This window comes from Candidatus Protochlamydia phocaeensis (assembly GCF_001545115.1).
GTDB classification, from domain to species: domain Bacteria; phylum Chlamydiota; class Chlamydiia; order Chlamydiales; family Parachlamydiaceae; genus Protochlamydia_A; species Protochlamydia_A phocaeensis.
On the sequence record NZ_FCNU01000017.1, the window covers coordinates 1 to 86,427 of the forward strand.

The following is an 86,427-nucleotide window of genomic DNA, read 5'->3' on the forward strand; positions in this document are numbered from 1 at the left end:
GGGCTCAACACCGACCAGTTGGAAAAGAATCTGGCAAAACAAGTTATATTGAAAGATTTAATTGTACTCTTAGACAAAGAGTCGCAAGGCTTGTAAGAAAAACTTTATCTTTCTCTAAAAAACTAGCTAATCATATTGGAATGATCAAATATTTTATCTGTTATTACAATTTAGCATTACATGTTTAGAACTACCCCCCAAGGAGAAAATAATCTTGAATATAGACAATAGGCAATTCGACGGCAGTTTCTAAAACAAAATAAAACATAATAGTTTTGTCGCTTATATAAGGAATATTTATGACAATTAATTCTTTTTCTTTTGCCACTTTGGATAGTGGATTGATTGCTTTTGAGAGCGTGTTGAATATAATAGGCTATCTTCCCGTTGGCCAACGCTACTTGAAAGACCGGCATTCCAATAGCGTGTACCTCAATCCTTATTATGATGCCAAGCAATCGATTACGAATCTGCGTTCTCATTATGGAAAAGTTCTCATTATTGCCGGATTAGCCGGAAGCATCCTGTCCTTTGGCCTGAGCCTCTATCATTCCGGTCAAAAAGAGTTTTATCAGCGCTTGGCTGTTCGCATTCTGCAATATGCAGGACATGGGGTTCTCAATATTGTGCGCTCTTCTATCGAAAGCCGAGGGTGGGGTATTGCGGCATTGGCCTATGATTTATATAACAAAAAACTTTTAAGTTACCAGGACGCCTCGCCTCAATTTGATCTTCAGGGTCGATTATTCGTTTATATTCGATTGCAATTGGACAAGCTTCCAAACTTGCTTGCATCAGGGTATAAATATTTTAAATAAAAATGCTGGAGAGGTAATGACAGCCTGTATTCCCTATATTAATGGCGTTCTCACTTTAGTGGAAACGTCCTTTAATTTGATGGGGTATTTGCCTAAGCAGCAATTCCCTCGCCTGCATGCCTGGTCGACGGCTTGGCGCTTGCGTTTTGGAAGCGCGCAAATCATTGCAGGCCTGGCTGTCTATACCTTTGGTTTTTTAGGCGATTATTTAAGCCGTGGGCCGTCTTCCTCTAAATATTTAAGCCTCTATCAGCAGGCTATGTCTTTAGGAATTTTTTATGCCAATCACGGGGTTTTTAATATCGCTCGCAGCTTTATTGAAAGGCAATCCTATGGAGCTGCCTTGACTGCAGCCTATGACTTCTATGGCAGAAAGTTCCTTCCTTCTTTATCCCCATCTTTTGACTTGCAAGCGAGGCTCTTTGAGCGCATCAGGCTGCTGCTTGACCGCATTCATTTTATTACGCTCTTTCCTCCTAGCTTTTCTTTTAGGGAGGCGATTTAAACAGCCGGGAATAAAGCCTCTTTATTTTCCTATCAGTGAGCATGCCATCAATGAGGCAATGGCTTGGAGCGAAGTGATTTTCTCTTAGAGGTTCATCCGCTAATTGGCGGCCCGCTCTATAGGACGAGGAAAATAATCTCAAATGTAAGCTATTATAAGTTATTTAATCCCTCTAAAGCTTGAACAATAAAAGCTTATCCTTGAGAATTCGCTTAATAAATCAATAAAAGAAGTAGGATGATTATGCCATTCTTCTCTGATGTACCTCTCTTGCCGGACGATCCTATTTTAGGCCTTCCAATTATATTTGCAGCTGATCCGCGCCCCAATAAAATTAATTTAGGCATCGGTGCCTATAAAACAGCTGAGGGGCATTCTTTAGTTTTAACGAGCGTAAAGAAAGCAGAAAGCCAAATTCTACAGAGACATCTGCCGAAAGATTACTTGCCTATCGAAGGAGAGGGAGAATTTATCAAATGCGGGCTTCAGCTGTTATTTGGAGCAGAATCCGCTCTTCTGCAGTCAGGTCAAATTTTTGCTGCGCAAACAGTTGGCGGGTCAGGCGCTTTGCGATTGGCCGGAGAGTTCTTGGCGAAGCTGGTGAGCAAGACAATTTTTCTTTCACAGCCTTCTTGGTCTAATCACAAGCAAATTTTTGAAAAATCAGGCTTAAGTGTGGGGAGCTATCCGTATTTCGATCCCCAAGGCCATGGTTTGGATTTTGCCGGCATGTGCGAAGCCATCCGCAATATGCCTCCGTCTAGCGCTATTTTATTGCATGGCTGCTGCCATAATCCGACGGGAGTGGATCCCAATTTTGAACAATGGAAAGAACTATCAAGCCTGATTAAAAAGCAGCAGATTGTGCCCATATTTGATTTGGCTTATCAGGGATTTGGACAGAGCTTAGATCAGGATGCGCAAGCCATTCGCTATTTTGCCGGCGAAGGGCATGAAATGCTCGTAGCTTATTCTTTTTCCAAAAATTTTGGACTTTATGGAGAGCGGGTTGGACTATTAGCTATTACGGCTTCTCAAGCAGAGTGCATGCCTAAATTAGCAAGTCAAATAAAATTTTTAATTCGCTGTAATTATTCAACGCCTCCTTTGCAAGGCGCTCGCATTATATCGACCATTTTAAAATCCCATGAATTGACGCTGGAGTGGCAAAGGGAATTAAAGAATATGTGCGAAAGGGTAAAGGAGATGCGCAAAGCCTTGATTGCCGCTCTTCTCGTCAAAGGCCAAGATAAAAATTTTTCCTATATGCATCAGCAAAATGGCCTGTTTTCCTTTTGCGGACTTACACCTGATCAAGTGCAGCGCCTGCGTCAAGAAAAAGCGATTTATATGCCAAGCAATGGCCGCATTAATATTGCAGGTTTAAATACTCAAAACGTAGAATATGTAGCCGAATCTCTTTTATCTGTTATGTAGCCGTGCATAAAAAATTTATTCTTTCTTATTTTATTATTTTCATCACTCTCTTAATTTCGATGAGCTTATCGCGATCGACGACCGAGAAAATGCGCGGAGGCTCAGCGGCTCTTTTTTCGCCTTTATGGGAAAAGCTTCTGCTTGTAAAGCAGTTTTTTTCTCATCCCACCCAATCGCCTTCTTTGGCCGCTCTTGCGCCTGAAGAAAACATCCAGCGTCTGCAACTTGAGAACCAATTATTGAGCAATGAATTGATCCAATTGCACCAGCTTCTATCCCATCAGCATAGCTTCAAGTCTCAGCTGCAAACGCTTTCCGACTCTTTACCTTACGATGCCCGTGAGCTGAGTGGCGAGTATGAAATAGCTTCGCAGCGCTTAGCCCGCACGCTTAAATTGCAGATTCAAGTTCTTCCAGCACGCGTTCTTTTTCGCTCTTTGGATACGTGGAACAGTTCTCTTTGGATCAATGTTGGGGAAGCGGACAATCAAGGACGAAAAGAAAAAATTGTCGCTAAGGATAGCCCAGTCTTAGTCGGGCAAGCGGTTGTTGGCGTTATCGATTATGTCGGCCAGCATCAATCGCGCGTGCGCTTGATTACAGATCCTGGTTTGACGCCTTCGGTAAGAGCTGTCAGAGGCGGGGAACAAGACTTGCTGGTGAAAGAGCACATTGATGCATTGCTTGGCCACCTCAGTCGAAAAAAGCTCAAATCCCTCTCTCCTCAGGATCAAGAGCAACTTGCCGAACTCTTAGAACAATTCAAACAAGTCCTGCAGCCTTTTAAAAAATCTTGGTATTTGGCCAAAGGTGAACTGCAGGGCAGTTTGCAACCGTCTTGCCGAGGGCATTGCTTTATTCTTAAAGGAACGGGATTTAACTACGATTTTGCGGATGAAGAGGGAGAGGGGAGGGATCTCCGCACGGGCAGGCCGTTGGGGCAATCGCAAGGAGCTGCTATTCCCATTCTAAAGGCTCAGGACATCCTCGTGACGACAGGCATGGACGGGATTTTTCCTGCCGGCCTTAAAGTCGCAGCCGTTTCTAAAATTGGCTTGCTTAAAGAAGGGGACTATTTCTATGAATTAGAAGCCAAGCCATTAGCCGGTCCCTTGCATGATCTGTCCCTGGTGTTTGTCATCCCCCCTTTGGGATTCAACGCCGAGGAAGCCATTCAGAAATAAGAGAAGAAATTTATTTGACTGCCATTAAGTCCCTGATTATTTTATCTTCACCTCTGCTCTATGAGAGGATATGCTGAAATTTCAAAGCACTTGCTAATTTGTCTAATTTTACTTGAGATTTATCTATGAAAAAAGCGTTATCCATCGGCGTGGTTATTCCCACTTTTCAAGCGGCTAAGCATCTTCCTCATTGCCTGCCTCCTCTTCTTCAGTCTTCCCTTAAGCCCCGCATCTTAGTAATAGATTCATCCTCTTCCGATGGAACTGTCCAAATAGCCCAATCGCTGGGAGTTGAAACGCTGACTATTCCGCAAACGGAGTTTAATCATGGGACAACCCGTGAAAAGGGCCGGCTTTATCTCGGGACAGATATCGTCGTCATGATTACACAGGATGCCTATGCGACTTCTCCTTATATGCTTGAGCGACTTGTCCGGCCTTTAATTGACCAGCAAGCCTCCGTCTCTTATGCAAGGCAGCTGCCCCATGCAGGGGCGGGTTTTTTTGCCGCTTTTCCCCGTTACTTTAATTATCCGGCAACGAGCCATATTCGCAGCTTAGAAGATATTTCCACTTTCGGCGTTTATACGTTTTTTTGTTCGAATTCTTGTGCGGCTTATCTTAGCCGGGCTTTAGATGAGGTGGGAGGATTCCCCCATGTGCTATTTGGAGAAGATACAGTAGTTGTTGCCCGCTTGCTTTATAAGCACCATCGCATCGCCTATGTTGCAGAAGCGGAAGTCAGGCATTCTCATGATTATACGTTAAAGCAGGAATTTTGCCGGCATTTTGACATTGGACTGGCCAGGCATGCTTATCAATCTCTTCTAGCGATAGGAGGAAAAGACAGCAAAAGGGGACAGGATTATGTTAAAGCCTTGCTCAAAGAATTAAAGCACAAACAGCCCTTTCTAATTCCTTATGCGCTTTTACAATCCTTCTTCAAGTTGAGCGGTTATCGCCTAGGCCGGGCCAGTCTGCATGCCCCGGTTTGGTTTAAGAAAGCGCTTAGCAGCCAGAAGTTTTATTGGAAGAGCGAGGCATGTCAGTCGAATTCAAAACCTACCTTCTAACGGGATCTTGCTTAAAACTTTTTTTTTCATTAACGTTCTGGTTTGGCATTCTCAAAGGATTCATATGGTTCATATCAAAATTGCTAAAGGATTAGATATTCCAATCAAGGGAAAACCGGACGGCGGCCTCCAGCCACTGACAGTAAGCGGAGGAGCTCATCCAGTAAAGGCCCCTAGCCACTTGGCTTTAGATTTCAATGCCTTTGAAGAGATTAAATTTAAAATATTAGTGAAAGCCGGCGATTACGTTAAAATCGGCCAGCCTTTGGCCGAGGATAAGGCATCGCCAGGGCGTTTTTTTGTTTCCCCGGCGGCGGGAACGGTTATAGAAATCCGCAGAGGATTAAAGAGGCGCTTATTAGATATTGTCATTGAAGTTGCTACGGCGGAAGAGCGCGAAACCTATCCCTTGCTCGATTTATCCCAATCATCCAGGCAAGAGCTCATCGATTATTTTAAACGCACAGGGCTTTTTGCCCATATTCGCCAAAGACCATTTAATTTTTTAGCCAATCCAGGCAAAGTTCCCCGCAGCATTTTTGTCAAAGCCCTTGAGTCTGCTCCTTTTGTCCCTCCGGCTGAAATGCAAGTGGCCGGTTATGAGAAAGAATTTCAAAGAGGATTGGACGCCTTAGCAAAAATGACGGATGGAAAGGTTCATTTGGTCTATCGCCAAGGAACAGCGAGCCGTGCTTTTCCCGATGCAAAAGGCGTAGAGAAGCATACGGCAGAAGGGCCGCATCCCATCAGCAACCCCTCTTTGCATATTCAGCGCATCGATCCCATTCTTTCCGTTGAAGATGTCGTTTGGACTGTTGATGTACTGGCGGTCATTGTGATTGGATACATGCTGATGCATGGACAGTATTTTGTTGAGCGCATCATTAGCCTGGCAGGGACAGGCATCGTTGAGGGAAGAACAGGCTATTTTAAAGTCAGAGAAGGCTATCCCATTTCCGCTCTCATTGCAGGAAGGATTAAAAAAGGATGGGTTCGCTTAATTGCTGGGGATCCTTTGACTGGAAGAAAAGTCGATACAGAAGATTTTCTGGGCTATTATGACAAATGTTTTTGCGCTATTCCGGAAAATACAGAGCGGGAATTTTTGCATTTTTTCCGCTTGGGGTTGGATAAGTATACCTTTAGCGGGACCTATCTTTCAGGCCATTTGGACAATGCTCATAAAGAATACGATTTTACAACAAATCAGCACGGAGAGCTGCGCCCTTTTATCGATAGTTCGCTTGCCGATGAAGTCATGCCCCTTGATATTTCGACCGTGCATTTAGTCAAAGCCATTTTAGCGGAAGATTATGACCAAGCTGCAGAATTAGGTTTATTGGAAGTAGACAGCGAAGACTTTGCTCTGCCCTCTTTTGTCTGTCCCTCTAAGATTGAAATGACGGAAATTGTCAAAGAAGGCTTGCGGCGATATGCGGCCGATATGCTCAAATAGCTGGACGTTATTGAGGAAAGATGCCGTCCTTTTCTGTGAGCGAGTCAGTTAGCTCGGGACGGCACGAACTTTTACTATTATAAGGATGCAGCAGAAAAGACGGACCAAATGGCTGATTTGTGCCGCAATGGATTAGAAATTTAGGCTTTTTTCATCAACTATTGTTGATAAGCCGGCATCTCAAGTCCTTGCTTGCAATTTTCCAGGCTAGCTTCAAACCAAAATTTCGCTCCTTGATCTTGTCCCTTATTTAAAAAACCACTTTGTCCTTTCAGCCGATCTTTTAACAGATTGACGTTGATTAAGGCAATTCCACCCCCTCCATACTGAGGGGGATCTAGATCTTTTTTAGTGGTCACTTTTTCTTTAAAAAGATTTTGCTCGGCTTCAAATGCGATTCCGATTCCATTGTCCTCTACTTCCAGTCTTAGCCTCCCTTCTTTAAAAAGCAAGCGGATGTCAAGAATTGCTTCATAGCCAGCATTTTCTTTGCTTAAACGCTGCAATAGACTGTCAGCTGCATTTGTTATATAATGATTGCTAATTTCGGAAAAAAAATGATTACACAAATCAATATCTTCTCGGTTAGTCACTTGTTCTTTTAATTGATTAAATAAATGGTAAAACGCATCCAATCCTTTTAAAGCTAGAAAATGCAAGATCTTTTCCTTTACCGAAAGAGGGTGATTAGAGAGTGCATACCAGTTTAATTTATTTTCAAAATCATGCCAATTCTGCGCTTGAGTCAATTGATGACTTAATTCTGCATAGGTTCCCCTTATTTGTTCTTCGCATGTAAATAGGGAACTTTGTTCTTTTATAGATGGAGAATAATTAATATCTAAAGAAATTAAAGGATTCATAATAAAAAATATTTTTAATATTTATAAAAAATTGAAGTGGGAAAATAAAAAACAAAAGAAAAATTCTCCTTTTTTGGAAAATATTTCTCAAGGCTAAAGGAGGCAAAGAGGTAGAAATTCTAAAATCTTGACAATCATGCCCGTGTTGAAGCCGATGAGTCTTGCCAGTTTTCAAATTTTAATGCATCTCGCGAATTTATTAATTTTTTATTTTATATATTTATTTAGATTAAATCCAATTAAAACATAATTATTTGTTAATTTGTTTTTAAATACATTATTTATTTTAAAAAATAATAAATTAAATACTTAAATTATTTATAATAAAAATAGATGGTTTTTGATTAAATTTTAAAGAGGTTTGTATGAGTATAAGTGGGAATCTTCATTCATTCAACCGAGAGCTATTCGAACAAGATATTCAAACCAAGCTTGAGGGGTTAGCCCACTTGGATTTATCAATAATTGATCCTCAGTCGGATGAATTAACACCTGAGAAAGGTCAATTAGTGCGAGAAATTTTAGATGGGTTGGAAATGATAAAGGGCAATATGGAATATGCGAATAGCCAATTCGTTCCACGCTTCTTTGAAAAAGTGAAGAATTTGACCAATCACATCAAATTACCTGAATCCAATCAACAAACCATTACCTCTGTCATTCAATCTGTTTTTACCAATATTTCCGAAAAGCGGATCATTAATTTAATGCAGCAGATAGGGGAATTTAAGGGAGCTATTTTGGATTCTGCGCCGCCCTCGCTATTAGAAGAATTGGAAGGGATAAATCCTGAGGAAGGGGAGGAAAGAGTCATTGAGCAGTTTAAAGCCATTATGCAGAAAGATGAGCACATGGCTTTTTTAGCCAATGGCAATGATCCTTTTCTTCAGGATGTGGTTGCTCCTTATTTTGATTTTAAAAAAGCAGATGCGTCGGGCAAGACCTTGCTCCACCATCTGGCATTAAAGAAAAATCCTCTTTTTACTTCCCACTTTCTTTCTCTGGTAAAAGGAAAAGCCGATATGAATGCGCGGGATGAAAAGGGAGCCACTCCGCTTTATTATGCTGCTGGATACTCATCGCCGGAATTTGTCCGAGGGTTACTGCAGAATGGCTCCGATCCTAAAATAAAGACAGAGACCGGACAAAGTCCTTTTAACATGGCAGCTATTCATGAGAAAAAAGAGGCGATGATCGAATTGCAGAAGGCGGCGATAGGAGAGTTGGGCTTGCATTTTCGCAGCATTTCCACCCAACTTCCGAAGCAAGAGGATAAAAAGACTTTGGGGCGGGCTATCAGCGGTGCGGCCCAACTTTCGAGCTTGGGGTCAGTAGGCGGGACGACAATTGGAGTAGCGGGCAAAGTAGGCGGCGTCGTTTCTAAAAAATACGTAGACCCGGCTGTCGATTCTCAGATTCAGGCGCTCATTTTCGATCTGGATGAGGAGTCTCAAAAAGCGCTTGTCTCAAGAATTAATGAGTTGGCCTCTATTGAAAGCGGCGGAAAGCAAGTATCGGAATTTTCTCAGACTATCCCTTTTAATGCCGTCAATATGACAGTCAATGCGCTTGCCTTGCTTGCAAATGTCAACAAGGCTTCTATTCCCAACCAGGCTTACGATAGTCAGCTGAAAGAGCTTAAAGACCAAGTAAAAATCATTGAAGCTAAAATAGCCCGCTTGGGCAGCTCTGGGGAAGATGAAATAAAAAAAGGCATTTTGCTTAAAGATAAAGAATTAGTCCTAACGCAAATCAAGACTCTGGAGACGCATTTAAGCACCCAAAAAGAAATGATCAAAGCCCAGTGTTTGAGAAACGCGATCGAAATAGGCAAAAGCGGCAGCAAAGCGTTGCTTAGCCAAGAATATTTATCCGACACCATGGCGCTTTCCCTGCTCAAATACGTTCCTTCTCTTGCCACTTCTCTCACGAGTGCTGCTGCCATTTATCAAAATTGGAATGCCATCAAAGACTTGAATGTCCGCAGAGAGCAGATCCAAGTCATGAAGCAAGCTGTATCGACAGCTTATGATGAGCTTCAAAAATTGCGAGATTTTTTTCCAGAGGGCAGCTTTGAGAAAATTCTTTTAGACTTGAAAGCAAAAAATTATGAGCAAAAGCTTGCCCACTTAGAAAAAGCAGCTAGCGAGATTGGATATAAAAAACTCTCCACGGTTACTTCGACTTACATCTATGCTGCCGCTTTAATGACTTATACCATCGGTTTAATGACCGCGGTGTCTTCAACAGCGCAAGATGAGAATTCTCCGGAAAACAAAATGACATCGGCAAGCGCAATCTTGGCAACAGGGGGGATGATCACGGGCTTTGCACCCCTCATCATTGGAGGCGCTTATGCAACAGTAGATAAGCTTGGACAGCTTTCAACGACGGCTAAGAATTTATCTTCAAGGGCATTTGAATGGCGCCTGTCTTCCGAACAGCGTCAGGAAAGAGAGCTTATACGACAAACAGCCGGGCAATTGGGAATAGAACCGACAGATTTGGAAAGAAGACTGGTTCAGATGGAGAGCGTTTTAAATGATGAAAAAATGGAAGATATTTTGCAGCGTGCGGGAATTGATACGCGCTCCTATGATAACCAGCGAAGAACGCTTATTTTACAATTATTGGCTCAATAGGTAGAGTAAAAACTGAGAGGAGAAAATTATGGAAGATCAATTTCTTGAAAAGCTAGAAGCTGTTCTAGATCGATTCGGATATCCATGCCTTTTGCACAAAGCTTCGCAGGAAATGCCTTTTGAGCACTTAAGTTTGACACTTCCTCGGGACAGCAAAAACCGGGAAAGAATCTGTATTCTTAAGATTGAAAAGGATGTCTTAGCCGCTCCTGCCGCACAAGAAGCTACCGAATCATTCGTGCATATTTATACTGTTCTTCCCTTTACCGTTGAGCCTCAGTCCATTGGAGAAGTAGCGAGACTCATCAATTTTTTTAATAAATCTCTGCTAGTGCCAGGATTTATCTTAGATGAAGCGGGCAAAAGCGTATTTTTTCGCTATGCCTTCTTAAAGCCCGGCTCTATGCTGGAAGACGCGACCTTTATTTCCTTAATCGGAACCATCCTGCTTTGGCTCGATTCTTTTTCCGATTCCATTGAAGAAGTGGCTAAGGGAAAATCCATGGTTGAAGTCATTCAAGAAAGGATGAATGAACTTCTTCAATTGCCTGCGAAATAAGTAAAGGGATGAGGGAGTTAAAATTTTTAATTGGCCCCACTGCGACCAGTGACTTTTAACTCCTTGATGCCTTGCAAACTTTCAATTCCTTTGTTTGTCAGTTGGGGACACCAGCTTACATTTAGGCTATCAAGATTGAGAGGAGCGAGCTTTTGAACTCCTCGATCGGTTAATTTTGTGCAATAGCAGACATTTAATTCTTTAAGAGTGGAAATACCAGAAAGGATGTTGAGTCCTTCATCGGTAATATTTTCGCATTTCATCAGGGAAAGCTTCTTTAGAGGTAAAAACTTTAATGCGGTTAGGGCTCGGTCATTAATTGCGCATTCAGTGAGAATCAACGTTTGCAAATTCTTGCATTGTGCGATCCATTGGATCGTCTCTTCAGTCCATTCCGTTTGGCTCAAATCCAAGTGCTGTAATTGTTGATACCATGCTGGCGATGGGGGAGGAGAGAGTGTTTGCAAATTGGGAAAACGAAAGGCGCAGCCCTGCAAACTTAAGGAAGAAAGAGAGAATTTAAAGAGAGAGGGAAGGGCCTGGACAGTTAATTTTTTACAGTGGTTCAAGGCTAGGCTTTCTAAGCGAAGAGCACTCAATTCCCCAATTGCTCTGTCTGTCAGCGATTCCCCCCTGTTAATGGTTATTTTTTTTAAAGGAAGCTGGAATAATTGCGTCCATTTTCCTTCGCTGATCTGCAGTCCAAATACAGTTAGAGCATTCAACCTTTTTAATTTTAAAATTTCGTCGACTTCCTGATCGGAAATCATTGAGGATCCCAGATCCAATTGTCTAAGATGCGGGCAAAAACGAACAATTTCTGAAAGGCGGCCTTTGTCGAGTCGGAGGCTAAATTGATTTAAGTTGAGAACGTCCAGGCTTTTATTGGAAGCTTTCAGAAAAGGAAGAAGTAAAGAGAATGAATATAAATTAAGCTCTTTTGGAGATAAAAGCCCTTGATTGCAGGCAATTATTTTACTGTGAAATAGGCATTCTTTGACAAAGGAACGGGTCTTCTGTAAAAATTCCCCATTCCTTGGCTCTTCCCGATGCGGCCACGTTGGCTTATCACGCAGGATCCATGCTAGCGACAGAGAATAAACAGAGGGGAAAAACTCTTTTTTCGAGGCCTGGCAAGCTAATTGATCGAAAATGCAATAAATGATTTCTAAGGGAAGCTGATGGAGAAGGGGAGGACAAACCCCGCTTTTTCCTTCCTCGGCTTCCGCTTCTATTTCCATTTCTTGATTCATCTCCACATATTTCTCTTCGTATGAAGTGACTGAATGATAAGAGGATATATTCATAAAAACCTTTTATTAATCTGCTTCATTAATAACCCGAATTTTGAGATGTATTTCTTCTTTAAATAAGAATAATATAACAAAATAATTTAATAAAAACAATAATATTTGACCATTGATTTATTGTTTATAGTTGTTTTGTTAAAATTGAAATAAAATTGTGTAAATTATTTGAAATAAAAAATAGAAAAGCCACTGAGAAATGCTCTGACTAAGAGAGAGGATTCCGTAAGGAAAAATAATCTCAGATATCGATCATTATGGATTTTAATCCACCTTCTAGGAGCCGTTCAGAGGCTAAGAAAGAAGGAGGCCAATTGAATATGGCCTCCGTATTTTTGCGAGCTTTAGAGAAAAATAGTCTCGAACTAAACTAATTTAGTACAGCTTCTAGAAGGCATTCCCTAGACAGTTAAAAATACCTTATTATAGGCGGCGAGTCGGCCCGCTATCGCGATCGCTTGGAGGAGGAGTGTCTATTCCTTTTCCTTGCATAACCTGCTTGAAAGCAGCAACGATAATAGCGCCAACAAAAATGCCGGGTGCGGCAATGAATAATCCCAATAAGAGCCCTGTTAAGACAACATAGCGCAGTTGATCTTGACCGGTAAAGACTTGCCCAATATTGCGCAGGTAATAGATGATTTCATAGGCAAAATGATAGCCGGCTACCATTCCAAGGATCAATCCACCTAAGAGATTATCAAAGAAAAGCAAGAGTAAACCCAAAATCAACAAGATATAAGTGATCGTATGTTCCTTGTTATTCCGGGCATATTGATAAAGATCGTCAAATTTCTTTGAATCCTTATTATTTCTAAAAGACTCTCTCACTTTATCTTCTATCGATTCTTTATGCTGATAGTCTTTGGTTTTTTGCGTATAATCGCTTGAATAAGTTTTTGCTCCTTCTCCCATCTCTGAGGCGTATACCCTATTGGGTTCTGTTGAAGCTGCCGATTTAGGCGGAACTGCATAGTTGGACGCATTGGTAGAATAAATTTTAGACGGTTCGCTTGAAGGAAATACAGGCGGTTGAGTCAAATCAGATGGGTCGCCTGAAGATGGTTGATTAGGATCTTGAAAAGGCGGCTTGTCGGGATCCTGTGGAAACTTTGGATCATTAGTATTCATACTTTCCCCCTTAATTGATGGGTTAAATCAATTTTGGTAATGGATAAAAGAAGATAGGTACCTAAAAACAAGAATATGGAGTTTTTTTTGCTCTTTCGCCTGCCTCAAAGCTGCGGAGATGAACAAATGGTCAGGCGGTTCATATTAAAAAATAGGGACCGTCTGGCCACTTTTCATCTGCAAGCGCTTTCACGTCAGTCCAAAGTCAAAAAAACTCTAAACTCCGGTTAAAATGCTTGAGTCCGTTATAACCGGCACTCTTCAACTATGCAATCATTTTTTTAGATAGTCTTTGCAAGGAGTATACCAACATCTCTAAAAAGGGGATTAAATCCCATAAAAACTCCAAATTCGGGTTAATAACTAGAGTTGAGAGTATTTTCTTTCCTTAAGACGACGCTCGAATCTAGGTCGCTAGCGATTTTAATACATTCGTTAGGATGTTCGGTAGTTTTTAGATTTAATTAAAAGTTAAAACAAATCTCTGGATAGTTTATTTTTTTTGTATTTTTTTTATTGGATAATTGGAAATTAATAATATGTTGTGGTTTTTTTATTCTCTTGATAAGATTTAGCATATCTTTTATTAAGTGCTATTTTCAAAGAGCTAGTTCCAATTTGACAAGCATTTGCTTTATCCTCCATCGATTTAGCTGGAAGGAAAGAAAAGTTTTTGTCTAAAGACATTTAAAATTTTCAATTAAAGCCAATCAGCATAGAATATTGAAAAAATATTGAAGCGGACGGATCCGGCAGCGATTAAAGAGTTTCTAAGGAAGTAAAGATTCAAATGTGTGAGAGTAATGATTAGTCGGTGGTTAACTTGGCTTAATTCTGCCATACTTGGAGTCCTTTTTCTTTTAGGATTGGGAATAGTCTTAATTTGGCTGGCGTGGCCATCGGAGATTTTTTTATCCAATCCCAAGTCCAAGCCAAACGGTTTGCCAAAAACCGCTTTTGAGTTCCCTCCGGCCGTTTATCAGCAGATTGGAGGGCCGCTATTGGCTTTGCAGAATGCTTCGCCTTCTTTGCAGTTGCCTGATTTGAAGCAGCATTTGATCTATTATGGAAAAAATGGAAGGCCGGATGCGCAATCGAATCATACGCTTTTGCATTTCTCTTTTGCCGGAAACAAAGCCGTTGTTTCTACGCCCCCTGGCGAGCCGCTCTATTTATTGTATGATAAAAAGAGCAATCCGGGCCGTTATATTTTTAGCCCAAACAATGAGAGGACGTCTTTGTGGATTGAAGGGGTGCCGGTTGATGCGGAAGTGCAAGTTAAAGTTGCCATGGAAAATGATAAGGGCGAGTTGATTACGGAGCCTGAAAGCTGTGCGCAATTTCGTCTAGCAGAAAAAGAGTTTATTCGTTATGCAGGATCGAGCTGGGAAATTGGCACGTGGCGTGTAGACGGCACTTTGCTTGCCCGTCAGCGGGCGCGCTGGTTTGGGCCGGACCGCTTTTTAGAAAAACATGGCGGACAAGACTACCAAGATAGCATCGGCAAACAGCGCATTGATTTTGGCGAGAATGACGATATTTATTCCGTTTTTGTCAAAGTGGGCGACTGCTTGGTTTGGGATAAAAACCGATGGACTATCGTTCAACCGGGCGAAAGCTCGCTCAACCATCCTTTATTGGTTGTCAAAAAAATTGAAGATCGGTTGATGACATTCGAGCTATGGGATGTAGAAGGGAAAGGAAAAATTTTGTTGAATTTGCTAAAATCGACAGAGCCTTGGACAGTACAAAATGCCCAGCAGATTCAGCATATGTTTAAATTTGTTGGTGCGCGCACGCGCTCGCAATGCGTCTTCGAAATTAATCATGAGCGCATGGTAATCTGTCCATCCGATTGGCTGCTTTTGACTCCGAAAGGATGGAAAAAGCTGACAACAGAAGAAGACATTGATAATTATGTTAAGCGCAAAATAACGGGAACATTGTTTGTTTTTGAAGGCTTGTCACGCAAGGATGAGCGCCAAGTCATGGTAGGCACGCTTTATAATCCGACGCGGAGCGACAGCCAAACGATCGAGCTTTCTTTGCAGCAGGGCGGAGGAAATAAGCCTTTGGCGGCAAAGGACAATAAAGAGACCAAAGAGACTAAAGAGGTGGCAGATATCATAGGGGAAAAAATTGGCCTAATGGGAGGAAAAGCCGAAGGCGATCGCAATGCGGTTCCTGTGCCTCCTGTCATGCCTGTCCCTATGATGCCGCCTAAGACTCAATCTTCTAACCAATAGTTGTGGGACACATGACAAAGCAATGGATTTGGATCGCAGGACTTCTCTTTTTATTAGGCAGCAGCCCTTCCTGCTCATGGGCGCAATCAATTTCTGAGAAAAAAGCTAATTTAAAATCGGTTGATAGCGATTTGGACAGGGAAACCGAGAAGTTCCTTTTCCAGGTCAACCAGGAAACGCAAGACATCCATGCCCAGATTCAGCGGCTGTATGAGACTGTGTTTGATCTTTATCGATCAGATGCGCCTCCCGAGGAATATAGGCATTTGCTGAATGAAATCAATGAAAGAAAAAGATATCTGGCCCATTTAGAGATGCAATGGCGCGAATTGGCTTCACGCAGCAGCCGGACGGAGGGATATGGACTTTGGCATGCTCCCGAAACGACATTAGAACAGCTGATCATTGACTATGGTTCGCAAGACTATGTGTATTTAATCCCGCCGGATGTGGGCTCGATCAAGCTAAGTGTGGACTCCAACCTTCCCATTCCTCGTGCCGCATGGAGCGAAATGCTAGAATTGATTCTAAGCCAAAATGGGGTGGGGATTAAAGCGCTTAATCCTTATTTGCGCCAGCTTTTCTTAATCAAGCAGAACCATTCAAATTTGCGGCTGATTACCAACCAAAGGCAAGATTTAGAAGTCCTTCCTCCTGAAGCCCGGGTCAGCTTTGTCTTGTCCCCTGAGCCATCCGAAGTGCGGCGCACTTATGCTTTCTTGGAAAGATTTATCAATCCCAATTCCATGGTTTTGCAAGTTGTCGGACGCGACATTTTGCTCATCGGGCAAGCAGGAGAAATCATAGACTTGCTTAAGCTCTATGATTTTGTAGCGACCAACCGAGGGGAAAAAGACTATCGCTTGATTCCCGTTTTTAAGGTCAAGGCCGGAGAAATGGCGAGAATTTTAGAGGCGACTTTTGACCAGGCCGAGCATGGGGTGATAGAAGTCGAGACGGCCAAAGGCGTTCAGTTGGCCAAAGCCGGTCCCGACATCAATGGAATCAAGATTGTCGTGCTTGAGAATATGGCCCAAGCTCTTTTTGTCGTAGGCACAAGAGAAGAAGTGAGAAAAGCCGAGGAAATTGTACGCAAGGTGGAGTGCGAAATCGGCGGTGCGCGCGACAAGGTTGTTTTTTGGTACAATGTCAAGCATTCGGATGCCGAAGAATTGGCAGACGTCCTTTTCCGCGTCTATAACCTCATGATCGCAACGGGAACCGGCATGGACATGCCAAATCCTCAAAATGTCCAAAATGAAGTCGTTGTGGTCGATAATCCAAGGGGACCTCCGCCTCCCGTTCCCCCTCCTCCGCAAAAAGAGCCTCCCATTCTGCTATACGGGCAAGAAGGGTATTATCAAGAAGGCGGATACATTGTCAATCCGGCCCCTGCGCAGCCGCACGTCTTTGTCCAGGAAAATCCCAATGAAGGAAGGGAGAATTTTATTGTCGATTTGAAGACCGGTTCGATCGTCATGGTGGTGGAAACGGACATCCTGCCCAAAATTAAAGAGCTATTGCGCAAGCTTGACGTGCCGAAGAAAATGGTTCAAATCGAAACGCTGCTTTTTGAAAAGATTCTGACGAGGGATAATACCTTCGGCCTCAATTTGCTAAAAATAGGCGATCATATCGCGAACAATAAAAATATCACGGGAGCTGTATTCAACAACCTTTTTCCAAAAGGCAAAGATCACGTGGCATCCAATGCCGGCGTGTTCGAGTTTTTCCTGAGCCGCAAGGGGTCGGACTGCGGCATTCCTCCCTTTGATCTGGCTTACCGCTTTTTATTGTCGCAAGATGATGTTCAGATTAATTCAAGCCCGTCTATTCTGACCGTTAATCAAACGCCGGCGACGATTGCCATCAACGAGGATATTTCCATCAATACCGGCGTCTTTGAAGTGGAAACGGCTAAAGGAGTGACTTTAAAGGACGCGTTTACACGCGCCCAATATGGGATCACCATTAGCATTAAGCCGACCATCCACCTAAGTCAGCGTGAGGAAGAAGACCAGGATTTTGACTATGTGACATTGGAAACAGATATCACTTTTGACACGATCCATCCCGGCGGCGATAAATCCAGGCCCGATGTCACGCGGCGCCATATTACCAACCAAGTACAAGTGCCGGATGGCGATACGGTCATTTTGGGGGGCTTGCGCCGCAAAATCACCAATGACAACCGCGAAGCCATTCCTTTCTTGGGCGAGCTTCCTGGCCTTGGCAAGCTTTTCAGCATCAATTCGCTTAGGGACAGCAGCACCGAGATGTTTATTTTCATTACGCCGCACATTGTCAAAGATCCCAAAGAGCAATTGCAATGCTTGCGGCAAGAGCTTTTATGCTTGCGCCCCGGAGATATTCCTTACTTTTTAGAATGCGTCGAAGAAGCGCACCGCTATGAGAAGACGCGCTTGATGGAAGGCAGCATGACTATGCTGTTTGGCCGTCCGCAGGAGCGTTATTACATTTTAGATAGTTGTGCATGTGAAGGGGAATATGACGGAAGGTAATGGAATAAAACAGGAGCAGCTTGGCGAAGGGCTGGCCTTGCAGGGGATGCTAGGAGGAGATGCGCAGGCAAGCCTGGCCGAACAGTTGGGCATGGCCATTTATCCGGACCTTTCCGATCTGCATGTCAGCAAAGAGCGCTATAAGCAAGTGTCTTATGCCTTTGCCAAAAAGCATATTGTCCTTCCCATCAAAGATGACGGATCTTGCGTAACCGTTGCCATTGCCGATCCGCTCAACCTCGCGTCCCTTGAAGAGCTGCGCTTTTTATTTGATAGCCAAGTCGAGGCTGTCTATAGCCCGCGGGAAGTGATTTTATCCGCCATTCACGATTGCTATAATACCGAAGATGGGGCCGCCTCGCAGCTGATTGCCGATTTGACCGGAAGAGGCGAAGACGGGCGGGATGGAGACGTTGAGGTTTTCGATTTATTGGATCATGGGAAGCACCAATCGCCGATCATCCAACTGCTCAACCTCATTTTGACAGAAGCCATTCAGCAAGGCGCTTCGGACATCCACTTTGAGCCTTCAGAAAATGGGATGCGGGTGCGCTATCGCATCGATGGCGTCTTGCAAAACCGCCATGCGCCTTCGCTGGACTATCAGGTGCAATTATTGACGCGGATTAAAGTGATGTCCAAACTGGATATTGCCGAGCATCGGCTACCGCAGGACGGACGCATTAAGCTGCGCATGGGAAGGCGGGAGATCGATTTTCGCGTCAGTACGGTTCCCATTGCCGGCGGCGAGCGCATTGTTTTGCGTATCCTGGACAAAGGCAATGTCTTGCTGGGACTGGACAAGATCGGCATGCTGCCTTCCGTGTTCGAGCAGTTCAAGCGCCTCATTGACCTTCCCGAAGGGATTGTCTTGGTCACGGGGCCGACAGGAAGCGGAAAGACGACAACGCTTTATAGCGCCATTTGCGAGATGGCCAACGATGAAATTAACATCATGACAATCGAGGATCCGGTTGAATATAACCTTAAAGGAATTGCCCAGATCGGCGTGCATCACAAGATTAAATTGGACTTTGCAACGGGATTGAGGCATATCCTCCGTCAGGATCCGGATGTCATCATGGTCGGGGAAATACGCGATAAGGAAACGGCCGAGATTGCCATCCAAGCAGCTTTGACAGGTCACTTGGTTTTAAGCACGCTACACACGAACGATGCCCCTTCCGCCATTACGCGCCTTGTCGATATGGGGATTGAACCTTATCTGCTATCGTCTTGTATTGTAGGCGTGCTTGCGCAGCGCTTGGTGCGCCGCATCTGCCCTGAATGCAAAGAAGCCTATCAGCCCAGTGAAAGAGAACTTCAAAGCCTGGGTATTAAACCGGAAACTTTGGTCAATGGATGTCTCTATCGCGGAAAAGGCTGCAGCTATTGCTATGGAACAGGATTTAAAGGACGCCAAGGCGTTTATGAATTGATGCCTGTTAACAATGCTATTAACAAGCAGATCGTGCAAAGCCCAGACGCGGTTGAAATGCGCCGCGTTGCTTTAGGACAGGGAATGATCAGCTTGCTTGGGCATGGAGCGGAGCTCGTGCGTTCCGGTCAATCGACGGTTGCCGAGGTCTTGCGGGTGGCCAGGGGAATTGAAGAGCAAGGATAGTCAGACACATGCCGCTTTATCAATATCAATACGTTGACGGAAAAGGAAAAAGGCGATCGGGCTTTATTGAAGCACAAGGGGATCGGGAAGCGAAGGATAAATTGCGCGAGCAAGGGCTTCTGGTCACTCAGCTTGGCATAAAGAATAAAGTAAAGACCAAGCAGAATCTGAAAGGAGAAAGCTTGCTGGCCTTCACGGTGCAACTTTCGCAGCTTGTCAATGCGGGCGTACCCCTTTTCGAAAGCTTAATGGCACTGGAAGAGCAGGTGCGGGGGGAGACTTATCATCGCATTATTCTGAGCTTATGCGAACAGATCCGCTCGGGAAGCTCCCTTTCCGCTGCGATGGCCACCTATCCGGAGAGCTTTGATAAATTGTATTGCGGTATGGTAGCAGCAGGAGAAGCAGTCGGGGCTCTTGGCCCTGTACTTGAAAAACTGACGCAATTTTTAGCCAAGCAAATGAAGCTAAAGAAACAGATTACAACGGCCATGATCTATCCATGCATATTGGGTAGCTTTTCCATGTTGATCATTGCCTTGCTATTGGGGTTTGTGGTCCCCTCTCTTGAGGGAATTTTTGCCGAAAGGCAGCTCAATGCTTTTACAAATGGAGTATTGGTCATCAGCCATATTTTCCGCGGTTACTGGTGGCTGTACATTCCAATCGGAATTGGCGCAATAGCGGGGGCGATATGGAAGCTGCGCTCGATTGAAGGACGTGTGTGGATAGAGAAGAATTTATTGAAGCTGCCGGTGATTAAAACGCTTATCATTCAAACGTCGGTCTCGCGCTTTTGCCGGACCATGGCAACTCTTTTACAGGGCGGTTTAAGCATGATCGAAGCCTTGCGCATTTCACGCGGGGTGATGAGGAATGCTATTTTAGAAAAAGAAGTCCAGGTAGCCGAAGGAAAAATTATTGAAGGACATTCGCTTAGCCAAGAGCTGGGACGCTCGGCCTATATTCCCCAGCTTGTCTCGCGCATGCTGGCGGTTGGAGAAGAGTCAGGAACATCGGTTGTCATGCTAGGTCGCATAGCCGATATGTACGAACAAGAATTGGAAAAGACGCTCGATCGCGTGATGGCATTGGCCCAGCCCGTTATTTTGATCGTCATGGGGCTGGTGATCGGAACTGTATTATTGGCCATCTTATTGCCACTCACCGACGTTAGTTCCTTTTCAGTAGGATGAACAGTTTGATGAAAAATAAATTGAGGATAGTTCACGCATCCGAAGCATGATTTGGGTACGTGAGCTTTTCTAAAGGGGATAATATGAAGAAATTTGCTTTTAAGAAACGCTTTGTCACTCTTGTCGAGATGATGATCGTCATGTTTTTGATCGCCATGATCACTGGCGTAATCGCGTATAACTATACGGGCAGCTTGGATGAAGGAAAGGCTTTTAAGACCAAAGCGGGTATTGAGAAAATTCATACCATTCTTGACCTGCATTTGGCTTCACATCCAGAAGATAAAGAAAGTTTAGATACAAACTGGAAAGGTATTGTGGAAAGATCGCAGCTGGTGAAAAATCCCAAAGAATTGCTGAAAGACGGATGGGGTGCTGAGTACGATGTGAGCACGAACCAGGAAGGCGACATTGAAATCAGATCCGGCAAGTATGAAGCTTATCAATCCAAGAAAGGCGCCGGCAGCCTGTTTAATAAATAGGCGCTCTAGCAAGGACTTCTCGATCAGTCCAATTGGATCGTTTTCAATAGGACTGATTCGAAAAAGATACGTGTAATGGATTAAGTAATGAGGATAGTCAGGCAGCCCTGTTTTACTCTTTTAGAATTGTTGATCGTTCTATTCATCCTCTCGTTGGGCTTGGCTTTAACGGGAGTCAAACTCAAAGAGGCTTACGACGAGCAGCGCTTCGCGTCCGAAGTCCAACAGGTTCTTGATCGCTTAAGAATGGCTCAAGATTTGATGTTAATTATGAATGCGGATGTCCAAGTCTGTTTTTCCCGCAATGCCAAAACCAAGCAGATTGAATGCAAATTGGACATTGAAAAGCCGATAAAAGACGGGTGGGCAAACCTAATTGAGCGGCCCTTGGCGCTTTCAGCCATCCGTTCTTATCAATTCAATGGAAGCCAAGACGATCCTTTGATTTTACGCTTCTCATTGGGAAAAATGAGCCAAGGACAGTTGACTCTATTGGAAGCAAGCGAGGCGAAAGAGGCACGGAAGGATTTTATTGAGTTGCCGGGTTATCCCAGCCCGCTTGTGCGCGGCGGCAGACGTATAAAGGAAAAAGAAAGGAGCGAGGAAAGCCAGCAGCTTTATCCAATCGAGGTATATGAAGAACTTTATCTCAAAAAGGACTAATCGCTTCCCCTTTAAAAAACGGCAGAAGCGCTGCTTTCAGCTGCTAGAAGTCATGGTCGCTGTTTTTTTGATCTTGCTTTGCGCCATTCCTGCTTTGCAGATTTTTACCAATATTTATAAAGAGCAAGCAGAAGTGGTCCGCATTAATCAACGCGATCATTTGGCCCACCTGATCCATGCCAAACTGGTCGAGCTGCTCTATAAGCGAACGATTGCCCTTGAAGAAATCTGGGAAGGAAAACAGGGGAGCTTTACAGATCCTGACCTGCAGCCTCAATTGAAAAAGCTTTCTTATGACGCCTCATATGCATTTGCTGTTTTAGAGCCCAAAAAGCTTGAAACCCAGCAGCAATCCGATAAGTATTTGGTTCGGCTAACCATTAAAATGAAAGACAGCTCTAAAAAGAAAATATCTGAGCAAAGCCCCCCTTTAGAAACACATTATGACTATCTCCTTTATATTGATCGGGGGGCTAAAGATAAGAATAGAGGGGACGACCCCAATTCCCCTAAAGAGACCGACAAGCCGCAGAATGGACAAAAACCGCTAGCGCAACCTGGGCAGCCTATGCCCCCCAATTCTCCGGGACAGGCCGCACAACCGATCCATGTCCCTGCAGCGAAAGGAGCGCCATGAAGTGCAAGCGTAAGCAGCATTTAACTTTACTTGAGACGTTGATTGCCATTTCGCTGCTGGCGGCTATTTTGACAATCGTTTTTGGCTTTTTTAGAGAATTGGCCGAGATTCACCGTCAGACAGAAGTCCAGCAAAAAGAAAGCTTTCAAATGCGCTATGCCGAAACGCGCTTGAACTTTATTTTTGAACGGTTGGTCAATGAAAATAAAGAGACTAAAGAAAACTTTTACTTTTTTACTCAAGCCGCTGACCGGGGATTTTCCAATCACCCCAGTTTGGTTTTTAGCTTCGATAATGAAGCCCGCGCCAATCCCGTTTTTTCAGGGGATATCCTAGCCCGCTTGTATGTCGATCTCGATCATCGCCTATGCTTGGCTATGTGGCCCTTCCATATGGAAAATCCGCATGCGGATATGCAAAAAGAGGTGTTGCTGGAAAATGTCTCCCATATTCGCTATGAATTTTATGCCGCGCCGGAAAGGATGGCGAACGAAAAGGGAATTTACACAAACAGGATCGATCCACAAAAACTCGAGCCGGAAAAAGACCGCTGGCATGAAGAGTGGTTTAAAACCTATAATCAAATGCCCTCTATCATGAAAATAACGGTATCGATTGCCGATGATTCCAAGGCCATTCACAAGTTTGGGAAGGCTTGGAAAAAAGATAGGCAGCTGACGTTTGCCTTTGTGCTGCCAAGCAGTAAGAATTTTATCTACTATCCGCCAAATTAAGCGCCATGAATGTTTTACCACTCGTCTTAGGCCTTTTGCTCATCCTTTCCGTCTTGACGATCGAGAAGCTGGAAAGATTCAAAGGTCTGGCTGCTGTCCAAAAAGAGTATCAGCTTTATTTGAACGAGCAGGATCGCCAAGCGCTGAATGATAGGCAAAAGAAGCTTGCCCTGTCCTATGATCCTTCGCAGCGCCAGTTGAGCTTCCGCTTTTTCTTTGATAAAAAGCTACGTGAAGAAAAAGAGCAAGACTACCAGCAGATTCGCCTTGTCGTTGTCGAATTTTTGCGTGTTTTATATGGAGAGGCCGCTTTTTTTAAAGACATGGAGCATAAGCGGCCTAACTTCATAGATGATTTGCTCAATGATTTTATTGCAGTTACCGACCGTCTAGTAGAAGAAAGCGCTAAAAAAAGGGGCAAAGAAGACAATTCCATCCGCCGAATTGAAGATATCATGCACGTTAAATTAGATGATCCCGAGCTGCAAGAGGTCTTTTATCGGATGCTAAAGGGGACAACAACCAAGGAAAAGTTGAAAAGAATGCAGCCTCTCTCAGGCCGCAACAAAGAAAAAGCCTATCTTCCTCTTTTAATGTTTATCAATAATGATAGGAAAAATTACCGAATCCCGCTCCGAAGTGCTTCTAGAGAGCTTCTCAAGGCAATTTTCATCAAGGATGAAATAGTGGAGTCTATTTTAGCCAAGCGCAAGGAATTGGATTCCAAAGATCCGAGCGCGCAAAATCAATTTGAAAATGAATTCAAGGGTAAGCAGAGAACGGGCATCAGCGATGCGCTCTTAGATTTTACACTTACCTCCACCGATACGATTCCATACGATTAAATAGGGAAAGAATGATCTATGAAACTACCCGAGCAGCTGCAGCAAGCCATCGAGTCTGAAATTGAAATTGCGGGCCTAAAAGAACTCGCGGAAGCCCGCGAGGAACTGACCGGACGCTATCGCCGTCTTTCGGGGGGAAAACGGCAATTCATGACAACGGACCTTGAGCGGCAATCTTATATTGCCACCCGCCTTCCCGCCACTTATGCTGCGGTATATAGTGCACTGCAAGCCGTTAAGGAGCGAACGCCCGGCTTGCAGATTAAGCGCTTATTGGACTTGGGGACAGGACCCGGGACGGCTATGTGGGCGGCTTGCGAATGCTTCCCGGAAATCGAGTCCATTACATTGGTTGAGAAAGACCAAGCATTGGCAGCCATTGGGCAGCGCCTGGCGCGCCATAGCGCGCATCCTGCCATGCAAAAGGCGAATTGGCAAATTGCCGACCTGGAGAATCTCCCTTCCTTGCAAACTCACGATCTTGTCATTTTATCTTATTCAATTGGAGAGCTTGTTCCTGCATCAATGCTGCCTTTGATTGAGCAATGCTGGCAAAGTGCCGAGCAAGCGCTCGTTGTCATCGAACCGGGCACGCCTGCAGGATTTGAGCGCATCCGGCTTATTCGGCGCCAGCTGATTGAAATGGGCAGCCATCTCGTGGCCCCTTGTCCCCATCAATCCGCTTGCCCCATGTCTCATAGCGATTGGTGCCATTTTGCTGCACGCGTTGAGCGCTCCTCCTTCCATCGCCGCTTAAAAGGTGCCGTTTTAAGCTATGAAGACGAAAAATTTTCCTATGTGGCGGGGACCAAAGAATGCTTTCCTCTTCCTGCCGCCCGCATTCTGCGCCATCCCCAACAGCATTCCGGGCATGTCCAGCTGACGCTTTGCACAGAGAGCGGTGTCCGGCAGCCCACCATCTCCAAGCGTACACCTGACGCCTACAAACAAGCGCGTAAAGCGGAATGGGGAGAGGTATGGGAAGAAAAGAGCCAAACAGAGGGCAAAAAGGACGAAGGCGTATCCCTAAATTGCTAATCGCTATAAAGTTTATTTTTTCCAAGATCCCTTATCTTTGCAATAAGCCGGGGCAAAACAGGAATAATCGATCAATACTCCATTGAAAATAAGAGTGTTAATTTCTTTTTTTGTTTTGCAGATAGTCCTTCTCCAGCCTTTATTGATAGACATAAGAATAGCGGCGCCTATATTGAGCGGCATTCTCCTATTTAAAGGAGGGAAATGATTGACTTAGGCGTGCTCAAGTGTTAATAAATTTCTCTAATCAAATAAGGATTGGGGTAAATTGGCATGAGGCGCTTCGTTATTTTTCTTATCTTCCTGCTCTTTTTTGCTGGAGCGGCCTATGCTCTATGGGTGATTTTTCAGGAAAAGCCTAAGGAAGCTAACACACTCATTTTGTATGGCAATGTCGATGTTCGCCAAGTGGATTTAGGCTTCCGCGTCCTAGGGCGCGTACAATCCATGCCTTTTGAAGAAGGCGATTTTGTTCCCAAGGGCCATTTTATGGCCGCTTTAGATAAGCAGCCATATGAGGACCAAGTCAAGCAAGCCCAGGCCCATGTGGCATCCGTTTCGGCTTCCTTAAATAATGCTGAACGGCTTGTCAAGCGGCGCCAGCAGCTCATTGGAACAGGTGCAGTATCAAGCGAAGACTATGAGGATGCCATTTCTTCAAGAGAAGTGTATCAAGCCAATCTCAAAGAAGCACAGGCTGCGTTAGGGGTTGCTATGACCAATTTGCAGGATACGGTGATCTATGCCCCCTCGGATGGCACTATTCTCACACGCATCCGCGAGCCGGGTGCGATTGTGCGTGAAGCGGACCCCATCTATACCCTTTCCTTGACTTCTCCTATTTGGGTGCGCGCCTATGTTTCGGAGCCTGATTTGGGAAAAATTTATCCAGGCATGCCGGCGGAAGTCCTTACCGATACGTCGGGAAGCCCGGTCTATCGCGGTCACATCGGATTTATTTCTCCAGTGGCGGAATTTACCCCTAAAACAGTTGAGACGACGCAATTGCGCACAGATCTAGTCTATCGCTTGCGCATTATAGCCGATAATCCCGACAATGGGTTGCGCCAAGGAATGCCGGTCACAGTCAAGCTTCGCCTCAAACAGCAGTCGCCAGAGGAAAGGCCGTGACGCAAGACCTTGTGACCATTTCTCAACTTTCGAAGCAGTTCGAAAAGGGAGCGCCTTTAGCGCTGGATTCCATTGATACGGTTATTCCCAAGGGAAAAATTGTGGGGTTGGCAGGCCCTGATGGCGCTGGAAAAACGACGCTGATCCGCTTAATTGCCGGCCTGCTCCTGCCGTCTTCGGGATCGATCACCGTGGCAGGCTATGACACGGTCCAAGAAGCCAGGGCCATCCATCACCTCATTGGCTATATGCCGCAAAAGTTTGGCTTATACGAAGACCTGACCGTTATGCAAAATTTGGTTCTGTATGCCGATTTAAGAGGCGTCCTAGGTGCTGAGCGGCGGGCTACATTTGAGAGGCTGCTGGATTTTACGGGCCTGGCTCCCTTTACTGATCGCCTAGCGGGCAATTTATCAGGCGGCATGAAGCAAAAGCTTGGCTTGGCTTGCTCTTTGATCCGCAAGCCCGCTTTATTGCTGTTGGATGAACCCAGTGTTGGTGTAGACCCTATTTCACGCCGTGAATTATGGAAAATGGTGCAGGATCTACTGCATGAAGATATTTCCGTTTTATGGAGCACGGCTTATTTGGACGAGGCTGAGCGCTGCGATGCCGTCCTGCTTCTCAATGAAGGCAAGCTTCTTTACAGCGGCCCTCCTTCAGGATTGACCAGCCGCGTGGAAGGACGCACCTTTAAAGTCACGCAAATCAGCGGCAATCGCCGAGAAGTATTGGTCAAAGCGCTCAATCAATCCAATGTCATTGATGGGGTTATCCAAGGAAGCGATGTCCGGCTTGTGATTAAAGAAAAACGGTCGTCTCCTTTTGATTTAAGCATTTTGGGAGCCGGTGAACAAGCGCAAATCGAGCCTACGCCGCCTCGATTTGAGGATGCTTTTGTCGATATTCTGGGGGGAGGGCCTGGAGGGGAATCCGCTTTAGCGAATGAAATCCCGCGCATTCCCCCTAAACCTGGGCCCATTATCGAAACGAAGGATCTGGTCAAAAAATTCGGCTCTTTTACGGCTGCCGACCACATTACCTTTGACATTCGCAGCGGCGAGATCTTTGGGCTGCTGGGGCCTAATGGAGCCGGAAAATCCACGACCTTCAAGATGATGTGCGGTCTGCTTAAACCGACTTCAGGAGAAGCGTTTGTCAATGGCTTGAACCTGGAAGTCGCTCCCAGCCAAGCGCGTTCCCATATTGGCTACATGGCGCAAAAATTTTCTCTATATGGAGATTTAAGCGTCTTGCAGAACTTAAATTTTTTTTCCGGTATTTACAACTTAAAGGGAAGCCGTCGCCGCACAATTATTCAACAAATGGTTGATATTTTTGCCTTGAAGCCTTATTTGGATGTGTCGGCAGGGACTTTGCCTTTGGGCTTTAAACAGCGCCTTGCCCTTTCCTGCGCCGTTATGCATTATCCCACTGTGCTTTTTTTGGACGAACCGACCTCTGGGGTCGATCCCATTACGCGAAGGGAATTTTGGAATCATATTAACGGACTGGTTGAAAAGGGCGTGACCGTCATGGTGACGACCCATTTTATGGACGAAGCCGAATACTGCGACCGCATCGGGCTTGTGTATCGAAGCAAGCTCATCAAAGTGGGGACGCCGGATGAATTAAAACAGGCGGCTAAATCTTCTGATAATCCGCATCCGACTTTAGAAGACGCCTTTATTTTTTTGATCGAGCGTTATGAAGAGGCTCAGCATGCCCAGCAATAAATATGAGGTGGAGGCGCAGCAAAGCGGTCGTCTGCGACGCATAAAAGCCCTCATTGTCAAAGAATTTTATCAAATTATTCGCGATCCAAGCAGCATGCTGATCAGTCTTGTTCTTCCTCTTATCTTACTTTTTGTCTATGGCTTTGGCGTTTCTTTGGATTTAAATCATCTACGCCTCGGGCTTGTTCTGGAAGATACGTCTCCCGATGCTCAAAGCTTCGCCCAATCTTTAATGGACTCTCGCTATTTTGATGTGCGGCTTGCGCGCGACAGCCGGCAGGTGGTCGATGACTTGATTAGGGGATCTATCCGGGGCATCGTCGTGATTCCCTCTTATTTCTCCTCTTTCAGGCAGCGCCCATCGTCTATTGCTCCGATTCAAGTCATTGCAGATGGCAGTGAGCCCAATACGGCCAGTTTTGCACAAAACTATGTGCTGGGAGCTTGGCAGAACTGGCTGCAGCAGCAGCAAATTAGCGAGCATTTGCAAGGGCTTGCCCTTGTGCGTGCGCAGCCCCGCTTTTGGTATAATGAGGAATTGGAAAGCCGCAATTTTCTCATTCCCGGTTCGCTTGCCATTATCATGACGTTAATCGGGACTCTTTTAACTGCTTTGGTCGTTGCCAGAGAATGGGAAAGGGGAACGATGGAAGCAATGATGGCGACGCCTGTCAGCATTGTGGAAATATTAATAGGCAAACTTGTCCCTTATTTTATTTTGGGAATGATTTCCATGAATATGTGCGTCTTCATTGCGTCTTTTATATACCATATTCCTTTGAGGGGATCTTTGCTTCTTTTATGGGTTGTGACAGGGGTATTTTTGCTCACAGCTCTTGGGATTGGCCTGTTGATTTCCACGCTTGCTAAGAATCAATTTGTAGCTGCTCAAGCAGCCATGGTCGCCGCTTTTTTGCCGGGATTTATTTTGTCGGGATTTATTTTTGAGATTGCCAGCATGCCATTGATCATTCAGATGGTGACCTATCTCATTCCCGCCCGCTATTTCGTGTCAAGCCTGCAGACTATTTTCCTGGTCGGCAATATATGGGAATTGATCTTGCCCAACATACTGATCATGTTGTTCATTGGCATATTGATATTTTTGATAACGGCTAGAAAAACAGTTAAGCGATTGGATTGATATGATAGGGCGCATTGTCACTTTGATTATTAAAGAGATTTTGGCGGTTTGGAGAGATAAGAAAAGCCGTACAGTTCTTATTATTCCTCCTCTCGTTCAATTATTTATTTTTTCCTTTGCAGCGACGCTGGACGTCAAAAATGTTCCCATCGGCATTTTCAATCTGGATAATGGCCGGGAATCGTATGAGCTCCTGCAGCGCTTTCACGGGTCTCCCACTTTCAATAAAATCATTTATTTGCATTCAATCGACGATATCAGCCGGTATATCGATACCCAAAGAGTTGTCATGGTCGTCCATATTGACGAGCAGTTCTCTAGAAATCTCAATGCCGGCAAGACTGCCGATATCCAGCTCATTTTAGACGGGCGAAAGTCCAATACAGCGCAGATTGTTCAGGGATATGCGGCCAATATTATCCAGCAATATAGCAAAGATTTTGCCAATAATGCCGGCATTCACATGCAAGCGACCGAGTTGATCGGACGCAACTGGTTCAATCCCAACCTACTTTATTATTGGTTCAATGTACCCAATTTATGCGGTATATTGACCATGCTGGTGGGATTGATTGTCACTGCATTATCAGTAGCCAGGGAAAGAGAGCTGGGCACTTTCGATCAGCTATTGGTTTCCCCGGTTATGCCCATTGAAATCTTAATTGGGAAAACGCTTCCAGCCATCATTATCGGCATGATAGAAGGAACGATCATCATTTTAGCTGCCGTTTTTATTTTTGAAGTGCCTTTGACCGGCTCCATATGGACGCTCTATTTAAGCATGTTCGTTTTTATCAGCTCCATTGTCGGTGTGGGGCTTTTTGTTTCTTCCTTGTCGATGACACAGCAGCAAGCTATCTTGGGAACATATGTATTCATGAGTCCCGCTGTCTTGTTATCGGGATTTGCCACTCCCATTGAAAATATGCCGTCTTGGCTGCAGCCCATCACCTTGATTAATCCTTTGCGTTATTTTCTCGTCATCATTAAAGGTATATTTCTCAAGGCCATGCCTCTTTACATGGTTTGGCAAAATATCTGGCCCATGGCCATCATTGCTTTTTTTACTTTAACGGGCGCCGCCTGGTTTTTCCGCCGAGGCTTGCAATGAATAGACGCTTTGAAGAGCTGTTTAGAAGCAAACATTTAAGGCTTTCTTTGCTTGAGGCCAGTGATGAATGAAATAAAAGCAGATTCTATAGACCATGAATTGAAAGACCTCAATCGCACGCCTAGTTTGCGCGAAGTCTATCAAACGATCTCTGTTTCAAAAGAATGGCCATGGTGGCGCAAAATGCTGGCCTTCGCCGGCCCTGGATACCTTATTTCAGTCGGTTATATGGATCCGGGCAATTGGGCGACTGATTTAGCCGGAGGCTCTCGTTTCGGCTATGCTTTATTGAGCGTCATTTTCTTATCTAATCTGATGGCTATGCTACTGCAGCATTTGAGCGCTAAGCTTGGAGTCGTTACCGGCCGCGATTTGGCGCAAGCCTGCCGCGATCACTATTCGGCGCCTATCAATTATGTATTATGGGTTTTAAGCGAAATTGCCATTTGCGCATGCGACCTGGCCGAATTAATCGGCTCTGCTATTGCGCTTAAGCTGCTATTTGGCATTCCCATGCTGGGAGGCGTTTGCCTGACGGCTTTAGATGTCTTGATTATTATGTCCTTGCAGAATAAAGGGTTTCGCTATCTGGAGGCCTTTATTTTGGCTTTAATTCTCATCATTGCCGTGTGTTTTGGACTGGAAATTTTCTTTTCGCAGCCGGATTTTACAGCCATTGCAAAGGGCTTTATCCCTCATTCGGATATTTTGTTGAATTCCGAGATGCTTTATGTGGCGATTGGCATTTTAGGAGCCACCGTGATGCCGCATAATCTTTACTTGCATTCCTCTATTGTGCAAACGCGCAAATACGATCAGACGCATATAGGCAAGCGAGAGACCATTAAATTTGTGACCATTGATTCGACTGTGGCGCTTTCCTTTGCTTTGTTTATCAATGCGTCCATTTTAATTATCGCTGCAGCGGTTTTTCATAAGGCCGGGCATCATGAACTTGCTGATATTCAAGAGGCTTATCAGTTGCTTACTCCTCTGCTCAATGCGCCTTTAGCTAGCACAATATTTGCTTTGGCCCTCTTGGCTGCAGGCCAGAATTCTACCTTGACCGGAACATTGGCTGGTCAAATCGTCATGGAGGGTTTTTTAAATATTCGCATGCGTCCATGGCTTCGGCGTCTTCTCACACGGATGTTGGCATTGATTCCTGCAATTGCGGCCTTGGCCATTTATGGCGAGCAATCGGCGACGCAACTGCTGATCATCAGCCAAGTGGTGCTTAGCCTTCAACTCTCATTTGCCATCATCCCATTAGTTCTTTTTACAAGCGACCGCTCTAAGATGGGCCTCTTTGCCAATTCCTGGTGGATTCAGGCTTTGGCGTGGAGCACAACAGCCTTGATTATCTTTCTCAATGGCAAATATTTGCTAGATTTTCTTTTCTCTTTGCTTTAATTGACTCTCTAAATAGAGAGTTTCCCCTTTATCGATCAGCTCCTTGGCTGTTTGCAGGGATTGCCGGCAATCAGCCTGAGAAGGAGTTAATCCGGCAAATTTAATTTGATCGGCGTGAGAAAAAAACGCATGAACGCTATCGCTGAAAGTCTGGGGAAATGAAGCGTTGAGCCTAATCTTTCGCTCTTGAGTGGTATAAGCATGCAATTTAATTCCAAAGCGCTCTTCTAAATAGGAGAGCACAAGAGAGGTAAGGGAAAGATAGAAAGCTTTAAAAAGGCCCTTTTGTTCTAGGCGCTGGTTTTCTAAGGCGGATAGCTGTTGATGAGCGTGTTGATAGGGACTCAATGGCCGCTCCTGGCCTATTTTTTTTCGACGGAACATAAGACCTTTCTTGCCTGCCCATCCGATTAAAAAAGCTAAAGTTAGCGCTAACACGCTTAGCCAGGGAAAGGTGCGCTCGGCTAAAAGGCGTTGGTTGCGCTGCTGTTCTTTAGCCAAACGAGCAGAATCAAATAAATAATGGCGGTTGGATTCCGTTAAGTCTAGGGGAAACTGAGGTTCGAGCGGCATTAGAGAGCCTATAGGAAGAGGGGCTTGCAAATTGATCTTGTCCAGGGGGCGGACAATCATTTCAAAGACAGGAGAGGCAAGAGCTACAGGCTTGGCTTCTTTTTTTAAAGGGGTAAAAGAAATATCCAAAAACGAAAGATAAAGCCGGCCTGACCTAAGAGGCTCAAGAAGAAGATCCAGCGTTTGTTCTTGCCGGCCTTCCTTTTCAATGGGTGAAGAAATCGTTCGTTGATAAACAGCTACATGCGGCTGCAAAGGATTGGGCGTCCAAGTCAGTTGGTCGATCAACGCTTCGCTGTTAATCCGGTAATTTTTTGGATAGCGGATAACTGCTTGCAGGGAGATCATTTCGCCCAAGCTCACTTCTTCAGGTGACACCTTGAATTCTAAAGAAAAATCTTGCTTGTTTTGTCCTTGCCAAGTCATTTCTGCCTGTAAAACAAGGGGAAGGGTGAGTATAAATAACCAGTATTTCACCGCTTGCGTCCTCGATATTTAAAAAATTGCTGGAGAGCTAGTGTATATGACTCATCGGAATGAAGGGTAATTAAATCAGCTTTGGCCTTTTCCATGGTATGCTTCAGGGCTAGTTGCCGTTGATCGGCCTTTTCTTGGAAATGCTTCTGCACGTTAGCATCCGATGTATCGACCAGACAAAACTGCTGCGACTCTAAATCTCGCAATGTTAAGAGTCCCAAATTAGGAAAATTCGTTTCATAGCTATCGTAGACTTGAATGGCAATTAATTCATGCCGCTTGGCGATGAGATTGATTTCATGGCTATAATCTGCACACAAAAAGTCTGAGATCAAAAAACAGATGGCTTGCCGCTTTTGTACACGCCCCAGAAAAGCCAACGCCTTTTTTAAATTGGTCCCCTTATGCTGGGGTTGGAAATAAAGCAATTCTCGAATGACCCTTAGCACATGTTTGACACCTTTTCTAGGGCGCAAATAAAGCTCTATTTCATCGGAGAACAAGAGCAAGCCGATTTTGTCTTGATTTTTGATGGCCGAAAAAGCAAGGAGGGCCCCGATTTCTGCAATCCATTCGCTTTTAAGATGCGGCGTATGGCTAAAGCGGGCTGAAGCGGAGATATCGACCATGAGGATAACCGTCAATTCTCTTTCTTCGCGGAAGTTTTTGATATAGGGCGTTTGCGAGCGGGCGGTGACATTCCAGTCGATGCTGCGCACGTCATCGCCTGGTTGATATTCGCGAACATCTTCAAATTCCAGGCCTTTGCCCTTGAAGGCCGAGCGGTAAATGCCTGCAAATAGATCATTCACATTGCGTGAAACTTTAATTTGAAGGCGACGGATATGGGATAACGCGTCTTTAGTTGATAAAGGCATAGAAAAATTAGGCTTATTGGCTTTGGGTACGCCTTTCTTATCACAGATCCCACGTCTTCTTGACAATAGGGAATTATCCGAAGCGAATTCCAAAATTCATTTTTGAAATTCGCTTCCGGCAATGATTGATAGCTTCATTTAGGATTAAGATTTAAAAAATCTATCTTTAAATAAGGGAAGATACCGGCCTTCAGTTAAATCTAAGCCACTGCCAGATAAAATATGCTTAACTACGTTAAATGTAGGCTTTTTCATGTCGTCTTTACAAATGGAAGAACCCGAACCTATGAAAGAAGATGTCCAGTTTTTAGAGTAATCGCTTAATGGGAGGAATTCTACTGGGCCATCACCCCAACAGGGAGATTCATATGTGTTTACAGAGGGTGGCTTTTCATCCGAATAACGTTGAAAAAAGACTTCCAGGGCATAGGCATTGACTTTGGTGTCGATATAACGCATGGCTAAAAATGGCCGTTTAGTAATAGGAAAAATACCCTTTACGACATCAGCGGGCAGTTCTGCAGCATTTTGCCAAGGATGAGGGTAATCGGAGCCGCCGATATTTGGAGGAAGGAATACGGTTGGGATGTTATCAACAAGGTCTTTACCTAAGTGCTTATATAGATAATCGAAAGTGCCTGGATTGCTCATCTGTTGATTCAGAAGCATTCCCAAGTTTGAAGAAGGGGGGAAGGACGCGTTCATAAAAATTCTCCTGAATTTATTTTTTTAAGATTGATTGAAAACGTTTGCATCAAAATTTGATGTAACGAGATGTTTCTCTTTAAGACTTTGTAGCTCAATGATATGGAAAGCAATTACCATAAACGCCAAACTCAGATTAATAGGTCTTCTGCCTTGTTTCAATTGGGCAGTCAAGAATGCGAATCTAGGCCAGGAGCAGTTTTAATCTACTTTCTAAGGAACAGGAATGCCTTGCAAAATGCGATCGATAATATCGTCCGAAGATAAGTTTTCCGCTTCGGCTTCATAAGACAGAAGCAAGCGGTGGCGCAAGACGGGCCGACAGATCTCTTTAATGTCTTGCGGAGTGACAAAGTACCTGCCGGCAAGCAAAGCGTGAGCTTTAGACGCTTCTTTAAGAGCAAGCGTTGCACGCGGCGAAGCCCCGTATTCCAAAAGTCCTTCTAAGTCATTGAGTTGAAACTGCTCGGGATGGCGGGTAGCAGAGATGATATTAAGGATGTAGTCTGCCACTTTCTCATCTAAGTAAATGCTATCGACCAATTGGCGCAAAGATAAGATCTCTTCAATTTTCAATACGGGGGAAACAGCGGGCAATGGGCCAAGCGTTCCCATTCGATTAAGAATTTCTTTTTCTTCTTCGCGCTTGGGATATGTGAGTTTAATTTTCATCATAAAGCGGTCGGTTTGTGCCTCGGAAAGCGGATAGGTTCCCTCTTGTTCAATGGGATTCTGAGTAGCAAGGACTAAGAAAGGACGGGGAGCTTGAAAGGTTTCACCGCTGATCGTGACTTGCTTTTCTTGCATGACTTCTAGGAGCGCTGATTGAACTTTTGACGGGGCGCGGTTGATTTCATCGGCCAAGAGAATATTGGTAAAAATGGGACCTTTTTTGACGCTAAACGTTCCTTCTTTGGGGTTATAAATAGGCGTGCCGATTAAATCGGCAGGCAAAAGATCGGGTGTAAATTGAATGCGCTTAAATTCACAATCAATGATACGGGCAAAGGTCGTGGCTGCCAATGTTTTGGCGAGTCCTGGCACGCCTTCTAATAAAAGGTGGCCATCTGCAAATAGTCCAATCAATAAGCCATTGATAAGATGAGTTTGTCCAATTACGACTTTCCCTAATTCACGTTTGATTTGATCGATTTTAGTTTGCGCTTCCTGGATCAGGGAGGGAATAGAGCGGGTCTCTTGATTCATATATCACTCCTTATTCTCATCCTTATTAGCCATCGTTAAAAGCTTTTCTAATTAAAACCATAGAGAGAACACGCATTAAAACGGACAAATTTCTTCAATCGTTCAAATGAAATTTGAACGATTGAATCAACTCGAAAGAATAAGGGAACCTTATTCTTTCGGATGGTTGAAGTGAGATCAAGTTTGCAAAGAAAATATCTTTTATAATTTTCTGGGATTTAAAATTGCAAGATTCTGTCATCAAAGAATTGTCAAAAATAATCCATTTTTTCCGGCAATAAATTAAATAACTTGAGTTTGGAGTTTTTTGCCCTTTTGACTGCGCCAAAGCCGCGGAGATGAACAAATGGCAAGCGCTTTCTCGTCAGTCAAAAGGGTAAAAAACTCCAAACTCAGGTTAAATAATGAATTTTGTTTGATCATCATTTTTTTAGGAAATATTCACAAGCGAATTAAAATTAAATTTGGCATAAGCCTTCTCTCAATTTTTTCTGCAAGTGTATAGGGAAAAGGAGGCCAGAGCCAAAGGCGGTGCTGGCTTCTATAAGGAAGCTGGATTAATCCAGCTTTCGCTTGGGAAGCTTAATGGTGAAGGTCGATCCCTTGCCAATTTCTGAGGCGAGCGAAATGGTGCCGAAGTGCTTTTCGACAATGGTTTTGACAATGGAAAGGCCAAGCCCAGAACCGCCCATTTTTTGCGAATGCGCTTTATCAACTGTATAAAAGCGGTCAAAAATATGTTCCTGATCGACAAAGGGAATGCCTATTCCTTGGTCAGCCACTTCAATTTTGATGTGGTCTCCTTCGTCATCTAAATTGACCGTAATTTTGGCAGGGCGGTTCGAATATTTAGCCGCATTTTCCATGAGGTTCATAATAGCCAGTTCTAATAGGTCTGCATCGGCGATCAAATTGACTTCTTCTTGATGCTTGTTAATTTGAATAATGGCGTCGGGAAAGGCCTCCAAAACCATCGATCGGCAGCGTTCGGATAAATCAAAAAGGTCGCATTCGCTTAAGCGGGAAGAAGGAATGTTCTCAATGTCCGCCAAAGTCAGCAAGTCTTTAATAAGCGCCGTCATGCGATTGCAACTTCGGACAATTTTTGTCGTGATTTGTTCTTGAACATCTCTTGGCAGGCCGGGATTATCATGAAGGGCTTCGGCAAAGCCTTTGATGACAGTAATAGGGGTTTTTAATTCATGGGAAGCATTGGCGATAAAGTCGCGGCGCATTTCAAAGATCTTATAATGGGCTGTCTTGTCCTGTAAGACCAAAATTGCGCCTCCATTATTTTTTTTAGGAGCGGCAACAATATCCAGATAAATTCTTTTTCCTTCTAAATAAAGATCCAGCGTATCGGTGAGAGGCTTATTCTCTTCTTGGCACTTTTGTAGCAAGTCATAGCATTTCGTCTGATTTAAAATCTTGAAAGGCTCTCCTACTAATTCTCCTTGCAAGTGGCCAATGAGCTTCACAGCCATATAATTGGCGTAGGCAATGACCATGTGGACATCCACAGCAATAACGCCCTCGACTAGAGATTCCAAAATCGCTTGCTTCTCATTGCGTTCATGGGTAATGGTATCGATATGATTTTGAATTCTGGCTGATAAACTATTCAATGTCAGAGCAAGTTTGGTAAAATCATCATGAGGATTTAGCGAAGTGACGTCAATTGCCGGCAAAATATGCTGGCTCCCTGCTTGGTAAGGCTTAACCGCGGTAATGATTTTTTGAATCGGCTTGGTTAAATGATGGATCGCAAACCAAGTCATTAAGCTAAACATTAACAGAATAGCTGTCGCAAACCCTAAAAAGCCAATTTCAAAATCATTGGTAATTTCATTCATGTACTGATGGGGAAACGCTGTTCTCAGCACATATGTCTTTCCATGAAAATCAAACGCCTTAGCTAAATAAGAAAACTTCTGGTGAAGTAAATTGGAATAATCCTCTTTATAGCCAACGCCGTGTTGAAAAGCTTCCATCACCTCTGGATGATTGATAATGTAATCTTGGCTAAATTTAGGGCCTAGCAAGCGCTTGACGTGGGAATCATACAAAACCTTGCGTTCGTTGCTAATGACGCTAATGCGGAAAAATATCAAGCTTTTTTGATCTTTCAAACGGCGGACGAGGGCTTCATTATTGGGAGCTTCCTTAATATTTGCAATAATCTCAGAGGCGCGATTTTCCATTCCTTTGACAATAATGCGATGGACCCATTGTGAAACAAAAGGAAACAATAAAATAATAAAAACAAAAAAGACCGCTGCATAACTAACAAAAATTTTCTGTCTAAAACTTAACATAATGGAATAAAGTGAATTTTTAATAATAATAAAAATTATATTAATTATTACAAATAAAATAAAGTTAATTAAATATTTGCGAATAGTTAAGATAATATTAAGAGTGTGTCACATATGAATAATATCGGTCTATGAATTTGTTGAGTTTCAATAAGAGACCGTCATTGAATCCATCATACTCCATTCCCTTAGGGAAAAGAGCGCGAATTTAGGTTATTAGCGATTTTAATACACTCTTTATGGCATTGCCTGTCATCGTCTTTGCCGGGTCAAATTCTCATATCCTTTGTCGGTAATTAGAATGGTATCTTCTAAGCGCACGCCTCCGATGCCTGGCAGATAAATGCCGGGTTCAATGGTGATGACCATGCCCGGTTGCAAAGGACTATTAGCATAGGGGCCTTGACTGCGAAGGGTGGGAGGTTCGTGAATATCTAGTCCAATTCCATGGCCCAAGCTATGTGTAAAATGTTCACCATATCCTTTTGAAGTGATAAATGAGCGGGCGGCCTCGTCAAGCTTGCCTATAGGAGTTCCGGGAATGCACAGGTCAAAGGCTTTTTGTTGGGCTTCTTCTACGATAGAATAAATGGTTTGGATGGTGGGATGGGGCGTTCCAAAATAAGAGACGCGGGTCATGTCAGAATGATAGTATTGATAAACAACGCCGATATCAATGAGCACATGATCTCCGCTTTGGAGTTCAGTTTGGCCTGCGCGGTAATGCGGCATTGAGCTGTTAACGCCAAAGGCAATAATCGAATCGAAGGCCAGTTTTTGGGCGCCCCGTTTCTTCCAAAAAAATTCTAGTTCAAAGGCCAGCTCAGCTTCTTTGACTCCCTGACGTAACAAGTTGATCACTTGTTCATAGCCCTGGTACCCTAAATGGGCCGCTTGCTTCAAGCAGCGAATTTCTTCTTCATCCTTAATAAGGCGCATCTGCTTGACAGGGGATTCGGCAGGAATAAGAGAGAGGGCAGGTTGCAGTTCTTCTGCTAATTTGCTTAATTTAAGGAATGCCTGATAGGATGTATTTTCGCTGTCGAAGGTTAGGGATTGAATGCGATGGTCGGCCAGCCAATCTTTGATAGAAGCGTCTTTGAGCAAAGAGACAGGATAGAGGGTTTGGCCAGAAGAGCAGCTCTCATAGTAGCGTCCATCGACAATTAGGCAGGCATCTTGTTGACTAATAAGCAATTTGCCAGCTGATAAAGTTAGCCCCGTTAAATAAAATAAATGCGTGGGATGTTCGATGAGAATCGCTTCAGAGTTTAACGGAAGAAGCAGGCTGCGAAGCCGAGTTAAGCGAGCGGAATAGTCCATATGCATCAGGTTGTTGAAAGTTAAATTCTGATTACCAGAAGAAAAGTTATACCAGATTTTAGACGAGATGATCAAAAAAGCAAGTAAATAAGAGAGCTGCCTGATTCTTTGTTATGCCTATTTTATTTCCCGCGGAGTGAACAAATGGCAAAGCGGTCCAAAGGGCAAAAAAACTTCAAACTCAGGTTTTTATTGAATTTCGGGGGCGGATTCAGGTTTCGTGATCTAAGATGAGGTCAATCGGCAAATAGAAACCTTTAGGATTTAAGTGCGTAATATTATAGTTTTTGATCCCCGCATGTTCAACTCCATGATCCCAGTGAGATAATAAGTTGACTAAGAAATTTGTGGCTAAGAAATTGGCAACCAATTCTTTTATTCGAATAGTAAACCTCGTCCAATTAGATATTTTTCTTTGAGCCAATTGAGATTTTGCTCCTTTTTTAATCACATACTCTCTTGCTTCGGCAGCAAACGCTGCGCAGCTTTGATGAGTGGGATGATAAAGGACATTACTCGTGTTCACTTCTCCGGTGGCTTTATCTTCATGATATCCCTGCATTGCCTCTATCCATTTGATAAACTGATGAAAAGCTTTGGGATCAGATAAAGTATAGGATAGAATATGATGATCATAAATAGAAGAAGGCAGGAAGAGCTGCTTATCCGGTGAGACGAATTTGCCTTTTTGCAGGCTTAAATCGTGAGGATCCCTATCTGTTCCCTCGGTTTCCGGAAAAAAGCCCACGCTAAAGATTTCTCCCTGGGGAGTGGTCATTTTGATAGAAGCATGGCCTTGGTGTGCAAAAATACCCGGCAAACCCTTTCGGCTATGGACAACAACATCTATCGTAAAATCTTTGGGAGGAGTAGAGGTATGGGCATAGGGTCTTAAATGTTCCCATTTATCTTCAGAATAGGGCGTAAATCCATTTTCTAAATATTGGTATTCACTATTGATAAAATATTCGCCTGTCTTTTCATCTTTATTTAAAATGCCTTTGTCTTCTAGTTCTTTGACCGTTAATTCTTGGACGGGATAAATCACGTGGACGTTCTTATTAAAACTTCCGTCTTCCTGTATAATAATCGCTTTTAACTGTTCAACAGTTATTTCAGACGGGGATATCGTTTGATAAAGGCCCTTGTCAAATTCTCCCCGGATTTCTAAAGCGACTCTTTCCTCGATGAATTTCTCATAAAGTTTATTCCAATAAGAATCTGCTGCAGCATCCGTCGGATGGCTTGGAAGAGCCTGGCCCAGAGGTAATCTGTTAGAAAATTTAAAAGTGATCTCTTTCTTTTCATTGAAAGTAAATAAATGGCCAAAATGAGCCATTCTTTCATAGATATGATCTTCAAAGACTAATTTTTGTAATTTTTTTGCCATCCAGCCATTTAAGAAAACTCCTAACTTATCTGTTCCCACTTTGGCTTTGATCAATTTATCAATTTTTTTGGCTTTACTGGTAATCGAATGCGTACGAGCGCTCAAATCTTCTAAAAGTTTACTTTGTCCAAATAAAGTTAAAAAGAAATTCGAGATCTTTCCACCCTGCGCTTGCTTTAATACCCTTCCCTGCAAAGCTTTTAGATGCTGAACTTGCTGAGGAGTGACATGTCCCTTGGCAATATAATTAATAATTTCATCCGCATCTTCTATCAATAAACGACGTTCGTTGATGCGAAAGTTGTCTAAAATAGAGAACGCATGTAAATGATTATTAACTTTATTGTAAAACTCAGTGTAGAACAAATTTGTATTCATAATTTAATAAGTTAGATTGGAAATGTAATTAATTTTAAACATTATTTTTAAATAATTTATTAAGATATTATTAATTAAAAGTTTGTTAATAATTTAAAACGATGGCGATTGGGCAGCAGTCTTGGAAAATAAGTTCTTGGAAATAAAGCTTTAGAGGTTATCCTTGATCTGAAAAATAGGATGACTTGCATGCTGAATTTAGTTATAAACATGTAAAAAATTTCGGCATATTAAAAAATATGGCTAATTTTTTTACATTTCTAACAAAATTGAGCGGCAAAGCAAACTTATTTGAGATCGTGAACACTTCTTATGAAACCAAACAAATAAAGACGTTCACTTTTCGGTATCCTCTCTTAGCGCGACTAGCAATTTGATAGCAGGAGGGTCTTTTTTTGAATAGGACTTCTTAGAGTGTCCCCATCTGAAATAGGATGATTCGCTTGCTAATTAAGTAAAATAAGCGGCCAATTCGCCGGGAGCGAGATAAAGAAGCGTTGACTTGCCAAAAGGACATTGAAAAGGGAGGTCGCAAGCAAAAAGTTGATCGACAAGCCCTTGCGCTTCCTCGTGCGATAAGCGCTTTGTGCTAGATAAAGATGCTCGGCTTGCAGCGAGGGCCAGCTGCTCTTCTTTTTTCCTCTGCAGTTGACGCATGTCTTGCTTGTCGGCCAAGTCATGCACAATTGCGCTGAGCCAGGCTTCGGGGTGCTCTTTTTGAAAAAAGGCAGGAAAGGCGTCCAAGACGAATGTATGCTCGCCAAATTCCCGAATGGAAAATCCCATTTCATTTAAAAGGGCCAAATGGTCTTTTAAAAGAGCTGCCTCAGGGGCTGAAAATTGCATGGTGGCGGGAACGAGCAAGTGCTGAATGGGAAGAGGCTGGCTAGCTGATTGCTTGAGCAGGCGTTCATAGCAAATGCGGGCATAAGCAGCTTTTTGATCAATCAGGCATAAGCCTCCACGCTCTTTTTGAACCAGGGAAGGGCAGTGGTTAGTGGTTAAGGAAAAAGGGTCCAGCATAATATATCCGACGAGGGTGGTCAGGACTGTTGGAAAAGCGGGCTTTTCGGAAAGCGCATCAAATAAAAAAGGAGCTGGATCGGCGTCTGTTGGTTTAGTGCGAAATTGCAAAACCGGCTCAAGTACAGAAGGGGGCGTTTCTAAGGAAGAAAGCGGGCTTGTCGGCAAAACGGGTAGGGCGGGGCTTGAAAGGGGCGGTAAAGAGGGCGATGGCGGGATATAAGAGGGATTGGCTTTATATTCCCAGTTCTCTTCCTCTTCTACGTAGAGTTCTTTTTTAGTTTGGAAAAAAGGCGGGGGCAAAAGAGAGGCGTAAGGGGCTGATAAGGAAGGAAAGGGCCTATCGGGTTCTTTATTGAGAGTCAAAAAGGACGGTTGATCTTGGCGTAAAGCTTTCTGTACCGCTTCGATTAGAGCAGTTTTAAGCAGGTGCTCTTGGCGCAGACGAACTTCTTTCTTTTGCGGATGGACGTTGACATCTAAAAAGGTTCCCGGTAGGTGCAGATGTAAAACAAAGACAGGATAGCGGTTAGTTCCAAGCATCGTCCCATATCCTTCGCGGATGGCAGAGGCTATAAAAGGCGAATAAACGGCACGTTGGTTGATAAACAGGTACTGGCCGGTGCGATTGGCCTTGTGATGGGAAGGCGTGCCAATAAAGCCCTTTAGTTCATAGGGAGCTTGCTCGAAGTGCAAAGGGCAAAGCGAAGAAGCGAATTCTTTTCCCAAAAGCGTTTCTATGCGTTTGTTCAGGCTCTCTTGGAAAGTATAATGAGCGGGAAGAAGAGGCGTTTTAAAAAGGGATTTTTGGTCGCTGATAAGCTCGAATTGCACGGAAGGATGGCCTAAGGCAAGCGCGCTTAAGATTTTTAAAATTTCTTGGGCGTCATAGCTGGGCGATTTTTGAAATTTGCGGCGGACGGGTACATTATAGAAGAGGGATCGGACTTCCATGGTCGTGCCGGGTGCACGGGCAGCTGGCGAACTGGAGATCAATTTGCCCCCCTCGACAGAAACTAGCGTGCCTTCTGTCTGCTTATTTTCTAAGCGAGGGCAAGTCAATAGCGAGAACTTGGAAATGGCGGCAATGGAAGGAATGGCCTCCCCGCGGAAACCCATGGTCAGCAAATCTTGAATATCTTCCACCTCTTTGATCTTGGATGTTGCATGCCGCTCTAAGCATAATAGTGCATCTTCGGGCGACATGCCGCATCCATTATCGGAAATGCGGATCAACTGGCGTCCGCCTCCTTGAATTTCTACGCAAATTTCGGTGGCGCCTGCATCCAGCGAGTTTTCTACTAATTCTTTGACAACCGACGAGGGATTTTCAATCACTTCGCCTGCTGCAATTTTATTAATGGTCTGTTCGTTTAAAATGCTTATTTTGGAAGTTGTTGTCATGGCATTAATTTGCTGCAAATAAAGAATGATAATTAATTACAGAGCACTAGGTATTATCTCACATTTGAGCTATTATACTATTAAAACAATTAAGCAGGTATTTATAAAATTACTGATTAACTCACATGGATACTTTTCGACTTGCCAAAACAATTGTCTCTAAGCTTGCCAAGGCAGGCTATACGGCTTATTTTGCCGGAGGATGGGTGCGCGATTATGTCATGGGCCATCCTTCCGAGGATATTGATATTGCGACGAATGCGACTCCGGTTGAAATCATGGACCTTTTTCCCAATACAATCTTGGTGGGGCTGGCATTCGGCGTTGTGATCGTCCTTATGGAAGGCCATCAATTTGAAGTCGCCACATTTCGCAAAGATTTGCAGTATGTCGATGGTCGGCATCCGGAGGGCATTGAAATGTCCACGCCCAAAGAGGATGCCTTGAGGCGGGATTTTACCATTAATGGGATGTTTTATGATCCGTTAGCAGACGTCATCCATGACTTTGTGCATGGACAAGATGATATCAAGCGCGGCGTGATTCGCACGATCGGCAATCCTTACGAGCGGTTCTTTGAAGACAGGCTGCGGATGCTAAGGGCTTTCCGTTTTGCTTCGCGCTTCAGTTTTATCATCGAGGCAGAAACCCAAGAGGCGATCCGTGAAATGGCAGACAAGCTTTTTCCGGCAGTGGCCATGGAAAGGGTATGGCAAGAATTCAATAAAATGGCCAATTATCCGCGCTTTGATCAGGCCCTTGTTGAAATGCATCGCTTATCCCTGCTCGATGTCATTTTTCCAGAACTGGAAAACATGCATATCAAAGAGCTGAAGCATTTGGTGCAAAGCTACGCCCATTTCCCTCCTCAGGCGCCGACAATCGTTTACTTGATGGCGCTTTTTCCCGCGGCGCCTTTATCGCAGAAAATAGAAATTGCCAAGCGGATTAAAGCGACTAATCGAGACATCAAATTGATAGAGTTTTTGGATAACCTAACAGAATTGATAAAAACTGAGCGCAAGCAAGGCGAACTGGAGCCGTATGCCTGGATACATGCATTGGCCCATCCGGACTATCGGTTAAGCTTGGACATTATTGCGGCTGTTTATCCTGAAAAAGAACGCATGCTTCTATTGCAGCGCCATCAAGAGCGTTTTGATCGGCTGCAGCCTCATATTAAGCGCATTCGGGAAAATAAGCCTTTGGTCTCGGCTGCCCTTTTAAAAGGAAAGGGAATTTCACCCGGAAAGCATATGGGAGCACTGCTTAAAGAAGCGGAAAAAATTGCAGTGAATGAGAATTATCAGAATGGAGAACCGATTATAGATCGATTAGCCTGTTTACCGATTTGGAAGAATGCCCTATGAAACAGCATATTATTACAAGTCTGCAGCATCCGCTTGTCAAACATTTGGTCAAGCTCAGAACAGATAGCCATTACCGTCATGAGCAGCAGGCTCTCATTTTAGAAGGGATAAAACCTATTCAAGAGGTGACCGCACGGTTAAAGAAAATCATCTATACGCAGGCACAAGCGCATTTGATTGAATGCCAAGCGCCGGAAGAGTGGATTGTGACGGATGCCATCATGCAAAAAATTTCCGGAATGACTTCTCCGGAAGGTGTATTGGCAGAAGTCCAAATGCCCTCGTTTGCTTCCTTAAAGAAGGCCAATCTCATCATGGCCTTGGACGGCATCAATGATCCGGGCAATCTGGGTACTCTTTTGCGCACAGCCTTAGCTCTGGGATGGGAAGGGGCCTATCTTTTGCCAGGCTGCTGCGATCCCTTTAACGAAAAGGCCATGCGTGCGGCTCGCGGAGCGCAGTTTAAACTGCCTTTGGCAAAGGGGTCGGCCAAGGAATTGGAGGCGCTGGTCAAGGACAGGGATTTGCCCTGCTTCGTTGCGGATTTGAGGGGCAAGCGACCGGAAGAGGTTGCCTCTTCAAATGAAAAAGTCTTAATATTAGGAAATGAAGCGCATGGGGCATCAGAGGAAGTCAAGCGTTTTTGCCAGCCTGTGACCATTCCCATGCCCGGAGAAATGGAGTCTTTGAACGTCGCTATTGCTGGCGCGATTCTTCTCTATTTATTGAAAGGTTAAGGAAAAATTTATGATTCAAGACGATCAAAAAAATCATTCGGATGACTGGAGGGAGTCGGAGGAAGAGTTTTTTAAGAAACGACACCGCAAAGAAGGAAAAATGCAGCGGAAGTTGGCCTCAGCCAATGACCGTTCCAAATTTAAAAAAACCGATCAGGAAAAATATTTGAAAGGGCTGGAGAGGGGGCATCAGGCTAAATTAAGCAAGCAAGAATGGTTAGAGGGGCGTGTTTTATCAATCATTCCTCAGGGAATTGTTGTGGATTGGAACGGAGAAAAAATTAGCTGTGTTCTCAAAGGGCTGCTCAAAAGAGATAAGACGCAGGCTAAAAATCTTGTCGCCGTCGGCGATTTTGTCTTGTTTGAAAAAACAAGCGAAGGAGAGGGCATTATTGCCAGCGTAAAGCCAAGACGCACCATCCTTTCGCGTGCCGATAACCTGTCGAGGCGCAAGGAACAACTTATTGCTGTCAATATTGACTTGGTCATTATCACCACCTCTGTTGTCAATCCGCCTTTGAAGCCTTCTTTGCTAGATCGCTATATCATTGCTGCCCATAAAGGCGGCATGGATCCCTTAATCGTCATCAATAAAATTGATCTGCTAGAAGAACCAACGGAAGACGAAACAGACTTTTTAGAGGGGGAAAGGGCATTATATCACGAATTGCTCAATGCCTATGCCGTTGTCGGCGTTCCCGTTATATCCGTCAGCTCGATAAAAAACAGTGGATTGGATGCTTTGCGGCAAGCCATGAAAGATAAAGCCTCTGTTTTTTCCGGACAATCGGGAGTGGGAAAATCCTCTTTAATTAACGCCATTACGGGATTGGATCTCCGCGTGGGAGAGACGGTTGATAAAACCAAGAAAGGAGCGCATACGACGACGACGACCCAGCTTATTCCCTTAGAATTTGGCGGATGGTGTATTGACACGCCGGGCATCAAGAGTTTTGGGGTATGGGACTTGGCAAAGGACGAAGTTGAAGGTTACTTTACCGAGATTCACGAATGCGGCTTAGATTGCAAATTTCCCGATTGTACCCATACTCATGAAGATAACTGTGCAGTGCAAAAAGCGTTGGAGGAAGGGCGCATTTCACCTGTGCGGTATGATTCCTATCAGGCTTTAATGGAAAGCGTTAAAGAAGAGCATGTCAGGCGGTAAAAATAAAGTTTAGAATAAATATTTGTACTTAAAACCTTCAATCTTTATGTTTAACATTCGTTAAAGCTAGAGGGTATGTATGTCTTACGTCAGATCAGTCAAGGGAAGAGAAATTTTAGATTCTAGGGGAAATCCAACCATTGAGGTTGAGCTCATCACCGACCAAAATGTCATGGTCAAAGCCTCCGTCCCATCAGGGGCTTCGACCGGAGAGAATGAGGCGCTGGAATTACGGGATGGAGATCCTCATTATTATTTTGGCAAAGGGGTATTGAAAGCTATTGCCAATGTCAACGGTCCCATTGCTCAAATTCTTATAGGCGAGCATGTTTGCGACCAGGAAAGGCTCGACCGCTTGATGATCGAAGCGGATGGAACGGAAAATAAAGGCCGCTTGGGGGCCAACGCCATTTTAGGCGCATCCCTCGCGTTAGCCCGTGCAGGAGCGTTAACTGCCAAGATGCCCCTTTATCGCTATATTGGCGGAACGCATGCCTACATTCTTCCTTGCCCAATGATGAATATCATCAATGGAGGCGCGCATGCAGATAATTTATTGGATTTCCAAGAGTTTATGATCCGCCCCGTTGGCGCTCATACCTTCCGCGAAGCTGTCCGTTGGGGAGCTGAAATTTTTCAAACACTCAAGTCTATTTTGAAAAAAGCCGGACACGTCATTGCAGTAGGCGATGAAGGCGGATTTGCTCCTCGTCTCGAATCAAATGAAGAAGCCTTGGATCTTATTTTGATGGCGATCGAAAAAGCGGGCTACCGTCCAGGTTCGCAGGTTACGCTAGCGCTTGATTGCGCCGCGTCGGAATTTTATGACAAGGGAACTCATCGCTATTTCGATAAGAAGAAAAAGCAAGCCAATAAAGAGTTTGCAGAGCGTTCGGCAGAAGAGCAAATTACTTATTTGGAAGAACTTTGTCAAAATTACCCCATCGATTCTATCGAAGATGGATTGGCAGAGGGCGATTGGGCCGGCTGGCAGCTCTTGACAGAACGAATGGGTAAAAAAATTCAAATTGTTGGCGACGATATTTTTGTGACCAATCCCAAGTTTTTGCGCAAAGGCATGGAAATGGGAGTAGGAAATGCCATTTTAATCAAAGTCAATCAAATTGGCACGTTGACGGAAACATTAGAGACAATTCGCTTGGCACAGACCAATAGCTATGCCACGATTATTTCCCACCGATCCGGTGAAACTGAAGACAGCATAATTGCCGATATTTGCGTGGCAACTAATTCAGGTCAAATTAAGACCGGGTCCCTGTCGCGGTCCGATCGGGTTGCCAAATACAACCGCTTGCTGGCCATTGAATCTGGCCTTGGACAGACAGCTTTATATCGCGACAGCAACCGCTTTCATCAGATCAAACAAACCATTTTTAGCCATTGATATGGACTTTAAATTCAGCTATTTTCTGGCAGACTACAGAATAAGGATAGGGATGAAGCATGGAATCAGTTTACACAATTGCTCTTTTTGGGGAGGCCGAGCGCGGAGAGTTTCACACTGCTTATTTTTGTCAAAGTCTGGCCCAGCTCGATGAGTTCTTCGGCAATCCCCCTCCTTATAGCAGGGGGCTTTATTACGCAGTCCAGGCCATTCTATTCAAGCGGAACTTAATTTTTTTCCGCGTTCCTGAAGAAGGGTACAGCACACAAGATTACCTATTAGGCCTTAAAATGCTGGAACAGCAAAAGCTGATTCCTCAACTAGATGCCATTTGCACGCCTGGGGTCGGCGATCAAAAAATCCTAGAGGCCATTCAGCCCATCTGCGCTCTTTATCATAGTATTTTAATCACCAGCGAGTCTGACTTTTACGATTATTTGACCAATTCAAATACTTAGCGATAGTTTTGAATGATTGAAATGGTCCCTATTTTCTCAACGCTAATTGCTTATAGATGTCTTGTCAACTTCTTTGGGTTAAAATCTCCGTCTATCTTTACGGGAGCCTTTATGACTGATTTTGGAATTGAACACTAAACTCAAAATTCAGGTTAATAAACGAGCGTGCTTGAGATATAGTTTTTTTACTTCTATGTGGCTGTGTTGAATAATTAGGATTTAAAGAAATGAAGGCTCTTTTATTCATAATACACCTATATCTGTTTTGGAGGCCGACGCGGTCTTGTAGAATAAGTCTTCCTTCGGTCGACTTATCCTAAAATTGTTTGACTTTAGGGGAATATTGTATTGCCAGGAAAAAAAATTGTAAGCTTGTTTGCTTCTGACACGAAACGGAGCTTACAATGTCCCAATACAAACTACGGAAGTGGACTCAATATAACGAATCTCTGAAAAAAACGTGGGTGTCTTTCTCTTTAGGTTAGTGAAGATGCGATCGAAAAATGGCAATTTGTAAGAGATCCACATTTCATTGGCTCTCCTCAGCAATATTCCGATGATGCTATTCTCTGCATGATGACACTAAAAGTTGTTTATGGTCTTCCTTATCGGTAGCTAATCGGGTTTGTCCTTTCTATTTTTGCCCTCTTGAAAGTGATCTTAAAAATTCCGCATTTTACGACTGTAGCCTTAAGGAAAAAACTATTAAGCAAACATTTCAAAAACTGTTTAAAGAACATACCGACACTTAATTCTTCTTTGACTAACCGGTTCGATTGATCATATGTACGCTTTTAAACAGTTTAAGGACTTGCAAATTCTTTTTGTTAGGTGTCAAAAGCGTCATCAAAAAATTTTATTTTACACATTTCCTTTTCTTCTATACACTCCCAAGCTAAATTTTTAAGTTTTCGCTTAGATGGCTATCAGCCAGGAAAAATGTATGCGTCGCGCAGGTTTTGTTCTCTTCTTTTTTTTATTAAGTTCTCTATATGGATTTGCAGGAGAAATGGCTTCTTTTCCCATTGATTGGGATTTGAGCGAGAGGGAAGAGGGGGAAGCCGCCTCTTGTTGGATGGGGCGCATGGAGTGGAGCAAGGAAAAGGAAGTAGGGGAAAAAGACTTTTCCCTTTCGGCGGAGTGCGAGCCCCTCACGACAGTTGCCGGCTGTGTCAATGTGGCGTCCGGCCAATTTTTTCAGACCGAAACCGATTTAATCGGCTCAACGATCGATCCCATTAAGCTAACCCGTTATTATGACAGCGGCCAAGAGAGCGAATCGCTTTTCGGCATGGGATTTGGCTCTCAATTTCCCCTATTGGCAACTGAGGCGGAAGAGGGGGCTAGGCATTCGCATGCCTTAATTTGCGAGCGTGAGGGATTTATGATTCCTTATCGGGGAATCAATCATGCCTCCCTTTTACAGATAGACCCACGCCTGCTTCAAAAAGGCTATACTAACGTCAGCCGGGTAGCCATGAGCGGACATGCCAATTTTGTCAATTGGGAAGCCGTCTACAAGCCCAGCGAGCAAGGGCTTTATTGGACGGTTCGGCTTGGAAACGGAGCTAAGCGTACATATGGATGGTCGATCAAATTATCCAGTCAAAAGCAAAAGGAAATGGGGTTCCCCACAAAATTTGGCTATTTGCTCTCTGAAGAAAAAAAGCCCAACGGAAATACGCTGCGCTTTGACTACTGCTTTCCCGATGGGAAGCCCGCTCTTTCCAAAGTCCGTACCTTAAACCGCTCAGGCCAGCTTATTAACGAATTGACGTTCACGCATTCCCCAACCGGCTGCCTGGTGGCTAGTTCCTGCGGAAAGGCTGTTTACTATGCAAAGAGGAAAGGCGAAGTCTATAGCCCTTCATTAAAAGAATATGTCTATAAAAATATTCTTCAAAAAGTGGAGTCCAGCCAAAAAGGAGTCACCGCTTATCAGGCGGAGTGCGATTATCATAATATTCCCAAAGTCACCCATGTCGCTAAGGCTGGGCAGCTGATCCGGGCCATCTATTCCAATGACAAAGTAAAAAGCTTGCAAGAGCCGCTTGGAGAAAAAGGAGAGCTGATTTCTTCTTATACCTTTGCGTATGGAGAGAACTTTACGATTGTCGAAAATGCCTTAAAGCAGTCCACCATCTATTATTTTGACCCGCAGAATCGGATTGACCGCATCAGCGAAATAGACCAAGGACAAATCGTCAAGCAGCAGAAGTTCAGCTGGAGCACGCTCCCCGGACAAGAAGGATGGTTGAAAGCCAAAGCTGTTTTGTTGGGCGATCAGCTATTCCATCTCACGACGATGCGCTATGATAGCCGAGGCAATATCACCCGCCAAACGCGGTATGGCAATCTAACGGGAGAGAAGCCAGAAAGCTTCCTGCTCGAACAAAAGCGCCAAATGGATAGTTATGCCATTGATTATGAATATGATCAAAATGGCTATAATCTGCTTAAAAAGAAGGCCACGCCGGAAGGCCTATCCATCGCTTATGCCTATGAAGAGGGAACCAATCTTCTGACGGAAGAAGTGCAAGCCTATGGCGGGCTCATTCAAGAAAGGGTGTTTCAATACTATGACCCTAATGGCCAGCCCTTTATTCGCATTGAAGATGATGGCAGCGGCTTGCACCACACGGAAGATTTCAATGTCACGTATCGGCGGGTCACTTATTTTCAACCGGAAACAAATTCCGCACTTGCCTCGTTTGGAAAGCCAAAAGAAAAAATAGAGACGGCTCTCAATCGCAGTGGCGGCGAGATGCTTCTTTTAAAAACGACGCGTTTTGACTACGATGCATACGGCAATGAAATCTCGCAGAAAATTTACAACGCAAAAAACGAATTCTGCTACGAAATCAATAAAGCTTACGATGACCGCCAGCGCTTGATTGCCGAAAGCAATCCTTTGGGAGAAGTCACCTGCTATGCCTATGATGACAATAACAACAAAATCAAAGAGGATTTTGTCGGAGGCAAGCAGATCCGCTATTTTTATGATCAGGCCAACCGGCTCATACGCAAGGAAGAGCATCACCGGCAAAACATTTTTACGACAACTTATGCCTATAATTCCCTGAATCAGCTGATTGCTGAAACCGACCCCTATGGGCATCAAACCACCTATGCCTACGATCGTTTAGGAAATCAGATTGCGTGCGTCAAACCGCTCATGCAAGTGAGCGGAGAAAACCCTGCGAACCCTTCCATTGCCAGGACATATAATGCGCTTGGCCAAATGATCTCGCAAACGGATGAAAGGGGATTTACCACCTGCTATGCCTATAACAGCTACGGCAGCCCGACGAGGATTCTTTATCCCGATCAATCAGAGGAGCGCTTTATTTACTATCCTTCCGGATGGCTCAAGCAGAAATGGCACGCCGACGGGACATCTGTCCAATATGCTTACGATCCTAAAGGACGGCTGATCAAAGAAGTCACATGGGATGAAAATAACCAGCTTATTAAGCAAGAAACCTATACTTATAAAGGGAACTTGCTGAAATCCAAACAAGATGCCATGGGAGTCGTCACGTATTACGAGCACGATGGAGCTGGAAGAAAAATTTTGGAAGTCATTGGCAGCCACGAAAAAACGATCGCTTATGCCTATGACGATCTTGGCCGGATCGTTAAATTGAGCCGCTGCTCGAACGGGCAAGAGCTGCAAAGCGAATGCTATCAATATGATTGGCTTGACCGCCTTGTTTCGAAAGTCTTACAGGACAGCCAAGGCCAAGTCTATGCCAAGGAAACATATGCGTACGATCGGCATGGCAACCAGATCAGCAAGACAGTTTGGCATGCGGACCATCAAACGGCCGTTTATCGCGCCCATTATCAAACGGATGGCAGCCTTGCTTGGCAGGAAGATCCTTTGGGCAATCGGACAGAAAAGGCGCATCACCATGACCTTGTCAATGCCTTGAATCAAAGGGTCAGGGGCAGAACCATAAAAGATCCCTTAAAAAGGCTGACCGGCGAGGTCGACGATGCTTATCAACGCCTCGCTCAGCGCTCTCTTTTTGAAGGCAATCAAGTCGTCTCGTCCACCTCTTTTGCCTATGATACGGCCGGCAACCTCGTCAAACAAAGCGAACGTGTCATGCATCAGGGAAATCCCATCCGGGAATATACCATTCTATCGGCATATGACAGCTGCAACCGGCTGGCCTCTCAAACGGAATGGCCCGCGAACCACACCACTCGCTATGCCTATGACGGAAGAGGGCGTTTAATCCGCAAGGACAAGCCCGATGGCGTGTCGATCCATTATGCTTATGACGCGTTGGGAAGGCTGGCAGCCATGGCATCAACCGATGGCACGATTGGCTATCAGTACAGCTATGATTTGCATGACAATCCCATTGAAATTAAAGATGTTGTGCATCACACGGTTCAAAAGCGCGCATATGACCAATGGAATCGGTTAATCAAAGAAGAATTAAGCGCCGGCGCCATCTTGCATTACACGTACGATGCGCTCGACCGCCTGATTCAATTGACGCTGCCCGATGGCTCTTTCATTCTCTATAGCTATGATGCGTTCCATTTGTGGCAGGTTCAGCGCATCAATGCCTTCGGCAAGCTTTGCTATACTTGCAATTGCTTGGATTATGATCAGTGCGGCCGCTTATTGAAAGAACGCTCTCCGGCAGGAGAGGTTGATTATACGTACGACTTGCTAGGACGTGCAATCAAGACAGAATCGCCTTATTGGACATCTACTCTTGATGCCTTTGATCCGGCAGGCAATTTGCTGTCCATGATGCAGAAAACCCCAAGCGGCGAACAAAAAAGCGCTTTCAGCTATGATCGCTTCGATCATTTGGCTGTAGAGGCCGGAAACGACACGAATTGCTATCAATATGATTCGCTTGGCAATTGCCTAGCCAAAAACGGCCAGGCGAGGGGAATCAATGCCCTGAATCAAGTCACGCAAGACGAGCAATCGGCTTATAGCTATGATGTCAATGGAAACCTGATTGCCCAAAGCCATCCGCCGGCGCTTTATCGCTATGACGCCTTGAACCGCCTGATCAGCTGCGAGCAAAATGGCGCCTTGATTCTGTTTGGCTATGATGCCTTTAATCGCTGCATTCTCTTAGCTGACCAGGAAGGATCCAAGCAGCTGCTCTACCAAGGCGACCAAGAAATCGGCAGCCTGCTCGGCGGTAAGATTCAAGAATTGCGCATCGTGCATCCCAATGCCGATCAGGATAAGGTTTTTGCCATCGAGCTCAAGCAAGGAACGTTCTTTCCCGTTCAAGATTTTCGCCATCATCTTTGCGCCCTGCGCAAGCAAGACGGCAGCCTAGCGCAATGGAAAGGCTATTCAGCCTTTGGCTCGCAAACCATGCAAGGAGAGGCGAGCCTGGCCTGTCCTTGGGGCTTTGGCAATCGACGGGAAGTCGCAGGACTCGTGCTATTTGCTCATCGCTTTTACAATCCACGCCTCATGCGCTGGCAGACAGCCGATCCCATCGGCTTCGAAGATGGCCTGAACCTCTATCAATACGTCCATAACAATCCATTCCGCTATCAAGATCCAGATGGACAGTTTGCATTTCTCATTCCTCTTGCTTGGGAATTTGGAGTAGCGGCAACATTTATCGCTCCTTCGCTAGCCTATGTCGCTGGTGCAACCTTAGCCTTTGGCGCTGGCTGGGCTGTCTATGAACTTAATAAGTGGTATGATAATAAATATAATCAGAATGAGTTGGAGGAAGAAAAAGAAAGTAATAAAAATAAAGAAAAGTTTAAATTTCCTAAAAATCCTGATGATTTACTCCCTGAATTGCCTAGAGATGATGAAGGATGTATTCAGACAGCCGATAATCTGAGGATTCGTCCAGAGCAGCATGAAATGAAAGAAGGCGATACTTATAATCCTAGGCATCACGAACAACATTATCATGTTGAAACGCGAAGGGATCCCTCAAAAGCTAACTGGAAAAATAAAAATACAGAAATTATAAAACCTCCGAGTTATTATGAGGGCATGGGGACAGGATTTTTACCAGGTGAGTATTTTCCAGGAATGATTTAATGAATAAGAAAATTATAGCTGAACACATTGATTTCGCAGATTCAGAATATAGATCTTTATATATGTCTGAAGATGCAACCTTAACAGTTTACCTTAAATCTTGGGATGCAAAAATATTAAAAATTATATTTTCTAATACGATTCAATTTTCTTATAAATTAGAGAGCGTAACAAAACAATTATATGAATTACCTAATGGATCTTCTTTTTTAAATGAAGCATTGCTACAAGCATACGGATATATGCCATCTAGTTATCCTTATAAGCTTTTCCATCTCGAAGATATAGACAATTTTCCATTTATACAAGTTGTAGCAGAATCTGTAACAGTAATTAAAGATAGAAGTTAAAAAGCTAAAATCAAACTTATTTATCCTAAATACCATGGCAGCTTGGCGCAATGGAAAGGCTATTCAGCCTTTGGTTCGCAGGCTACGCAAGGAGAAGCGAGCCTGGCCTGTCCTTGGGGCTTTGGCAATCGACGGGAAGTCGCGGGACTCGTGCTATTTGCTCATCGCTTTTACAATCCACGCCTCATGCGCTGGCAGACAGCCGATCCCATCGGCTTCGAAGATAGGCTAAACCTCTATCACTACGTCCATAACAATCCATTCCGCTATCAAGATCCGGATGGACAATATGCATTTCTCATTCCTCTTACTTGGCAATTTGGGGTGGCGGTAACATTTATCGCTCCTACGCTATATTATGTAGGTGGCGGTGCTCTGGCTTTTGGCCTTGGATGGCTTGTTTATGAGCTAAATAGAGAAGATGATAATAAATATAATCAGAATGAGTTAGAGGAAGAAAAAGAAAGTGATAAAAATAAAGAAAAGTTTAAATTTCCTAAAAACCCTGATGATTTAATGCCTGAATTGCCTAGAGATGATAAAGGACATATTTATACAGCTGATAACCTGAGGATCCGCCCAGAAAAACATGAAATGGAAGAAAAAGATACTTATAATCCCAGGCATCATGAACAACATTATCATGTTGAAACGCGAAGGAATCCTAGTAAAAGTTGGGAACATGAGAATAAAGAGATAATAAAACCACCAGGTTATCAACCAAAAATGGGAACAGGATTTTTACCAGGTGAATATTTTCCGGGAGTGATTTAATGAATAAAAAACCTCTGCAGTAAAGAATATTAATTTGGTGATTCTGAATCCTTTTATGAACCTATCCCGATAATGAAATTTTTTTAAGGAATAGATTATCTTTCTCATATTTTTAGTTGAAAAATAGAGGAAGAGATGAAAGGTAATAGATTTGAAGGATTGAGTGATGATCAATGGCAAGTCTTAGAAATATTTTTTGCCTAAAGAACCTAAAAAGAGAGCGAAAGGTAAGCCTCATACTCCTTGGAGAGAGGTATGCAATAGCCTCCTATGGATTTTGATTAATGGAGCTAGATGGTGTGATTTGCCAAAAGGAGATCATTGGGCTTCAAAATCGGCAAGTCATAGATGGTTAGGAATTTGGCAAACAAATGGGACATTAGAAAAGATCTTGATGGCAATTAGAGAGCAAGCAGAGCTTCAAGGTCTGCTCAATTTCGAAAGGCTGGCTGCCGATGGTTTTTTTTTCAGCAGGCAAAGGAGGAGGTCAGCTAATTGATTATGGTTATAGATGGCAATGGCTATCCTATTAACTTTGAAGTGACTTCGGCTAAAGGAGATGAAAGGCAACAGGTAGAAAATCTCTTAGATGGGATTGAAGAATTTACCAATCAAAGATATTTGCTAAACGGATTGATCCCTATTTTTGAGGCAGATAAAGGATATGATGCAGAAGAGCTTAGAGACAAATTACTTAAGAGGAAGATTTTTCCTTTTATTCCTTATAGAAGAATAGGCGCAGCAAAAAAAGCTAAGAAAATCGTTTGTAATTTAGCCAAATTCAGATGGAAAGTTGAACGGGCTATTTCTTGGCTGCAAAGAAAATTTAGGCGACTTGTTGTCCGCTGGGAGAGACGTCTTTGTTATTGGAAAGGATTCTTAACTTTTAGCCTGATCTTCTTTTGGATAAATAAGCTTAAAATATTATCGGGATAGGTTCATATGTCAGAAGAAAACAACTTAATAGTATATTTACAATCTTTGAATCGAAGTTTTTAAATATTAATTTTACTAATATTTCTTGGAGGATTAATGAATAAAAAACGCATACCACCACCTATTAGTTTTGCTGATTCTGAATATCAATCTTTTCATATGGAAAGAGATGCTACTTTGACGATCTACATGAAGTCTTGGCAAGAAGAACCGTTTAAAGTTGTCTTTAAACATGCCATACAGTTTTTATATAGGCTAGGTGATGTTCCAAAGGGATTATATGAATTAAATTCCTCTTTATTCTTAGAAGAAGCCTTATCAATCGAATATATTAAAGTTCCCTTAGATCATCCTTACAAGCATTTTCAAATAGAAGATATACAAGATTTTCCATTTATTCAAGTTATCGCAGAAGCTGTCACTATAGAAGTACCATGAAGTAAATCTATTGTAGAGCGCTGGCAAACAACCGATCCCATCGGCTTCGAAGATGGCCTGAACCTCTATCACTACGTCCATAACAATCCATTCCGCTATCAAGATCCGGATGGACAATATGCATTTCTCATTCCTCTTACTTGGCAATTTGGGGTGGCGGTAACATTTATCGCTCCTACGCTATATTATGTAGGTGGCGGTGCTCTGGCTTTTGGCCTTGGATGGCTTGTTTATGAGCTAAATAGAGAAGATGATAATAAATATAATCAAAACGAGTTAGAGAAAGAGGAAAGGGAACACAAAGAAAAGTCTGAAACAAAAACTAATCCATTCGAAGGAAATGTTTCAACTGATATAATGGTTGTTGATGAAAAGGGTAATGTCATACCCGTTAAAGTAGGAGAGCATGTGACAGGATCTCGTGATGGAAAATGGATTCAAGTAAGAGATGAATTTGATAATCCTACAGGTATCAGAAAAGATGGTCCTCATAGTCCTCAAACTCATAAAGACCCAAGAGCTTTAGAGCCTCATGCTCATGTTACAGGAATTAATAATAATGATGGAACTCCATGGCTGCCGATAAATTATTAAATAGCAAGTTTGATTACGGAGATACGGTGATAATTAAACAAAATGCGCCCTTATGTTATAAGCCGGGCTGTATAGGAAGCATCTGCGGAATTAGGGTTATTAATAGTATTGAAATTGCAAAACGATTTAATCAAAATATTAATTCTGAATTATATCTCATAGAATTTGATAACGGACAAGCAATAGAAATTCCAAAATCATTTCTAATTCCTTATTCTTCCAGTTAAATACTAATTTAATTTTCATATAATTAATATTACCTCAGTGCTTTATGCAAGCAAGATGGCAGCCTTGCGCAGTGGATGTCTTATTCTGCTTTTGTCAAAAAACTTTAGAAGGCAATACAAAGCTAGCCAGTCGCTGGGGTTTTGGCAACCGACGCGAAATCGCTTGGCTTGTTTTATTTGCCCATCGCTTTTACAATCCGCGCCTCATGCGCTGGCAGACAGCCGATCCCATTGGCTTCGAAGATGGCTTGAACCTCTACCACTACGTCCCTGACAATCCATTCCGCTATCAAGATCCAGATGGACAGTTTGCAATTGTTTTTTCCTGCTTTACAATTTACTTTTGGGGAGCAGGTCAGTCCCAACTGTCTTGACTGTCTTCCCGCTTTGCTTCAATAGCTCTTCTGCTCCATCGCTACACTGGCTAACTGTTATAGCATGGGCGACTATTTCTTGAGTTTTAGGATCTACAGCCAGATGGATTTTAATCCATTTGCGAGGCCTTCCACTTCCATGAATCTTGACGTTCCATTCTCCTTCCCCGATGACTTTTAACCCGGAAGCATCTAAAAGAACAGTTTGTGGACAACGCAAGCTTAGCTTGGGAAGAGAATCCTTAAGTAGACAAGCTCTTTTGCAGATAAGAGAATAGGTTGGCAATTTGAGCTCTTTATATCAGTGCAAGGACGGATTTGGCAAATCCTTCCAGTATTCTATAAGGTAGTCTTTCTATAAGGTAGTCTATAGTGAATCTTCACCATCATAAGCAGGATTAACGAATGAGGAAATTCGATAGGCCTTCCTTTTCCTTTCTTTTGAGCTAATATACTTAAAGATTTAAACAATTTGGGATCGATGAAAAAAGTGAAGAGTTGTTTGTTATAGTAAGCCTAATTGCGTTCGGGTATCTGAAACTCCTTTGTTTTCTCTTGCCGGAGAGACAAGGAGTTTCTTTTTTTAGACATTTTTCTCAATTTTTCAACACAGCTAAAAAATGGACAAAAGATATTATAATTTATATTAGTTTCGATCTCTGCCGTCATAACTATCACTGTGCGGACACCTCTCTCCTCCGTAGCAACCATCACCAGGATCATTGCCATAAGGATGGCCATTTGGACAGTCTCCATAAAGGCCTGCCAAATAATGCATTCCATCGGCATCATAGTAGATTGCTTGAACTGCGACATAACTATTATCTTGCTGAATAAATAATCCCTCTTGCGTGGCAACTAATTGCTCCGGCGAGAAGTAAACTTTCTTTAATACTAAAGCCTGTTGATCGACAGGAATTAAATGACTTCCTGTTGAGAAATAATAGGTATCCACATTCTGGCCGGCAAAGCAGGAAACGGATAGAATAGAGCTTAATAAGAAACCTCTAATGAATTTCATAAAAATTCTCCTGAAAATTTTAGGGATGAGCCATTTATACAAACCTTGCCCTAATCTATCAAGAAAATTGTTGATAATTCACGGAAAACAACCGCTGAAATTTTTTTATTCGCTGAGCAATTTTAAATGGACAATCAATTCTTTGTTGCCAACCAAGCTATCGCTATTTTTATATCCCCATTCCGGATGAATATATAAAATATAGGCCTGCTCGGGATAAAGATAAGGCAGACTTTGATAAATCCCTCTTATTAAGCCTGATTCGCAGACGATTTCCTCTGAAGAAGGCTTTATCAGTTTTCCGTTTTTATCTCTAATCGCATACTTAATCATTTTGATTGAATTTTCTTCGGCGGGTTTTTCTCTCACCGCTCCTTTACAGTAAACGCGGCCAGGATGCAGGCACACATACGCAGGATCTTTGCTTAAATCAGCGAAAACATGATCAGCTTGTTGATAAGCCTCTTGGCGCTTTTGCTGATAAATTTTCCAATGGAGATGATTGAGCCGTTTAAAGCTTTCGCTTGACGGCATGTTAAAGTCAATTAGTTGTAAATCGACTGAATTAATTGCTTCGCATAAGTCAGCAATCGCAAAAAGCGAATGAGCATTTTTTAAATAATCATATAGGTTATAGCCCAAAACGTACAGATAGTTTAGTAAAGCCTCTTCTGTATCCGGCAAAGGCTTATCCGCTTCCTGTTTAAAGGAAAGAGTCTCTAGCGTTATCTCCTTTTGTTCGGACGTTTCTTCTTCTATTATTTCAATTAATTTTACGTAAGCCTGAAGACCTACATTGGGGTCTAGAAAGCCATTTTCTCCATAAGCCATTTCCGGATGAAGGTAGATCATTCTTTCTTCTCCGGTCTTCATGCCCTGCATGCCTTGAATAAAACTAGGAAGCAGCAGGGAAAAATCGATTTCTTCTTCCTCAGCTTGGCCAATCACCGGTTCTTTATTAAAAATACGGATAGCATAGTCAAGTTTTGCTTTTTTATACCGCTTGTCCAGGATTTTGCCTTTGCCTTCCGCTTTGACATGATAGCCAAGTTTGAAAGGGACTATCCAATTGATGGCATTATTACTGGCCAATTGATTCAGCCAGCTCTCGGTTTGCATCAAATTTCGCTTGGCTTCGGCTTTTCGAACAGATCTCAAGTAGCCGGTGAATGCTTTGCCAATTGTCTCTTTAGGTTTTTCTTCGCCTTTGCAAGCCTCTATTAAACCTTTGCAAAGCGACTTTCTACTTGCTTCATTTGCGCTGGGCAACCCTTTTAGTAATTGATAGGCAATCAACTGCGCATCTGTGAATGATTGTTGGGGTTCTTTTATTGACTTTTGCGCAGAAGATTGTGGGATAGCGTTCTTTAACAAGCGAGATAAGAGATTTTCTAAAAATTTATCCTCTTCAATCCAACTTTGAATAATCCTTTGATCTTTTGTATAGCTCTCTAATATTTGCCGGGTCTCTTGATCTTCTTTAAAGATGCCAAAAACGGGGAAGGCAGGCAAAATGGCGCGATGCATTTGCGGAGTTTTTTTCTCGTGAGAGAGCAAAGCCTTATACTCTTCTTGCAAAGTCTTATAGTACAAAGAGGGAATGGACTTAATAGACCGATCAAAGTTGGAATAATTTAAATCCATTTCCGGAGGATAAATAGACAACTGTTTTTTCCTTGGCAGATAAGGAGCTTCCTCTCTCATCAAAGCCATAGTCCGAAGTTCTTCTATGCGCTCATAAGGAATCGCGTTTTGAGAACCGAATCCCATAATAATGCCCATTAAGACATTGCTTTTAAAAATAGGCTTTTGGGGATCGGTTAAATATTTCAACAAAGATTGAAAATCTATATTAGGATCGACAATGAACTGGAAAAAGGCTTTGTTTGCTTCAAATACCTTCTCTAAAGAGCCAGGGTTGATCCACAACAGGTGAATCCAATTCGGATGAGTGGAAAAAGCCCTATCTTTGCAATGAATAAGAATATGCCCATTTGAAAATACGTCAAAATGCTGCCGCCAGAGCTGCCATCCTTCTGCAAGCTCAACCGATCGCTGGTGGTCGCGGCCTCCCCAACGCTGAACCAATAGAAAAGGCGAAGATCTAATCCCTTCTACACAAACAGGCTTTGATCCAAGCACTACATATCCGCCTTCTGAATTAATCAGCATGGTTTTAAAAAATACTTCTAATGCTTCCCTTTCATCAATGGATCGTTCATTTAGCACCTCTTGCCAAAGTAGGGTTTCCTCTGCAGATAAAGACAAAATAACCATTAAGGAGACAAGTAGGTAAGAGAAAAAAGCACGTTTCATGATGAATTAGATGATTCTTTAGAGGTGTTATGAGTCAAAATTATTTCTTTTATTTATAATTTTGAAAATTGTGAATTTATAAATTTTTTAGCAAATTAAGGCAATTTTAATTGATGACATGCCCTAGGATATGTCTATAAATTGCTAAGATCTAGTTCGAGTCCTTTCTCTTATTGTCCCCTAGGAAGAAAAATAACCTCAAATATCGATTGCGATGGGTTTTTATCTATCCTCTAAGCCATCTGCTATGAGGGCGGACAAAATGCGGCCTATCAATTCCGTGCATGAAAATACGAGTCAAATTTGGCTCTTTGGTCTTTGACCAGAAAATTCATAGGCATACTCGCAATAGTTGGCATATTCCTTGCAAAGTTTATAATGAACCTTGGAGGTTAATATGACTAAGAAGGATCTTCAAAACGAAATTGCTCGCTTAGAATCTTTAAATGACCATTTATTAACAGAATTAAGCTACATTGACCATCTAATGCGTTTAGTTGGCTTTAAAGATGGAATCGAAACCGTCAAGGCTACAGCTTTAGAGTTATGCGAAATGGAAAATGAAAACCCAGATCAGTAAACCAAGCAATCACTTTCTTAGAAGTGTATTAAAACCACCAATAACCTATTTTTCTCCTTAGCAGGACACGTGAGATAGAGGGACGATTGAGTGAATATGGCCCTCTATCTCCTGTTTCTTTTGGGGAAAAGAAGTCAAAACGTCGCTTATTCCTTCTCTTTTATTTCAAAAAATGCCAAATCACGGAATTCTAGACAGGTCTTCTTGTGCTAAGGATTTTGTCTATACACTCAGCTTATAAAGCTTTCTTACCTTTTAAAGTGCAGTTCCCTCATATCCAAGATCGCCTAACGTGTTCCTTAAGAGGGGAAAAATGCCTGGATTTATGACGATTGCACACTCCTTATATAGACAGATGACGCGTTGGAAAGAAAAAACAAATCATCAAACTTCCCAAAGATCATATACTTCTTTAATTTGCAAGAAGATCTGATATAAAACTGAGTCAATTGCTTGTCTAGGAACGCGCCTTAGACGCTCTTCAAGGACTTCGCAGCGGAGAGGAACGTGGCCCTAAAAGTCAAGTTAAGGACAGGGAAAGCGCATTCAAGAATTGGAGCGTATGCTTGATAAAACGCTAGAAAAAAAGAAGCAATCAGAATAATTAAAAATTTACAGATCTTTAAAATGGCTTAATCAATAAATTGTAAATTGCCTTTTATGAGTTTAATAAAGAAGGAATAGAATGTATATAAGTCAACGCGCTTGGATGATTCACCCTCAGCACATCTTTTCTCTGCCTCCCAGTATTCAAGTCTCTCGAGAACAATTGTGCACAATCGATCGCCAAACGTATGCTGTTGCTCAAACACGTTTGGCCTTTTTTAGCGAAACATGGCTAAAAGTTGGAATAAATATTTGTAAGGGGATAGGAATTATAGCTGCCGCAGTCACTGCGGTGACAGGGTATTTCGGCCTATTATTTATTCGTGCAGGCGCTATGCCTGTATTTTATAAAATGTTGCCTCCTTTCTTTCTTGGATCCCTAACTGTTGTCGTTTGCTTAATGGGAAAACAGGTAATTCGTTGGGAACAAAAAGAGCGCTTTAAAAGGGAGTGCTTAGAATTTGAACATCAATTGATCGAATGGAGAGATCCTTGTGTTGCCTTTAAGGATGCCTTAAAAAATTTTCAACACAATAAATCAGTCGAGAATTTACTTGTCTTAGAACAAAAAGGAGAAGTGCTGAAAGAAAAGCTTACCGAACTAGACAGCCGACTGGTCCATATGACCGAACGCTTAAAGGAGCATTATAACATGTTATTTGGTTCTACTCGGACATTTAATAATGGCGGCACATGGACAGATTATTGGACACATTGTTTTCGAAATGAGCTCGCCTTAAATTTATCTGAGGGTCGTTCAAGCACCGAAAAGATTCCGGAGGCGCTTGAAAGAATGCGTCAGCATGGATCCTTGCAGGATCTCGCTTTGCCTTCCACCGAGACTTTAAGCAAAAGGCAACAAGAAAATATCATTCATGCTAATTATATTTTAGAACGACTGTATAAGAAATTTCTTCCAAATTCGCCTAATCTCGCTTCGCCGGATGAATGGCTAGAGCGCGCTCGCGCAAGTTTGGCTGCTTTTCGTTCGACTCTTGACCACTAATAACTTGCGTTTGGAGTTTTTTTGCTCTTTCGACTGCGTCAAAGGTGCGGAGATGAACAAATGGCAAGAGCTTTCCCGTCAGTCCAAAGGGCAAAGAAAGTCAAATTGCCCGCGCTAAGGTGTTTTCCTAAATGGCTAATGGCCGGCTTCAAAGCGATTTTCTTTCCGGGAAATAATCTTGAATATAGACAGTGTTTAATAACTATTATTGATAAAATTTATTGTTAAAGCTTCTATTTTTTACTAAAATATAATATAATAATATTTGAATTATATTTTTTATATTATTTCAATAGCTTCGCGTCTTTAGAGCGTGTCTTCAAATTGCTAATAGCCTATATTTCAGGGGATTTCTCTCAAGGGAGGAAAAAAATTGAATCTATTATGGATTCGAAGACAGTCTTTTACAGATCATTATTTGATCTATAAAAAGCCTAAAAATGGGTTAGGCTTTTTATAGAATTTGAAAGCTTTACTTGCGTTCGTTGAGTTTGGCCAAAAGACGCAGGATCTCAATATATAGCCAAACGAGAGTCACCATCAAGGCAAAGGCACCATACCATTCCATATATTTTGGCACGCCGGCACGGGCGCCTTGTTCAATGAAATCAAAGTCGATAATAAAATTTAAGGCGGCGATGATGACGACAAAAACGCTAAAGAGAATGCTGAAAAGGCCGCTGCCATTGATAAAAGCGACATTGATCCCGAAAAATCCGAGAATAATGGCGACAAAATAAACAAGGGCAATGCCACCAGTGGCTGCAACGACGCCAAGCTTGAAATTTTCAGATGGTTGGATCCAGCCGGATTGATAGGCAACCAGCATAACCAGCAGAGTAGCAATCGATAAGCTGACCGCTTGCATGACAATTCCGGGATAGGCTTTTTCGAACATGCTGGAAATGCCCCCTAGAAAAAGTCCTTCTAATACAGCATAAAGGGGAGCAGTAAGGGGAGCCCAATTTTTCTTAAAGACCGTGGCCAACGAAGCGATAAACCCTCCGATCAAACCGACATACATCCAAGTTTGGATAGCGGCTGGATTTTGTCCGGCAGTGTAAAACATTCTCCATACCCATGCGGCAGGAAGCAGAACAAGGACAAGTAAAGCGAGTGTTTTATAAACTGTTCCTCGAATCGTCATAGCATTCGATTCGGAGACGAGTCCAAAACCAGAAAAAGGATTGGACAGAAGCGCTGGATTTGAGGATCTCATTAAAGGTCTCCTTTTCTAAGGTTAGATTAATTAATACTTTAATGCTTGAAAACCTTTTTGGCAAGTGTGATAAGAGAGTGCTAGGATAATGTGAGGGGCAGGAAAAGGATGAGGTCTTAAATCTTTTGAAAGAAAAGACTTATTATCTTATTATTTAACATTAAGTTTATTGTAAATTGATTCTTTGCACTTCGAAGGAGGAGGATGCTTATCCTGTTTGTTCGGAGGGACACGTCAAATAAAAGAGAAGTATATATATGTTCGGATTTCTCAGAAAAATTTTCGGCAGTGCGCATGATCGCTTGTTGAGCAAATACCGCAAGATTGTCAATGAAGTCAATCGATGGGATGAGCAATTTAAATCTTTGACCGATGATCAATTGCGAGCTAAAACTGCAGAGTTCCGTCAGCGTCTGCAAAAAGGTGAGACGCTTGATCAGCTTTTACCCGAAGCTTATGGCGTGGTAAAAAATGTTTGCCGTCGTTTGAGTGGCACCGAGATCCATGTATCGGGATACAACCAACGCTGGGATATGGTACCTTATGATGTGCAAATTCTTGGTGCAATTGCCATGCATTATGGGGCGATTGCAGAGATGCATACGGGGGAAGGAAAAACGCTGACGGCTGTTCTATCTCTTTACCTCAATGCCCTGTCTGGAAAACCTGTTCATCTGGTCACTGTCAACGATTACTTGGCCCAGCGCGACTGCGAATGGGTGGGGACAGTCATTCGCTGGCTGGGGTTGACAACTGGCGCGTTGACCAACAGCGTGCCTATAGAAGGACGCAAACATATTTATGCTTGCGATGTTGTCTATGGAACTGCATCGGAATTCGGCTTTGATTATTTGCGCGACAATTCGATGGCGATGTCGAAAGAAGACCAAGTGCAAAGAGGCTACTACTTTGCCATCATTGACGAAGTCGACTCGATTCTGATTGACGAAGCCAGAACGCCTTTGATTATTTCAGGTCCCGTCCCTGACAGCCGGCAGATGTATGATGAATTAAAAGAAGGCGTGGCCGAACTGGTGCGCCGCCAGCGCGATTTGTGCAATCGCTTGGCAAGCGATGCGCGTAAAGTCCTGGATCTTTTGCCCCCGCCAGACTCCGGAATTAAAAAGGACAAAAAGCAAGAAGAGGCTGAACAGGAAGCTTATCGCAAGCTTTGGCTGGTGGGAAAAGGAACGCCGCAGAATAAATTGCTCAAGCGCTTGAAAGAAAATCCCGATATTCGCGCTGCTATTGATAAATGGGATCTCTATTACCATGCCGAGCAGAATAAGAGCGAGCGTCTTCAGGCGGTTGCCGAATTGTACATGATTGTCGATGAGAAGGGCAATGAGTATGAATTGACGGATCGCGGGATTAGCGCTTGGCAAACGTATACAGGGGGAATCGGCAGTTCAGAAGATTTTATCATGATGGACATCAGCCACGAATATATTAAGGTGGATGAAGATCCGACTTTGGATGAAGACGCCAAGATGGCCCGCAAGTTGGAAATTCGCGAAGAAGATGCCAAGCGTAAAGAGCGCGCGCATAATTTGAGACAGCTGCTCCGTGCACACCTATTGATGGAAAAGGATGTCGATTACATTATTCATGACAATAAAATTGTCATCATCGATGAGAATACAGGCCGTCCTCAACCGGGCCGCCGCTTCTCTGATGGCCTGCATCAGGCGATTGAAGCCAAGGAAGGGGTAGAAATCCAGAAGGAAACGCAGACGTATGCGACAATTACGCTGCAAAACTTCTTCCGTATGTATGAGAAGCTGTCCGGCATGACGGGAACGGCGACGACTGAGGCAAATGAATTTAAAGAAATCTACAAGTTAGATGTTCTAGAGATCCCCACTCACCGCCCTTGCCGCCGCGTTGATTACAATGACGAAATTTATATGACCGAGCGGGAGAAATATAACTCTATTTTAAAAGAAGTGCGCGGCATTCACGAGCAAGGCCGTCCCATCTTGATTGGAACAGAGTCTGTCGAAGTATCGGAAAAACTATCGCGCATTTTCAAGCAAAATGGCCTTGAGCATACCGTTTTGAATGCTAAGCAAAATGAGCGCGAAGCGGAAATTGTGGCTCAAGCAGGCAGGCGCGGAGCGATCACGATTGCCACCAATATGGCCGGTCGTGGAACGGATATTAAGCTAGAAGAGGGTGTAGCCGAACTAGGCGGGCTTTATGTGATGGGAACGACACGACACCAGTCGCGCCGTATCGACCGTCAGCTTAGGGGCCGTTGCGCACGTCAAGGAGATCCGGGAAATTCCAAATTCTATATCTCATTTGAGGATTCTTTGCTGCGCCTGTTTGCTTCGCCTCGCATCACTGGTGTCTTGCAGCGTTTCCGTCCGCCAGAAGGCGAGCCCATTTCTGCGGGTATGCTCAATAAATCCATTGAAACGGCGCAAAAGCGCGTTGAGCAGCGCAATTACATGATGCGCAAGCATACACTGGAATATGATGATGTCATGAATAAGCAGCGGCAGGAAATCTATGCGTTCCGCAATGAAGTTCTGCAGGTAGAAGATATTGAATCCGTGGCCATTGAGGTTATTGAGAGCGTTTGCGCCATCGGGGCAGAAAAGTTCTTCCAAAGCCATTCTGAAGAAGGTGGATGGGATCCTGAGGGATATCGCCAATGGCTGCTGCATCTTTTCCCCGTCTCCTTTGATGAGCATGCTTTCGATCAAGAGCATTTGGACGTCGAGCAAATAGAGTCCATCGCTGCCGAAAAAGTGGTGCAGGCATTTAAGGAAAAACTGGCCAGAGAAAATGCCAAAGTGCCTCTTCAGCTTATCGAAGAAGGAGAGCCTCCTCGCCCGGCGCATAATGCTGTTCGCAATCTCATGATCCGCAAGACCGATCAAATGTGGCAAGAGCATCTCTTGCGCATGGATCATTTGCGCTCAGATGTCACATTGCGTGCAGTCGGCCAGCGCGATCCGCTGACTGAATTCAAACATGAAGCTTTTGCTTTATTCGATGAACTTAGCCGCAATCTGCGCACGGAAGTGGCTCGTGCTGTATTCCGCTTCGAAATTATTCCTCCACAGCAGACATTGCAGCAGCTCCTTCAGGCAGGCTTGCGTTTAGAGACTAATCGCTCCTTGTTTAATGACCTGCAAAATATTCAGCCCGCTCCTGTGCCTCAAGAAAGGGAAGAGGAACGAGAAGAACAAGAAGAAGAGGAAGATAAATCCGAACCCTTGCTGTCCGGTCCACGCATTGGACGTAACGATTTATGTCCTTGCGGAAGCGGTAAAAAATATAAAAAATGCTGCCAGCCTGAGGCGGTTTAATTAATTAAAAGCCACCTTAAATCATTCGATTTAAGGTGGCTTTTATTCTTAAGCATTCTTTACCTTCTCGACTCGTTGTACGACGTCATTAGCACAGCCCCAAGCTAGCGTATAGCCAGCTCCCCCCATGACCGTAATTTATGAATGATATACTTATTAACCTGAATTAGCGGTTTTAAGAACCCTCTTAATCACTCTGCTATATTCAGTTATGCATGCGCCGAATAATTAGCTTGCAAGGCATTTAAAATCAGGGCTGGTGAAGTGGGGTAATTTTTCTTTCAGAAATGATTGGTAGACAGCCTAAATTAGTCTTCTTCTGATTCCATTTGATGTAAGAATCGCCAGCCCAAATAAATAGCGGGAAAGCTAAGAAGTAAAAAGAAAGGCCAATAGTGGCTATCCCATTGCAGCGTTAAGGTGCCATTTTGAGAAAACAAAAGCAAAATAATGCCAAACAGGAAAAAGACGGAACCGAACATTAAGAGCAAAAGGGGAAAAACATCTTGTTTGAGCTGAGCCAACGTCAAGGAAGCGGGCGAAACGGAAGCTTCTTCGTCTTCTTCTTCTGATTTCGAAGAAAGAGTGGAATTGGCTATATCACCATTTACTTGGTAAAGAGGGGCGGGAATTTCTTCTTTTTTTGACGAGGATGAGAAACCCCAGCTGCTTGCGTCTTCTTCCTCTTGGCCAGCATGAAGATAAACTCCGCAGTATGGACAGTTATCTATTTCTTTTGAAACATTTCCATCGCAATTCCAACAGAGTTTTTTTTGGGGTACCGCGCTCATCTGCAACGCCCTATTTCGCACAATAAATAATCAGTTACTTAAAATATCTGGGATGTCCGAATCTCCTTGTAAGAGGACTATTACACCTTATTTGACATCTTATCGATTTTTTTATCAAAAGGCAAGCATTAGCCTGTGTTTAAGGATTAAATTTTGTCAAGCTCAATTTGAAAGAGGCTGTTTGTAGCTATTTAAGTATTTAAAATTTAAAAAGTTATCTCTTTTTAAGAAGCAATAAAAAAAATTGATTTTTTTTAAAAATAAGACAAGGTTTTTTGTCAAATTTTGAGCAAAATGAGCAAAAAGAAGGAAAAAGGGAGTTGTAGTTGAAAGAAAGTTGAGGCTTTTTAACTGGAAAATAGATCCTCTGAGTAGATTCTGAATTGGAGAATCGTGTATGCTAATTCTTTATGAGGAGAGACAGCTATGGAAAAAAGAAAATTTGACGTCGCCGTCTTAGGAGGCGGTCCTGGAGGCTATCCCGCAGCTATCCGTGCAGCACAGTTGGGAAAATCAGTCGCACTCGTTGAAGTAAAAGAGATGGGGGGAACTTGCTTAAATCGAGGCTGTATTCCCTCAAAGGCTCTGATTGCCGGAGCGGAAGTCGTCGATCGCATTCACCAAGCGGATGCATTTGGCATTCAAGTCAAAGATGTGACTGTTGATTATGACCGTTTGGCTGCGCATAAAGATCGCGTAGTCGAGCGCATGCGAACAGGTTTGGAAGGGTTAATTGCAGCCAACAAGATTACGGTCTTTAAAGGATTTGGGGAGTTCACAGGCCCCCATGAGATTAAAATTAAAGGGAAAGAGCCCGCCATTATTACAGCCGATAAAATCATTATTGCGACAGGGTCGGAGCCTCGCAATATTCCTGCTTTTCCTTTTGACTATGAAAAGATTCATGATTCCACTTCTTTGCTTGCCATGACAACCTTGCCTAAAAAAATGATCATTGTCGGAGGAGGAGTCATCGGATGCGAATTTGCTTCCCTTTATGCGACTTTAGGAACGGATGTCACGATTCTAGAATTGCTTCCCCGCATTATTTCCACTGAAGCGCAAGAGGTTGCACAAGCCCTGACTAAAGCGTTTAGCAAAAGAGGCATTAAAGTAGAGACGAATGTCAAAGTCGAAAAAATTGAGCGGCAAGGAGAGGGCATCACTGCTTATGTGGAAGGGGGAAAAACCTTTACTGCCGATATCTGCTTAGTGGCTGTGGGACGTTCGCTGAATACCAAGGGAATAGGGTTAGAAAAGGCAGGTGTGTTTGTTCAAGATAATGGCATGATTTCCGTGAATGAAAAAATGGAGACAAATGTCGATGGCCTTTATGCGGTGGGGGATATTGCTTCAAAGTGGTGGTTGGCGCATGTCGCTTCTCATCAAGGTATTGTGGCGGCCGAAAATGCCTGCGGAAAATCGGCCCGTATGTTTTATAACGCTGTTCCTTCCGTCATTTTTACGCATCCAGAGATTGGAACAGTGGGCTTGTCTTTAGAAGATGCTTTAAAGAAGGGATATAAGGCTAAAGTTAGTGCTTTTCCTTTTCAAGCATTGGGCAAAGCGCAAGCGGCTCTTCATCCGGAGGGATTCGCTCAAGTTGTCATGGATGAGAGAACAGGACAAATTCTGGGAGCGCAAGTCGTCGGATATGAGGCCTCGACATTGATTGCAGAAATGGCATTGGCCATTACCAATGAGCTGACAGTGGAATGCGTGGCGGAGACCATCCATGCCCATCCCACTTTGGCAGAAGCTTGGCTGGAGGCATCTCTTCTGGCTGAAGGATTGCCTGTCCACTTACCGCCTCCTAAAGCGGCTAAAGCTAGATCGGCGGGCAAATAAATCGGATAGACAAGCGTTAAACTCCCGAAATTCTGGTTATAAAAGAGAGGAAGCGACCATGGATCAGCAGCCGCAAGTTTTTAGCAAGACTCGCTCCAAACGCCTTAATATTTTGCCTGCACACGCTGAAGAGGCCCAAGCGGAAAAAGCGGTGGGGCCTGGTCGTTTTCCTTCTTGGCTTCATCGCAAGCTTCCAAAAGGAAGCGAGCTCAACCAGACTAGCCATGTTTTGTCCCAGCATCGCTTGCATACGGTATGCGAAGAGGCAAAATGCCCCAACTTGCTCGAGTGTTGGTCTAAAAAAACAGCCACTTTTCTTGTCATGGGCAAAGAATGCTCCCGCAACTGTGGATTTTGCGATATCGACTTTACTAAAACACCTAAGCCTCTTGAGGCTGATGAGCCCCTTCGCGTGGCTTTGTCTGTTAAGGAACTTGGGCTCAAGCACGTTGTAATCACAATGGTGGCCAGAGATGATCTGGCAGATGGTGGAAGCGCCCACTTAGTACGCGTCATCCGGGCGGTGAGAGAACACAATGAAAATGTAACTGTTGAAGTGTTGACATCCGATTTTGAGGGCAATCAAAGCGCGCTGAGTCATCTGCTGCAGGCCGATCTTGACATTTTCAACCACAATATTGAGACTGTGCGGGATTTAACGCCGCGCGTTCGCCATAAGGCGACCTATGAGCGCACGCTAAGCGTGTTGCGCTATGCAGCTTCTCAGCGGCGCAATGGAATGAAAATTAAATCAGGCCTTATGGTAGGATTAGGAGAGACGGAAGAGCAGGTATTCGAGACGTTGAGGGACTTGAAAGAAGCGGGATGCGATATCGTCACAATTGGACAATATTTGCAGCCTAACCGGCATAAGTTGTTGGTCAAAGCCTTTATCCATCCCGATCAATTTAAAAAGTATGAAGCCTTTGGTTATGAACTCGGGATATCTTATCTCTATTGCGGACCTTTTGTACGCTCAAGCTATAACGCTAATTTAGTCCTTTCTCGGGCTAGTCAAAATCAAGTGATCATTAACAGTCATTAACGTTCTAAGGAAAATTATGCAGCACGAATCCGATTCTTATGAACACTATCCCCTTGTCGATGCCATTGATCACGAAATTCTGATGCATCGCGATGCGCATTTTGGTGGATTATTCCCCGTTATGCTGGATTATTATAAACGGGAAGAAAAAGGCGTGCAGCCAGAACTTTCAATTGAGCGCATTGAGCGTTTGGCAAAGATGGAAGAGCAGCTCAAGGAAAATCTGTCGGTTTTATTTTTAGCCAGCCATGAAATGCAAAAAGTGGCTGATGCACGTGCTGCTTATCAGCATTTGCGCTCTATTTATGAAGTCAAAAAGCCCAAAAGCCGTTATCCGCAATTAATTGCCGATCTCATTTTGACAGAAGATGAAGAGGCGGAAGCCGAAATTCAGGCAATCGTGGCAGAGAAGGACAAAATCGTGCCAGCCCTGATTGAGTTGCTACGCAATGAGCAGTTTTACGATCCGTTGTTCCCCGGTTATGGACAAGCGCCTTCTTTAGCTGTCAAATGCTTGGGACAAATAGGAGATAAGCGCGCCATCATTTCCCTATTCGAAGCCTTAGGACAAGGTGATTTTTTTGCCGATGACCTCATTATCAAAGCGTTAAAAGAAATCGGACAACCCGCTAAGGAATTTTTATTGCATGTCGTAAAAGGCAGGCCGGTAAATGAAGATAATGAGCGGGCGGCCATTGCTCTTATTTCTTTTAAAGATGATCAAGAAGTGACCCTCGCCTGTTTAGACTTACTAAAGCAGCCGGACATTCAGAAAGATCCCTGCTTGCCGACTTACTTAGTCCTGGCTTGCGCAGGCCTGCAAGATCCCTTGAAAAGGCAGGAGTTTAAAGACATGATCGCTCAGCCCTCCCTTAATCCCCTCCTTAAAAAAGATATGGAAGGCATTATCCACGAATGGCAAGAAAAGGAATAAACGCAGAGGCGCAAAGAAGAGCGATTCCTTATTCTATCTCTTTTCGTTGTGCTTCTGCGGTTTAATGGTCAAAATCCCAATTAGGACAATGCCAGCGCATTTTGAATATCTCCATCTTTTATAAAAGCATAATGGCGGCGGGCTTTATGCAGTTCCTCTAAGGCATCTAATCCCTGCAGATGCGCCAAGGCTGCTCCGACTTTCTCCAAAGAGATTTCACCTTCCCTTAATAAAGGAGCTAAAGCTTTTTCGAGAGCTTCTATGTCCGAGTGCTCGAAGTCAAAGATTTCCCTAATCGCAAAGATAAGATGATCATATTCTAAAGGCGATAACGCCTGAGTTTTTGGAGTTCCATAGAGACGGGCCTGGTAGCGTTTATTAAGATTTGCCGCTTGAATAGTGGATTTTAATACCTCTTTTTCTAGCTCGAACTGGCTTTTTTGAAATCCCAAAAGCTTTTTTGCCCACTCAATAGTCGATTCCATTAACTGGCAGCATTCGCGCTTTTTATTCTCTTTTTCAAAATAAGAAAAGGAAAAAGAAAGTGGAGAGAGATCCCTTTCCTCTATTTTCTGCTTTGCTTCTTGTATGTCCAGAAAGGCTTCTAGGGCTTCTTTTTCAGATATATAGGGGCATGACGAATGGGAAGCAATTAATTCTTCAAATGACGAGCAACCCTTTTGCTTGGCTAGCGCTTGAGCGATGTCTTGAAAGGAAATTTGGTATTGATGAAGAAGAGGGGTCAGGATTTTTGCAAATGTTTTCCCTTCTTCACTATAAGTAGACAGGTTTAAAATAGACAAGATTGCGGAATTAAGCTGTTCATATTCTAAAGGCGTTAAATCGCAATCTTGAGGGCGTCTATAGATCTGGGCCTGGTATTTTTTATTAAAATTGGCTGCTTCAATAAGAGACTTAAGAAATGCTTCCTCCAATTGAAAGACCTTTTTTTGCGTAGCCAGGCATTGTTTTATCAGTTCTTTTCTTTTACTTTCCAAGTGGGAAGCTGCAGCTTCTAATGCTTGTATGGCTAGGTCTCTATCGATCGATTCGGAAGAAGGGGGCTGGGAAATAGAGATTGTCTGATCTATCGGACAGCTGTCCGTTTTTGCCTCAAGCGAATTTAAAGGAGTGATTTCTCCATCGTTGATAGGATCTTGCCGCCTAGTTTCTTTCTCTTCGGGCTGTGAAGCAGGCAAAATAGTTTCCGCATGCGGACGATCCTCGGCTCCAACTCCTGATTCAAGCGGATTCCCGGAATGGGACTCTCTCTCATTGATAGCGCCGGCCTCTCTAGGCGGCAAGGAAAAAGGAAGGGAGATTTGCAGAATGCTGCCTGGCCCTGGAGCATCCGTATAGAAAGCAGCTACTCTTTTGCCTGTCCAACAAGCCCGCCAGTCCGCCTTGGCTTCTTCATGCGCAGATCCAAAAGAAGCGGCAAGCTTGATAAGCGCGCGGACCAAGAGCCAAAGCCTCTTGCTCAACAAAGCGTAATGTTTTTCGCCAACACCGACTAAGCGATACTCCCTGCCTCCCATCGATCTCGTTTCTTCTAAGGGGTAAAATTCCCGAGAGGCAAAATAAGGAGCGGGAATGGAGGGGTCTGTATGAATAAATTTTATTTTCATGATTAAATGTTTTTTATTTTTTTGAACTAATTTTAGATTAACGAATGAGTTTTTATCTATGTTATTTTAAGTTTTGCTTAATCATCTAATTATAGACGGATTCGATTTTTGAACTCATTTCGGTATATAAGAGGATTTCTTAAAACGCATAATAGCCTATATTTGAGATTATTTTCTCTCTAGAAAAAGAATTCGAATCTAGGTCATTAATGGTTTTGGGACAGTTTCTAAGCAAGGTTAAATAGAAAAAGCCCACCTAATTTTATAAGGGTGGATAGATTTTATAGAGGCCGAATAAAAATGCCCAAGAAGCCCCAATGCGCAATGTCTTCTTGTGTATTCCACTGGAGATAAATGCGCGTTGCTTCTTCTAATGAAGACACGCCTGGAAGGGCATTTTCCACTCCTACTTGTTGCAGATAGTCTGCCAAGGTTGCAAAAGGAGTAAGGCGGACGACATCGGCTTGGAAAGCCTCTTGTCCGCAATAAAACTCGATGCGATCGCCTGCTCGAATAGAGCGGTATTTGAGGGAGTTCTTCCTGCCTTCAACGGGTTTTATACCGCTTTTAAGAAGCGAGAACCAAGGCTCTTGACAATGCAAACGGTGAAAATCAGCCATTCCATCTCCGCAGGACGAATAATTAAATCATCATTGTTTGCTGCTGTTTTTCAAATTTGCGCTGCTCTTGCTCGAGTCGGCCCAATTCATAGCCCTCATAATCGACGAATTTAAAAAAGCGCTCGAAGGCTGGGAAAGTTTGGCAGACGACTTTGGCCATTGTTTGGGCGATGTGGCGATAGCTGGGATGCCCGGCAGGAGAAGAGCGCAGCTCGCAAAGCCATTGCAGGGCGCGCAAATTGACGTGGAAATACCATCTAATATTATATGCCATCGGGACGACGTATTGTGCCTCTTCGGGAAGCTCGGCGGCGATGACATCGAATACCTCTTTAGCCTGGTTCAATGCATGGCAATAGTCTTCTTCATAAGGCGTATTTTGGATTTCGGGTGGAATGTAGAAGCCATAGTCGCAGCATAAGAACTGGCGTTCTTGAGTCAACAGGCGATGGCGGTGTAAGTCGCGGTAGGCGCCAAAATCTGTGACAATTTCAAATGTAAATTCGGCATGTTCTAATGCTCTAGGCGATTTGTGGCGGCGATTTTCCCGGGCGTTGCAGCCGGCATCGAGAATGCGCGCCAGTTCTTCATCCGATAAGCCTTTGCAGTAGTTCCAAATTTCGGGCAATCCTTTATTGCCCAAAGAATACAGCAGGGCTGCTGCTACTTTGGTAACGGCATCGGGATCGTAAGAGACCAAGCGTACACCGGATTGAAGGGTGCGTTCGCAATGAGGCAAATGCTGGTCGGCTATTAATTTAAGCTCGGACTGTATAGTCTCGTAAAATTGGGCATAACTTTGATGGGAACGGTGAGAGGGATCGGAACGGCGGACAAATGAAGGAATAACCTTGCTAAGCTCTTCATAGCTGCGCTTGCCGATATCTTGCAGCTCGGCGAGATTTTGACAATTCAGGCGATGGATGAGCTGCTCGAAGAAGCGACCATTGCCATAAATGCCCATATTAGTCAGGGTTCCCGCCGGCAACAGACCCCTTAGGCAATCTAGTACTTTAGCGCGCAGGGCTGCAGTATAGGCTGCTTTGGAAATGAGCGGATCTTTGGGGAAGCGCTGCTCCATGATGGCAGTGACAGGAGGAATCAAGCGGCTGTAAGTATCGAACAACATATTGCAAGTTTGAATATAACTGTCGCGATAGGCCGATGTCATAAGAATAGGTTCGCGATAAAAGAGATATTCGCCTTTAACCTTTTGGTCAAAGTAAATATAACGAGTCGATTTCTCAAGAGGAGAACCGCCGATGCGATGATCTTCAATAAGCTTGGCCGCGATCATGGAGATATTCTCGATCGCTAGGTGCGCTCCTCCCAACTCTCCAATAGAGTCATCTCCATATCCATCTAAAATGCGGTCATAAAAGGCTTGTGCTTTTTTGATGGCCTCGCCCTGTTGATGCGCTTGTTGTTCCTCTTCCGAACGGGCAAGCGGGCCTACAATCGCTTCAAAAGCAGCTTCTTCATTGTTTGTAATAAATTCTTTCAAAAGAAGGCTGCGAAGCCCTAGGGCAGAGCGAGAGTAACGGGAAAAAAGCGCCCCTTTGATGACCTCCGGCAAATTCCTTAACACAAAAATATGGCTGGATGTATTAGTGACGTAGCGTTTTAAAATTTTTATTTGTGCGTCTGTGAATTCTTCGTAATCGTCCGTCAACATAATAATAACTATTCCTTAGTTCTATGCTATGCCGAATGGAATTGAAAATTTGGAACAATTCAAGCCGTCGCTTCAATGAAAAATGAAAAACAGTCTACATCAGTTTGAAGAGATGATAAGACCATTTTCATAGATCAATGTGCCGGCACAGGATTTTACCAATTTTTCAATTCCATTCGGTATAATCCGTTTTTTTGAGAAAAGAATAGATCTAGCGTGCCATAAAGCCTCTCACCTTTCAAGTAAAATGTCATGCTGAATCTATCTTCAAATCTAAAAAGCCTCTTTATTTAACAAATAAAATATTTTATTTATTAAATAAAGAGTAAATATAAATAGCTATTTAAATTGCCGATTTAAATAGTACCTTAAATTCAATTTAGTAGAGAGGTATTAAGAACCGTTAATGACCTAAAATCAAATTTTTCTCTCCTATTGCTCCTAAGAAGAAAGTAATTTCAAATATCGGTTATTATGGGTTTTAATCATTTTCTAAACGTGCCTGTGTTAATTCCACGCCTTGTTTTAGCCTGCTCGAATTTTATGAGGCTTAGTTGAGAATTTGCTTATAAAAATAAAAATTTTTCTGTTTAATTTCTTGTTAAATTAAGGGGAGTGACGGAAAGAGAAATGAGCGATGCAATAATAGGTGAAAATACAGTGGAATGGCGCAAATGGAATCAACAGGGGTTAATTCCGGGCCCTATGGAATCCGAAGAAGAATTTTGCCGGCGCATCGCTTTTTGCCTTCGCCTGGAGCAAGAATTGGTGGAAAGGGTAGGAGCTGATCTTCCATTTGCTGTTGGTGATAAAGCCTCTCAAGAGGTTTTACAAGATAGCTTAAAGCTTACGCAAGACTTATATGGAATATCTCCGGCCTGGGTGCCTTTGTTTTTTAGCAATTATCAGCTGGCACCTTGGCATGGAGGATGCGCGTGGATTTTTCAATTGGATGATTCAACGCCTACTTCTGCCTTTTTACAGCTGCGCGCCTGCTTTCGCCACCAATCGGCTTACTTAGGCCTTTATCAACGCCGCGAATTGATTGCTCACGAGTTAGCTCATGTAGGCCGCATGCTTTACCAGGAGCCGCATTTTGAAGAAATTCTCGCCTATCGCTCTTCTTCTTCTTCTTGGAGGCGTTGGTTGGGGCCTGTTGTCCAGTCTTCAAAAGAAACCCTTTTTTTCATTTTAATTTTAGGCACAGTCATCATGGCTGATCTCGCCTTGCTAGTCATGAATGCGCCTATTGGATATGGACTATCAATTGGACTAAAATTGATTCCTATAGCTCTTGTTTTTCTCGCTTTAGTGCGGTTAGGGAATAGGCAGAGGTTATTTGAACGCGCTTTGGCCCAGCTGAATGCCCTGTATTTAGACGAGCAAGCCGCCCGGCATCTTCTTTATCGCCTACGGGATCAAGAGATCGAATTGTTTGCTACATCTACTGCAGATGGAATTCGTTCTTTTATCCAAGAATACGCTTTGCAGTCTTTTCGCTGGAAGTTTCTTCTTTATAATTATCCTTTGCCATCCGATTAAACATATCCTTTGCTTTTCTGTAAGCCATTCGACGACAGGAGCCAATCTCTTGGGGAATGACCGAGATTCGCGTTCTTTTTCCCTAGAAAGCGAGCAATATTCACTCCGTATTGTCTGCTCTCTCCTATTGCCTCCTAGAAGGAAATCACCTCAAATATCGATTATGAGGGGTTTTAATAACCTGAATTGGCATGCTGGATTGAGGGGGAAATGCGGAAAAAATTTCCGTCATATTAAAACCTGAGTTTGGCGTTTTTTTTGCCGTTTGGACTGACGCAATCGAAAGAGCAAAAAATTCCAAACTCAAGCTAAAAAAAATCGAGCTAAAATTGAGCAGCTAAGCAGACTTATTTGAGACCGGGGACTGTCTTTAAATCGCTTAAAAAATAAAAGTTTGCTAATAAGAGATTATTGATTGTTTTTTTTTAAGAAAAAAAATAAAATTATAGCGTCAATTTATTTAGATTTTTTATTTATTGTATTTAATAGATTGGATATTTTCTATTTTTAATAAATTTGGGTATTATCTGAAAAAATTTAGGATATGCCTGAGGGTGAAGTTTACAAATTGCTAAGAGCCTGTTAAAAAACCTTCTAATGACTTGAATTCGAGTTCTTTTCCCCCAGGAAGCGATAGAAGAGAGGGGAAAATCATCTCAAATATCAATTATGATGGGGTTTAATACATCTTCTAAGCCATTATGAATTGTGAATTCATTCTGAGATGAATGCATTTAATGAAATTTACATCTGCCTTTTTTGATATTTATCAGCATAAGACGCAAATGGCCTATACATGGACGCGTATTTTGAATACGCCTTTTTGGGCCTTGTATACGCTTTTGCCCTTTATCATGTGCAAAGACCTTAATGCGACTCCCTGGCAGATTGCTTGTATTATTAGCTTGAAGCCCATCGTATCGCTTTTCTCTCTTTATTGGAGCTCTTTGATCCGCAGCCGCCATGATCGTTTGATTTCCAATATTATTTGGGCCGGGGTATTTGGCCATCTGCCTTTTTTATTTGTCCCTTTTGTGAGCAATCCTTGGTATTTTGTTCTAGCTTCTGCCGTTTATATGTTATTTTATCGGGGAGTCAATCCCGCTTGGATGGAAATTTTAAAAATTAATGTTCCGGAAGAGAATCGCAAAACGGTTGTTGCTTATGGTTCTGCTTTTTACCATGTTGGAGGAGCATTGCTCGCCATTCTAATGGGATGGGCGCTTGATGATTATTTTCAGGCCTGGCGCTGGCTTTTTCCTTTAACAGCTCTGTTATCTTTATGGTCGATTGTCTTGCAGGCCTCCCTTCCTATTAAGAAAGATATGCCAAGAGTAGAAATGCCTATTAGGCCTTTTTCTTTTAAGGAACAGATTAAAAAGCCTTGGGAAGAAGCGTGGGAATTACTTCGGCAGCGTCCTGATTTTATGCGTTTTCAAATAGGATTTATGCTGGGGGGAGGCGGATTGATGCTATGGCAGCCGGCCTTGCCTCTTTTCTTCATAGATACATTGCAGTTGAATTACAAGGAACTGACCTTGGCAATGACCCTTTGCAAAAGCATCGGATATACTTTAGCGCTTCCGCTATGGACCAAGGCAATGAGTCACAAAGATATTTTTATTTTTAGCAGCCTTGTCACGGCAATCGCTGCTTTTTTTCCTCTTGGATTGATGGCGGCACAGTGGCATCTAATTTGGCTTTATGCCGCTTACCTCTTGTATGGCATGATGCAGGCGGGAAGCGAGCTTAGCTGGAATTTATCCGGTCCTATTTTTTCTAAGCATGAAGATAGTTCTACCTATAGCGGCGTTAATGTTGTCTCGATTGGTTTAAGAGGGTGTGTGGCTCCGCCTTTGGGTAGCCTTTTGTGCTATTTGACCAATGCATCTGTTGCCCTTATGATAGGGGGAGGATTTTGCCTATTGGCTACCTGGCAAATGTATTTAAATAGGCAAAAGGAAGAAAAGCCTTATCTGCTGCCTCTTGGATAGGCGATGGGATTAATTCAACCGCCAAGACCCGAAAAAAGCTGAATTGACTTTGTTTTTAATCTTGTCTTCTATTGTTTGACTTAGCCGGTAAGCTTCATGGTGAAAAGGGTATTGCTTGCGCACTTCTTCAATGGTTTTTTCCAGAGGATACTCAAAGCAGCCAATTCTAACGCCCGCTTCATCATTATTTTTTGAAATAAATTGATTGAGCGCATAAGCGTCTGCAAGTAAAGGATACATGGCTTTCATCACATTGAAATAAGTGGGCTGGCATTCGCTTAAGATTTTATTCTTCAATTCAATGAGTTTTTCCTTTGATAAGCCCGCTTGGTGAGTTAAATGGTGCAGATCATTTAAATACGCTTGCTTGGTTTGAGTGCATAAGGGGACGGCTTCGCTAAGCAAAAAGGCTTGTATAGCCTCTATTATTTTATCTGAAGAGTCTTCTGTTTCTTTAAGGGCTCGATAGCGCTTTAGATAGATAGAGCGGCTTTCTTGCCGGTCTATTAATGCATCTCTTTGCCTCCATGTAAGCTTTGGAAAAAGCTGAGCGGCAATTTCTTTGCGCTTTTCGCAGCTAGATTCGGATCGGGATGTAAGGTTATAAGACAGGCGAATAAATTCACCTGGGGATGGCATTTTATTGCCATTCAAACTTTTTAGCACGGAAAGCTTTTGCTGATATAGAATGGCTAAAGATTGCCAGGAGTCTTCCGGACGCACGCGAGCTTTATAGACGGCTTTAGCAAGGGCTTTTTCTAGCCATGCCCAAAAATCTCTATTAGCCGTGGTATCTAAGTTGGCGATATCTTTTATAAAGTTTTCCTTAATGTCTTTAATGGCGATATCTGGATGGCGCTGCCTTTGAAAAGCCAATGTATATTTGCTGCGTTCTAAAAGCGGTTTCAAGCGTTCGTTCAGTTCCTTGTTTTGGGCGGAAGATAGGCGTTTGCGGATAGGCGTGTCGGCATTGCAAATCCAGCGGCGCATTTGTTCATCGCTCTCTTGGCTATTTTCCAATAAAGCAAGGGTTTGCTCGCTTAGAGGCTTATCTTTCCAACCTAATTCCAAAAATACGCTCCTATGAGGAATAAGGTGCTCTTTTTGCTTATGAAAATCGGTAGGGGAATGCCTGCGGCTGCGCCCTTCTTTGCAAGCCACTCTGATTTGCATTTGCAATTCTCTATCCTCTGCCAGGGCATGGTCCGTGTCAAAAAATTCCCACCTCCAAGGGCGATCTAAGAGTTTCTTGAGATCGGGCAAATCCTCTAGCTTTTTTGAAATGAGAGCGCCTTGAATAGCCTTCGGCCCTTGCTCTTCGTATGATATCCATGTGGAGGGGGTAATCAATCCCAGCAAGTATTCTTCTTGCAACTTCTCAAAAGTTTTTGATTTTTGGCTAGCTAATTGGCTTGATGTTTGAGGACTTGAATGGGTCATAAAGAGCAAAGATTTGAATTGATCGTATAGGTCTTCATATCCTTTCATTTCAGGCGCAAGGCCTACATTATTTCCATGCAAATCCAGGAATTGAATTTCCCCGCTAATGAGCGCATGCCATTCACTTTTGAAGTCTAGCCTTTGCAAGATGGCCTCTAGCAACTGAGGGGTTTCCTTATATTGATAGACGGTCTTCATCTCGGAAAGAAAGGGTTTGGCGATCACATGCTCGACTTTTCGGTGAACTAGTCCATTATCGTCCAAGTTTTGAATATCGTTGATGGCAACGGCTTCAGGAGCCATAATTGTCCAATTGACATTGAGGGCATAAGGAAGAATTCGATTAAAATAATTGATTTGCTCTACTGATAAATCTGTGTTATCGACGCTTAAATTGAGAAGCGGCTGTTGAGACAAAAAAAGGGTTTGAAGGGTTTTGAAATGGACGTGATGCGTTTCATTGTTAGCGTCTTTGTATACCCATCGCTTCTGTTCGCAAGTTTCGTAAATTTTTTTCGTTTCAAGATTGGAAAGATCGGGAACAAAGAAAAGGGATTGATTCTCAAAAGATGGGCCGGAATTCCTTCTTATAGTTCCTGGCGAGGCTTTTTCTCTATTTTTTCGCAGACTATTTGAAGAATGCTTATTGGACGAAGAATAAGCTACTCCGGAGAGTTGGGCGGGAGTGAGGGCCTGAAGCTCTTCAGAAGACAAAGAGAGGTTTCTCCATTTAGATTGGATGAAAAATTCATAAATCTTCTTTTCTTGCGGCCTTTGCATGCGTTTTAAAATTTCAATTTTAATTTCAGAATTTAAAGAGGATGTCCATTCATAGCCTCTCAGCCTTTGCTTTTGATCCAGCAAAATGCCATAATGATTGCAGGAAAGCCGTTCCATTAAAAATCCAGGAACGACACCTTGCGTGGATTTAAAGTTAAAAAGCTGTTGGACAAAAAGCTCCTCTTCTTCTGATTTTTTATTGCATTTCTTATAAATGGAAGCGGCGGAAAGATAGGATTCATTGACCAATCCAGATCCTCTGTTAAAATGCATGATTTGAGGTGAGTGGGTCAAAGATAAAAGGGTTTTAAGACCGGCTTGCAAAGCTACCCCTCGAGAGGCTGCAGCCTCCGAAGCGACATGCATAGGGCGATTGACAATAAATAGCTTGATTTTGTTTAGCAGAGGAAGGACATGCTTATTATATAGCTCGTCATTCTGTTGCGCTTCTTTTCGCAAATAGGCTTCTAGCTCAAAAACAAACCCTATTTCTTCAACATCAACCTGATCTTTTAAGAAAAGAGAATCCAAGGTCGAAATAAGCAAAGACAAGTGGACGTTGTCTTTTTGCTGAATCAGCGCCTTGGCCCAATCGAGCTTTTCATCGCTTTTAAAACTCTTTAATTCGCTTGCAGAGGAAGATGAACGTATAGTCTGCTCATTTAATTCGAGGACGTCGCCGTCGTCGTAAATATTAAATTCTTTTGTTGGTTCAAGTTCTTTTAACGCTAAATCCTGTTCGAACTGGAAAGCCGCCCCCTGTTCTTGGCAATCCAGCAATCCTTGTTGAGCTCTTTCTATGACTTCTTGTTCTTGAAGCTCTTCAAGCTGCTGGGTCAAATGCTGGATTTCTCCTTTTAATTCTTTCAATTTCTGCTTTTCGCGCTTAATATCGGAGCTATAATATATTTGATAAACCAGCTGAATAATATAAGTAAGAATATAAAATCTCTTTTTAGAGGCGGTAATTCCTCTTAGATCAAGAAGGCGGTTTTTAACTTCTAGGCACTTAATTTGATAGTGGGCCAAAAGACGTTGAGTATTATTTTTATCCCTGTCGAATTGCGTCAAAAAGGCCTCATTTGACTGCAAATGATCCGAAGCCAAAATCGTTGTTTTTTGTAGAAGGCCAGACGGGTTTTCTACGTCTTCCAAAATAAGAGGAGGCGAATAAAAGGAAGCAAGCCTTAAATGGGAAGCTGGAGCCTGTAAAGAAAAAGAAGAGGTTCTCTTATTCGAAAAGGGCATAAAATTTAAACCTTTAATGTAAATGTTTGGCGTTTAAAGGGCTGAATTAACATAAGCCAGGAATTAAAGGTTATTTTCAAATTCTGTAATAATTTGCAGGTTTAAACGTCAATTTTATTGATTTGTCAATTATCAATAAAATTGATTTGTAAATCATCAAATTTGATGATTGAAATTCAAAATTTTTAATTTGAAAGCAAAAAAACTATTTCCGATTTTTAAATAAGAATAGAATGACCTTTGGTTGGATTCCTAGAAATCGCTATTGTTTTTATCCTCAATTAAAGATAAGTAGAGACTTGATTAAGCATGGAAAGATAATCTAAGAAATTTTACCTGTCAATTTGAATTAGTTTGAATAAATCTCTTTCAGAGGATGTATTAAACCTATAATAATCGATAGTTGAGATTATTTTTCTCTCGTATCACTTCCTAGAGGGAAAGAATGCGAATCTCGGTCATTAGCGGTTTTAATACCCCTCTAAGAGGCTTGTCGCCGACTTGCTAATTATCTATTTCAAGAAGAGGCTTAAAGGGATTTTTACGTGGCTGTGTATAGAAGCGTGAATTAAAATAAACTTCTAATTCATTTGTCAGATCCGAGGAAAAGATATTTAACTCTTCTACAGAAGAGCAAGCAAAAATTTTTATGTCCATTTCATATTTTTTTAGGAGATCACCCTTTATTTCTTCTCGAGTCCATATCTCCTTGCTGTCTTCAAACTGGCCTAAGAAAAAAAGAAGCTGTTGAAAAGCGCAGACTTGGATTTTCCTTTCAAAATCGTTGAGCATAGGAGGAGCGAATCCGATCTTTTCGGACAAGTATTGAAGAATAATACTTTGAGAAGAATCCCCCAATAAGGGACCCATCACTCTTAAGTAGGAAGTCATGGGATGGTCCGAATCCAATAGCGCAAGCGCTTTAGACTGACTTTCTTGCAGGCGATGCAGCGCCGTTTGGAACTTTTCTTGATGTGTTCCTATGCGGAGTGGAGAGGCTTCCCCTTCAAGCCATTCTTCTTCAAGTTGTTTAGCTGGTTTTTTGATAAATAAGTCTAAGAGGCGTTGCTGGGTATCGTTAAAGACATCAAAAGGAGATGAAGAGTTAGATACATGGTTGTAGAAGTCATCTAAGGCATTTAAGTTGCAAGAAGGGGCATGATTTGACAGGATAGTTTCATGCAGTCGGCGATGAAGATTAATAAACAGTTCTCGATTTTGATCGAAAGCTTCCCGTCTTAGGCGAAATAGCTGTCTGGAACGATTAATATAGCTTGTATCAAATAAAAGGAGCGAGGCAAGGCGTTTCCTTCTTTGATCGACTTGTTGAAAAAGCGCGGCTTGCTCTGTCCTCAAAGGATTGGCTTCGGTCAAAGTTTCTGTGAGGGCCCATCCCGTATGTTGGGAAGGATAAGGGAAGCCTGCATGCGTGGTTTCCGAAGCTAAGCGGAAGCTATCCAAAATAGGCATGCTCATAAATTTAGAATCGGGAGAAGGACGCTTAAATGCTCCTATAAGGGTGATGACAGCTCCGGGGCCAATTTCTAATAGTTGGCGCATAGCAATCAAGTTATGGCTCTCTTCCATTTCAATGGGCGCTTGCTTGATCAAGCTTAACACTTCGGCAAGGGTGCTTTGTTGGAAAAGATGGGATTGAACCATGCGGATTGCTTTCATGCGAAAGGTGTCGGTCATAAACTGAGCAGTCTTTTTATGCGTCGAGCTTATCGAGGCATATTTCTTTTTATCAGCCCCTTGCAAGAACGTTGTACGGAGCTCTTTAAATGTCTTTTGGGCGGCATAGTCATTGGGGTGAGAATCATATTTAACGGAGAAGGTGTGGGGAAGCTCAATTGTCTGGCCTTTAATTTCTTCATCGAGCAGCAGTTGATTGCGTTCATAATTATAGAAATCATATTTTGATGCCCATAAAGAATAATCACTTACAACAAGTGCATTATAGCGATAAATAGCCTCTAGCGCCGATTGAGCAAGTTTTTGCTGAGCGCTATCCCCTTCTTTCAGCCTTTCAATTAAAGAAGAATGGCTTTTAAGAATATCGCGCGCTTGAAGAATTTCTTGCTTAATTTGACTTAATTTTTTTTCTTGCTCTAAACGGGCTTGCTCAGAGAAAAGCGGACTGATATAACAACGCGCCAATCCAATCACTCGATCCAAGGCCGTCGTCTTTTTTGCAACAAGCATTCCATCTTGTCCCACTTCTAAACGCGAGGCTTCCGGCTGAGTAAACACATCTAGCTTCTCAATGGCTTCTTGCAAAACCTGAGTAGGATTTTTAAAAGATTGATGTTTATCCATAATATGAAAAATGAATTGACTAATTGGCCAACACTATAGCTTCTACATGTAAATATTCTATTAAGATGACGCGACAGAACTTGTTGAATTTGTAATGGCCCATATGCGGATTCGTCCATAGAGAATAATACTCTTGAATCTAGGTCATTAGCGATTTTAATACACTCTCTTAGATCCCTTATTATTATAAAGATCTTTCTTAAATAAATATTTATATATAAACAGTAGTAGTCATCTATATTCTTAAAACATAATAATATTTGTTAACAATATTATTGTCATTTAAAATTTAATTTAATTAAAAAATAATTTATTTTGGTAGTTCCCAACAAGTAATGCTAAAAAGAGCTTGAAATAAGAACAAATACCAGCTTTCCTAGATAGAAAATTTATCAAGGAAATGAAAATGAATCTAAATTGTCCAAGCTGTAACTCTGAGC

68 protein-coding genes and 1 pseudogene are annotated in these 86,427 nt (G+C 43.2%); 48 read left to right on the top strand and 21 right to left on the bottom strand.

Translation table 11 applies throughout. The features are described from left to right. From BN3769_RS14435 to BN3769_RS05875, 7 genes are all read left to right on the top strand, one after another. A partial coding sequence (locus BN3769_RS14435) for an IS1 family transposase (protein ID WP_228840602.1) occupies positions 1-188 on the top strand: 188 nt, incomplete at its 5' end. Between the two features lie 111 nt (positions 189-299). Beyond that, a complete protein-coding gene (locus tag BN3769_RS05850) occupies positions 300-818 on the top strand; it encodes a hypothetical protein (RefSeq protein ID WP_068468545.1) in 519 nt (172 codons plus the stop codon). A 16-nt stretch (positions 819-834) separates the two neighbouring features. After that, complete coding sequence (locus tag BN3769_RS05855) at positions 835-1,323, top strand: hypothetical protein (protein WP_068468547.1); 489 nt, start codon at positions 835-837, stop codon at positions 1,321-1,323. 243 nt (positions 1,324-1,566) lie between these two features. Then, positions 1,567-2,760, top strand: coding sequence for an amino acid aminotransferase (locus tag BN3769_RS05860; protein ID WP_068468671.1), 1,194 nt, complete (start codon positions 1,567-1,569; stop codon positions 2,758-2,760). Between the two features lie 2 nt (positions 2,761-2,762). Next, the gene (locus tag BN3769_RS05865; RefSeq protein ID WP_068468549.1) at positions 2,763-3,944 is read left to right on the top strand and encodes a rod shape-determining protein MreC; all 1,182 of its coding nucleotides are present in this window, start codon (positions 2,763-2,765) and stop codon (positions 3,942-3,944) included. A 125-nt stretch (positions 3,945-4,069) separates the two neighbouring features. Then, positions 4,070-5,017 carry a glycosyltransferase family 2 protein gene (locus BN3769_RS05870; RefSeq protein WP_068468551.1) on the top strand — a complete coding sequence of 316 codons (948 nt, stop codon included), beginning with the start codon at positions 4,070-4,072 and terminating at the stop codon, positions 5,015-5,017. Positions 5,018-5,081: 64 nt separating this feature from the next. Beyond that, positions 5,082-6,473, top strand: a complete 1,392-nt coding sequence (locus BN3769_RS05875) for a Na(+)-translocating NADH-quinone reductase subunit A (protein WP_068468553.1) — start codon at positions 5,082-5,084, stop codon at positions 6,471-6,473. Positions 6,474-6,631: 158 nt separating this feature from the next. Here the strand turns inward: BN3769_RS05875 and BN3769_RS05880 are convergent, their stop codons facing one another. Continuing rightward, entirely contained in the window at positions 6,632-7,336 is a 705-nt protein-coding gene (locus tag BN3769_RS05880) for an ATP-binding protein (protein ID WP_068468555.1), read from the bottom strand. A 365-nt stretch (positions 7,337-7,701) separates the two neighbouring features. On the opposite strand from BN3769_RS05880, the gene BN3769_RS05885 reads away from it, so the two are divergent. Both BN3769_RS05885 and BN3769_RS05890 read left to right on the top strand, forming a co-directional pair. After that, positions 7,702-9,978 (top strand): ankyrin repeat domain-containing protein, encoded by a 2,277-nt coding sequence (locus BN3769_RS05885; RefSeq protein WP_068468558.1) that lies wholly within the window; start codon positions 7,702-7,704, stop codon positions 9,976-9,978. Positions 9,979-10,006: 28 nt separating this feature from the next. Further along, positions 10,007-10,537, top strand: a complete 531-nt coding sequence (locus BN3769_RS05890; RefSeq protein ID WP_068468560.1) for a type III secretion system chaperone family protein — start codon at positions 10,007-10,009, stop codon at positions 10,535-10,537. Between the two features lie 26 nt (positions 10,538-10,563). On the opposite strand, the gene BN3769_RS05895 is transcribed toward BN3769_RS05890, so the two are convergent. After that, positions 10,564-11,844, bottom strand: a complete 1,281-nt coding sequence (locus BN3769_RS05895; protein ID WP_154017836.1) for a leucine-rich repeat domain-containing protein — start codon at positions 11,842-11,844, stop codon at positions 10,564-10,566. Between the two features lie 423 nt (positions 11,845-12,267). Continuing rightward, positions 12,268-12,975 (bottom strand): hypothetical protein, encoded by a 708-nt coding sequence (locus tag BN3769_RS05900; protein WP_068468563.1) that lies wholly within the window; start codon positions 12,973-12,975, stop codon positions 12,268-12,270. An 803-nt stretch (positions 12,976-13,778) separates the two neighbouring features. On the opposite strand from BN3769_RS05900, the gene BN3769_RS05905 reads away from it, so the two are divergent. The 15 genes from BN3769_RS05905 to BN3769_RS05975 all read left to right on the top strand — a co-directional run bounded on the left by BN3769_RS05905 (position 13,779) and on the right by BN3769_RS05975 (position 31,497). Next, positions 13,779-15,221, top strand: coding sequence for a hypothetical protein (locus BN3769_RS05905; RefSeq protein ID WP_068468565.1), 1,443 nt, complete (start codon positions 13,779-13,781; stop codon positions 15,219-15,221). An 11-nt stretch (positions 15,222-15,232) separates the two neighbouring features. After that, a complete protein-coding gene (locus tag BN3769_RS05910) occupies positions 15,233-17,743 on the top strand; it encodes a type II secretion system protein GspD (protein ID WP_068468568.1) in 2,511 nt (836 codons plus the stop codon). Beyond that, entirely contained in the window at positions 17,730-19,367 is a 1,638-nt protein-coding gene (gspE, locus tag BN3769_RS05915) for a type II secretion system ATPase GspE (protein ID WP_079989427.1), read from the top strand. The genes BN3769_RS05910 and gspE overlap by 14 nt, the downstream gene beginning before the upstream one ends. Before the next feature lie 8 nt (positions 19,368-19,375). Then, positions 19,376-20,563, top strand: coding sequence for a type II secretion system F family protein (locus BN3769_RS05920; protein ID WP_068468570.1), 1,188 nt, complete (start codon positions 19,376-19,378; stop codon positions 20,561-20,563). A gap of 83 nt (positions 20,564-20,646) precedes the next feature. Further along, positions 20,647-21,045: a type II secretion system protein gene (locus BN3769_RS05925; protein ID WP_068468572.1), complete on the top strand. Its 399-nt coding sequence runs from the start codon at positions 20,647-20,649 to the stop codon at positions 21,043-21,045. A gap of 87 nt (positions 21,046-21,132) precedes the next feature. After that, the gene (locus BN3769_RS05930; RefSeq protein WP_068468574.1) at positions 21,133-21,708 is read left to right on the top strand and encodes a pilus assembly FimT family protein; all 576 of its coding nucleotides are present in this window, start codon (positions 21,133-21,135) and stop codon (positions 21,706-21,708) included. Continuing rightward, positions 21,680-22,345, top strand: a complete 666-nt coding sequence (locus tag BN3769_RS05935) for a hypothetical protein (RefSeq protein ID WP_068468576.1) — start codon at positions 21,680-21,682, stop codon at positions 22,343-22,345. Before BN3769_RS05930 ends, BN3769_RS05935 begins: the two co-directional genes overlap by 29 nt. Next, positions 22,342-23,079, top strand: coding sequence for a PulJ/GspJ family protein (locus BN3769_RS05940; RefSeq protein WP_068468579.1), 738 nt, complete (start codon positions 22,342-22,344; stop codon positions 23,077-23,079). Before BN3769_RS05935 ends, BN3769_RS05940 begins: the two co-directional genes overlap by 4 nt. Positions 23,080-23,084: 5 nt before the next feature. Continuing rightward, entirely contained in the window at positions 23,085-23,924 is an 840-nt protein-coding gene (locus BN3769_RS05945; protein ID WP_068468581.1) for a hypothetical protein, read from the top strand. Between the two features lie 18 nt (positions 23,925-23,942). Next, positions 23,943-24,962: a small ribosomal subunit Rsm22 family protein gene (locus BN3769_RS05950; protein WP_068468582.1), complete on the top strand. Its 1,020-nt coding sequence runs from the start codon at positions 23,943-23,945 to the stop codon at positions 24,960-24,962. Between the two features lie 273 nt (positions 24,963-25,235). Further along, positions 25,236-26,093, top strand: a complete 858-nt coding sequence (locus BN3769_RS05955; protein WP_068468585.1) for an efflux RND transporter periplasmic adaptor subunit — start codon at positions 25,236-25,238, stop codon at positions 26,091-26,093. Next, positions 26,090-27,829: an ATP-binding cassette domain-containing protein gene (locus tag BN3769_RS05960; RefSeq protein ID WP_068468587.1), complete on the top strand. Its 1,740-nt coding sequence runs from the start codon at positions 26,090-26,092 to the stop codon at positions 27,827-27,829. Before BN3769_RS05955 ends, BN3769_RS05960 begins: the two co-directional genes overlap by 4 nt. Next, complete coding sequence (locus BN3769_RS05965) at positions 27,801-28,973, top strand: ABC transporter permease (protein ID WP_079989428.1); 1,173 nt, start codon at positions 27,801-27,803, stop codon at positions 28,971-28,973. The genes BN3769_RS05960 and BN3769_RS05965 overlap by 29 nt, the downstream gene beginning before the upstream one ends. A gap of 1 nt (position 28,974) precedes the next feature. Further along, complete coding sequence (locus tag BN3769_RS05970) at positions 28,975-30,084, top strand: ABC transporter permease (RefSeq protein WP_068468590.1); 1,110 nt, start codon at positions 28,975-28,977, stop codon at positions 30,082-30,084. Positions 30,085-30,147: 63 nt separating this feature from the next. Further along, positions 30,148-31,497: an Nramp family divalent metal transporter gene (locus BN3769_RS05975; RefSeq protein WP_068468593.1), complete on the top strand. Its 1,350-nt coding sequence runs from the start codon at positions 30,148-30,150 to the stop codon at positions 31,495-31,497. Here the strand turns inward: BN3769_RS05975 and BN3769_RS05980 are convergent. From BN3769_RS05980 to mutL, 8 genes are all read right to left on the bottom strand, one after another. Next, positions 31,471-32,547 (bottom strand): hypothetical protein, encoded by a 1,077-nt coding sequence (locus BN3769_RS05980; RefSeq protein WP_154017837.1) that lies wholly within the window; start codon positions 32,545-32,547, stop codon positions 31,471-31,473. The two genes, BN3769_RS05975 and BN3769_RS05980, sit on opposite strands and share 27 nt — an antisense overlap. Then, a complete protein-coding gene (locus BN3769_RS05985) occupies positions 32,544-33,491 on the bottom strand; it encodes a DUF58 domain-containing protein (protein WP_228840632.1) in 948 nt (315 codons plus the stop codon). The genes BN3769_RS05980 and BN3769_RS05985 overlap by 4 nt, the downstream gene beginning before the upstream one ends. A gap of 78 nt (positions 33,492-33,569) precedes the next feature. Next, complete coding sequence (locus BN3769_RS05990; RefSeq protein WP_068468599.1) at positions 33,570-34,130, bottom strand: hypothetical protein; 561 nt, start codon at positions 34,128-34,130, stop codon at positions 33,570-33,572. 213 nt (positions 34,131-34,343) lie between these two features. Further along, positions 34,344-35,336: an AAA family ATPase gene (locus tag BN3769_RS05995; RefSeq protein ID WP_068468601.1), complete on the bottom strand. Its 993-nt coding sequence runs from the start codon at positions 35,334-35,336 to the stop codon at positions 34,344-34,346. Between the two features lie 557 nt (positions 35,337-35,893). Further along, on the bottom strand, positions 35,894-37,651 hold the full coding sequence (locus tag BN3769_RS06005) for a sensor histidine kinase (protein ID WP_068468604.1): 1,758 nt from the start codon (positions 37,649-37,651) through the stop codon (positions 35,894-35,896). 252 nt (positions 37,652-37,903) lie between these two features. Continuing rightward, positions 37,904-38,974, bottom strand: coding sequence for a M24 family metallopeptidase (locus BN3769_RS06010; RefSeq protein ID WP_068468675.1), 1,071 nt, complete (start codon positions 38,972-38,974; stop codon positions 37,904-37,906). A 211-nt stretch (positions 38,975-39,185) separates the two neighbouring features. Continuing rightward, a complete protein-coding gene (locus BN3769_RS06015; protein WP_068468606.1) occupies positions 39,186-40,742 on the bottom strand; it encodes a hypothetical protein in 1,557 nt (518 codons plus the stop codon). Between the two features lie 450 nt (positions 40,743-41,192). Continuing rightward, positions 41,193-43,169, bottom strand: coding sequence for a DNA mismatch repair endonuclease MutL (mutL, locus tag BN3769_RS06020; protein WP_068468608.1), 1,977 nt, complete (start codon positions 43,167-43,169; stop codon positions 41,193-41,195). Between the two features lie 125 nt (positions 43,170-43,294). On the opposite strand from mutL, the gene BN3769_RS06025 reads away from it, so the two are divergent. The 15 genes from BN3769_RS06025 to BN3769_RS06090 all read left to right on the top strand — a co-directional run bounded on the left by BN3769_RS06025 (position 43,295) and on the right by BN3769_RS06090 (position 58,055). Further along, positions 43,295-44,539 (top strand): CCA tRNA nucleotidyltransferase, encoded by a 1,245-nt coding sequence (locus BN3769_RS06025; RefSeq protein ID WP_068468610.1) that lies wholly within the window; start codon positions 43,295-43,297, stop codon positions 44,537-44,539. After that, positions 44,536-45,276 (top strand): TrmH family RNA methyltransferase, encoded by a 741-nt coding sequence (locus BN3769_RS06030; protein ID WP_068468612.1) that lies wholly within the window; start codon positions 44,536-44,538, stop codon positions 45,274-45,276. The genes BN3769_RS06025 and BN3769_RS06030 overlap by 4 nt, the downstream gene beginning before the upstream one ends. 10 nt (positions 45,277-45,286) lie before the next feature. After that, a complete protein-coding gene (gene rsgA, locus BN3769_RS06035; RefSeq protein WP_068468614.1) occupies positions 45,287-46,444 on the top strand; it encodes a ribosome small subunit-dependent GTPase A in 1,158 nt (385 codons plus the stop codon). A 79-nt stretch (positions 46,445-46,523) separates the two neighbouring features. Continuing rightward, on the top strand, positions 46,524-47,849 hold the full coding sequence (gene eno, locus BN3769_RS06040; protein WP_068468615.1) for a phosphopyruvate hydratase: 1,326 nt from the start codon (positions 46,524-46,526) through the stop codon (positions 47,847-47,849). A 59-nt stretch (positions 47,850-47,908) separates the two neighbouring features. Next, positions 47,909-48,307 carry a hypothetical protein gene (locus BN3769_RS06045; protein ID WP_068468617.1) on the top strand — a complete coding sequence of 133 codons (399 nt, stop codon included), beginning with the start codon at positions 47,909-47,911 and terminating at the stop codon, positions 48,305-48,307. A gap of 495 nt (positions 48,308-48,802) precedes the next feature. Next, positions 48,803-48,922, top strand: a complete 120-nt coding sequence (locus tag BN3769_RS15240; protein WP_079989432.1) for a transposase — start codon at positions 48,803-48,805, stop codon at positions 48,920-48,922. A 328-nt stretch (positions 48,923-49,250) separates the two neighbouring features. Further along, entirely contained in the window at positions 49,251-54,362 is a 5,112-nt protein-coding gene (locus BN3769_RS06050) for an RHS repeat-associated core domain-containing protein (RefSeq protein ID WP_068468618.1), read from the top strand. Further along, positions 54,362-54,712: a hypothetical protein gene (locus tag BN3769_RS06055; RefSeq protein WP_068468620.1), complete on the top strand. Its 351-nt coding sequence runs from the start codon at positions 54,362-54,364 to the stop codon at positions 54,710-54,712. The genes BN3769_RS06050 and BN3769_RS06055 overlap by 1 nt, the downstream gene beginning before the upstream one ends. 42 nt (positions 54,713-54,754) lie before the next feature. Then, entirely contained in the window at positions 54,755-55,486 is a 732-nt protein-coding gene (locus BN3769_RS06060) for an RHS repeat domain-containing protein (protein WP_068468622.1), read from the top strand. A 196-nt stretch (positions 55,487-55,682) separates the two neighbouring features. Beyond that, complete coding sequence (locus tag BN3769_RS15245; protein WP_420885319.1) at positions 55,683-55,985, top strand: transposase; 303 nt, start codon at positions 55,683-55,685, stop codon at positions 55,983-55,985. A 2-nt stretch (positions 55,986-55,987) separates the two neighbouring features. Beyond that, complete coding sequence (locus BN3769_RS06070; RefSeq protein ID WP_068468624.1) at positions 55,988-56,422, top strand: transposase; 435 nt, start codon at positions 55,988-55,990, stop codon at positions 56,420-56,422. Between the two features lie 96 nt (positions 56,423-56,518). Then, positions 56,519-56,860 (top strand): hypothetical protein, encoded by a 342-nt coding sequence (locus BN3769_RS06075; RefSeq protein WP_068468626.1) that lies wholly within the window; start codon positions 56,519-56,521, stop codon positions 56,858-56,860. 153 nt (positions 56,861-57,013) lie between these two features. Then, positions 57,014-57,454, top strand: coding sequence for a hypothetical protein (locus BN3769_RS06080; protein WP_068468628.1), 441 nt, complete (start codon positions 57,014-57,016; stop codon positions 57,452-57,454). Next, positions 57,433-57,681 carry a hypothetical protein gene (locus BN3769_RS06085; RefSeq protein ID WP_068468630.1) on the top strand — a complete coding sequence of 83 codons (249 nt, stop codon included), beginning with the start codon at positions 57,433-57,435 and terminating at the stop codon, positions 57,679-57,681. Before BN3769_RS06080 ends, BN3769_RS06085 begins: the two co-directional genes overlap by 22 nt. Positions 57,682-57,725: 44 nt before the next feature. Next, entirely contained in the window at positions 57,726-58,055 is a 330-nt protein-coding gene (locus BN3769_RS06090; RefSeq protein WP_068468633.1) for an RHS repeat domain-containing protein, read from the top strand. Here the strand turns inward: BN3769_RS06090 and BN3769_RS06095 are convergent. From BN3769_RS06095 to BN3769_RS06105, 3 genes are all read right to left on the bottom strand, one after another. Then, complete coding sequence (locus BN3769_RS06095; protein ID WP_068468635.1) at positions 58,012-58,341, bottom strand: transposase; 330 nt, start codon at positions 58,339-58,341, stop codon at positions 58,012-58,014. The genes BN3769_RS06090 and BN3769_RS06095 overlap by 44 nt on opposite strands. A 360-nt stretch (positions 58,342-58,701) precedes the next feature. After that, positions 58,702-59,076 carry a hypothetical protein gene (locus BN3769_RS06100; protein WP_068468637.1) on the bottom strand — a complete coding sequence of 125 codons (375 nt, stop codon included), beginning with the start codon at positions 59,074-59,076 and terminating at the stop codon, positions 58,702-58,704. A gap of 105 nt (positions 59,077-59,181) precedes the next feature. Next, positions 59,182-61,392, bottom strand: coding sequence for an FKBP-type peptidyl-prolyl cis-trans isomerase (locus tag BN3769_RS06105; protein WP_068468638.1), 2,211 nt, complete (start codon positions 61,390-61,392; stop codon positions 59,182-59,184). A gap of 397 nt (positions 61,393-61,789) precedes the next feature. On the opposite strand from BN3769_RS06105, the gene BN3769_RS06110 reads away from it, so the two are divergent. Both BN3769_RS06110 and BN3769_RS06115 read left to right on the top strand, forming a co-directional pair. After that, positions 61,790-61,972 (top strand): hypothetical protein, encoded by a 183-nt coding sequence (locus BN3769_RS06110; protein ID WP_068468640.1) that lies wholly within the window; start codon positions 61,790-61,792, stop codon positions 61,970-61,972. Positions 61,973-62,657: 685 nt separating this feature from the next. Then, positions 62,658-63,584: a hypothetical protein gene (locus BN3769_RS06115; RefSeq protein WP_068468642.1), complete on the top strand. Its 927-nt coding sequence runs from the start codon at positions 62,658-62,660 to the stop codon at positions 63,582-63,584. A 472-nt stretch (positions 63,585-64,056) separates the two neighbouring features. Here the strand turns inward: BN3769_RS06115 and BN3769_RS06120 are convergent, their stop codons facing one another. Then, positions 64,057-64,803 carry a Bax inhibitor-1/YccA family protein gene (locus BN3769_RS06120; protein ID WP_068468644.1) on the bottom strand — a complete coding sequence of 249 codons (747 nt, stop codon included), beginning with the start codon at positions 64,801-64,803 and terminating at the stop codon, positions 64,057-64,059. Positions 64,804-65,060: 257 nt separating this feature from the next. Between BN3769_RS06120 and secA the strand changes: the two are divergent. Further along, a pseudogene (gene secA, locus BN3769_RS06125) lies at positions 65,061-67,865 on the top strand (preprotein translocase subunit SecA); the annotation flags it as partial. A 102-nt stretch (positions 67,866-67,967) separates the two neighbouring features. Next, entirely contained in the window at positions 67,968-68,123 is a 156-nt protein-coding gene (locus BN3769_RS15250; protein ID WP_420885320.1) for an SEC-C metal-binding domain-containing protein, read from the top strand. A 308-nt stretch (positions 68,124-68,431) separates the two neighbouring features. Here BN3769_RS15250 and BN3769_RS06130 read toward each other — a convergent pair whose 3' ends face one another. Then, a complete protein-coding gene (locus tag BN3769_RS06130) occupies positions 68,432-68,914 on the bottom strand; it encodes a hypothetical protein (protein WP_068468648.1) in 483 nt (160 codons plus the stop codon). Between the two features lie 426 nt (positions 68,915-69,340). Here BN3769_RS06130 and lpdA point away from each other — a divergent pair, with 426 nt between their 5' ends. Genes lpdA through BN3769_RS06145 form a run of 3 tightly spaced genes read left to right on the top strand, consistent with a single transcriptional unit; the run spans position 69,341 to position 72,741 of the window. Next, positions 69,341-70,762 (top strand): dihydrolipoyl dehydrogenase, encoded by a 1,422-nt coding sequence (gene lpdA, locus BN3769_RS06135; RefSeq protein ID WP_068468650.1) that lies wholly within the window; start codon positions 69,341-69,343, stop codon positions 70,760-70,762. A 58-nt stretch (positions 70,763-70,820) separates the two neighbouring features. After that, entirely contained in the window at positions 70,821-71,807 is a 987-nt protein-coding gene (gene lipA, locus BN3769_RS06140) for a lipoyl synthase (RefSeq protein ID WP_068468652.1), read from the top strand. 16 nt (positions 71,808-71,823) lie between these two features. Then, positions 71,824-72,741 carry a HEAT repeat domain-containing protein gene (locus BN3769_RS06145; protein WP_068468654.1) on the top strand — a complete coding sequence of 306 codons (918 nt, stop codon included), beginning with the start codon at positions 71,824-71,826 and terminating at the stop codon, positions 72,739-72,741. Positions 72,742-72,821: 80 nt separating this feature from the next. Here the strand turns inward: BN3769_RS06145 and BN3769_RS06150 are convergent, their stop codons facing one another. From BN3769_RS06150 to BN3769_RS06160, 3 genes are all read right to left on the bottom strand, one after another. Then, positions 72,822-74,369: a hypothetical protein gene (locus BN3769_RS06150; RefSeq protein WP_068468656.1), complete on the bottom strand. Its 1,548-nt coding sequence runs from the start codon at positions 74,367-74,369 to the stop codon at positions 72,822-72,824. 281 nt (positions 74,370-74,650) lie between these two features. Continuing rightward, positions 74,651-74,989 (bottom strand): ASCH domain-containing protein, encoded by a 339-nt coding sequence (locus tag BN3769_RS06155; RefSeq protein WP_068468658.1) that lies wholly within the window; start codon positions 74,987-74,989, stop codon positions 74,651-74,653. A 22-nt stretch (positions 74,990-75,011) separates the two neighbouring features. Next, a complete protein-coding gene (locus BN3769_RS06160) occupies positions 75,012-76,664 on the bottom strand; it encodes an FAD-dependent thymidylate synthase (RefSeq protein ID WP_068468660.1) in 1,653 nt (550 codons plus the stop codon). 630 nt (positions 76,665-77,294) lie between these two features. Here BN3769_RS06160 and BN3769_RS06165 point away from each other — a divergent pair. Both BN3769_RS06165 and BN3769_RS06170 read left to right on the top strand, forming a co-directional pair. Continuing rightward, on the top strand, positions 77,295-78,206 hold the full coding sequence (locus BN3769_RS06165) for a hypothetical protein (RefSeq protein WP_068468662.1): 912 nt from the start codon (positions 77,295-77,297) through the stop codon (positions 78,204-78,206). Positions 78,207-78,943: 737 nt separating this feature from the next. Beyond that, on the top strand, positions 78,944-80,200 hold the full coding sequence (locus BN3769_RS06170; protein ID WP_068468664.1) for an MFS transporter: 1,257 nt from the start codon (positions 78,944-78,946) through the stop codon (positions 80,198-80,200). Between the two features lie 9 nt (positions 80,201-80,209). Here the strand turns inward: BN3769_RS06170 and BN3769_RS06175 are convergent, their stop codons facing one another. Together BN3769_RS06175 and BN3769_RS06180 are read right to left on the bottom strand one after the other, a co-directional pair. Beyond that, on the bottom strand, positions 80,210-83,668 hold the full coding sequence (locus tag BN3769_RS06175; RefSeq protein ID WP_068468666.1) for a hypothetical protein: 3,459 nt from the start codon (positions 83,666-83,668) through the stop codon (positions 80,210-80,212). 504 nt (positions 83,669-84,172) lie between these two features. Continuing rightward, positions 84,173-85,987 (bottom strand): hypothetical protein, encoded by a 1,815-nt coding sequence (locus BN3769_RS06180; protein WP_068468668.1) that lies wholly within the window; start codon positions 85,985-85,987, stop codon positions 84,173-84,175. Between the last annotated feature and the right edge of the window lie 440 nt (positions 85,988-86,427).

Coding starts and splice junctions, on each gene's coding strand:
- BN3769_RS05850 (WP_068468545.1), top strand. CDS start 300: ATGACAATTAATTCTTTTTCTTTTGCCACTTTGGATAGTGGATTGATT.
- BN3769_RS05855 (WP_068468547.1), top strand. CDS start 835: ATGACAGCCTGTATTCCCTATATTAATGGCGTTCTCACTTTAGTGGAA.
- BN3769_RS05860 (WP_068468671.1), top strand. CDS start 1,567: ATGCCATTCTTCTCTGATGTACCTCTCTTGCCGGACGATCCTATTTTA.
- BN3769_RS05870 (WP_068468551.1), top strand. CDS start 4,070: ATGAAAAAAGCGTTATCCATCGGCGTGGTTATTCCCACTTTTCAAGCG.
- BN3769_RS05875 (WP_068468553.1), top strand. CDS start 5,082: ATGGTTCATATCAAAATTGCTAAAGGATTAGATATTCCAATCAAGGGA.
- BN3769_RS05880 (WP_068468555.1), bottom strand. CDS start 7,336: ATGAATCCTTTAATTTCTTTAGATATTAATTATTCTCCATCTATAAAA.
- BN3769_RS05885 (WP_068468558.1), top strand. CDS start 7,702: ATGAGTATAAGTGGGAATCTTCATTCATTCAACCGAGAGCTATTCGAA.
- BN3769_RS05890 (WP_068468560.1), top strand. CDS start 10,007: ATGGAAGATCAATTTCTTGAAAAGCTAGAAGCTGTTCTAGATCGATTC.
- BN3769_RS05895 (WP_154017836.1), bottom strand. CDS start 11,844: ATGAATATATCCTCTTATCATTCAGTCACTTCATACGAAGAGAAATAT.
- BN3769_RS05900 (WP_068468563.1), bottom strand. CDS start 12,975: ATGAATACTAATGATCCAAAGTTTCCACAGGATCCCGACAAGCCGCCT.
- BN3769_RS05905 (WP_068468565.1), top strand. CDS start 13,779: ATGATTAGTCGGTGGTTAACTTGGCTTAATTCTGCCATACTTGGAGTC.
- BN3769_RS05910 (WP_068468568.1), top strand. CDS start 15,233: ATGACAAAGCAATGGATTTGGATCGCAGGACTTCTCTTTTTATTAGGC.
- gspE (WP_079989427.1), top strand. CDS start 17,730: ATGACGGAAGGTAATGGAATAAAACAGGAGCAGCTTGGCGAAGGGCTG.
- BN3769_RS05920 (WP_068468570.1), top strand. CDS start 19,376: ATGCCGCTTTATCAATATCAATACGTTGACGGAAAAGGAAAAAGGCGA.
- BN3769_RS05925 (WP_068468572.1), top strand. CDS start 20,647: ATGAAGAAATTTGCTTTTAAGAAACGCTTTGTCACTCTTGTCGAGATG.
- BN3769_RS05930 (WP_068468574.1), top strand. CDS start 21,133: ATGAGGATAGTCAGGCAGCCCTGTTTTACTCTTTTAGAATTGTTGATC.
- BN3769_RS05935 (WP_068468576.1), top strand. CDS start 21,680: ATGAAGAACTTTATCTCAAAAAGGACTAATCGCTTCCCCTTTAAAAAA.
- BN3769_RS05940 (WP_068468579.1), top strand. CDS start 22,342: ATGAAGTGCAAGCGTAAGCAGCATTTAACTTTACTTGAGACGTTGATT.
- BN3769_RS05945 (WP_068468581.1), top strand. CDS start 23,085: ATGAATGTTTTACCACTCGTCTTAGGCCTTTTGCTCATCCTTTCCGTC.
- BN3769_RS05950 (WP_068468582.1), top strand. CDS start 23,943: ATGAAACTACCCGAGCAGCTGCAGCAAGCCATCGAGTCTGAAATTGAA.
- BN3769_RS05955 (WP_068468585.1), top strand. CDS start 25,236: ATGAGGCGCTTCGTTATTTTTCTTATCTTCCTGCTCTTTTTTGCTGGA.
- BN3769_RS05965 (WP_079989428.1), top strand. CDS start 27,801: ATGAAGAGGCTCAGCATGCCCAGCAATAAATATGAGGTGGAGGCGCAG.
- BN3769_RS05970 (WP_068468590.1), top strand. CDS start 28,975: ATGATAGGGCGCATTGTCACTTTGATTATTAAAGAGATTTTGGCGGTT.
- BN3769_RS05975 (WP_068468593.1), top strand. CDS start 30,148: ATGAATGAAATAAAAGCAGATTCTATAGACCATGAATTGAAAGACCTC.
- BN3769_RS05990 (WP_068468599.1), bottom strand. CDS start 34,130: ATGAACGCGTCCTTCCCCCCTTCTTCAAACTTGGGAATGCTTCTGAAT.
- BN3769_RS05995 (WP_068468601.1), bottom strand. CDS start 35,336: ATGAATCAAGAGACCCGCTCTATTCCCTCCCTGATCCAGGAAGCGCAA.
- BN3769_RS06005 (WP_068468604.1), bottom strand. CDS start 37,651: ATGTTAAGTTTTAGACAGAAAATTTTTGTTAGTTATGCAGCGGTCTTT.
- BN3769_RS06010 (WP_068468675.1), bottom strand. CDS start 38,974: ATGGACTATTCCGCTCGCTTAACTCGGCTTCGCAGCCTGCTTCTTCCG.
- BN3769_RS06015 (WP_068468606.1), bottom strand. CDS start 40,742: ATGAATACAAATTTGTTCTACACTGAGTTTTACAATAAAGTTAATAAT.
- mutL (WP_068468608.1), bottom strand. CDS start 43,169: ATGACAACAACTTCCAAAATAAGCATTTTAAACGAACAGACCATTAAT.
- BN3769_RS06025 (WP_068468610.1), top strand. CDS start 43,295: ATGGATACTTTTCGACTTGCCAAAACAATTGTCTCTAAGCTTGCCAAG.
- BN3769_RS06030 (WP_068468612.1), top strand. CDS start 44,536: ATGAAACAGCATATTATTACAAGTCTGCAGCATCCGCTTGTCAAACAT.
- rsgA (WP_068468614.1), top strand. CDS start 45,287: ATGATTCAAGACGATCAAAAAAATCATTCGGATGACTGGAGGGAGTCG.
- eno (WP_068468615.1), top strand. CDS start 46,524: ATGTCTTACGTCAGATCAGTCAAGGGAAGAGAAATTTTAGATTCTAGG.
- BN3769_RS06045 (WP_068468617.1), top strand. CDS start 47,909: ATGGAATCAGTTTACACAATTGCTCTTTTTGGGGAGGCCGAGCGCGGA.
- BN3769_RS06050 (WP_068468618.1), top strand. CDS start 49,251: ATGCGTCGCGCAGGTTTTGTTCTCTTCTTTTTTTTATTAAGTTCTCTA.
- BN3769_RS06055 (WP_068468620.1), top strand. CDS start 54,362: ATGAATAAGAAAATTATAGCTGAACACATTGATTTCGCAGATTCAGAA.
- BN3769_RS06070 (WP_068468624.1), top strand. CDS start 55,988: ATGGTTATAGATGGCAATGGCTATCCTATTAACTTTGAAGTGACTTCG.
- BN3769_RS06075 (WP_068468626.1), top strand. CDS start 56,519: ATGAATAAAAAACGCATACCACCACCTATTAGTTTTGCTGATTCTGAA.
- BN3769_RS06085 (WP_068468630.1), top strand. CDS start 57,433: ATGGCTGCCGATAAATTATTAAATAGCAAGTTTGATTACGGAGATACG.
- BN3769_RS06090 (WP_068468633.1), top strand. CDS start 57,726: ATGCAAGCAAGATGGCAGCCTTGCGCAGTGGATGTCTTATTCTGCTTT.
- BN3769_RS06100 (WP_068468637.1), bottom strand. CDS start 59,076: ATGAAATTCATTAGAGGTTTCTTATTAAGCTCTATTCTATCCGTTTCC.
- BN3769_RS06105 (WP_068468638.1), bottom strand. CDS start 61,392: ATGAAACGTGCTTTTTTCTCTTACCTACTTGTCTCCTTAATGGTTATT.
- BN3769_RS06110 (WP_068468640.1), top strand. CDS start 61,790: ATGACTAAGAAGGATCTTCAAAACGAAATTGCTCGCTTAGAATCTTTA.
- BN3769_RS06115 (WP_068468642.1), top strand. CDS start 62,658: ATGTATATAAGTCAACGCGCTTGGATGATTCACCCTCAGCACATCTTT.
- BN3769_RS06120 (WP_068468644.1), bottom strand. CDS start 64,803: ATGAGATCCTCAAATCCAGCGCTTCTGTCCAATCCTTTTTCTGGTTTT.
- BN3769_RS06130 (WP_068468648.1), bottom strand. CDS start 68,914: ATGAGCGCGGTACCCCAAAAAAAACTCTGTTGGAATTGCGATGGAAAT.
- lpdA (WP_068468650.1), top strand. CDS start 69,341: ATGGAAAAAAGAAAATTTGACGTCGCCGTCTTAGGAGGCGGTCCTGGA.
- lipA (WP_068468652.1), top strand. CDS start 70,821: ATGGATCAGCAGCCGCAAGTTTTTAGCAAGACTCGCTCCAAACGCCTT.
- BN3769_RS06145 (WP_068468654.1), top strand. CDS start 71,824: ATGCAGCACGAATCCGATTCTTATGAACACTATCCCCTTGTCGATGCC.
- BN3769_RS06150 (WP_068468656.1), bottom strand. CDS start 74,369: ATGAAAATAAAATTTATTCATACAGACCCCTCCATTCCCGCTCCTTAT.
- BN3769_RS06155 (WP_068468658.1), bottom strand. CDS start 74,989: ATGGCTGATTTTCACCGTTTGCATTGTCAAGAGCCTTGGTTCTCGCTT.
- BN3769_RS06160 (WP_068468660.1), bottom strand. CDS start 76,664: ATGTTGACGGACGATTACGAAGAATTCACAGACGCACAAATAAAAATT.
- BN3769_RS06165 (WP_068468662.1), top strand. CDS start 77,295: ATGAGCGATGCAATAATAGGTGAAAATACAGTGGAATGGCGCAAATGG.
- BN3769_RS06170 (WP_068468664.1), top strand. CDS start 78,944: ATGAAATTTACATCTGCCTTTTTTGATATTTATCAGCATAAGACGCAA.
- BN3769_RS06175 (WP_068468666.1), bottom strand. CDS start 83,668: ATGCCCTTTTCGAATAAGAGAACCTCTTCTTTTTCTTTACAGGCTCCA.
- BN3769_RS06180 (WP_068468668.1), bottom strand. CDS start 85,987: ATGGATAAACATCAATCTTTTAAAAATCCTACTCAGGTTTTGCAAGAA.